General features: G+C 34.8%; 97 protein-coding genes and 1 pseudogene (1 of these 98 running past the window's edge). 47 read left to right on the top strand and 51 right to left on the bottom strand.

Annotation, left to right across the window (positions count from 1 at the left end; all coding sequences use genetic code 11):
* Window positions 1–1,728, bottom strand: a 1,728-nt coding sequence (locus ACE01P_RS03285) for a S41 family peptidase (protein ID WP_379694107.1), incomplete at its 3' end; no start/stop codon positions are given.
* A 199-nt stretch (window positions 1,729–1,927) separates the two neighbouring features.
* Window positions 1,928–3,010, bottom strand: a complete 1,083-nt coding sequence (gene gcvT / locus ACE01P_RS03280) for a glycine cleavage system aminomethyltransferase GcvT (protein WP_379694104.1) — start codon at window positions 3,008–3,010, stop codon at window positions 1,928–1,930.
* A gap of 234 nt (window positions 3,011–3,244) precedes the next feature.
* Between gcvT and ACE01P_RS03275 the strand changes: the two genes are divergently transcribed.
* The 3 genes from ACE01P_RS03275 (at window position 3,245) to ACE01P_RS03265 (ending at window position 5,469) form a co-directional block, all read left to right on the top strand.
* Window positions 3,245–4,093, top strand: coding sequence for an NAD(P)H-hydrate dehydratase (locus tag ACE01P_RS03275; protein ID WP_379694101.1), 849 nt, complete (start codon window positions 3,245–3,247; stop codon window positions 4,091–4,093).
* Window positions 4,094–4,313: 220 nt separating this feature from the next.
* Window positions 4,314–5,096 carry a HipA family kinase gene (locus ACE01P_RS03270; RefSeq protein WP_379694098.1) on the top strand — a complete coding sequence of 261 codons (783 nt, stop codon included), beginning with the start codon at window positions 4,314–4,316 and terminating at the stop codon, window positions 5,094–5,096.
* Entirely contained in the window at window positions 5,086–5,469 is a 384-nt protein-coding gene (locus ACE01P_RS03265) for a DUF3037 domain-containing protein (RefSeq protein ID WP_379694095.1), read from the top strand. The genes ACE01P_RS03270 and ACE01P_RS03265 overlap by 11 nt, the downstream gene beginning before the upstream one ends.
* A 241-nt stretch (window positions 5,470–5,710) precedes the next feature.
* Here ACE01P_RS03265 and ACE01P_RS03260 read toward each other — a convergent pair whose 3' ends face one another.
* Complete coding sequence (locus ACE01P_RS03260) at window positions 5,711–6,826, bottom strand: polysaccharide lyase family 1 protein (protein ID WP_379694092.1); 1,116 nt, start codon at window positions 6,824–6,826, stop codon at window positions 5,711–5,713.
* A 234-nt stretch (window positions 6,827–7,060) separates the two neighbouring features.
* Here ACE01P_RS03260 and ACE01P_RS03255 point away from each other — a divergent pair, with 234 nt between their 5' ends.
* Entirely contained in the window at window positions 7,061–7,633 is a 573-nt protein-coding gene (locus ACE01P_RS03255) for a Crp/Fnr family transcriptional regulator (protein WP_379694090.1), read from the top strand.
* 205 nt (window positions 7,634–7,838) lie between these two features.
* Here the strand turns inward: ACE01P_RS03255 and ACE01P_RS03250 are convergent, their stop codons facing one another.
* Both ACE01P_RS03250 and ACE01P_RS03245 read right to left on the bottom strand, forming a co-directional pair.
* Window positions 7,839–8,345 carry a GNAT family N-acetyltransferase gene (locus tag ACE01P_RS03250; protein ID WP_379694087.1) on the bottom strand — a complete coding sequence of 169 codons (507 nt, stop codon included), beginning with the start codon at window positions 8,343–8,345 and terminating at the stop codon, window positions 7,839–7,841.
* A gap of 163 nt (window positions 8,346–8,508) precedes the next feature.
* Window positions 8,509–9,525 (bottom strand): hypothetical protein, encoded by a 1,017-nt coding sequence (locus ACE01P_RS03245; RefSeq protein WP_379694085.1) that lies wholly within the window; start codon window positions 9,523–9,525, stop codon window positions 8,509–8,511.
* Window positions 9,526–9,820: 295 nt separating this feature from the next.
* Here ACE01P_RS03245 and ACE01P_RS03240 point away from each other — a divergent pair, with 295 nt between their 5' ends.
* Complete coding sequence (locus tag ACE01P_RS03240) at window positions 9,821–10,591, top strand: hypothetical protein (protein WP_379694082.1); 771 nt, start codon at window positions 9,821–9,823, stop codon at window positions 10,589–10,591.
* 130 nt (window positions 10,592–10,721) lie between these two features.
* Here ACE01P_RS03240 and ACE01P_RS03235 read toward each other — a convergent pair whose 3' ends face one another.
* Both ACE01P_RS03235 and ACE01P_RS03230 read right to left on the bottom strand, forming a co-directional pair.
* Complete coding sequence (locus ACE01P_RS03235; RefSeq protein WP_379694080.1) at window positions 10,722–11,204, bottom strand: hypothetical protein; 483 nt, start codon at window positions 11,202–11,204, stop codon at window positions 10,722–10,724.
* Window positions 11,205–11,211: 7 nt separating this feature from the next.
* Window positions 11,212–11,418 (bottom strand): helix-turn-helix transcriptional regulator, encoded by a 207-nt coding sequence (locus ACE01P_RS03230; RefSeq protein ID WP_379694077.1) that lies wholly within the window; start codon window positions 11,416–11,418, stop codon window positions 11,212–11,214.
* Between the two features lie 144 nt (window positions 11,419–11,562).
* Between ACE01P_RS03230 and ACE01P_RS03225 the strand changes: the two genes are divergently transcribed.
* The gene (locus tag ACE01P_RS03225) at window positions 11,563–11,766 is read left to right on the top strand and encodes a hypothetical protein (protein WP_379694074.1); all 204 of its coding nucleotides are present in this window, start codon (window positions 11,563–11,565) and stop codon (window positions 11,764–11,766) included.
* A gap of 137 nt (window positions 11,767–11,903) precedes the next feature.
* Here the strand turns inward: ACE01P_RS03225 and ACE01P_RS03220 are convergent, their stop codons facing one another.
* From ACE01P_RS03220 to thrA, 4 genes are all read right to left on the bottom strand, one after another.
* The gene (locus ACE01P_RS03220; RefSeq protein WP_379694071.1) at window positions 11,904–13,643 is read right to left on the bottom strand and encodes an AIPR family protein; all 1,740 of its coding nucleotides are present in this window, start codon (window positions 13,641–13,643) and stop codon (window positions 11,904–11,906) included.
* A 283-nt stretch (window positions 13,644–13,926) separates the two neighbouring features.
* Complete coding sequence (gene thrC / locus ACE01P_RS03215; RefSeq protein ID WP_379694068.1) at window positions 13,927–15,216, bottom strand: threonine synthase; 1,290 nt, start codon at window positions 15,214–15,216, stop codon at window positions 13,927–13,929.
* A gap of 106 nt (window positions 15,217–15,322) precedes the next feature.
* On the bottom strand, window positions 15,323–16,246 hold the full coding sequence (locus ACE01P_RS03210) for a homoserine kinase (RefSeq protein WP_379694065.1): 924 nt from the start codon (window positions 16,244–16,246) through the stop codon (window positions 15,323–15,325).
* A 143-nt stretch (window positions 16,247–16,389) separates the two neighbouring features.
* Complete coding sequence (gene thrA / locus ACE01P_RS03205) at window positions 16,390–18,837, bottom strand: bifunctional aspartate kinase/homoserine dehydrogenase I (RefSeq protein ID WP_379694064.1); 2,448 nt, start codon at window positions 18,835–18,837, stop codon at window positions 16,390–16,392.
* Between the two features lie 566 nt (window positions 18,838–19,403).
* Here thrA and hutH point away from each other — a divergent pair.
* The 5 genes from hutH (at window position 19,404) to ACE01P_RS03180 (ending at window position 25,544) form a co-directional block, all read left to right on the top strand.
* Entirely contained in the window at window positions 19,404–20,918 is a 1,515-nt protein-coding gene (gene hutH / locus ACE01P_RS03200) for a histidine ammonia-lyase (protein ID WP_379694062.1), read from the top strand.
* A gap of 49 nt (window positions 20,919–20,967) precedes the next feature.
* A complete protein-coding gene (locus ACE01P_RS03195) occupies window positions 20,968–21,612 on the top strand; it encodes a DUF47 domain-containing protein (RefSeq protein WP_125719613.1) in 645 nt (214 codons plus the stop codon).
* Window positions 21,613–21,642: 30 nt separating this feature from the next.
* Window positions 21,643–22,983 carry an anion permease gene (locus ACE01P_RS03190; protein WP_379694060.1) on the top strand — a complete coding sequence of 447 codons (1,341 nt, stop codon included), beginning with the start codon at window positions 21,643–21,645 and terminating at the stop codon, window positions 22,981–22,983.
* Between the two features lie 173 nt (window positions 22,984–23,156).
* Window positions 23,157–24,152 (top strand): WG repeat-containing protein, encoded by a 996-nt coding sequence (locus ACE01P_RS03185; RefSeq protein ID WP_379694058.1) that lies wholly within the window; start codon window positions 23,157–23,159, stop codon window positions 24,150–24,152.
* 36 nt (window positions 24,153–24,188) lie between these two features.
* Window positions 24,189–25,544: an SMI1/KNR4 family protein gene (locus ACE01P_RS03180; RefSeq protein WP_379694055.1), complete on the top strand. Its 1,356-nt coding sequence runs from the start codon at window positions 24,189–24,191 to the stop codon at window positions 25,542–25,544.
* A 40-nt stretch (window positions 25,545–25,584) separates the two neighbouring features.
* Here the strand turns inward: ACE01P_RS03180 and ACE01P_RS03175 are convergent, their stop codons facing one another.
* The 4 genes from ACE01P_RS03175 to ACE01P_RS03160 form a co-directional block, all read right to left on the bottom strand.
* Entirely contained in the window at window positions 25,585–26,103 is a 519-nt protein-coding gene (locus tag ACE01P_RS03175; RefSeq protein ID WP_379694052.1) for a DUF421 domain-containing protein, read from the bottom strand.
* An 85-nt stretch (window positions 26,104–26,188) separates the two neighbouring features.
* Window positions 26,189–26,809: a hypothetical protein gene (locus ACE01P_RS03170; protein WP_379694049.1), complete on the bottom strand. Its 621-nt coding sequence runs from the start codon at window positions 26,807–26,809 to the stop codon at window positions 26,189–26,191.
* 34 nt (window positions 26,810–26,843) lie between these two features.
* Window positions 26,844–28,211, bottom strand: a complete 1,368-nt coding sequence (rimK, locus tag ACE01P_RS03165; RefSeq protein WP_379694047.1) for a 30S ribosomal protein S6--L-glutamate ligase — start codon at window positions 28,209–28,211, stop codon at window positions 26,844–26,846.
* A 140-nt stretch (window positions 28,212–28,351) separates the two neighbouring features.
* Complete coding sequence (locus ACE01P_RS03160) at window positions 28,352–30,898, bottom strand: ATP-dependent Clp protease ATP-binding subunit (protein ID WP_198857199.1); 2,547 nt, start codon at window positions 30,896–30,898, stop codon at window positions 28,352–28,354.
* Between the two features lie 257 nt (window positions 30,899–31,155).
* Here ACE01P_RS03160 and gyrA point away from each other — a divergent pair, with 257 nt between their 5' ends.
* A complete protein-coding gene (gene gyrA / locus ACE01P_RS03155; RefSeq protein ID WP_379694045.1) occupies window positions 31,156–33,795 on the top strand; it encodes a DNA gyrase subunit A in 2,640 nt (879 codons plus the stop codon).
* A gap of 36 nt (window positions 33,796–33,831) precedes the next feature.
* Window positions 33,832–35,103 carry a tetratricopeptide repeat protein gene (locus ACE01P_RS03150; protein ID WP_379694043.1) on the top strand — a complete coding sequence of 424 codons (1,272 nt, stop codon included), beginning with the start codon at window positions 33,832–33,834 and terminating at the stop codon, window positions 35,101–35,103.
* 69 nt (window positions 35,104–35,172) lie between these two features.
* Here ACE01P_RS03150 and ACE01P_RS03145 read toward each other — a convergent pair whose 3' ends face one another.
* From ACE01P_RS03145 to ACE01P_RS03115, 7 genes are all read right to left on the bottom strand, one after another.
* The gene (locus tag ACE01P_RS03145; protein ID WP_379694040.1) at window positions 35,173–35,589 is read right to left on the bottom strand and encodes an OsmC family protein; all 417 of its coding nucleotides are present in this window, start codon (window positions 35,587–35,589) and stop codon (window positions 35,173–35,175) included.
* 189 nt (window positions 35,590–35,778) lie between these two features.
* Window positions 35,779–37,746, bottom strand: a complete 1,968-nt coding sequence (locus tag ACE01P_RS03140) for a DUF349 domain-containing protein (protein ID WP_379694037.1) — start codon at window positions 37,744–37,746, stop codon at window positions 35,779–35,781.
* Between the two features lie 250 nt (window positions 37,747–37,996).
* Window positions 37,997–38,743 (bottom strand): lipid A phosphoethanolamine transferase, encoded by a 747-nt coding sequence (locus ACE01P_RS03135; protein WP_379694035.1) that lies wholly within the window; start codon window positions 38,741–38,743, stop codon window positions 37,997–37,999.
* Between the two features lie 68 nt (window positions 38,744–38,811).
* Window positions 38,812–39,564 carry a shikimate dehydrogenase family protein gene (locus ACE01P_RS03130; protein WP_379694032.1) on the bottom strand — a complete coding sequence of 251 codons (753 nt, stop codon included), beginning with the start codon at window positions 39,562–39,564 and terminating at the stop codon, window positions 38,812–38,814.
* 2 nt (window positions 39,565–39,566) lie between these two features.
* Window positions 39,567–40,961, bottom strand: coding sequence for a tetratricopeptide repeat protein (locus ACE01P_RS03125; RefSeq protein ID WP_379694029.1), 1,395 nt, complete (start codon window positions 40,959–40,961; stop codon window positions 39,567–39,569).
* A gap of 263 nt (window positions 40,962–41,224) precedes the next feature.
* Window positions 41,225–42,418 carry an aspartate aminotransferase family protein gene (locus ACE01P_RS03120; protein WP_379694027.1) on the bottom strand — a complete coding sequence of 398 codons (1,194 nt, stop codon included), beginning with the start codon at window positions 42,416–42,418 and terminating at the stop codon, window positions 41,225–41,227.
* Between the two features lie 118 nt (window positions 42,419–42,536).
* Complete coding sequence (locus ACE01P_RS03115; protein ID WP_379694024.1) at window positions 42,537–44,219, bottom strand: OstA-like protein; 1,683 nt, start codon at window positions 44,217–44,219, stop codon at window positions 42,537–42,539.
* A 286-nt stretch (window positions 44,220–44,505) separates the two neighbouring features.
* Here ACE01P_RS03115 and ACE01P_RS03110 point away from each other — a divergent pair, with 286 nt between their 5' ends.
* Window positions 44,506–46,377 (top strand): alpha-amylase family glycosyl hydrolase, encoded by a 1,872-nt coding sequence (locus ACE01P_RS03110; protein ID WP_379694021.1) that lies wholly within the window; start codon window positions 44,506–44,508, stop codon window positions 46,375–46,377.
* Window positions 46,378–46,539: 162 nt separating this feature from the next.
* On the opposite strand, the gene ACE01P_RS03105 is transcribed toward ACE01P_RS03110, so the two are convergent.
* The 8 genes from ACE01P_RS03105 to rsfS all read right to left on the bottom strand — a co-directional run bounded on the left by ACE01P_RS03105 (window position 46,540) and on the right by rsfS (window position 53,290).
* Complete coding sequence (locus ACE01P_RS03105; RefSeq protein WP_379694018.1) at window positions 46,540–47,598, bottom strand: glycoside hydrolase family 130 protein; 1,059 nt, start codon at window positions 47,596–47,598, stop codon at window positions 46,540–46,542.
* Window positions 47,599–47,663: 65 nt separating this feature from the next.
* Window positions 47,664–48,443, bottom strand: coding sequence for a superoxide dismutase (locus tag ACE01P_RS03100; RefSeq protein WP_379694015.1), 780 nt, complete (start codon window positions 48,441–48,443; stop codon window positions 47,664–47,666).
* A 7-nt stretch (window positions 48,444–48,450) separates the two neighbouring features.
* Window positions 48,451–48,720 carry an acyl-CoA-binding protein gene (locus tag ACE01P_RS03095; protein ID WP_379694012.1) on the bottom strand — a complete coding sequence of 90 codons (270 nt, stop codon included), beginning with the start codon at window positions 48,718–48,720 and terminating at the stop codon, window positions 48,451–48,453.
* On the bottom strand, window positions 48,721–49,374 hold the full coding sequence (locus ACE01P_RS03090) for a phosphatidylserine decarboxylase family protein (RefSeq protein ID WP_379694009.1): 654 nt from the start codon (window positions 49,372–49,374) through the stop codon (window positions 48,721–48,723).
* A complete protein-coding gene (locus tag ACE01P_RS03085; protein WP_379694006.1) occupies window positions 49,364–50,254 on the bottom strand; it encodes a phosphatidate cytidylyltransferase in 891 nt (296 codons plus the stop codon). The genes ACE01P_RS03090 and ACE01P_RS03085 overlap by 11 nt, the downstream gene beginning before the upstream one ends.
* A gap of 1 nt (window position 50,255) precedes the next feature.
* Window positions 50,256–50,861, bottom strand: coding sequence for a lactate utilization protein B/C (locus ACE01P_RS03080; protein ID WP_379694003.1), 606 nt, complete (start codon window positions 50,859–50,861; stop codon window positions 50,256–50,258).
* 116 nt (window positions 50,862–50,977) lie between these two features.
* Window positions 50,978–52,903, bottom strand: coding sequence for an ATP-dependent zinc metalloprotease FtsH (gene ftsH / locus ACE01P_RS03075; protein WP_379694000.1), 1,926 nt, complete (start codon window positions 52,901–52,903; stop codon window positions 50,978–50,980).
* Between the two features lie 15 nt (window positions 52,904–52,918).
* Window positions 52,919–53,290, bottom strand: coding sequence for a ribosome silencing factor (gene rsfS, locus ACE01P_RS03070; protein WP_008462770.1), 372 nt, complete (start codon window positions 53,288–53,290; stop codon window positions 52,919–52,921).
* A gap of 92 nt (window positions 53,291–53,382) precedes the next feature.
* Here rsfS and ACE01P_RS03065 point away from each other — a divergent pair, with 92 nt between their 5' ends.
* Window positions 53,383–54,111 carry a biotin--[acetyl-CoA-carboxylase] ligase gene (locus ACE01P_RS03065; RefSeq protein ID WP_379693997.1) on the top strand — a complete coding sequence of 243 codons (729 nt, stop codon included), beginning with the start codon at window positions 53,383–53,385 and terminating at the stop codon, window positions 54,109–54,111.
* A gap of 195 nt (window positions 54,112–54,306) precedes the next feature.
* Here the strand turns inward: ACE01P_RS03065 and ACE01P_RS03060 are convergent, their stop codons facing one another.
* Window positions 54,307–54,699 carry an SRPBCC family protein gene (locus tag ACE01P_RS03060; RefSeq protein WP_379693994.1) on the bottom strand — a complete coding sequence of 131 codons (393 nt, stop codon included), beginning with the start codon at window positions 54,697–54,699 and terminating at the stop codon, window positions 54,307–54,309.
* A gap of 100 nt (window positions 54,700–54,799) precedes the next feature.
* Window positions 54,800–55,444, bottom strand: coding sequence for an orotate phosphoribosyltransferase (gene pyrE, locus ACE01P_RS03055; protein WP_035648398.1), 645 nt, complete (start codon window positions 55,442–55,444; stop codon window positions 54,800–54,802).
* Window positions 55,445–55,451: 7 nt separating this feature from the next.
* Here pyrE and ACE01P_RS03050 point away from each other — a divergent pair, with 7 nt between their 5' ends.
* The 4 genes from ACE01P_RS03050 to ACE01P_RS03035 all read left to right on the top strand — a co-directional run bounded on the left by ACE01P_RS03050 (window position 55,452) and on the right by ACE01P_RS03035 (window position 58,266).
* Complete coding sequence (locus ACE01P_RS03050) at window positions 55,452–56,090, top strand: NUDIX hydrolase (protein ID WP_379693990.1); 639 nt, start codon at window positions 55,452–55,454, stop codon at window positions 56,088–56,090.
* A gap of 271 nt (window positions 56,091–56,361) precedes the next feature.
* Entirely contained in the window at window positions 56,362–56,781 is a 420-nt protein-coding gene (locus ACE01P_RS03045; protein ID WP_379693987.1) for a helix-turn-helix domain-containing protein, read from the top strand.
* Between the two features lie 282 nt (window positions 56,782–57,063).
* Complete coding sequence (locus ACE01P_RS03040; RefSeq protein WP_379693984.1) at window positions 57,064–57,483, top strand: hypothetical protein; 420 nt, start codon at window positions 57,064–57,066, stop codon at window positions 57,481–57,483.
* Window positions 57,484–57,495: 12 nt separating this feature from the next.
* Window positions 57,496–58,266, top strand: coding sequence for a hypothetical protein (locus ACE01P_RS03035; RefSeq protein ID WP_379693982.1), 771 nt, complete (start codon window positions 57,496–57,498; stop codon window positions 58,264–58,266).
* 146 nt (window positions 58,267–58,412) lie between these two features.
* Here the strand turns inward: ACE01P_RS03035 and ACE01P_RS03030 are convergent, their stop codons facing one another.
* The gene (locus ACE01P_RS03030) at window positions 58,413–60,140 is read right to left on the bottom strand and encodes a M14 family metallopeptidase (RefSeq protein WP_379693979.1); all 1,728 of its coding nucleotides are present in this window, start codon (window positions 60,138–60,140) and stop codon (window positions 58,413–58,415) included.
* A 382-nt stretch (window positions 60,141–60,522) separates the two neighbouring features.
* Between ACE01P_RS03030 and ACE01P_RS03025 the strand changes: the two genes are divergently transcribed.
* Window positions 60,523–61,884: a DEAD/DEAH box helicase gene (locus ACE01P_RS03025; RefSeq protein ID WP_379693976.1), complete on the top strand. Its 1,362-nt coding sequence runs from the start codon at window positions 60,523–60,525 to the stop codon at window positions 61,882–61,884.
* A gap of 239 nt (window positions 61,885–62,123) precedes the next feature.
* Entirely contained in the window at window positions 62,124–62,567 is a 444-nt protein-coding gene (locus ACE01P_RS03020; protein ID WP_379693973.1) for a hypothetical protein, read from the top strand.
* A 209-nt stretch (window positions 62,568–62,776) separates the two neighbouring features.
* On the opposite strand, the gene ACE01P_RS03015 is transcribed toward ACE01P_RS03020, so the two are convergent.
* The 4 genes from ACE01P_RS03015 to ACE01P_RS03000 all read right to left on the bottom strand — a co-directional run bounded on the left by ACE01P_RS03015 (window position 62,777) and on the right by ACE01P_RS03000 (window position 65,917).
* Complete coding sequence (locus ACE01P_RS03015; protein WP_379693970.1) at window positions 62,777–63,355, bottom strand: PhnA domain-containing protein; 579 nt, start codon at window positions 63,353–63,355, stop codon at window positions 62,777–62,779.
* A 171-nt stretch (window positions 63,356–63,526) separates the two neighbouring features.
* A complete protein-coding gene (gene coaD / locus ACE01P_RS03010) occupies window positions 63,527–63,985 on the bottom strand; it encodes a pantetheine-phosphate adenylyltransferase (protein ID WP_379693968.1) in 459 nt (152 codons plus the stop codon).
* A 95-nt stretch (window positions 63,986–64,080) separates the two neighbouring features.
* Entirely contained in the window at window positions 64,081–64,773 is a 693-nt protein-coding gene (locus tag ACE01P_RS03005) for a DUF421 domain-containing protein (protein ID WP_379693965.1), read from the bottom strand.
* Between the two features lie 172 nt (window positions 64,774–64,945).
* A complete protein-coding gene (locus ACE01P_RS03000; protein WP_379693963.1) occupies window positions 64,946–65,917 on the bottom strand; it encodes a D-alanine--D-alanine ligase in 972 nt (323 codons plus the stop codon).
* A gap of 487 nt (window positions 65,918–66,404) precedes the next feature.
* On the opposite strand from ACE01P_RS03000, the gene ACE01P_RS02995 reads away from it, so the two are divergent.
* Together ACE01P_RS02995 and ACE01P_RS02990 are read left to right on the top strand one after the other, a co-directional pair.
* On the top strand, window positions 66,405–67,022 hold the full coding sequence (locus ACE01P_RS02995) for a PASTA domain-containing protein (RefSeq protein ID WP_379693960.1): 618 nt from the start codon (window positions 66,405–66,407) through the stop codon (window positions 67,020–67,022).
* Window positions 67,012–68,055, top strand: coding sequence for an RluA family pseudouridine synthase (locus tag ACE01P_RS02990; RefSeq protein WP_379693958.1), 1,044 nt, complete (start codon window positions 67,012–67,014; stop codon window positions 68,053–68,055). The genes ACE01P_RS02995 and ACE01P_RS02990 overlap by 11 nt, the downstream gene beginning before the upstream one ends.
* Before the next feature lie 82 nt (window positions 68,056–68,137).
* Here the strand turns inward: ACE01P_RS02990 and ACE01P_RS02985 are convergent, their stop codons facing one another.
* The 6 genes from ACE01P_RS02985 to ACE01P_RS02960 form a co-directional block, all read right to left on the bottom strand.
* Window positions 68,138–68,749, bottom strand: coding sequence for a family 16 glycoside hydrolase (locus ACE01P_RS02985; protein ID WP_379693955.1), 612 nt, complete (start codon window positions 68,747–68,749; stop codon window positions 68,138–68,140).
* Window positions 68,750–69,991, bottom strand: coding sequence for an ATP-binding cassette domain-containing protein (locus tag ACE01P_RS02980; RefSeq protein WP_379693953.1), 1,242 nt, complete (start codon window positions 69,989–69,991; stop codon window positions 68,750–68,752).
* A 17-nt stretch (window positions 69,992–70,008) separates the two neighbouring features.
* Window positions 70,009–70,857 carry a sulfurtransferase gene (locus ACE01P_RS02975; protein ID WP_379693950.1) on the bottom strand — a complete coding sequence of 283 codons (849 nt, stop codon included), beginning with the start codon at window positions 70,855–70,857 and terminating at the stop codon, window positions 70,009–70,011.
* Window positions 70,858–70,886: 29 nt separating this feature from the next.
* Window positions 70,887–71,687, bottom strand: coding sequence for a hypothetical protein (locus ACE01P_RS02970; protein ID WP_379693948.1), 801 nt, complete (start codon window positions 71,685–71,687; stop codon window positions 70,887–70,889).
* 127 nt (window positions 71,688–71,814) lie between these two features.
* Window positions 71,815–72,204 carry a DUF1398 domain-containing protein gene (locus ACE01P_RS02965; protein WP_379693945.1) on the bottom strand — a complete coding sequence of 130 codons (390 nt, stop codon included), beginning with the start codon at window positions 72,202–72,204 and terminating at the stop codon, window positions 71,815–71,817.
* Window positions 72,205–72,328: 124 nt separating this feature from the next.
* Complete coding sequence (locus tag ACE01P_RS02960) at window positions 72,329–73,318, bottom strand: alpha/beta fold hydrolase (RefSeq protein WP_379693942.1); 990 nt, start codon at window positions 73,316–73,318, stop codon at window positions 72,329–72,331.
* 279 nt (window positions 73,319–73,597) lie between these two features.
* Between ACE01P_RS02960 and ACE01P_RS02955 the strand changes: the two genes are divergently transcribed.
* Window positions 73,598–74,290 (top strand): hypothetical protein, encoded by a 693-nt coding sequence (locus ACE01P_RS02955; protein ID WP_379693940.1) that lies wholly within the window; start codon window positions 73,598–73,600, stop codon window positions 74,288–74,290.
* 86 nt (window positions 74,291–74,376) lie between these two features.
* Here the strand turns inward: ACE01P_RS02955 and ACE01P_RS02950 are convergent, their stop codons facing one another.
* The 6 genes from ACE01P_RS02950 to ACE01P_RS02925 all read right to left on the bottom strand — a co-directional run bounded on the left by ACE01P_RS02950 (window position 74,377) and on the right by ACE01P_RS02925 (window position 78,291).
* Window positions 74,377–74,814: a thioesterase family protein gene (locus ACE01P_RS02950; protein ID WP_132990310.1), complete on the bottom strand. Its 438-nt coding sequence runs from the start codon at window positions 74,812–74,814 to the stop codon at window positions 74,377–74,379.
* A gap of 111 nt (window positions 74,815–74,925) precedes the next feature.
* The gene (locus tag ACE01P_RS02945; RefSeq protein WP_379693936.1) at window positions 74,926–75,399 is read right to left on the bottom strand and encodes a DUF1203 domain-containing protein; all 474 of its coding nucleotides are present in this window, start codon (window positions 75,397–75,399) and stop codon (window positions 74,926–74,928) included.
* Between the two features lie 75 nt (window positions 75,400–75,474).
* Entirely contained in the window at window positions 75,475–75,936 is a 462-nt protein-coding gene (locus ACE01P_RS02940; RefSeq protein WP_379693933.1) for an SRPBCC family protein, read from the bottom strand.
* 82 nt (window positions 75,937–76,018) lie between these two features.
* Window positions 76,019–76,330 carry a hypothetical protein gene (locus tag ACE01P_RS02935; RefSeq protein WP_379693931.1) on the bottom strand — a complete coding sequence of 104 codons (312 nt, stop codon included), beginning with the start codon at window positions 76,328–76,330 and terminating at the stop codon, window positions 76,019–76,021.
* Between the two features lie 173 nt (window positions 76,331–76,503).
* Window positions 76,504–77,553, bottom strand: a complete 1,050-nt coding sequence (locus ACE01P_RS02930) for a hypothetical protein (protein ID WP_379693929.1) — start codon at window positions 77,551–77,553, stop codon at window positions 76,504–76,506.
* 54 nt (window positions 77,554–77,607) lie between these two features.
* The gene (locus ACE01P_RS02925) at window positions 77,608–78,291 is read right to left on the bottom strand and encodes a hypothetical protein (protein WP_379693926.1); all 684 of its coding nucleotides are present in this window, start codon (window positions 78,289–78,291) and stop codon (window positions 77,608–77,610) included.
* 334 nt (window positions 78,292–78,625) lie between these two features.
* Between ACE01P_RS02925 and dnaK the strand changes: the two genes are divergently transcribed.
* The 11 genes from dnaK to ACE01P_RS02870 all read left to right on the top strand — a co-directional run bounded on the left by dnaK (window position 78,626) and on the right by ACE01P_RS02870 (window position 92,312).
* Window positions 78,626–80,509 (top strand): molecular chaperone DnaK, encoded by a 1,884-nt coding sequence (gene dnaK, locus ACE01P_RS02920; protein WP_379693923.1) that lies wholly within the window; start codon window positions 78,626–78,628, stop codon window positions 80,507–80,509.
* A gap of 205 nt (window positions 80,510–80,714) precedes the next feature.
* Window positions 80,715–81,269 (top strand): helix-turn-helix domain-containing protein, encoded by a 555-nt coding sequence (locus ACE01P_RS02915; protein WP_379693920.1) that lies wholly within the window; start codon window positions 80,715–80,717, stop codon window positions 81,267–81,269.
* Entirely contained in the window at window positions 81,266–82,522 is a 1,257-nt protein-coding gene (locus ACE01P_RS02910; protein ID WP_379693918.1) for a site-specific integrase, read from the top strand. Before ACE01P_RS02915 ends, ACE01P_RS02910 begins: the two co-directional genes overlap by 4 nt.
* On the top strand, window positions 82,522–83,271 hold the full coding sequence (locus tag ACE01P_RS02905; protein WP_379693916.1) for a hypothetical protein: 750 nt from the start codon (window positions 82,522–82,524) through the stop codon (window positions 83,269–83,271). The genes ACE01P_RS02910 and ACE01P_RS02905 overlap by 1 nt, the downstream gene beginning before the upstream one ends.
* A 109-nt stretch (window positions 83,272–83,380) precedes the next feature.
* The gene (locus tag ACE01P_RS02900; RefSeq protein WP_379693914.1) at window positions 83,381–83,722 is read left to right on the top strand and encodes a helix-turn-helix domain-containing protein; all 342 of its coding nucleotides are present in this window, start codon (window positions 83,381–83,383) and stop codon (window positions 83,720–83,722) included.
* Between the two features lie 402 nt (window positions 83,723–84,124).
* Window positions 84,125–84,340 (top strand): hypothetical protein, encoded by a 216-nt coding sequence (locus ACE01P_RS02895; protein WP_379693911.1) that lies wholly within the window; start codon window positions 84,125–84,127, stop codon window positions 84,338–84,340.
* Between the two features lie 104 nt (window positions 84,341–84,444).
* The gene (locus tag ACE01P_RS02890) at window positions 84,445–85,266 is read left to right on the top strand and encodes a hypothetical protein (protein ID WP_379693909.1); all 822 of its coding nucleotides are present in this window, start codon (window positions 84,445–84,447) and stop codon (window positions 85,264–85,266) included.
* A gap of 623 nt (window positions 85,267–85,889) precedes the next feature.
* Window positions 85,890–86,924, top strand: coding sequence for an efflux RND transporter periplasmic adaptor subunit (locus ACE01P_RS02885; protein WP_379693907.1), 1,035 nt, complete (start codon window positions 85,890–85,892; stop codon window positions 86,922–86,924).
* A 22-nt stretch (window positions 86,925–86,946) separates the two neighbouring features.
* The gene (locus ACE01P_RS02880) at window positions 86,947–90,081 is read left to right on the top strand and encodes an efflux RND transporter permease subunit (RefSeq protein ID WP_379693904.1); all 3,135 of its coding nucleotides are present in this window, start codon (window positions 86,947–86,949) and stop codon (window positions 90,079–90,081) included.
* Between the two features lie 71 nt (window positions 90,082–90,152).
* Complete coding sequence (locus tag ACE01P_RS02875; RefSeq protein WP_379693902.1) at window positions 90,153–91,424, top strand: TolC family protein; 1,272 nt, start codon at window positions 90,153–90,155, stop codon at window positions 91,422–91,424.
* 63 nt (window positions 91,425–91,487) lie between these two features.
* Entirely contained in the window at window positions 91,488–92,312 is an 825-nt protein-coding gene (locus tag ACE01P_RS02870) for a universal stress protein (protein ID WP_379693900.1), read from the top strand.
* A gap of 370 nt (window positions 92,313–92,682) precedes the next feature.
* Here ACE01P_RS02870 and ACE01P_RS02865 read toward each other — a convergent pair.
* Window positions 92,683–93,989, bottom strand: a pseudogene (locus ACE01P_RS02865) (O-acetylhomoserine aminocarboxypropyltransferase/cysteine synthase family protein).
* Between the two features lie 354 nt (window positions 93,990–94,343).
* On the opposite strand from ACE01P_RS02865, the gene ACE01P_RS02860 reads away from it, so the two are divergent.
* Together ACE01P_RS02860 and ACE01P_RS02855 are read left to right on the top strand one after the other, a co-directional pair.
* Window positions 94,344–95,144 (top strand): phospholipase A, encoded by an 801-nt coding sequence (locus ACE01P_RS02860; RefSeq protein WP_379693898.1) that lies wholly within the window; start codon window positions 94,344–94,346, stop codon window positions 95,142–95,144.
* A 46-nt stretch (window positions 95,145–95,190) separates the two neighbouring features.
* Window positions 95,191–95,652, top strand: coding sequence for a hypothetical protein (locus tag ACE01P_RS02855; RefSeq protein WP_379693896.1), 462 nt, complete (start codon window positions 95,191–95,193; stop codon window positions 95,650–95,652).
* A gap of 51 nt (window positions 95,653–95,703) precedes the next feature.
* Here ACE01P_RS02855 and ACE01P_RS02850 read toward each other — a convergent pair whose 3' ends face one another.
* On the bottom strand, window positions 95,704–96,591 hold the full coding sequence (locus tag ACE01P_RS02850) for a helix-turn-helix domain-containing protein (RefSeq protein WP_379693894.1): 888 nt from the start codon (window positions 96,589–96,591) through the stop codon (window positions 95,704–95,706).
* Between the two features lie 271 nt (window positions 96,592–96,862).
* On the opposite strand from ACE01P_RS02850, the gene ACE01P_RS02845 reads away from it, so the two are divergent.
* The 10 genes from ACE01P_RS02845 to ACE01P_RS02800 form a co-directional block, all read left to right on the top strand.
* A complete protein-coding gene (locus ACE01P_RS02845; RefSeq protein WP_379693892.1) occupies window positions 96,863–97,240 on the top strand; it encodes a hypothetical protein in 378 nt (125 codons plus the stop codon).
* A gap of 103 nt (window positions 97,241–97,343) precedes the next feature.
* Window positions 97,344–98,150 carry an MbnP family protein gene (locus ACE01P_RS02840; protein ID WP_379693889.1) on the top strand — a complete coding sequence of 269 codons (807 nt, stop codon included), beginning with the start codon at window positions 97,344–97,346 and terminating at the stop codon, window positions 98,148–98,150.
* Between the two features lie 130 nt (window positions 98,151–98,280).
* Entirely contained in the window at window positions 98,281–99,324 is a 1,044-nt protein-coding gene (locus tag ACE01P_RS02835) for a cytochrome-c peroxidase (RefSeq protein WP_379693887.1), read from the top strand.
* A gap of 31 nt (window positions 99,325–99,355) precedes the next feature.
* Complete coding sequence (locus ACE01P_RS02830) at window positions 99,356–100,147, top strand: MbnP family protein (RefSeq protein WP_379693885.1); 792 nt, start codon at window positions 99,356–99,358, stop codon at window positions 100,145–100,147.
* Window positions 100,148–100,150: 3 nt separating this feature from the next.
* Window positions 100,151–101,212 (top strand): cytochrome-c peroxidase, encoded by a 1,062-nt coding sequence (locus tag ACE01P_RS02825; protein WP_379693883.1) that lies wholly within the window; start codon window positions 100,151–100,153, stop codon window positions 101,210–101,212.
* 11 nt (window positions 101,213–101,223) lie between these two features.
* Window positions 101,224–102,195 (top strand): transporter, encoded by a 972-nt coding sequence (locus ACE01P_RS02820; protein ID WP_379693881.1) that lies wholly within the window; start codon window positions 101,224–101,226, stop codon window positions 102,193–102,195.
* 54 nt (window positions 102,196–102,249) lie between these two features.
* Complete coding sequence (locus ACE01P_RS02815) at window positions 102,250–102,864, top strand: SCO family protein (RefSeq protein ID WP_379693879.1); 615 nt, start codon at window positions 102,250–102,252, stop codon at window positions 102,862–102,864.
* A 10-nt stretch (window positions 102,865–102,874) separates the two neighbouring features.
* On the top strand, window positions 102,875–103,246 hold the full coding sequence (locus tag ACE01P_RS02810; protein ID WP_379693877.1) for a hypothetical protein: 372 nt from the start codon (window positions 102,875–102,877) through the stop codon (window positions 103,244–103,246).
* Window positions 103,247–103,282: 36 nt separating this feature from the next.
* Window positions 103,283–104,149 carry an AraC family transcriptional regulator gene (locus ACE01P_RS02805; RefSeq protein ID WP_379693874.1) on the top strand — a complete coding sequence of 289 codons (867 nt, stop codon included), beginning with the start codon at window positions 103,283–103,285 and terminating at the stop codon, window positions 104,147–104,149.
* 11 nt (window positions 104,150–104,160) lie between these two features.
* Window positions 104,161–104,259 carry the start of a superoxide dismutase gene (locus ACE01P_RS02800; RefSeq protein ID WP_379693871.1) on the top strand. Its footprint extends 570 nt past the window's final position, so only the first 99 of its 669 coding nucleotides appear in the window; its start codon is at window positions 104,161–104,163; its stop codon lies off the right edge, out of view.

Below are 104,259 nucleotides of genomic sequence, written 5' to 3'. Positions count from 1 at the left end.
AAAAAAGTAATTATCAGATAATCGCTCCGAACTGTTTTTGGCAATTTTATCAATTAAATTCCGCTTCACATAAGTTTTGTATTTTAAGAAAGGCTCTATGCTGTCGTTTTTTATTGCCGTCGGAAAATCACTTTCTTTTTGATAAATGTCTTCGTAAAATTCAGGAAGCACAACATCTGGTTTTACCCCAATATATTGATGGCTTTTTCCCGTTATTCTGTAAAATTTATTGATTGTAATTTTTAAGAAATCAGTGCTTTTTTCGTCGTCAAGCGGAAGAATAGTCTGCATAGTAGCTTTTCCGAGCGTATTGCTACCTAATAAAAGTGCGCGGTTATAGTCTTGCATAATCGAAGCAAAAAACTCGCTTGCCGAAGCCGTATTGCTGTTTACCAATACCACAATTGGACCTCTGTAAATAACACCTTTAAAAGGATCATTAATTACAGATTTTTCTTTTTTACTGTCAATTACAATTGAAAGCGGACCATAATCTACAAACATTCCTGCCAGTTTGATAGCCTCTTCCATAGAGCCGCCGCCATTGTCAATAAGATCAATGACAAGGCCTTTTATGCTGTCTCTTTGCAGTTTAATAACTTCACGGGCAACGTCGTCTGCGCAACCTTTTCGGCTGTTGCCATCAAGATCGGCATAGAAACTCGGAATTTTGATGTAGCCAATTTTGCTGTCTTTACCAATAATGAAACTGAAAACCGAATTTTCTTCATCTTTCATCATTTGTTTTTCGATATAAACATCAAAACTTTTGCCTGAATTGCGTTTTAAAGTAAGTGTAATATGTTTGTTATTTTCAGATAAAATCATGGATGATATCGATTCCAAAGAAGCACAAGAAACCTGAAGCGTTTCTTTCTGATTGGAAATCGAAATAATCTGATCGCCTTTTTTTATCTGCCCTGTTTGATACGCAGGCCCGTTTGGATCTACCTCATCAATAATAATTTCATTTTTCTCGTTCAAATTAACCGTCATTCCAAGCGACAAATGTTCTTTTGATAAAGAAGCAACAAAACTCGTTTTAGAATCATCGCTAAAATAAGTCGTATGCGGATCAAAATATGTGCAGAAGAAATTATAGAGTTTTTCTTCCTGTTTTGTATCAGAATCTATAAGTGTGCTAAAACGGCAGATTTCGTTAGTAAGAATTCTATTTTTTGAAGCCTTTTCAATAGATGGGAAATTAGCTTTTACCGAATCTAAATTTTCGCTCATTTCAGCAATGTCGTCTAAGATCTGATAACGCAGTTTTTTTATCCAAACCTTTTCCATGTCTTCTTTTTTAAGATAGAAAGAAAAAGATTTTTTATAAAAACGTATAGTGTCTTTCTTATTGTAATCGATCGGAATGGTCTGAATTTTTTCTAAAACTTTTTTAGTGCGTATAAGACCATTTACGTATGTAGCTTTAATATCAGTAAGAAAACTGCAGTCGTTCTTTAGAATTAAATCGTCCAAATTGTAACGATATTTCTTAGCCATTTCATCATATTCGCTCTTAAAAAAGATATTGCGAGAAGGATCTAGTTCGTTAATGAGATTGTCAAAAACGAAAACAGAAAGACTGTCATCAACAGGTTTTGGTCTTAAGTGTTCTGCTTGAATAAGCGCATTTATTTTGTTTAATATTTCACAAGTTTCTGCGCTGTTCTGACCAAAGGATATAGTTGATGTCAGCAAAAAAAGGAGTAGTGAAATCTTTTTCATAAATGGAAATTCATGGGTTCATGATTAAAGTTACACTAATTTTTTTACAAATTGTAGTATTTTTTGCAAAATATCGACAACCAAAAGTATTTAACCGTTAAACGAACAAACCTCAAAATAAATCGCCAAAAGTAGATTTCTCTAAAAACAAAAAATGCGTTACCAACGTAACGCATTTTCTACTTTATTTCGATAAAAATTATTTCTTGTAGAATGGCAATTTTACCACTTTAGCAGGAACATCATTTTTTCTGATTCTAATAAAAATATCGCTGTCAACTCCGCTATGAGCAGTTGTAACATATCCTAAACCAATTCCTTTGTTCATAGAAGGCGACATTGTTCCAGAAGTTACAATTCCGATTACCGCTCCAGAGCCATCAACAATTTCGTAATCATGTCTTGGCACTGCACGTTCTTGCATTTCAAAAGCAACTAATTTTCTTGTAACACCAGCTTCTTTTTGCTTTTTAAGTGCTTCAGAATTAGTGAAATCTTTAGTAAATTTCGTAATCCATCCTAAACCAGCTTCAAGCGGAGAAGTTGTGTCGTTAATATCATTTCCGTAAAGGCAGAATCCCATTTCTAAACGTAAAGTATCTCTCGCTGCAAGACCAATTGGCTGAATTCCGAAAGAAGCTCCAGCTTCAAAAACTTTATTCCAAATTGCTTCAGCATCAACATTTTTGCAGTAGATTTCAAAACCTCCAGAACCAGTATAACCAGTCGCAGAAATAATTACATCGCTAAAACCAGCAAAATCACCCACTTCAAAATGGTAATATGTAATTGCAGATAAATCAACAGAAGTCAAAGACTGCATAGCTTCAACCGCTTTTGGCCCTTGAATTGCCAATAAAGAATACTCATCAGAAAGATTCTTCATATCAACTCCCAAATCATTGTGAGAAGAAATCCAGTTCCAGTCTTTTTCAATATTCGAAGCATTTACAACTAGCAAATACTCTTCTTCTTTCATTTTATAAATAATCAAATCGTCCACAATTCCGCCTTCATTATTCGGAAGACAAGAATATTGCGCTCTTCCAATCGTCAAAGTCGACGCATCATTTGAAGTCACTTTCTGAATCAAAGCCAAAGCATTTGGACCTGTCAACAAAAATTCACCCATATGCGAAACATCAAAAACTCCCACGCTGTTACGAACCGTTTCGTGTTCAGCATTAACCCCTTCATAAGTAATAGGCATATTATAACCCGCAAAAGGAAGCATTTTCGCTCCTAAACCTTCATGTATGTGCGTAAGCGCAGTATTTTTCATTGTGTTGTTTTATAAAATTGTTTTGCAAATCTATTCAAAAAATATCAAATTTGAATGTCTTAAATTATAAATTTCGCAATAATTAGGAGCTATTTCCTGCTATCCGCTATATCTTTTTGTTTTTAAAGAAAAAACAAAAAGGATGCCGCTACTATCAGGGCTAGGAGAGACGTTTTCAAAAGAAAATTCAGGTTTTCAATTTTTTATGTAATTTTATTGTATAAAATCGTTCAGATGAAATCACCGTATTTAATTAATAAAGAAGAAATTCTAAAGCTATACAAACCCATAGATTCCAAAGCACACAAAGGTACACAAGGTCATGCGGTGATTATTGCGGGAAGTTATGGTAAAATAGGAGCAGGAGTTTTAGCTTCAAAATCCTGCCTAAAATCAGGTTGTGGACTCGTAACGACTTTTATACCCAAATGCGGTTATCAAATCCTTCAAATTTCAATTCCCGAAGTAATGACCGTAACCGACGAAAATACCAATTTCATCACCAATATTCATTTACCTTTAATTCCACAAGCCATCGGAATTGGCCCAGGAATAGGAAAGGAGCTTGGAACACAAAAAGCCTTATTCGAATTTCTGCGAATAAATAAAGCGCCTTTAGTTCTTGATGCAGATGCTTTAAATATCATTTCAGAAAACTTATCTTGGTTAGAATTAGTTCCAGAAGACACGATTCTAACACCTCATCCAAAAGAACTAGAACGTCTTATTGGAAAATGGAATTCAGAAGCGGAGAAATTTCAAAAAACAATCACTTTTTCAGAGAAATACAAAGTCATAGTCGTCATGAAAGGCGCACCGACATTCATTATAAATCGAACTTCAGTTTACGAAAACACAAGCGGAAACGCAGCACTCGCAACCGCAGGAAGCGGCGATGTCTTAACCGGAATTCTAACAAGTCTTCTCGCTCAAGGTTACGAGCCAAAATACGCCTCAAAACTAGGTGTTTACCTCCACGGACTTACAGCCGATTTAGCTCTCCCAAAAACAGGTTATGAATCTTTTACGGCTTCTACAATTATAAAATATCTTGGAAAAGCTTTTTTGAGTTTAGAGGTTTAACCGCAAAGAGCGCGAAGAATTACGCAAGGTTCGCAAAGTTTTTTTTAGTCTCGCAAAGTCGCAAAGTCTTTTCTTATATTTCTTTGCGACTTCGTGACTTTGCGATATTTTTTTAATCCAACACTTAAATCATCTTATATAACTTATATGGTTCAAAATTGCATCCTTAGCGTAAATCTTAGCGTGCCTTGCGGTTAGAAAAAATTAGTAAGTTTGTAATATGAAAAACAACTTCGATCTCAGAACGGTAAACGTTACCCGTTATATAACTCCACTACGCGAAGGAGGTTCTTTACCAGCCTTAGCAGAAGCCGACGACGATTTTAAATACGTTTTAAAATTTAGAGGTGCCGGACACGGCGTAAAAGCCCTAATTGCCGAATTAGTAGGCGGACAAATCGCAAAAGCCTTAAAATTACAACTACCAGAATTAGTATTCGCAAACCTTGACGAAGCTTTCGGAAGAACAGAAGGCGATGAAGAAATTCAGGATTTATTGCAAGGAAGTCAAGGATTAAATTTAGCGCTTCACTTTTTATCTGGCGCAATCACTTTTGATCCAGCTGTAACAACTGTAGATGCTAAATTAGCTTCGCAGATTGTTTGGTTAGATGCCTATATCACCAATGTTGACAGAACTTTCAGAAATACCAATATGCTGATTTGGCATAAAGAATTATGGCTGATCGATCACGGAGCATGTTTGTATTTTCATCATTCTTGGAACAATTGGGAACAACATGCTAAAAGTCCGTTTGCATTGATAAAAGATCACGTTTTATTGCCACAAGCTTCACTTTTAAAAGAAGTTGATGCCGAGTTTAAAGCGATTCTTACACCAGAAATTTTAGAAGAAATTGTCAATACAATTCCACTAGACTGGTTGCAATGGGAAGATGCCGACGAAACTCCAGAAGGATTGCGAAACGTGTATTTGCAGTTTTTAAAGACAAGATTAGAGAATTCAGAAATATTTGTAAACCAGGCTCAAAATGCAAGATAATCACTTATACGAATATGCTGTGATTCGTGTTGTGCCAAGGGTAGAGCGCGAAGAATTCCTGAATATCGGAATCATTTTGTTTTGCAAAAAAGCCAAATTTATAAAGGTTCTTTTTCATTTAAATAAAGAAAAAATACAAGCCCTTTCTGCCGATTTCGATATCGAACAGTTAGAATGTAATTTAACATCATTAGTTAAAATTGCCAACGGAGCAAAAGACGGCGGTCCAATCGCTGAGTTTGAAATTCCAGAGCGTTTTAGATGGTTAACGGCGATTAGAAGTTCAGCCATTCAAACCTCAAGACCTCATCCGGGTTTATGTGAAGATTTAGAGAAAACAATTCAGCGTTTATTTGAAGAATTGGTTCTTTAAAAAGGTTCAAAGGGACAGAGTTACAAAGGGACAAAGGTTTTTTATAGAGACGCACTGCTGTGCGTCTTTTTGTTTTTTATTAATAGTTGTGATTCCTCCTTCGTCGGAATGACAAACTAGGCGATTAAACCTGAAACCTGAAACTTGAAACAAACTAAACAAAAACTAAAAAACCACGAATTACATCACTGTAATCCGTGGTTTCTAACTAAAAACTAACTTATTATTTATTCTAATTCAATTAAAAAGAACCACAAACATTACCTCCTAAAGTAGGTCCTGCGTTTGCAGAAATATCAGCTTTAACTGCAGTTTTAGCCAATTTTACGATTGAGTAAGGTGGAGTAAAAGCAGTTCCGCTTCCAGCTTGATTTCCTGATGTGCTTGTAAAAACGTTATCTGTTGCTGTAACAGCAGTATAACCACTCATTAAATCAATTGGTGTTTTTACACCTTCAAAAACGTTGCTTTCTACAAAAATATTTGCTTCAAAACCTGCAGCAACACATTTATTGCTTACTGTACTGTTAAAGAAACTGTTTACAATATGTACTTTTCCAAAACGAACTCTAGGCATTCTTTCTTTACAACCTGGAGCCCACCAGCATCTTGCAAAAGTGATTCTCAATTTACCGCGGTCACCAGTTGCACCGTCGCTAGAACCAATTAAGTTAGAATATCTGTGATCGTCTGATCCTCCTGAACCTCCAGCTTTTGGTGGTTTTAAATAGTGGAATTTAGAATACGTAACAGAAATATAATCTGATTTGTTTTTGATGTCGAAGTTTCCGTCAACACCATCTCTAAATTCGCAGTGATCTACCCAAACGTTTGTACATTCGTCTAGAATAGCATTATCCCATCCGTCTGTATCGTAAGCACCTGGTCCTTCAAAAATCAAGTTTCTGATGATGATGTTTTTACATCTTTTAATGTTGATGATTCCAGAAGCATCTTTTGTTTGGTTAGTAGAAACCAGTTTTGCACCGCTAGCACCATAAATTGTTTTTCCAGTTTGATCTTGAAAAGACAATCTTGTAGTAACAGTAATTGTTCCAGAAACTTTAATCACTTTTACCGAAGCGTTTTCGATAGCCGATTTCAACTGAGCGTAAGTGGTAACTGTAGTTTCTGCAGCAGAACCACCACCAGTTGTACCTCCGTTTTGCGAAGCCCATCCTGGAACTTGAGCGCAATTTCCGATTTTACCTGTCGGATTAGTTGAGGCATCTACCGTAGCTTCGTTTGCCGGTTGAGTACTTGCTTCTGTGTTTGAAGCGATTTCTTCAGAATTACATGCCGTAAATCCGAGAATCAATGCTACTGCGAACATTGAAAGTTTTGATTTTAAGTTCATAATTAAGTTTGGTTATTTAAAAAGTTTGACACCGCAAAACTCAATATTATTTGTAGGAAAAAAGTTGAACAAGTTCAAACTTTTGTAAAAAAATCTACGAAATGTGTTTTTTTAACACTTGTAAATTTACAAAAATGCATAAATAGAGTAATTTTACGTAATCGATTACATTGTTTTGCCCCTAACTAACAATGAGTTGAGAAACAAATTTATTCTTAAACAAAAACCACAAAAATGTACAACCTACTAAGAAAAAACATTGAAAGGAAAATTCCGCTCACGGATGAAGAATGGGACATAATTGTCTCGAAAGCAGAGATTATTAAGCTGAAAAAGAATCAGTTTTTGCAAATTCAGAATTCGAACAGCAGTTATGAAGGATTTATTTTAAAAGGATCGTTCAAAACCTACATTGTAAATGAAAACGGAACAGAAACCGTAATTTTCTTTTCTTTTGAAAATGAATGGATTTGCGATCTCGAAAGTTTTTATCATCAAAAACCAACAACGTACAACATTAAAGCCATTGAAGACAGCGAAATAGTAGTTATCACTAAAATGCAAAAAGCGTATTTGTTTGCTGTAATTCCGAAACTCATTAAGTTTCATGTTCTCATGATCGAACGTGCCAATGTTGCCATTCAGCAGCGACTTTTGGATGTTCTCCAAAAAACTTCTAAACAACGATATCTAGATTTTAAAGAACGATATCCGCAAAAAGTAAGTTCGATAAACAACAAGAATCTCTCATCGTATTTGGGCGTTTCTCATGAGTTTTTATCGAAGATTAAAAGAACAGTTTCTTGATAAAATAAAATCTCGCAAAGTCGCAGAGTCGCAAAGTTTTTGAACCATATAAGTAATATAAGCTCAATTAAGCGGAAAACTTAAAATTCTTATATTACTTATATGGTTGTTTTTTCAATTAAACTTTGCGTCTTCGCGACTCTGCGAGATTAAAAAAATCTTAGCGAACCTTGCGTAATTCTTAGCATTCTTAGCGGTTAAACTCTCAAAGCTTTTTTTCCAAATAAATAAATTCCAAGGGAACTTCAGAAACCGTAGTATGAATATCACTTTCAGGAAAAGCCTCACGTTTTCCTGTATCGGCATATCCATGACGTTTGTACCACGCCACAAGTTCTTCACGAACCGAAATCACCGTCATAATAATACTTGACAACCCTAAAGACTTAGCATGATTTTCGGCTTCAGCCAAAAGCTTTTTTCCAATTCCGCTGTTTTGAAGTTCTGGCGAAACCGTAAGCATTCCTAAATACAATTGATCTCCTTTTTCTACCAATAAAACCGAACCGATAATGGTATTATTTTCTGTAAATTTCAGAATCGTATTTTTCGGATCCAAAAAGATTTCGGTCATTTCTTGTTCGTCGGTTCTTTTTCCTTCTAATAAATGCGCTTCGGTTGTCCAGCCTTTTTTAGAAGTTTCGCCTCTGTAAGCTGAATTTATTAAAACGGTTAATGCTGGAATATCTTCGAGTAATGCTTTTGTAATCATGTTATTTAATAAAAAATGAATTGCTGACAGCTTTAGCTGTGGGAACAAAGTTATAGTAGAAAATGGCTTTAGCCAAAATTTTTTAGTTTTTGGTTAAAGCCATTTCTAATGTTTATTTCGAATGTTCTGTCACATTGCATCCATTCGTCTTTTGTGAAATATATTATTCGTAGGTAAAATTTAATCTTCTGATCATTTGTTTGCCGCCATATGTGTTTGTGAATGTTTGAGTCATTACTGTCAAATATCCGTTACTGTCATAGTTGTAATCATAATCATATTTATAATCATATTTGGCTACGCCATCAACAGCAGTTTTAATTTTCCATTCTGTCACATGAAGCCAATCTCCGAAATTTTCTCTAAAAATAGGTTCACTGGAATAGATTCCCGCCTTACTATAATCTACCGTAATTTCGAAATTAGTTACTGTAATCCTGTCTTCAATAGTCTTAACAAGTTTATTGTCGATATAGGTAATTTTGACATAGTCTTTTTCGTTATCTATTGTCTCCACAAAAATTTTATCACCAACATAATTGTATGTAGTTTTAGTTTCTTTTTTTCCTACACGATTTTCAACACTAGCATCGGGTGAATCAGAGGTTCTTACTGATTGATTATATTGATAACTCCCTTCTTGTTTTATTAAACGGCCAATTTCGTCATAAGACAGATTTAATATTTTTCCATATTTATCCGTTATTTTAGTGATGTACCCTTTACTATCTAATTGATAAACATCAGTGGGATGAGTCTTAGCAATTAAACCGTCAGAGTCGTTGTAATTGAAATTACTTGTAATAATAAAATTATTAGTGCTACTACTTTTACTATCTATAGAGCTTAATCTTCCTTTAGAGTTGTATGAAAACTTTGTTTCTGTAATGTCACTTTTCACTTCATTCCCAGTAGCATCTTTAGTTATTGTAGCCGCATCGATCTTTAGAATACTTTTTAAGTTATCTTTCTTTGGAAAAAGCTTTACAGCTGGTCTTAAGATTTTTTGATTTGGCAATCTTGGATCGTCAATTTCTGGTGTATTTGGAGTAGGCTCTTGTGGCTCGACAACTTCAGGTTTAGTTGGTGTTGGATCTTGTGGATTTGAGTCTTCATTAGAAGAACAGCTAATAAACAATGTTGAGGTTGTAAATAGAAGTAGGGCGGTAATTTTTTTCATTCTAGTTTTAATGTCTGGTAATTTTGATTTGTTAGTTATTTAATATTGAGATTATAAAAAAGTGTAAAACTAAGTTACATTTTCATTATTTTTTTACGGAAACTCGTAAAATCCTTTTTTTTGATGACTCTGATGTGTAAATCAATTATGAATGCTAGTTAAGGGTTTGCTTTTTAATGGAAATATACATTTGTTCTGGAAAGAAGAGAAGTAAAAAAGAAGAGATTTTAAATTTCTATAAGTAAATATTTAAATAAAATTCTCCAAATTTGTAATAAATTGAAAACGAAATACTATGGCAAGAATTCATTTATTCGAATTTGAAGATCAGCAATGGCTTCCAGAATTTATTAGAAATTATATAACTGATTTTCTGCAATTTCTTTCGAATAAAACTGCCATGTACAAAGGCATAGTTCCTGTAATCGAAAAAGGATTAAAAGAAAGCCAAACCAATCAAATTATTGATCTCGCATCGGGTGGAGGTGGCGGATTAATTTGGCTCAACGCCCAATTGAGAAAAAACAATCCCGATTTAAAAATTCTGCTGACAGATTATTTTCCTAATATTCCTGCATTCGAACATACACAAAAAGAAGCCGACAATTTTGATTTTGTAAAAACTTCGGTCGATGCGAGAAACGTTCCCGAAAACTTAAAAGGACTTCGAACGCAGTTTTTGTCTTTTCATCATTTTAAACCGAAAGATGCGCAGCAAATTCTACAAAATGCTATTGACACCAATAGTTCTATTGCAATTTTTGAAGGGCAGGAGAGAAGTCTTCAGAGTATTATGGCCATGATTTTTTCGCCGATTAGTGTTTTACTAACTACACCTTTTATAAGACCGTTTCATATTGGAAGAATTATTTTTACTTACTTAATTCCGATTGTGCCAATTTTGATTCTCTGGGATGGCGTAGTTTCGTCTTTGCGAACGTATTCTGTTGACGAAATGAATGCTTTGGTTGCTAATTTGAACAATAAAGAAAATTTTAATTGGGAAATAAAGAAAGTAAAATCTGGACCTACAAAGATTTTGTATTTGTTGGGGACGAAGAAATAAAGCTGCATAAACTAGAACGCGGATAAAACGGATTTGCTTTCGCAAAAACGCTGATTTACACTAATTTTTTTAAATAATCTGCGTAAATCGTCGCTAGCGCTAGCGAGGGCTATTTTTTATTGCTTAAATCTTAGAAAAACTTTATTGGATCATTTAGAAATCGTGCAGCATTTGAAGCTTTAATGCTTTTTAAAATATATTCTAAATTTGGTTCGAAAATTTCTCCTTTTAAGTCAATTAAAACAAGATTATGTTTTTTGCAAAGTTTCAATATTGATTGAAGAATGTCTGTAATATTTGAAGCTTTTCTCAAATCAATTCTGAATTGAAATTCTTCTATTTGATTTGTATCATCTGTAAGGCAAATACAAGCATCATTATCTTCGTCTTTATTGCTGTCACCTTTCCAATTCAGATAAGTTTCATCACCCCAATTTGCTTTTGGAAGAATTTGATCAAGTTCTGAAATAATATCATTAGGACTGCCAACAAAATTTTCCCAATAAGAATTAGTGTCTGGTAAAAATTCAGTTTCGTTATCTTCAAAAATATTACAATTCTTATCAATAGAATTTTCTGGAACTACAATTAAAAGATATTGCCAAATTGCCATTTGTTCTTTATTTTGTTGGAACTAATAATTCTCTAACATCAACATCTAATACCTCAGCTATTTTTCTCAGAATTTCAATACTTGGTTGAGAATTATTATTGCAATAATTAGTTACCACAACATAACTTTTTTCAATTTTTTCGGCTAGCCATGTTTGCGTTCTCCCTTGTTGTTTTAGAACTTCTTTTATTTTGTTCATTTGAATATTAGCCATTAAGTATTTTTTATAACAATATTTAGTATAGAAAATTATTGTCTATTGATAGTTTATTTTGAATGTGTTAAATTATGATATAAAAATATATTGTAAAATATTATAATTTAATATATATTTGTATTGAAATTTAATATATAATTTATGAAAGCATACACTAAAGCAAATCTAGAACAGATCGTTATGATGCAATTGGAAAACCTAAACGCGATGAACGATTTATTGGCTATAATGAAATTACAGAACGAATTACTGCATAATGTAAACAAGAAATTAAAAGATGAAATTGCGGAGTTTAAGGAAAGTTGCTTTGCAAAACCAATAACTTATAAACGAAGTAATAGATGAGAATTAAATAATTAATACTAAGCTAGCGCGAGCGTCTCGCTCGTGCCCGTTCTAATTGGTTTTTGAATTTCTTTGCGTTCACGAGCGGGACGCTCGCACTAGCGGGGTGATCGTAACACTTCGTAGAACAGTTTTTTTTATTTTTTAAACAAGTGAATTTCAGCTAGTTTATCTAATATTAGTGTAGTTGTATCTTTACGTTCAACAGATTTTCTGTCATTAAAATCAATTTTTAATTCATCGCTTTCAATGAATTTAGCTGATTCATGAAAAAAATCTAAAGTTTTTTGTTCATCTTTTAGAATATCAAGTATTTGTTGACATTGTTTTTGCATTCTTCCTCTATCTTTTAGATTTGGAGAAATCGTTTTGGTTATTAAAAATCTAAATACCATTAATATTTGATATCTAAATCTTTTTGATTTAGAAAATAATTTATTCTCTTCTAAAAGCTTATCCAAATTATAATAAGAAAGAGAACTAATATAATATGGAAAATAATCATGGTCAGCATTAAAAATTTCTACACCAAGTTTTTCTATTAACTTTCCATAGTTTCCAGCAACGTTATGTGGATTATTCAAAAACATTGCCGATAATGATTTAATTTGACTTTCTCTATTTACAACTTTGTATAATTGTATGTCATCAGAGTTTTTGTATTGATTTGTCCTACGTTCATAAAATAATTTAGAATTATCTTTCGGCAAGGCGTTGTAATAATCTTCTAAATTTCTCTGAAAATCAGACAGAGCTTCTAATTCAACCGCATTAACTGCTGTTTGGTTATTTGTAGCACGAGTAATTTGACTTTTAATATTTTGATCATTGGTAACAATAATTTTAACAGGAACATGCATTAATTCAATTCCCTCAATGTTTCTATTTTCATAAAGAACATTGCTTGTTTGACAACCATTTACTATTTGATAATTAGTTAAAGTGATGGTTTCTCCTGGGCCTGTTATTTCCTCTGCTACTATTGTTACACCATTATTTAATATGCAAAACTGGTCTAAATTTCCTTTTTGTAAAGTACTTGAAATATCTTTATTAACTGGATTATTATCTTGTTCTAAATAATCACGTATGTTATCATCAAATACAGATTTCATTTTACCTGTATCGTCAATTATGATTTTCCTAAACTCTGAAAAAGGTAATAATCCTGAGTAGGCAACTGTAATCTCTTTAATAGTTGGAATATTTACTTTTCTTTCAAATTTTATTGTTGCTTCAACAGGTTCTTTTGTTTTTCTATATAAATTTTGAAGAGCTTTTGAGTCAATTGGAATAATTTCAACGGAATGAAATAAATCTAAATTTTCAATTTCATTTTTGTTTGAATTAATTACGCTTATTAAATTCGGGTCAGATTCCCATTTGCCATTAGTACAGAAATACAATTTGCAAATTGGATTTCTGTCTTTCATGTATTTTAGATTGGCATTATTATAGACAAATTCACGCATTTCTATTGCGTTTTTCATTTCATCTGTTGTAAACAAGTTTGACTCATCGCTAAAAAAGTTTTTTGTCCATCTGCAAAAGTTTTCAATATGCTGATTATTGAATGAATTTGATGTTTTAGATTGTATGAATATAAATGTAACAGTTAACATTCTATTCATTTCCATGACTTGCTTTATTTCACTTACATTCTGACACAATTTATTATTTACGATGATACCAATACCGTCTATTCCTTGTGTAGAATTTCCCGTACTAATTAGTTTTTCGTCAAAAGAAATAGAATCATATTCTTTGTTTATTACACAAAAATTGCAAAAATATTCAAATTTTTGACTTTCAATTAGTTTGGAATATCCTTTTCTATCTATAAAGTCGTTTAAAAAACCAGTTGTAATTAAATCCATTATATTATTTTCAGTTCTATTTTTAAAATTGCATTTAACTCATTTATATGCAAAACGAACTTTCGCATGTACACCTAAAATCGGGTAGATAAGCGAAGTTTTATTTCGTTTTCTTACTTCCAAATATATGTTTTTTTCTTACTAGATTTTTAAACTTGATATAAGATAATTAGTTTTAAAAAAAAATAAATCTAAAGAATACTTTATACAAAAGGATTAACTCAAAAAACAAAACGACTGAAAATAAATCTCAGTCGTTTTGTAATATGATGATAATGAATGATTACCCTAAAAAAGCCTTTAACTCCTCATAAGTCCCAATCTTCACACTAACTTTCTCCTCATTAATAACACTTTCAATTTGTGTTGGAATTGGAAGCGTAATTCCTAGTGCAGGTTCAACCACATCTAAGAATTTAATTGGGTGAGCGGTTTCTAAGAAAATACCAATAGCGTTCGGGTATTTTTCAAGTTCTTTTTTCAAACCTAAATAACCAACAGCGCCGTGAGGTTCTGCGATGTAACCGTCTGTGTTGTAAATTTGTTTCATGGCTTTTAGCGTTTCTTCGTCGGTGTAGCTGTACGAAGAAAAATCTTTTTCAAAAGCCTTTAAATCATTATTGTATAATTCCTGAATTCTAATAAAGTTACTTGGGTTTCCAACGTCCATTGCGTTAGAGATTGTCGCTTTAGAAGGTTTCGGGTCGTATTTTCCGTTTTCTAAAAATCTTGGCACCGTGTCGTTTACGTTTGTCGAAGCAACGAAATGTTCAATTGGCAAACCTAGTTTCTTTGCCATAATTCCTGCACAGATATTTCCGAAGTTGCCGCTTGGGCAAGAGAAAACCAATGGTTTGTTTTGGCTCTTCAACGCTTTGTAAGCAAAGAAGAAATAAAACATCTGTGGCAACCAACGCGCAATATTGATAGAATTCGCCGAAGTCAGGTTTTTGTGCGCTAAAGTTTCATCTAAAAACGCTTTTTTTACCATATCCTGACAATCGTCAAAAACACCATCAACTTCTAGCGCTTTAATATTTTGCCCTAAAGTCGTCAATTGTTTTTCCTGAATATCGCTCACTTTTCCTGACGGATATAAAATGACAACATCAACACCGTCAACGCCTAAAAATCCGCTTGCAACAGCGCCTCCTGTATCTCCAGAAGTCGCTACTAAAACGGTGTTTTTAGCATCTTTTTTGTCTTTATTGAAATAACCCAAACAACGCGACATAAATCGCGCTCCAACGTCTTTAAACGCCATTGTTGGTCCGTGGAATAATTCTAACGAATAGATTCCGTTTTCGACTTTCACAACAGGAAAATCAAAAACTAAAGTTTCCGCGATGATCTCTTTTAGTTTTTCTGCAGGTATTTCGTCGCCAACGAATTGTTTAATCGCTTCATAAGCAATTTCTTCGTGGCTTAAACTTTCGATTTTATCAAAAAATGAAGGATCAAGAGGCGTAATGCTTTCTGGGAAATATAATCCTTTGTCACTCGCCAATCCTTGTATTACAGCTTCCTGAAAAGAAACTTTTGGGGCATTATGGTTTAAACTGTAGTATTTCATTGGTTGTTTTTATTTTTAAACCATATAAGTAATATAAGTACATAAAACTTTATGTGCATTTTTATTAAATGAACTTATATTACTTATATGGTTAATTTTATTGCTTTTACAAAATTCTTACGCCGTCTGGATTAATCTTAGAAACGTGAATTTCATACGGTAAATTCATTTTTTCGTAAACTTCGCTCATGGCTTTGGCGATTTGGTCTGCGGTTTCTTTTCCTCGGCTTAAAGCAAAAATCGACGGACCAGAACCTGAAATTCCAGAACCTAAAGCGCCATTTTCGTAAGCCGTTTTTTTGATTTGGTCAAAACCTGGAATTAAAACACTTCTTAAAGGTTCTACGATTTCGTCATGAAGCGATCTTCCGATTAACTCATAATCTTTAGTGTAAAGACCCGCTACAAGTCCGCCCACATTTCCCCATTGCATGATGGCGCTTTTTAGAGAAACGTTTTGTTTTAAAACCGAACGAGCGTCAGAAGTTTTCAATTCAATCTGCGGATGAACCACCGTTGCGTACAATTCTTCTGGACTGTCAATTCTGATGATATCAAGCGGCGCGTAACTTCTTACCAAAGTAAATCCGCCAAGAAGGGCAGGAGCAACGTTATCAGCGTGCGCGTTTCCGCTCGCTAACTTTTCGCCCTGCATCGCAAACTGAACCAAATCTTTACGAGAATATGGTCTTCCTAATAATTCGTTGATTCCGAAAACCGCTCCGGCAGAACTTGCAGCACTGCTTCCAATTCCGCTTCCCGCTTTTATATGTTTATAGATTTCAATTTCAAATCCAAAATCCAATTCGTCCAAAGTCGCTAACATTGCCAAAGCCGCCACACCCGAAACGTTTTTCTCGGTTTCAAGAGGCAAATCGGCACCCACGATTTTAGTAATTCGAACTCCTTTTTGATCTGATTTTCGAACAATCATTTCATCACCCGCATTGTCTAAGCAAAGTCCCAAAACGTCAAATCCGCATGATAGATTGGCGATTGTAGCTGGGCAAAATAGTTTTATTTCTGTCATTTGTTATAGGTTCAAAGTGGCAAAGGTTCAAAGGAACAAAGGCTTTGTCACTATTTTATATTTTTAGGTTTAAAGGAGCAGAGGTTCATAGGTTCAAAGGTTTCTAACTTTGTCCCTTTGCACCTTTGAGCCTTTGTGCCTCTTTAGATATTTCCAATTCTAATAACGTCAGCAAAAATTCCTGAAGCTGTAACAGCAGCTCCAGCTCCAGCTCCTTTGATTAATAAAGGCTGATCTACGTAACGATCTGTGTAGAAAAGCACGATATTATCTTTTCCTTCTAAGTTGTAGAAAGGATGATCTTTTGGAATAAATTGAAGTCCTACGCTTGCTTTTCCGTTTTCGAATTGCGCTACGTATTTCAATCTTGAATCTTTTGCTAAAGCTTCTTTGTAAATGTTCTCAAAATGAGATGCATGTTTGATTAAAGAAGCAAAGAAATCATCATTGTTTGTTGTTGCTAAACATTCAGCAGGCAAGAATGATTCGTTTGCAATGGCGTCAATATCCATTTCGTAACCGCTTTCGCGAATTAGAATCAGGATTTTACGAGCAACGTCGATTCCACTTAAGTCGATTTTCGGATCTGGTTCTGTGAAACCTTGAACTCCAGCTTCTTTTACCACATCGTGGAAAGAATTGTTTTCATCAAAATTGTTGAAAATAAAGTTCAAACTTCCAGATAAAACCGCTTGAATTTTATGCACTTTATCTCCAGATGCAATCAAGTTTTTTACTGTATCGATAATTGGCAATCCCGCACCAACATTCGTTTCAAACAAGAAAGGAGCGTTGTATTGACGAGATAGGTTTTTTAATTTTTTATAGTTGTCGTATGCAGAAGAACAAGCAATTTTGTTGCAAGTTACAACTGCAATGCTTTCTTTTAAGAATTTCTCGTAAGCTTCAGAAACTGTTGCATTTGCAGTAATATCCACAAAAATGCTGTTACGTAAATTCAGTTCTTTTGCTTTTTTAATGAATTCTTCAATGCTTGCTGGTTCACCTTCGCTTAAAGCGGCATCCCAATTTTTTAGAGAAATTCCGTCTTCATCAAATACCATTTTTCTTGAATTTGATAAAGCAATAACGCGAACATTAATCTTTAAAACATCTTTTAAGAATTTCTTTTGGTTGTGGATTTGCTCGATGAATTTTTCACCCACATTTCCAACTCCCATTACAAATAAATTCAGCTGTTTTGTGTTTTCTTCAAAGAAGTTTTCGTGTAAAGTATTCAACGCTTTTTTAACGTCTCTTTCATTAATTACAGTCGAAATATTTCTTTCAGAAGCACCTTGCGCAATAGCACGAATGTTTACGTTGTTTTTTCCTAAAGTGCTGAACATTCTTCCGCTCAAACCTTGGTGATTTTTCATGTTTTCACCTACCAAAGCTATAATGCAAAGGTCTTTTTCTACATAACAAGGATCAATTTTGTTCTGAGAAATTTCGATTTCAAAAGCTCTATTAATCGCAGCTTCAGCATTATCAGCATCAGAATTCAAGATTCCGATACAAATTGAATGCTCAGAAGAAGCTTGAGTAATAAAAATTACGTTGATTTTTTCCTGAGACAATACTTCAAACAAACGTCTAGAAGAACCCGCAACTCCAATCATTCCCGGACCTTCAAGTGTTAAAAGCGAAATATTATCAATATGGCTGATTCCTTTTACAACTGTATCTTTTGACAAAACAACATCAGAAATTAAAGTTCCTTCTGCTTCTGGCTCAAAAGTATTTTTGATTAAAATCGGAATGTTTTTTCTTAAAACCGGCTGAATTGTTGGCGGATACAAAACCTTTGCTCCAAAGTGCGACAATTCCATTGCTTCTTGGTACGAGATATTTGCAATTGGCTGCGCTTGTTTTACAATTTTAGGATTCGCAGTAAACATTCCGTTTACGTCGGTCCAGATTTCTAGTTGTTCAGCGTCGATTGCTCCAGCGATAATTGCTGCAGTATAATCAGATCCGCCGCGACCTAAAGTTGAAGTGATTCCGTCTAAAGTCTGAGCGATAAATCCAGGCAGAATATTGATTTTTGCTTTGTTATCGGCAAAATAATCTTTTATTAATTGATTCGAAACTTCGAAGTTAACCGCAGCTTTTCCGAAGTTATTATCTGTTTTGATTAATTCGCGGCTGTCTTTGTAAACTGCTTCTTTTTCAGTTTGTTGAAATGCCTGAGCAATGATAAAAGAAGAAAGCAATTCTCCGAAACTTAAAATAGTATCGGCAGTTCTTGGAGATAATTCGCCTAAAAGGAAACAACCGTCCAATAAAGTTTCTAAATGATTGATGATTCTTTTTACATGACTTAAAAGACTGCTTTGCTCGCTTACGGGAATCAGTTCTTTTAAAGTGTCAAGGTGTTTTTTCTCGATTTCAGCAACAACTTCTCTAAAGCTTTCGTCGTTTGCAGCTGCTTTTGCCGCCGCAGATTGCAATAAATCGGTTACTTTGCTAAGAGCAGAAACTACAACAACCAATTGGTCTTGTTTTGCTTTTTGGTTAACAATTTCGAGAACGAGTTTTATATTTTGAGCATTGGCTACAGAAGTTCCGCCAAATTTTAATACTTTCATTTTATGTGATATTTTTTCTTTTGCAACTATTTTTTATGTATCCATTACCTTTCTTCTTTCAAGAAAAAAGTATAGATAACCCAGGTTTATATGTAAAAATGTATACCCCTAAGGGGTAGTAGTTGTTGTAGTAGAAATAATGGTAGCAGCAATTGCAACTCCTGTTTGAGTTGTAATAATTGTAGATTGATATTTTATGCTGTTACTTTTCATTTTTGATTTTTCAAAAGTACAGCTTTTTATAAGAGTTAAAAACTTAAAAAGCTTTTTTACGAATATTTTAATAATTCAAATCTCAGTAATTCAATATTGAGCATTTGTTAAAATTGGATATGTTAAACTGATGTTTTGATATATTTTAGAATACGTTTTTTAAGGATTTAATCTATGCAAGCAATTGAATTTTAACTCAAAAAGAGCTAAAAAACTGGTAAAACATAGAAATTTGATTTAAAAAGATATTTAAAGCAGGCAAACATTTTTTATTGAAACTGTAATTATTGTGATAATTTTTTGCTTTTTAATGTTGATTTGTTGAATTTTGGCGTTTAAAATTTGAAATCATCATGAGAGAGATCCATTATATAAGTTCGGAAACGATCACTTTAGAAACATTGCAAGAAATTTTAGGTCAGAATAAAATTCTAGAATTGTCTGAAGAAGCTAAAGTAAATGTTCAGAAATGCCGTGATTATTTAGATAAGAAAATGGCATCGCATACAGCACCAATTTACGGAATCAACACGGGGTTTGGTTCGTTATATAGTGTGAAAATCTCAAACGAAAATTTATCTAAACTTCAAGAGAATTTAGTAAAATCTCACTCATGCGGAACTGGCGAAGAAGTTCCAGCTGAGATTGTGAAGATGATGCTTCTGCTAAAAATCCAATCTTTAAGTTATGGACATTCTGGCGTTCAATTAAAAACATTGGAGCGTTTAGTTGATTTTTATAATAATGATATTCTTCCAATAATATATACTCAAGGTTCACTTGGAGCATCAGGAGATTTAGCGCCTTTAGCACATATGTCTTTGCCTTTAATAGGTGAGGGAGTGGTTCTTTTTGAAGGGAAAAAAGTGGCTTCAGCAGAAGTTTTAAAACATTTTAACTGGGAACCAATTGTTTTACAGTCAAAAGAAGGTTTGGCTTTATTAAACGGAACTCAATTTATGAGTGCTTATGGAGCGCATATTTTAATTAAAGCCTACAAATATTCGTATTTAGCTGATTTAATCGGAACAATTTCTCTAGAAGGTTTTGATGGAAGAATCGAGCCTTTTAACGAATTGATACATTATATTCGTCCGCACAAAGGACAAATCGTAACAGCTCAAAGAATTACTGAATTCTTAGAAGGAAGCGAAATTATTGCTCAAGAAAAGAAACACGTTCAAGATCCGTATTCTTTCCGTTGCATGCCACAAGTTCACGGTGCTTCAAAAGATGCGATTGATTATGTTCGAAAAGTATTCAAGACAGAGATTAATTCTGTAACTGATAATCCAAATATTTTTATTGAAGCCGATCAGATTATTTCTGGCGGAAATTTCCACGGACAACCTTTAGCTTTAGCTCTTGATTTTATGGCAATTGCTTTGGCAGAATTAGGAAGTATTTCTGAAAGAAGAACGTATCAGTTAATTTCAGGATTAAGAAATCTTCCAGCATTTTTGGTAGATAATCCAGGATTAAATTCAGGATTTATGATTCCGCAATATACTGCTGCAAGTATTGCCAGTCAAAACAAACAATTAGCAACTCCAGCAAGTATTGATAGCATTGTTTCTAGCAACGGTCAAGAAGACCACGTAAGTATGGGAGCAAACGGGGCTACGAAAGCCTTACGTATTTTAGATAATTTAGAACGTATTTTAGCAATAGAATTGTTAAATGCTTCTCAGGCAATTGCGTATAGAGAACCTCTAAAATCAAGTGATTTTATTGAAATGTTTTTGAACAGCTATCGCGAAGTTGTGCCATTAGTTAAAGAAGATCGAATCTTACATAATGACATAGAAAACACGGTTTTATTCCTTTCGAGTTTTCAAATTGAAAACGATTTGTTAACAATTGCTTAACACTGAAACGTGTTATTGGGGGTAATTTTGCGCTATCAAAAATAAAACAATGTCAATAAACAGTATTTTCCAATTTTTAGTGCCGAAAGACAAGAAATTCTTTCCACTTTTTGAAGAAGCTTCTAGCAATTTAATTGAATTAGCTTCTAACTTACACGAAGCTGTAAATTTACCATTAAAAGAGAGAGAAGTTCTTTTTCAAAAAATTGACGAATTAGAGCAAAAAGGTGAAGACATTACACGTCAAACCAATTTGGAATTGAGTAGAAACTTTATTACTCCATTTGATAGAGAAGACATCCACACATTAATTACTTCTATTGATAACGTTGCAGATTACCTTCACGGAGCTGCAAGCCGTATGAAACTTTATCAAGTTGATAAGATTACAAAATCTATCAGAAAGATGACAGAAATTAACCTTGAAGCTTGTCAAAACATTGACAGTGCTGTAAAAGAGTTAAGCAACTTAAAAAATATCAATGTTATTAAAGAAGCTTGTGCTAGAATCAACAAACTAGAAAACAAGTCTGATAACGTATATAACAAAGCAGTTTTTGAAATTTTTGAAAACGAAACAGATGCTAAAAATATTATTAAATATAAAGAAGTATTATCTGTTTTAGAATCAGCAACAGACAAATGTAAGAGTGTTGCGAACATACTAGAATCTATTTCTGTAAAACATTCTTAATTCAATTTTTCATTCTGAAGTTATAATTTTATGACGCTACTTATATTAATTATAGTATTAGCCTTAATTTTTGATTACATCAATGGTTTTCATGATGCGGCAAATGCTATAGCGACTGTTGTTGCTACAAAGGTACTTACGCCTTTTCAGGCCGTTCTTTGGGCAGCGTTTTTTAACTTTCTGGCGTATTGGGTTTTTGGTTTTGGTGTTGCAGATACTGTTGCTAAAACAGCCCATACCATGGAAATTAACCTAGTAGTAATCTTAGCTGGGGTTATTGCCGCAATTTGTTGGAATTTATTGACTTGGTGGTTAGGAATTCCTTCAAGTTCATCGCATACACTTATTGGAGGTTTTGCTGGAGCTGCAGTTGCACATGCTATTGCAGTACACGGTTTCTCAGGATATGTTGGAGCAGATGGAGCGACGCATTACTGGTATGAAATCGTAAGCTGGTATAAAGCCGGAAAAGATGGAGCAATGCCTTCTGGAGTTCTTATTATTATTGCATTTATTGTCTTAGCGCCATTAATTGGAGCATTGGCTTCTTATTTAATTTCGATTTGGCTTTTAAATGCTTCTCGTAAAACAATCGGACCAAAAATCTTTACAATAGCTTTAATGCTTGCTACGATTATTTTTGTGTATTTTCAAATGGTTTCTTATGAAGAAATTATAGAACACGGAAAACCTCGTTTTGAATCTCATTTCTGGAGTGTTGTGTTTGATTCTCATAATATTAAATGGTTTTTAGTTGCTTTTATTGTATTGACAGTAAGCGCATTCTGTTTAATATTCAGTAGTTTGAATCTTCACCAAGCAGATGCTGCTTTAAAGAAAATGCAATTATTATCTTCTGCGGCATTTAGTTTAGGTCACGGAGGTAACGATTCTCAAAAAGTAATGGGTATTATTGCTGCAGCTGTAGCGGTTTATATCAATACAAATCCTGGTGTTCACATGGACGCTTGGTTAGACGTTGTTTTGCCAAACGAAGATCTAGGTGTTAAAGGAATTATGCCAAGCTGGATTCCGTTAGCATGTTATTCTGCAATTGCTGCTGGAACTTTAAGTGGTGGATGGAAAATTGTGAAAACAATGGGTTCAAAAATTACAAAAGTAAGTTCTTTTGAAGGTGTTGCGGCAGAAACTGCAGGAGCTTTGACACTTTACTTTACTGAGCACTTGAAAATTCCAGTAAGTACAACGCACACTATTACAGGATCTATCATTGGAGTTGGATTAACAAAACGTGTATCTGCAGTTCGCTGGGGAGTAACAGTAAGTTTAATCTGGGCTTGGATCTTAACTATTCCAATTTCGGCTTTATTGGCAGGATTAGTTTACTTTATTTTAAGTGTATTTATGTAATCTGAAAAGATGAATTTTATAAAATGTGAGAATTAAATCATGTTTTATCAATATACAAACCGGTTTCAATTTGAAATCGGTTTTTTTGTTTTAAAGTGAAAGAATAAAGGCTTTTAATAGCTGTGATTACGTCAGATTTTATCTATTTTTATCGACAGATTAATATTTTAAATATGAAGAAAATAATTCTATTGGTTTTGATGCTGGTTGTAAAAACTAGTTTTGCTCAATTAAATAATAAATCTTTTAAATACGGTTTTGTTGATCAGACAGGAAAAGAAATAGTTCCGTGCAAGTATGATGCTGTTGAGGCGTTTTTAAGCGGTTTTGCTGTGGTGAAATTAAAAGACAAATCTGGAGTAGTAGATAGAACGGGAAAAGAAGTTGTTCGCTGTATTTATGATGGAGTGATAAATAAACAGAATTGGATTATAGTAAGTAATAAAAATGCTAAAACTCAATATTTAGTGAAGTCGACAGATGTTTTATTGTCTAAAAAATATGAAGATGTGAAAACTTTATCTCCAGAAATAACAGCTGTAAAACTAAATGAGAAATGGGGTTTTATCGATGTAGTAGGAGAAGAGATTACTCCGAAATATGATGAAATAAATGACTTTACAGACAGATTTGCTGTTGTGAAATTGAACGACAAATATGGTATTGTAGATCAAATAGGAAAAGAGGTTGTTCCGCCGATTTATGACCGTGTTCAGAACTTCAAAGAAGGACTTGCAATAGTAGAATCCAATAATAAATATGGAGTGATTAGTGAGGAGGGCAAAATAGTAATCCCAGTTGAATACGACATGAATTTTTATTTTTCAGATAGGATTTCTATTGTAAAGTTGGGAAAAAAATATGGAGTTTTGGATAATGAAGGAAAAGAAATCGTGCCTGTAAAATATGATTTCATGGTTTTAAATGATGATTTGATTCAAGCGAAATTAGAAGACAAATACGGTCTAATTAATAAAGAAGGAAAAGAAATTGTTGCAACAAAATATGACCTAATTGAATCTTTTAAAGATGGAATCGCTATTGTAAAATCAAATGGAAAATACGGCTTCATTGATAAAGAAGGAAAAGAGATTGTGTCTCCAAAATATGAAAAAGCAGATGATTTTGTTGATGGGGCAGCGATTGTAAGGATTCCTGTGGGGAAATAAAGTTGATTAGCAAATGTTGTTAAATGAAATGTTGTAATGAATCAAGAGGTTTTAGATCAAATTGAAAGAATAAAAATAAAACTATTTTTAGCTAAAGATGCTGATAAAGATTTAAAAGTATTTGGCTCTAGCAGTCATGAATATATTTTAGGTGAAAGAGCAAATAAAGAAGATATTTTAAAATTTGAAAAAGAGTATAACATTTCTCTGCCAGAGTCTTATAAAGCTTTTTTGATGCATCTTGGAAATGGCGGAAATTCATATCAAAATTCTGCCGCTGGACCTGATTACGGAATATTTCCTTTTGGGAAAAATCTGGAAGAATTTGTTTATGAAAATCCTGAAAATGCTCTAAAGCAAGATTGCAAGATATACCCAAATATGAGTGACGAATTCTGGGGAGAATTAACAGAAAAGATTGATGAGAATATTTCTGATGAGGATTTTGATGTCGAGTTAGGGAAAATCTTTGGAGGAATTCTGCCTATTGGCACGCAAGGCTGTACATATTATTATGGACTTGTTTTAAATGGGCAATTTAAAGGGAGGGTTGTCAATATTGATATCGACAGGCAAAAACCATTCTTTGCTTTCGAATCGAACTTTTTGGAGTGGTATGAAAGGTGGCTCGACGGAATTATACCAGAAAAGATAATGAAAAATGATCCTCTACTGTATATATTTACGTTGAGTGGTTCTGTAAATTATATCTTGGAAGTTTATTTTTCTTCCGATAAATTTGAAGATAAATATGAGTGTTTAAGAAGTTTGCTTAAAAAAGATAATCTTGATTCGGAGACTTTAGATGTTTTATTGAAACAGTTTTATTTAACGTCTGGAAGAGAAAGGCAAACTCTGCTTCAAATCCTGACTAAATTTGATTATAATCGTGCTTATGATAACCTATTAGCGTATTCGAAAGAAAATTTACTTGTTGTTTTTCAATTTGTATTTTGGTATGCAAAAGATAAAAGTGCTGATTGGTTAGATGTAATTAAGGAAAATGTTTCAAAAATAAATGATGAAGAAACTTTTCGTTTTAGTACTTATTTGTTGAAGGAAATGAATATAGATTACGGTTCGATAATTATTCCGTTTACTACTCATTTAAATGAAGAGATAAGGGTGACGGCTTATTATTCTCTTGGGCAATTAGAAAATAAAGCAGATTATCTGGAAACCTTTATTATAGGTTTGAATGATAAAATAAATAGAATTGTACATACTACTTTACAGGCTTTAGATGGTGTAAAAGAAGAAAAACTTTTAAAGCATTATAAAAATATTGCAGAAAGGTTTCCAGTTGAGCAAGATAATATTTTGATTAATCTAAATAATAGGCTTGAAGCTTTTGGTTTGACCAATGAGACTGTAAAAAAGATTCAAGATTAAAAAAAAGACCGATTTCAAATTAAAATCGGTCTTTTTTAAATCAAAACTTTTGAAGGTTTTTGCGATTATGTTTGCGTTTGTAATGTGTCTGTTTTAGTTTCTTTTCATCTTCAGAGATGATGCTAATTGTTCCGTCAATCTCTAGCATCGCCAGCTTTACGTTTTTGAAAAATTCAATTCCGTGTTCTCTCATGGCTTCTTTTAATTCTTCGTCAGAAATATCAAGTTTGCTTAAGGCTTTAAAATCTAGTTTTCCGTCGTGAATAAGGATTTGAGGTTTGTCTAACAATAAATCTTCAAAAACTTTAGAATGATGTGTCAGCTTTTTAATGATGTAATTGATTATAAATAAAACTAAAGCAGCGATTAATCCGCCAGTTAGACTTGTGTCCGGCCCCACCATTGCATTTTGAACCGAATTACTGATTAGTAAAATCAAAATTACATCGGCAGTGTTTAATTGCGAAAGTTCTTTTTTGCCAAATATTCGTAAGGCAATCGTCATGAAAAAATAAACAGCAATACTTCTTAAAACAATATCAAGATATGGAAAAGTCATATTTTTTATTTTAAAGTTAAATAAAAAAGCTTTGGCAAAGTTTTAAAATTTTGACAAAGCTTTATAAGTAATTAATGTTTTTTTTTTAGCCAGAGCATTTGACCCAAGTGCTTTTTGTGTCAATGATTTTCCAAATAGTATCTTTTTTTTCTAAATAGACTGATATTCCATATGGTAATTCTTTTCGATAACAGTTAATTTCCATATAGGCTTTTTTGTTGTCTTGAGAAAATATAGGTATTGATAATATCATGCATTCTTCAGCTTTATCAATTTTTGATACTGAAATTGTTTTTAGCTTTTTTGATATTTTTTCTGGTATTGTGTATTTTAAAAAACAATTGTTTTGTTCTACAAAGTTTATAGAATCCTTGCTGTTAAATATTTTTTCTCCTTTTAAGTTAGCATTCAAAAGTCTTTCAATATAAATTTCTGTGTTTTCAAATATTCGTGGTAAACGAGGAGGGAGTTTTACAGTTGCTGTCTTTTTTGATGGTTGAGCATATATACTCTCAGTATTAATTTTGAGTTTTTTGAAACTGCTGCAAACGGGGTAAGAATCTTTAGAATTCTCAATGTGGTTTTGTTTGATAAAAGTTTCTATGATTTTATCAGTTTCAATCTTTCTAACCTTTTCATTAGTAGAGCAATCATTTTTACTGCATCCGGTTATGATTAAAATTAGAAAGATTACTACTTTTCTCATTTATAATATTCTAAAATAATTAGAAATGTAACTGTTATAATTTAAAATTCTTTTCAATCGCTCTAATCATTTCTCCAGCGACATCCTTATTTGTTGCGCCTTCGATTCCTTCTAGACCTGGTGAAGAGTTTACTTCTAGTAATAAAGGCCCTTTAGAAGAACGAATAATATCTACTCCGGCAACTTTTAAGTCCATTGCTTTTGCTGCTTTTATAGCGATCTTTTTTTCTTCTGGAGTTACTTTAATCACAGAAGCTGTTCCGCCAAGGTGGATATTAGCTCTAAATTCGCCCGGCATAGCTTCACGCTGAATTGCCGCAACAACTTTACCATCAATTACAAAACAACGAATATCTTTTCCGTTGGCTTCTTTAATAAATTCTTGAACTAAGATATTAGCATTTAAACTTTTAAAAGCGTTGATAACACTTTCTGCCGCTTTTTTGGTTTCTGCCAAAACAACGCCTTTTCCTTGCGTTCCCTCTAATAATTTTACAATTAATGGCGAACCGCCTACCATTTTAATTAAGTTGTCTGTATCAAGCGGAGAATTAGCAAATCCAGTTGTTGGAATATCAATTCCGCTGTTTAAAAGCAATTGTAAAGAATATAATTTATCTCTTGATTGAGTGATTGCTGTCGATGAATTTAAAACAAAAACCTTCAAAGCTTCAAACTGACGTGTTAAAGCACAACCGTAAAAAGTAATACTTGGACGAATTCTAGGAATGATAGCGTCGAATTCATTTAAAATTGTTCCGCCTCTGTAGTGAATTTCAGGTTTTTTAGCATCCAATTTCATGTAACATTCCTTAATGTTTAGGAAATGCATTTCGTGCCCGCGCATTTCGCCGGCTTCCATGATTCTTTTATTGCTGTATAATTCTGGGTTGCTGGCTAAAAGACCAATTCGTAAACCGGTTTTTGCTTTTTCAGAATTTTGATATAATTCTTTTAAAGATTCTGCTGTAGGCTGTCCTAAAAGGTATTTTTGTTCTGGATCGACTAAAACCCTTCCGCTCATAGCTTCGCGCCCTAAAAGCATTCTAAAGCCCATAGAATCACGATTAGTCAAAGTCATTTCGATTGGCCATTTTGTATCGCCAATTTTTAGACTAGTTTGAATAACATAACGGTGTTCTCTAAAACCGCTTGAACTTTTTACGATTCTTTTGTCTACCAGCGGTGCTTCGCAGTGAATAACAGTTTTAATATTATTCTGAATCGGATTAATGTCGAATTTAACCCAATTGGCATCATTTTTTATAAAAGGAGCTATGTTTAAAGCGTGCATTGCCGAAGTTTTGGCACCAGAATCGACACGAGCCTTGATTGTCGGGATTCCAAGTTCTGGAAATGAGCACCATTCTTCGCTACCTAAAATGACTTTGTTTTGAAGCATATTTTGTTTTTTTATTGTAGAATTAAATTCAAAAATAGCTAATTGCTTTTATTAAAGATAGTGATTTTTAATAAAAAAAATACCCGTTATGTTATGAAAACGTAACGGGCATATTATATGTGTTATAATTTTTGACTAATTTATTGATTAGTCGGTTCTTCTGCTTTATGAATCTCAACTGATAATTCTTGTGAATCATCTTTTAAATCCATCATAATTTCATCGCCAGAATGAATTTTCGAAGTGATGATTTCTTCAGCTAACAAATCTTCAACATATTTCTGAATTGCTCTTTTTAAAGGACGCGCTCCAAATTGTTTGTCGAAACCTTTTTCAGCGATAAATGCTTTTGCTTTATCAGTCAAGCTTAATTTGTAACCTAACTCTGCAATACGAGAGTAAAGTTTTTTCAATTCGATTTCGATAATCAAATCGATGTCAGCTTTTTCTAATGCATTAAATACAATTACATCATCAATTCTGTTTAAGAACTCAGGAGCAAAAGTTTTCTTCAAAGCGTTTTCGATAATGCTTTTTGAGTTTTCATCAGCCTGAGCAGTTCTTGCTGCAGTTCCGAATCCAACACCTTGTCCGAAGTCTTTCAATTGACGTGCACCAACGTTAGAAGTCATAATGATAATAGTATTTTTAAAGTCGATTTTACGACCTAAACTATCTGTCAAATATCCGTCATCTAAAACTTGAAGCATCATATTGAATACATCTGGATGTGCTTTTTCGATCTCATCTAAAAGAACTACACAGTATGGTTTTCTACGAACTTTCTCTGTCAATTGACCACCTTCTTCGTACCCGACATATCCCGGAGGCGCTCCAACTAAACGAGAAATTGCAAATTTCTCCATGTATTCGCTCATATCGATACGAACTAATGCATCTTCAGAGTCAAATAATTCTTTTGCTAAAACTTTAGCCAATTGCGTTTTACCAACTCCAGTCTGACCTAAGAAAATGAATGAACCAATTGGTTTATTAGGATCTTTAAGTCCGGCTCTATTACGTTGAATAGAACGTGCAATTTTAAGAACTGCTTCATTTTGACCAATTACTTTGTTCTGAATTAATTCAGGTAATTGAGCCAATTTGTTGCTTTCTGTTTGTGCAATTCTGTTTACAGGAATTCCTGTCATCATCGAAACAACATCAGCTACATTATCTTCTGTAACTTCAATTCTGTTGTTTTTAGAATCTTCTTCCCATTGCTCTTGTGCTAAAGCAAGATCTTTTTCGATACGTTTTTCGTCATCGCGAAGTTTGGCTGCTTCTTCATATTTTTGTTTTTTAACAACCATATTTTTCATTTCGCGAACTTCTTCCAGCTGACGCTCTAAATCCAAAATTTGTTTCGGAACATCGATGTTAGTAATGTGTACGCGAGATCCAGCCTCATCAAGGGCATCAATAGCTTTGTCTGGTAAGAAGCGCTCAGACATATAACGATCTGTAAGTTTAACACAAGCTTCGATAGCTTCTGGTGTATATGTTACATTGTGGTGATCTTCGTATTTGTCTTTTACGTTGTTCAAAATAGCGATCGTTTCTTCAACAGAAGTTGGTTCCACAATTACTTTTTGGAAACGTCTTTCTAATGCGCCATCTTTCTCAATATATTGTCTGTACTCATCTAGAGTCGTAGCACCAATACATTGAATTTCTCCTCTTGCTAAAGCAGGTTTGAACATGTTTGAAGCGTCAAGCGAACCTGTTGCTCCTCCAGCTCCTACGATAGTGTGGATTTCGTCAATAAAAAGAATAATGTCATCATTTTTCTCAAGCTCGTTCATTACGGCTTTCATTCTTTCTTCAAATTGTCCTCTGTATTTTGTTCCAGCAACTAAACTTGCTAAATCAAGAGTTACAACACGTTTATTGAAAAGAATACGAGAAACTTTCTTCTGAATGATACGTAAAGCTAGTCCTTCTGCAATAGCAGATTTACCAACTCCAGGTTCTCCAATAAGAAGCGGATTGTTCTTTTTTCTACGGCTTAAAATTTGCGATACACGCTCAATTTCTTTTTCACGTCCTACTACAGGATCTAATTTCCCTTCTTCAGCCATTTCTGTTAAATCTCTCCCAAAATTATCTAAAACTGGAGTCTTAGATTTTTTGTTTGACTTATTGGCGGGATTATTAAAGCTGCTTTCTTTAAGACTGTCATCTTGTCCTGAATCATCATTATATGATTCGTTTCTTGGCAAGTTTTCTAAGAATTCTTCTTCGTTTGGAGTCATATTTAAATACTGTTCTTTAGCTACGTCATAATCTATTTTTAGTTTATTCAATAGCTTGGTTGTTGGATCGTTTTCGTTTCTCAAGATACATAACAGCAGGTGCGCGGTGCTAATTGATGAACTTTGAAATACTTTTGCTTCAAGAAAAGTGGTCTTCAGGGCTCTTTCGGCCTGTCGGGTAAGATGAAGGTTTTTCTTCTCTGCATTTACTTCAACGCTCAAATTAGCAGGGCTAAGTACTTCTACTTTTCTGCGTAAATGATCTAAATCGACAGCTAGGTTATTAAGTATATGAATAGCTTTTCCGTTACCATCTCTTAAAATACCTAGCATAAGATGTTCTGTACCAATAAAGTCGTGCCCTAAACGAAGAGCTTCTTCCTTACTGTACGTAATTACATCTTTTACTCTTGGTGAAAAATTATCATCCATAATATATAATTGGTATTGTAAATTTAGTGAATTACTGTTTTAAAAACAAAAACCGTACCTTCAAGAACTACTGTCAGCTAATAGACGAAAAAAAAGACAATAAATGAGTTAAAAAACGCTTAATTTATTAACTAAAAGCCAAAATAAAGTTGTTAATAAATCATTTAAATAAGTGTAAGGAAATAGCTGAAAAAATTTTAAAAAAACGTATCTTGGCACGCTTTGAAAACTAATATAATTATTTAATATAACAACTTATGTCTGAAGGAGAAAAGTTAATTCCCATTAACATAGAGGATGAAATGAAGTCAGCTTACATCGATTATTCGATGTCGGTAATTGTGTCGAGAGCACTTCCTGATGTTAGAGATGGCTTGAAACCAGTGCACCGAAGAGTTCTTTATGGAATGTATGATTTAGGTGTAACATCAAGATCTGCCCACAAAAAGTCTGCGAGAATTGTAGGGGAGGTTCTGGGTAAGTACCACCCGCACGGTGATACCTCTGTTTATGATGCAATGGTACGTATGGCGCAGGAATGGAGTATGCGTTATTTATTAGTTGACGGACAAGGTAACTTTGGATCTGTAGATGGAGACAGTCCTGCAGCAATGCGTTATACTGAGGCCAGAATGCGTAAAATCTCTGAAGAGATTATGGCCGATATCGAAAAAGAAACAGTTGATTTTCAATTGAACTTTGACGATACAATTTACGAGCCTAAAGTAATGCCAACAAGAGTTCCTACTTTATTAGTAAACGGAGCAACTGGTATTGCGGTAGGTATGGCGACTAACATGCCGCCACATAACTTAACTGAAGTTATCAATGGTACTTTGGCGTATCTTGATAATAATGATATTGAAGTAGACGAATTAATCACTCATATTAAAGCGCCTGATTTTCCTACGGGAGGTATTATCTATGGATATGAAGGTGTTCGTGAAGCTTTTAAAACCGGTAGAGGGCGTATTGTAATGCGTGCTAAAGTTGGTTTTGAAGAAGTTGACGGAAGAGAGTGTATCATCGTTACTGAAATTCCATATCAAGTTAACAAGGCAGAAATGATCAAACGTACTGCTGACTTAGTTAACGAGAAAAAAATCGAAGGTATTGCCAATATCCGTGACGAGTCGGATAGGACAGGTATGCGTATCGTTTATATCTTAAAACGTGATGCTACACCAAACGTAGTTTTAAATACTTTATACAAATACACTCAATTACAATCTTCTTTCAGTGTAAATAATATTGCATTAGTTAAAGGACGTCCTCAATTATTGAATCTAAAAGATATGATTCACTACTTTATTGAGCACCGTCACGATGTAGTAGTTAGAAGAACGCAGTTTGAATTGCGTAAAGCTGAGGAAAGAGCTCATATTTTAGAAGGATTAATCATTGCTTCTGACAATATCGATGAAGTAATTGCGTTAATTAGAGGATCTAAAAACACTGACGAAGCAAGAGAAAAATTAATCGAAAGATTTAAATTATCAGATATTCAGGCTCGTGCAATTGTTGAGATGCGTTTACGTCAGTTGACAGGTCTGGAGCAAGATAAATTAAGAGCTGAATTTGACGAATTAATGAAGTTAATTGAGCATTTGAAAGCTTTATTAGCAGATGTTAATATGAGAATCGATTTGATTAAAGAAGAGCTTACAGAAATCCGTGATAAATACGGTGATGAAAGACGTTCTCAAATCGAATATTCTGGTGGTGATGTAAGTATTGAAGATTTAATTGCCGACGAAAATGTGGTTATTACTATTTCGCACGCAGGTTACATCAAACGTACAAACTTATCTGAATACAAAACTCAAAATAGAGGTGGAGTTGGACAGAAGAGTGCTGGAACAAGAGATCAAGATTTCTTAGAGCACATGTTCGTGGCGACAAATCACCAATATATGATGTTCTTTACTCAAAAAGGAAAATGTTTCTGGATGCGTGTTTATGAAATTCCAGAAGGAAGCAAAACAGCAAAAGGTAGGGCAATTCAGAACTTGGTAAACATTGAAAGTGATGATAAAGTAAAAGCTTTCATTTGTACGCAAGACTTAAAAGACAAAGATTATATCAATACGCATAATCTTGTAATGGTAACGAAACAAGGTCAGGTTAAGAAAACTTCTTTAGAGAAATATTCTAAACCAAGAGCGAATGGAGTTGCTGCTATTACAATTAAAGAAGGTGATGAATTACTTGGAGCTCAGTTAACAAACGGAGAAAGCCAAATCATCTTAGCGGTTAAATCTGGTAAATTAGTTCGTTTTGAAGAAACTAAAACACGTCCGATGGGAAGAACAGCTTCTGGAGTTCGTGGTATTACCTTAAAAGATGAAACTGACGAAGTAATCGGAATGGTTACTGTAGATAAAAACGATATCTCTACATCTCAAATCTTAGTTGTAACTGAAAACGGATACGGAAAACGTACTAAATTAGTTGACGATGATGGAGAAGATGTGTACAGAATTACAAACCGTGGAGGTAAAGGGGTAAAAACGCTTAATATCACGGATAAAACAGGTAAATTGATCTCAATTAACGCTGTTACAGATGCAGATGATTTAATGATTATTAATAAATCTGGATTGACTATCAGAATGGCAATTGAAGATTTACGTGTTATGGGACGTGCAACTCAAGGTGTTAGATTGATTAACTTAAAAGGAAAAGATTCTATCGCTGCTGTAACAACTGTAATGAAAGATGATGCAGAAGAAGTAGAGCTAGATGAAGATGGTAATGTAATCGAATCTGTAATCGAAAGGGTTAAACCAGATATGGAGGTTCTTGAAGACGATGGATCGGCAGAAGAGGAAGACGACTCTGATGATGAAGCAGTAGAAGATGAAGACGATGCAGAAGACGAGGAATCTGAAGAATAGTTAAAAAACAAAAATTAAATACAAACAAATATTATTATGAAAAGTAAATATGTAATACTTGCATCAGCATTACTGATCTCTGTAGCTACGTTTGCTCAAAAAGATCAAATTAAAGACGCTGAAAAAGCATTAAAAAGTGGTGATGCTCAAGGAGCAATTACAATACTAAAAGATGCTGAAAACTTAGTTGTAAATGCAAAAGATACTGAGCAGGCACAATTTTATTTCGTTCAAGGGAATGCTTTTCTTGACCTTGCAAACAAAAAAGTTGAAGAAGGTAAAAACTTATTAGCAGCTGCAAGCAGTTATAAAAAATTAATTGAAGTAGAAAAAGCTTCTGGAAAACAAAAATATTCTACACAAGCTGCGGCATCAATCACTAACATCAAAGGTTTGTTGATTAATTCTGCAATTGCTGATACACAAGCAAACAAACATGCTGATGGTGCAAAAAAATTGTACGAAGCATATGAGTTAGATAAAAAAGATACAATCAACTTGTACTATGCAGCTTCTACAGCTGTAAATTCACAAGATTTTGATGTTGCTTTACCAATGTATGAAGAGTTGAAAAAATTAAACTTTTCTGGAAAAGGAACTTTATACTTAGCTGTAAACAAAGCGAACGGTAACGAAGATAACTTTGCTAACGCTAAAGAAAGAGATTTAGCTATTAAATTAGGAACTCACGAAAAACCTAAAACTGAGGCTATTCCTTCTAAAAGAGGTGAAATCTACAAAAACTTAGCATTAATCTTAGTTCAGAAAGGACGTACTGAAGATGCTAAAAAAGCAATCGCTGATGCTAGAAAAGCAAATCCAGATGATAGTTCTTTAATCTTAACTGAAGCTAATTTATATCTTGAGACTAAAGACTTCGATATGTACAAAAAATTAGTTGGTGAGGCTTTACAAAAAGATCCAAACAATGCTGATTTAGTGTTCAATTTAGGAGTAATTAGCGCTGGAGCTAAGAATAATGCTGACGCAGAGAAATATTACTTAAAAGCGATTGAAATCAATCCAGAATATACAAACGCTTACTTAAATCTTGCAGCTTTAAAATTAGAGGCTGAAAAACCAATCATTGACGAAATGAATAAATTGGGTACTTCTGCTAAAGACATGAAACGTTACGATGTTTTAAAAGCACAAAGAGAAAGTGTTTTCAAAGGAGTTATTCCTTACCTTAAAAAAGCTAACGAGTTAGATCCTAAAAATGATGATGTTGCTAAAACATTGTTGGGGGTTTACAAAGCTTTAGAGATGACTGCTGAAGCAAAAGCACTAAAAGCTACAATGAACTAATTTTTAGTACATAAAATAAAAAAAAGCCATCAGTTTTACTGATGGTTTTTTTATGCTTAAATCTGAAACTTAAAGTAATGTTGCAGATAAAGTAATAGTCGTATTTAATAATTTAGAAATTGGACAGATTTCTTTCGCTTTTGCAGCTGTTTTTTCAAATTCTTCAGCAGAAATAGAAGGAACTTTTCCTTTTAAATCTAAATGAATTAAAGTGATTGTTCCATCTTCAAAAGTTACTGTAGCTTCTGTAGTTAAATCATCTGCTGTAAAACCACCTTCGTTAAGTAAAAAACTTAATTGCATTGTAAAACAGCCAGAATGCGCTGCAGCAACCAATTCTTCTGGATTTGTTCCAACACCATCTGCAAATCTCGTTTTAAAAGACAGCTGTGCATTATCTAAAGTTGTGCTTTGCGTGCTTATTGTTCCTTTTCCTTCCATACCGGTTCCTTGCCAATTGGCGTGTGCTTTTCTTGTAAATTTCATCTTTTAGTTATTAAAATTAATATTTGGATTGTTATTCGGTTGATTATCAAATTGTAGTAATCTATCAAATATACCGAAAATTTTGCATTCGCGCTTTATCAATTTGTTAGCTGAAAGTAAATTCGCAAAAAAAAGGTGCTATAAAATTTATAGCACCTTTTGAAATATCTTAAAAAATAAAATTAGGATTTATTCCTGTCCTAAGTTTCTTAATTGTTTCAATTTATCTTTCCAAACTTCAAGGCTTTCTTTGTGAATCGCAATGTTTTTACGAACTTCTGTAACTATTGAATTCTCTTTTTTAGCATTTTTAGTATTAGTAAAAAACTGAATGTTGTTTTCTAACTGGAAAATTTCATTTTGAACTTCCTCAATTTTACGCATAATAAAGATTTTTTCATTGTCTAATTTACGCGTATCGTTGCTGTCAGTTAGAGAATCAATGCGGTTTGCAAAACGCATCATTTCAGATTCTTTTTTGCTTAAACTTAGTTTTTCAAAAAGAGCATCTAATATTTTATTGAACTTTCCTTCAATGTGTCTTCTTGAAAAAGGAACTTTACCAAAGCCTTTCCAAGTTTCAATATGCGCTTTTATGGCATCTAAATCTGTTTTGTGGTCTCCAGTAAGTTGGAAAGCTCTCAAAGTATCTAAATATGTTTTTTTGTTGTCAAAAGCGACAACTTCTTCGCTATTTTCTTCAGATTTGTGTTCTTTTAATTTATCAAAATAATGGTTGCAGGCATCCTTAAATTCTTTCCAGATTTTGTCTGAATATTTCTTAGGAACATGGCCAATTTGCTTCCATTCTTCCTGGATCTGTTTCATTATAGGAGTTGTAGCAGGGAAATCAGTACTTTCCTGTAATTCTTTTGCTTTTGCAACAAGAGCCAGTTTTTTGTTTAAATTATCGTTTTGATCTTTTTTAATGTCTTTATAAAACGAATTTTTGAAAGCGTTAAAATTTCTAACCGCAGTTTTAAACGCTGCCCATGTTTCTTCATTTACTTCAGAAGGTACTTTTCCAGCTGCAAAAAACTCATTTCTTAAATCTTCTACTTTCTGAATTTGAACAAGCCATTGCGAATGAGAATTTACTTTTTCGCTTCCAAGTACTTCAATTTTAGCAATAATCTCTTTTTTAATTTCAAGATTTTTTTGCTCATTTGCTCTTTGGCTTTCAAATAAAAGTTCTCTTTTATCGTGTATTTTTTTTGTCAGTTCGCTAAATTGATTCCAGATCGCATCGCGATGTTCTTTAGAAACTGGTCCAATTTCTTCTTTCCAGATTCGGTGTAAATCCTGTAATTCACGGAAAGATTTGCTAACATCGGCATCATTTACCAATTCTTCAACGCGAGCTATAATTTTTTGTTTTAGTTCTAAATTGTGTTTAAAATCTAAATCTCTAGCTTCGCGATCTAAGTGTAAATAATCGTAGAAGTTTTCTACGTGAAAATGGTAATTATTCCAAACGTGATTGTATTTGTCTTTCGGAATTGCTCCAGCATTTTTCCATCTTTCTCTTAATTCATTAAAATGTTTAAGAGTGTCTTTGATGTTTTCTTGTGGATTGATTAATTCTTTTAATTCTTCGACAATAGCCAAACGCGCATCTAAATTGGTTTTTAGATTGGTCTGTAAATGTTTAAAATGAGCATTTCTTTTCTCTCTAAAAACATTATAGTATTCGTCAAATTTTGATTTTAAAGGAAGATGATATTCAAATTCTTCATTAGGATCTGGATTAGAAGCTAAAAATTCTTCTTTTTTCTCCTCTATAAGATGGTGATATTGCAGTAAAAAAGCCTTTTTGATTTCTTCAATATGATCTTTTACAGACATAACTTTGTCTATATTAACCAATTTTTTAAGTTCATCAACAAGGGCATCAAGAGAAAACGTATTGTAATCTTGCATAGGAATGTCATGACGTTCCTTCAAAGTTTCGTCTTCACTTTCAGCAGCATTTGAATTGGTGATAACATCTAAGGCTTCTTGATGAGCACTTTCTTGTTTTTCGAATTCATTATCAGTTTCTGAGACTAAATCTTCAGAATCTGATACTTCAATTGCTTCATTTGTTACAGAATCATTTATTTCGATTCCAGATTTTCCGTCTGCTTCATGCAGGTTATCATTCTTTTCTTCTAACATCTTTAAAAATGTATAAGGTTTTTATTTTAAACAATGCGAAAGATAGTAAAGGTGTTTCTAACTACAAAATAAATCACTTGTTTATACGGTATTTTACGACGAAATTCTTATTCTTTCAGAAAGTTTTCTAGTATGTTGAATATATTTTTACTGAATTGATGAAGTATATATAAATTCAAAATCAGTATTGTTTTTGAAAAAGACTCTCAATAATCTACTTTTTTAGGACTTATATTGCCATTCTTTTAAATTAGAAAAGAATAAGTACTCCAACTTCCATACCCCAATTATAAGTTCTATTAGGGCCAAAACCAGCGCTGGGGTGTATGTAAACTAGATTTGAGGGAGTTATTTTTCGTCCGAATTCGACAAAAGCATTATTTTGAAAACCTTCTAAAACAGCGTTGTATCGAAAAGCAACGTCACCTGAAACCCAGTTTTTTCCAAAAAAATGCATTAAAAGATTTTCGATGAGAAAGATACTAATGTCAGAACGATCGCTGTTTCCAGCAAAACTCTGCTGATATTCTGCTGTTGTTAAGGATAGAAACTTTTTTTTATTGAAATATCTTCCATAAACCATTGCAGGCATAACAACCCATTTTCCAGTTCCAAAATTAGGATCTGCAGCTGTGTTAGAATAAACGCGGGTTCTTAGTGCAATACCGTTGTTATTTCTCAAATAAGGAATAAAACTTATACCGCCTCCAACATCTCCAATCGCTGTTTTATTGGTCGATTCGGTGTTGGTGGAAACCAGCGGAAGATCAAAACGTAAATTCCAGGCTTTATTGCCAATTGGCACCAGAAAACGAACTTGAGTGGTGTTAAATGAACCTTTGTCGGTATCTAGATATTCATTATAAAACAGAATTGTCTTTAGGAAATAATGATATCGAGGCTCAGATAGCGGACTTTGTATGGTGTCTGTATTTTGAGCTGAAAGTAGATTGTTAAATAAAAAAAATAAAATGCTAAGTACTAGTATTTTCTTCATAACCACCTGTTAATTAGTGGATTAAAAATACAAAAAATACGTTAACATTTTATTTTTTGATACTTATTTTATTTGTTCCAGATTTTCCAAGCTTTCTCAGCCTGAAAAATAAGCATATCATGTCCGTTTTTAATAACAGCTCCCATCTCTTTTGCTTTTCGTAAGAAAGTAGTTTCTGCCGGATTGTAGATTAGATCGTATGCAATATGTTTTTCTGTAAAAAACTCGTACGGTAAATTTGGGCAAGCCTCAATATTCGGACTTGTTCCAACTGGTGTACAGTTAATTATAATTTGAAAATTGTCAAAAGTAGTGGCATTGATCAAATCATAATCAATGATATTTTCTTTTGCTTCTCTAGAAACAAAAGTGTACGGAATATTCAATTCGTCCAAAGCAAAAGCAACACCTTTAGAAGCTCCGCCTGTTCCTAAAATAAGAGCTTTTTTATGATGTGGCTCCAATAGTGGTTTAAGCGACTTTTTGAATCCATAATAATCAGTATTGTAACCTTTTAATTTACCGTTTTTAGTAAATTTAATGGTGTTTACAGCGCCAATTAAAGTTGCTTTTCGTGATAGTTTATCTAAGAAAGGAATAACTTGTTCTTTGTACGGAATTGTAACGTTTAATCCCTTTAAATCAGGATTGTTTTTAATTAATTCTGTGAAGTAATTAATCTCAGAAATGTCAAAATTCTCGTAGCTGTTACCAGCAAAAACTTCATTATTAAATTTTTCTGTAAAATAACCTTTTGAAAAAGAGTAGCTTATGTTGCGTCCTAATAATCCAAAACGTCTTCTTAATAAAATATCAACCATTCTTATTTGCGATGTTTTTCTATGTAATTTTTTACCATTTTTTTTGCCCAAACAACAGGGAATAAATCTTCAATTAAGATATAATTATCAAAGTTTAAACGTAATCCGTTGCTTAGGTGAAATTTAGCTTTTGTGTTGTCTTGAATCATGAAATACAATCCAGCCAAACGATATTCGATTTCATTTTCTTCAGGGAAATATTCTGAAGCTTGTAATAAAGTCTGAACAGCCGTTTCAAATTCTCCTAAAAATTGAAGAATATCAACCCAGTACAACCAAGTATCTAATGCATAATCTCCAAACTCAACCGCTTTTCTGAAACCAAATTCGGCTTCTTCAAAGAAATTCATTTGTTTGTTGATAGTCGCATATCTTTTCCAATACAAACGATTTTGATTGTCAATCGCCAAAGCTTTATTCACAAAAAATAATGCTTTTTGATAGTTTTTTTGGCGAAGGTGAAAATCTGTAATCGCAATCCAGCCTTTGTCTAAAAGCGGATCTTCATGTACAGTTTGGTTATAATATTGAATTGCTTTCGCTAAATTTCCAAGTTTTTCATAACATTTTCCAATTCGAAGAAGGGCGTACGAAGTCGCATCGTCCAATTCGATGGTTCTGTTATAGCTTTCAATGGCTTCATTGTATTTTTTCAGGCGCTCGTAAGCTTTGGCTTTTTCCATAAAAGCACCCAAAAATTCATCATCAATCAGCGTTGCATAATCAAATGCACGAATTGCCGCTTCGTATTCTTTTATGCCATAGTGAAGACGTCCAAGCTGATGCCAAGCGATTTCGCTGTACGGATTTCTGTTGATGTAATCGTTTAAATAGACAATAGCTTCTTGATTTTGGTCTAAAAACTCAAAGCAATACACTACGTTATACAGAGCAGATTGATCTTCTAAATCTTCTTCAAGACATTTGATGAAACTGTCCTTTGCAAGTTCGAGATTATCCATAAAAAGATATTCCATTCCGATCAAGTTGTACACATCAGCATAATCATCAGTGTATTGAAGCGCGATTTTTAACAGTTCAACTGCTTTTTCGTGCTGATCTCTTTTAGAACAGATATTGGCTTTTTGGATGTAAATTTCCTCGTTATTAGGTTCAATTGCGTATAACTCATTCAAAAGCTTTTCGGCGATGTCGAGTTTGTCATCATAAACTAGCATTTCTACTTGTACTAATTTTAAGCCTGTAGATTTTGGATGCTGGTCTAATGCAAGTTTTAAGGCCTTTTTTGCTAAATTAGCCTTACCTATATCTAAATAATGAAGGATTATTTCTTCGAATTCTTCAGAATCAAAAAAGAGCACTTTGTTAGTTTTCAACATCGACTCAAATTTGGATAGGGATAGGTTATAATCTTCTTCTTCGTTGCTTAATTGCATACTTCGTATATTTGAAATTAGCCTGTTATAAATTTAGGCAACCATATAATTGTTGTAAGGATAAGAAATTAATTGTTTTGAACAATTTAATTAACAATATATGGCGTTTTTTATTCTATTTTGGGAAGAAATCTCTCTTGTTATAAAGGGATTAGCTTCAGTTTTGTCATTTTTTAATTTATATCGGAAGACTTTATCGAAATAGAAATTGAGTGATATTTTGTTTCGTTTAATTAAAAACAGCACTAAAATAATCTGATATTTTAGTTGTTATTCTTTTTCATTATTTCGTCCATTACTTCCAAAATAATCGCACAACCTTCTCTAATTTCGTCTTCAGAAATGGTTAAAGGAGGTGTAATTCGTATTGCGCATCCTTCAAATAAAAGCCAGAATAAAATAAGTCCTCTGTCTTGACAGCTTAAAATGACTTCGTTTGTAATATCTGCTGATTCTGTCATTGCAGCAAGCATTAATCCTTTTCCTCTAACTTCTGTAATCAAAGGATGTACCAAAAGTGATCTAAACAGTTTTTCCTTCTCAAGTGTTTCTGCCATTAAATTTGTTTCAGTTAATTCTTGCAAAGTAGCTAAGCAAGCTGACGCAATGACAGGATGGCCTCCAAAAGTCGTAATATGCCCTAATTTTGGATTTTCTGTTAAAAGATCCATTTTTTCGGCAGAAGCAGTAAATGCTCCAACTGGCATTCCGCCGCCCATTCCTTTACCCATAACAACGATATCTGGAACAACATCATAATTTTGGAAACCAAAAAGTTTTCCTGTTCTTCCAAAACCTGGTTGGATTTCATCAACAATCATCAGTGCTCCAACCTCATCGCAACGTTTACGAACTTTCTCAAGGAAGTTGTTTTCTGGCTGAATAAAACCTGCTCCGCCTTGAATAGTTTCTAAAAGAATCGCCGCTGTTCGAGTGGTTATTTTTTGTAAATCTTCTTCGTTATTGAAAGTGATAAAATCAACATCTGGAAGCAAAGGTCTGAAAGCTTGTTTGCGCTCCTCAAACCCCATAACGCTCATAGAACCCATTGTGTTTCCGTGATAAGCGTTGTGGCAAGAAATAAGCTGACTACGGCCTGTAACTCGTTTTGCAAGCTTTAAAGAGCCTTCGATAGCTTCTGTACCCGAATTTACCAGATAAGTTTTATTTAAAGATTCTGGAAGAAGAGAAGCCATTAATTTGCAATATTGAACGGCTGGGCTTTGCGAATATTCTCCGTAAACCATTACGTGCGAATATTTGTCCAACTGATCTTTTATCGCCTGATTCACTCGAGGATGCTGATGTCCTAAAGTGCAAGCCGAAACTCCGGCAACAAAATCTAAATATTTTTTATCGTTTGTATCGTATATGTAAGAGCCAATGGCATGCGAAACTTCCATTCCCAATGGGTAAGGAGAAGTCTGCGCTTGGTATTTTATAAAATCTGGATTCATTTCTTTTAAGGTTCAAAGTAGCAAAGGTACTGAGGTTCTAAGATCTTTAACTTTACGTTTAAGTTAAGTTTCTTGAATTAACTATCCCAAGACTGTAAACTGCGACCGTGACTAATAACTATTTGCTTTTAGCTTTAGCTTCAGTTTTAACAGCAGGTTTTGGATTTTTCTTGTCGTAATTCAACGTTTCTTTTCTGACTTTTAGCGGAATGTTTTTACCTTTTTCTTCTTGTTCCTTTCCTTCTTTAATCAGTTTTTCGTTCAGTTCGTTGTCTTCGGTAGTAAAAATATCATCTTTCGATTTTATCCTTTCATCGCCTCGCCAATTCATTCCTCGCAGTTTGCGGGCATTTTCGGGAAGTTCGTCTTCAGGGAAAATATCGCCATCCACTTTATTGAAAAAAGTAATGGTTTCGATCGCATTATTCTCCAATATCATATTGATTTTACTACTAACATTTTTATTGATTCCGATCAACTCGTTCGTATCATTTCTCATGTAATAAATGACTTCCGTGTTTTTAATGACATCAACATCATGTAGTTTTCCATCCCGGAATTTTCCATACAAATTGAGTCCCTTGACTTGATTAAAACCGGTTCCGAGTGTGTCCTTGGAGAGTACGAAACTATTGTTTAGTACTTTTAAAGAATCAATTTTTCTCGTTTTATTGTCGCCAATCAAGTGCATTACGTCACCTGTGATTTGGTTATCACCATTCCAAAGAATCGGATTTCCAATAAGTTTTGTCAAAGCCGTTTTAGAATTCGAATGTATCGAATCGCATTTACCGCTCATGTCTGTTTTATAAAAACGGACATTATTAAAAGCACGCAGAATTCGTTCGCCTTCTTTTCCTGTTACCAATAATTTTTTTCCATGAATGTAAACCGAATCATTTTCAACTAAATTGATTGCAACAGCTCTTTTGGTTACAAACATCGAATCTTTAAGCTTATAAAGTTCCGCATAATGCCCTTTTACAATTCCTTTATTGATCGAATCTGTAATTTTTACATTTCGTGTTGCCGATGCAAATTCAATATTTCGATTGTAAAATAAACTATCGCCTTCTATGAGTCTGTCGTCATATTTGATATACGATCTTCGAAGAAAATGCGCTAAGTTTTTCTTCGTATCATAAAAACCTTTTTCGGTATAAATGTAATTGGCTTTACTTGTAATAGTTGAGGGGCCAAGAAGATACGTATGTCCAGAATTACTGTAATAATCCAAATGGTTTGATTTAATCACGTATTTCGGGTTTGTAATTGTCACTTCAGTCAAGAACTGAAATTTCTTTTCTTTTACATAATACCTTCCAGATTTACTTACCAAAGTATTATCCTTGTTTACAATTGTACCTTTTGTATTATAAAAAGCTTCTTGAACGTTTCTGTCAAAATTAATCGTATCAGTCTGTAAAGTAGCATCTGGAGAAGTTAAAACCGCATTTCCTGTAGCAAAAGCTTTTCTTTCATTTCCGCTATATTCCGCATATTTACTATTCAAGAATAAAGTGTCTCCCTGCACTAATTGCACATTTCCGAATGCTTTTAGATAATTTTCTTTTTGAAAAAAGTAGGCTTTATTACAAGTCAGCACAACACCATCATGATTCACTTTTACATTTCCAGTAAGCAAAAGTGCATCTGGTACATTAACCTGATCCACATCGGAAAAGTCAGCATTTTCGATGACGATATTTTTAGGAGTTTGTGCAGTTTTTTTGGCCTGCGCAGAAATAAATTGTACGCTAAGAAACAGACAACAAAATATGAAAAAGAGTGATTTCTTCAACTGATTAAATTTTTGTCAAATTTATAAAAAAGGATAGAACCTGTGGCCGATATTAGGATTAATTTATAATAACTCGCCAACACTTCGAATAAGAAGTTCAGCATTATTTATTTTTTCAACAAAAGATTCAACTCTCACGTTGTAGTTACGGTGTTTTGGATTTAAAAGAAGGCATTTTAAAAAGATGATGCTCTGAGTTTTAAAAAATGAATTACATTTAGAAATTGGTTTTAATGCTTCTGAAGGATTAAAATTAAAAAATCAAGGAAGAATATTTCAAAATTATATGATAAGTAAAAAAATAATCGCAGCCGGAATTACGTTAACTGTACTATTTTCAGCCTGTAAAACAAAAGATTTAAAAATGAGTACAGTAAAAGAACAAACTACAGCAGAAAAGAAAGTTGTGGTCTATCAAGTTTTTACGCGCCTTTTTGGAAATAAAAATACAACCAACAAACCGTGGGGAACCATCGAGGAAAATGGCGTTGGAAAGTTTAATGATTTTACAGATAAAGCGCTTCACGAAATAAAAGATTTAGGAGTTACCTATATTTGGTATACTGGTGTTCCACATCATGCTTTGGTGCGTGATTATACGGCTTATGGGATTTCAAATGATGATCCAGAAGTGGTAAAAGGCCGTGCAGGTTCTCCTTATGCAGTGAAAGATTATTACAATGTGAATCCAGATTTGGCTGTGAATCCTGCTAAGCGTTTAGAAGAATTTGAAGCTTTGATAAAACGTACTCATGACGCCGGTTTAAAAGTAATAATTGACATTGTTCCGAATCATATTGCAAGAAAATATGAAGGAAAATCGAATCCTGCAGGCGTAAAAGATTTTGGTGCAGATGATGATGTATCAGTTGAATACAAACGAGATAATAATTTCTATTATATTCCGAAAGAGCATTTTGAAATTCCAGATGGTGATATTCCGCTAAATGGAGAGCAAAATTTATTGATTGATGGAAAGTTTGATGAAAATCCAGCGAAATGGACAGGGAATGGTTCTCGAAAATTCAAACCAAATCAAGACGATTGGTACGAAACTGTAAAAGTTAATTACGGAGTGCGTCCAGATGGTAGTAAAGATTTTCCTGAACTTCCTGCAGGTTTTGACCAAAAATCATATCGAGAACATTTTGCTTTTTGGCAAGATAAAAACGTTCCAGATTCTTGGAAAAAGTTCAGAGATATTGCCTTGTATTGGACCGCTAAAGGAGTTGACGGATTCCGTTATGATATGGCAGAAATGGTTCCGTACGAGTTTTGGAGCTATATGAACTCGTCAATTAAAATGAAAAATCCAAAGGCATTTTTGTTGGCAGAAGTTTATAATCCGAATGAATATCGAAACTATATTCGTTTAGGAAAAATGGATTATTTGTATGATAAAGTTGAAACGTATGATAAGCTGAAAGATGTTATTCGCGGAAAATCTTCGCCTGACGAATTAACAAAAATCCAAACTGGAATGTCAGATATTGAACACCATATGCTTCATTTTCTTGATAATCATGATGAACAACGTTTAGCGAGTCCAGAATTTGCGGGAACTCCAGAAAGAGGAAAACCTTTAATGGTAGTTTCGGCAACAATAAGCACTTCGCCAACCATGATTTATTTCGGACAAGAAGTAGGAGAGGCTGGAAATGAAGATGCTGGTTTTGGAAAACGTTCAAGAACTTCAATTTTTGATTATATCGGAGTTCCAAATCATCAGCGTTGGATGAATGAAGGTAAGTTTGATGGCGGGCAGCTTTCTAGCTCAGAAAAAGAACTTCGTGACTTTTATAAACGCTTATTGAATTTTACAATCAATAGCAGTGCTTTGATGGGGAGTTTTGAAGAAATTCAATCCGCAAACAGGCAAAATAATGAAGCTTATGATGCATTATTGTATTCTTACGTACGTTGGTCAGAAAACCAAAAACTAATTGTAATTGCTAATTTTTCTTCTGAAAAAGGAAGCGAATTTAATTTGAAAGTTCCTTCATCACTTATTTCAAAATGGAATTTAAAAGATGGAGAATATCAATTGAAAGAACAATTATATCAAAATAACACATTTGTACTAAAAGTTCAGAATGGAGAAGGAGAGGCGAGAGTTTCAATTCAACCTTCAGAATCTTTGATTTTAGAATTGAAATAAGATTTTAAAACACATAGAAACATAGATTTGAATGCTTTAAAAAAGACGCTTCACTAGTTTAAATGCACATAGCTTATCTATGTGTGGAACTGGTTTCTTTTGTATTCTTTTTTGCTCAATCCCGAAGCTTCGGGACTATGTTTCTATGTGTTTAAAAATTTTTTAAAGCTTTTTAAGCAACGAAAGAATTTCTCTAATAGAAAATTGAGCACCGCAAACAAATTCATCTGAAGCTCCATAATAAACCGTTAGTGTGTCGCCATCAGGTTCAATAATATGGCCGTTTGTGAATACAACATTTCCAAAGAAACCGCTTAATTCGTAATTAGTTTTAGGAAACATAATTGGAGTTTCGGTTCTCGAAATCACTTTTGTAGGATCTTCTAAATCCAATAAAAAAGCGCCCAAACAGTATTGATGAAATTCGTTGGCTCCATGATAAATTTCGAGCCAGCCTAGATCTGTTTTTATCGGTGCAGCTCCAGCGCCAACTCTTTTACTATCCCAACTTTCTTTTCTGGTTTTGATAATACATTTATGATTTCCCCAATGAATTCCGTCAGGAGAAGAAGCTATCCAAATGTAATTTCCGCCAATATCTACACTACTCGGACGATGTAAAGCATAAAATAAACCGTTTATTTTCTCTTCAAAAATGGCGCAATCTTTATTGTGAGGAGGAAATATCAATCCACGTTTTTCGAAATTTTTCCAATCGGTTGTGGTTCTTAAACCAACGCCAACGCCGCTTGGAGAAACAGAAGTGAAAGTGAGATAATATTTTCCTTCAATGAGAGAAACACGACAATCTTCAATTCCAAAAGTTTCCAAAATACCTTCTCCAACCAAATGCGGATAATCTTCAGGTTCATAAAATCTTTTTCCATCTTCACTGCACAATAATCTTATATGCGACAAAGTAGTTAAATAATCAATTCCTTGATAATTTATTACGCGAGCATCTGTTGCTATAAGTTCGGGATGATCTTTTAAAATTTCAATAATCTGAATTGTGCCTGCTTCAGTTAAAATCGGAAACGAAATGATGTTTTCAATCTGTTTTGGTCTTTCTGCAACGCGTACAGCCAGCCATATTTTATTTTGAAATTGAAATACTCCAGGATTTAAGAGACAGGTAATTTCAAGACCTTCTCTGCTTGGCGGTAAATCTGATGGAGATAGTAAAGGGTTTTCTATGAAACGATTGGCAATGTCTTTCATAATCTTCGTTTAAGTACCTAAAAGGTATAAAAAAAAGCTGATACTTAATTGTATCAGCTTCTTTTCTATACTTTTTTAACCTTTTTGAGTGCTTCAACGTAATATTCGTTTACTTTTTCCCAATTAATATGCTGGTAAAAAGCATCGATATAACTGCCTTTTCGGTTTTGATAATCTAAATAATAAGCATGTTCCCAAAGATCAATTCCCATAATTGGAGTTCCTGGAATCAAAGCATTTTTCATTAACGGATTGTCTTGATTGTCAGTTGTGGTAATTTGTAATTTACCGTATCTGTCAACAACAAGCCAAACCCATCCAGAACCAAACTGCTTTTCAGACTGTGCTTTAAATTGATTGGTCAAGTTATTAAAAGAACCAAACTCTTTATTAATAGAACCAGCAAGCGTATCTTTTGGAGTCTGCTCTTTTGGGGTTAAAATATTAAAATAAAGAGTATGGTTGTAATAACCACCAGCATTCTGACGAAGCTTTGCATTATTCAAATCTAACTTTTTCAAGATATCCTCAATCGGCATATTTTCATATTCAGTTGAAACAATTTCTTTGTTAAAACCGTTTGTGTACGATAAATAATGCTTCGAATAATGAGTTTCTAAAGTCAAAGTTCTAATGTCAGGAGCAAGACCATCATAATTAAATGTCAGTTTTGTCATTTCAAAAGAACCTGGATCGGCTTTAACATCATTTGGCGAACCAATAGTAATTTTCTCTTCTTTTGTTGGAAGAGGAACCTCAACTACTTCAACAAGCTTGTCCTCTTTACAGGAAAATAATAGTAAAAATGAAGCTAAAGTGCTGAAAATAACAACGTTTTTCTTCATAATGTTTTTATTTTGATGTTAATGAATTGATGATCTCGATATAGTTTTCTTTGGCTTCATCGCTAGATATATGGCTAATTTGCATCCAAGCATTGGTTTTAAAAGCATCTCTTAAATCAAAATTCTCAGTTTGATTGTAAACTGCTGTTCCAAAAGTCGCCTGTTTGTAAAAAGCGTAAAGTCTTAACTGCACGTCTTGCGGCAGAGAAGCCTGAGTCATTGTCATTGCAATTTCTACGGCTTTAGTAAAGCGAATATCTAAATCTTTATCAGCCATTTATGCTTTTGTCGCAATAATTGTTTTTCCACCAATTGCTTTTTGATTCAATTCTACATTGATTGGTGTACCTAAAGGTAAAAATAAATCTACTCTTGATCCAAATTTAATGAAACCAGCGTCAGTTCCCTGAACAACTTGTATTCCTTCTTTTGCATAATTTACAATTCTACGAGCCAATGCACCCGCAATTTGTCTGTATAAAATAGCACCGAAAGTTTCATTTTCGATTACTACTGTCGTTCTTTCATTTTCTTCACTTGCTTTTGGATGCCAAGCAACAAGGAATTTTCCAGGGTGATATTTACTAAATTTGATGATACCATCCATTGCGTAACGCGTTACGTGCACATTGATTGGTGACATAAAAATAGAAACCTGTAAACGTTTATCTTTAAAATATTCTCCTTCATAAACTTCTTCAATAACCACCACTTTTCCATCAACTGGAGCTAGGATGTGATCACTGTTTCTAACTGCAATTCTCTTCGGATTTCTGAAGAATTGTAAAATAATGATCAAAATTACAAGCGCTGCAATTTGAACAAGCATTCTAAGCCAATTGATATCAATAAATCTTTCAGCAATTAAAAGTACAGCTACAGTAAATACAGTACCTAATAAAATGGACGGGCCTCCTTCTTTATGAAACATAATATAAAATTTGATAAAATAAAAATATAATTGGTGCTACAAATATAACACTATCTAATCGATCTAGAATACCTCCGTGGCCAGGCATTATTGAACCGCTGTCTTTTATGCCAGCAATTCGTTTAAATTTAGATTCTATTAAATCTCCAATAGTTCCAAAAATACTCACAATTAATGCGATTATAGTCCAGATTAAAATCGATTTACTACTAAATTCAGGTTTAGGCTGAATATAGAGTTTAGAGATCAAGAAACCAGCAAAAGCGGCAAAAACAACACCGCCAATAAAGCCTTCGATTGTTTTTTTAGGAGAAACGCGTTCAAATAATTTGTGTTTTCCCATTGATTTTCCAACCAAATAAGCAAAAGTATCATTGGTCCAGATTAATACAAATAATCCCAAAATAATCTTCGGATTATAATCATTTGTTCCAAAAGAGATTTTTACAATAAATACAAATGGGAGTGTAATATACCCAAGCAAATATAAATACTTTGAAGAAGTGCTTATCTTTTGAACTGAATCATAAAATAAGAATATGATGCATTTTATTGAAACCACTATTGTAACGGCTAGAAGAACCAAGTCCAATTGCTTAATATTGGTTTCTAGAGTTATATTGGCGTTAAAGGTTTCGTTTAAAAATTGGGTCGTTTGTTTGTTGTAATGACTTACAAGAATAATTACGGAATAAACTAAAGTTCCAAAGAGAATGGAAAACACTTTGTTTAAGTTTACTATATTAGAAAACTCATATATAGTAATAATCAGGAAGACCCCGAAAAGAGTAATAAAGCTTTCTGTAGAAAACAATATTGAGGTTAATAATAAAGCGATATAAACAGCACCAGAAATGGCCCTCTTCAGCGTTTCGTTCATCTTAAAGATCTTCTAAAAGCAGTAAATAAAGGTTTTTTGCAACACTTCCGTATTGTGTAAAATCTTCGTCTTTCGCTTTTTCGAAATATTTTATTGTAGTGATATTAGTAGGTATGTCTCTTTCGTATTTGCGTTTTATAGCGCTTAATCCGTCGCTTTTCATAGGAAGGATTTGGCTTGTGGTTGCTATAATAACAATGCTAGCAGGTAATTCGTTTGGTTTATTTTGTCTAATTTGTTTTGATGAAAATAAAATAGAACCTTCGTCAGCAATAAGATTTTCACAGCTTGCTAATAAGAATCTTGGGTTTGTTGGAGCTATATAAAATAATTTATTTTCTTCCAATAAGGCAAATAATGCTGGTTCGTAGCATAAAACTTCATTTTCGAACCAATCGTTTTCTTCTAAAATGTTTTCAAACTGTTCAGCAACTTCTCCCATGTTTTCGCAGTACAAAAACTTACCTCCATTCTTTTTGAAGTTGAAAATAAATTGCTCATCTAACGATAAATGACTGTTCTGCGCAGAAGTACCAGCATATTCGCTTTCGTTCTCCTCGTCAGAAGCGGCTTCATGAGAGCCAAATATTTTTTTGAAAAAATTCATTTTTTATATGAAATGCTTTACATGTTAATTGAAAACGTTCAAAGATAAAAAAATCTTAATTCAAAAGGGACTTTTGAATTAAGATTTTGAAAATTTATTACGTTTTTCGTAATTATTTATGAAACTACTTCTTCTAAATTTTTGTCAAAAGTACGTTTTCCAAATATGTTTTCTAAATCATCTTTAAAGATAACTTCTTTTTCGATAAGAATATCAGCAAGTTGATTTAGTTTGTCTTTGTTTTCTTCTAAAATTTGAATTGCTCTCTGGTATTGACCTTCGATTAATTCTGAAATTTCAGCATCAATGATTTTTGCTGTTTCATCAGAATATGGTTTAGAGAAATTGTATTCGCTTTGTCCAGTTGAATCGTAGTAAGTAACGTTACCGATTTTATCATTCAATCCGTAAATAGTTACCATAGCACGAGCCTGACGAGTTACTTTTTCTAAGTCGCTTAAAGCACCAGTTGAAATTCTGTCAAAAGTTACTTTTTCTGCAGCTCTACCTCCCATAGTAGCACACATCTCGTCTAACATTTGATCTGTTCTTACGATTTGTCTTTCTTCTGGCAAGTACCAAGCAGCACCTAAACTTTGTCCACGAGGAACAATTGTAACTTTAATAAGTGGAGCAGCATGCTCTAACATCCAGCTTACAGTTGCGTGACCAGCTTCGTGAATTGCGATTGCTCTTTTCTCTTCTGGAGTAATGATTTTGTTTTTCTTTTCAAGACCACCAATAATTCTATCAACAGCATCTAAGAAATCTTGTCTGTCTACAGCTGGTTTGTTATTACGAGCAGCGATTAATGCAGCTTCGTTACAAACGTTAGCAATATCAGCACCAGAGAAACCTGGAGTTTGTTTGGCTAAGAAGTCAAGATCAAGACCTTCAACTTTTTTGATAGGAGCCAAGTGAACAGCAAAGATTTCTGCTCTTTCGCGAATATCTGGTAAGTCAACAAAAATTTGTCTGTCAAAACGTCCAGCACGCATTAAAGCTTTGTCCAAAACGTCAGCTCTGTTCGTCGCAGCCAAAACAATTACGTTAGAGTTTGTACCAAAACCGTCCATTTCTGTTAGTAATTGGTTCAATGTGTTTTCTCTCTCGTCGTTTCCACCAGACATATTGCTTTTTCCTCTTGCTCTACCAACAGCATCAATCTCATCGATGAAAATGATGGCAGGAGATTTTTCTTTTGCTTGTTTAAATAAGTCACGAACACGAGATGCTCCAACTCCTACAAACATTTCTACGAAATCAGAACCTGATAAAGAGAAGAAAGGTACTTGAGCTTCACCAGCAACAGCTTTTGCTAATAAAGTTTTACCAGTTCCCGGAGGTCCAACAAGTAGAGCTCCTTTCGGGATTTTACCTCCTAGGTTCGTATACTTTTCAGGGTTTTTAAGGAATTCAACAATTTCTTGAATTTCTTCTTTTGCACCTTCTAAACCAGCAACATCTTTAAATGTAGTTTTGATATCTGTTTTTTCGTCAAAAAGTTTCGCTTTAGATTTTCCAATATTGAAAATCTGTCCGCCACCTCCAGCGCCTCCGCCAGACATTTTACGCATGATGAAAATCCATACACCAACAATGATGATGATAGGAAGTAAGCTGATTAAAATATCGCTCCAGTTATTTTTTTGAAGAAAGTTGAAATCTTTCAATTTTCCTTCAGTAACTGCTTTTTCTAATTTAGTTTGAAAGATTTGATCGTTACCAATTTCCAAAGTGTAATGTGGACCTTTGTTTGGTTGTTTGAAAATATCTTCAGCTACTTTTTTGTTTGCTGGGTCTTTAAGAGCCGCAGCATTTAAATATACCTCAGCTTCTGCTTTGTTGTAAACAATTACTTTATCAATTTGGCCTTTTTCTAAAAGCGTATTGAATTTAGAAGATGTTAATTGGGCAGGTTCGCTTAAGCTTGATCCTCCTGTGGCAAAACTTATGAATAAAAAAACTAAAAGTATTGCGGTGTATATTAACCAAGGACTTATTTTAAATTTATTCGGATTTGGATTATTATCTTTAGCCATTTAATGAAAGTTTCTTTAGTATTTGTTCTCGATTGAAGTTATTTTGGCGTCGCCCCAAAGGCTTTCGATGTTGTAATATTCACGAATATGCTTTTGGAAAACGTGTACCACAATGTGTACATAGTCCATAAGTACCCATTCTGCGTTATCTGTTCCTTCTACGTGCCAAGGTTTATCTTTTAAGTCTTTTGATACAGTTTTTTGAATTGAGTTTACGATGGCGTTAACTTGGGTGTTTGAGCTACCATTGCAAATAACAAAATAGTCGCATACAGCAGTATCTATTTCTCTTAAGTCAAGAATATCGATATCATTTCCTTTTACTTCCTCAATCCCTTTGATTATGTTCGCCAGTAGAACATCATTATTAATAGTCTTTTTCGCCATGAATTATTTTATATGAATTTGTAAAGTTACCAAATTTTGTGATTATTTTTGAACCTTAACAAAATATTAAATTAAGATATTTAAATTATTTAATGAAACTAATCAAACTCGATGCCATAGATTCTACAAACGACTTCCTAAAATCATTGGCAAGTCAAGATGAAGTGGAGAATTTCACAGTGGTAACAGCTGAAAATCAGACAAAAGGGAAGGGGCAAGTCGGCGGTGTATGGAAGACTCAGGCTGGTAAAAACTTAACAATGAGCGTTTTGGTTAAGGATTTTCTCTTTGGTAATGAAGAAGTTTTCAATTTGAGTGTTCTGGTCTCTTTATCGGTTGCAGAGGTTTTAAAATCGTTAAATATTCCTGATATATGTATTAAATGGCCAAACGACATTCTGTCATACAATAAGAAGCTTGTTGGCATATTAATCGAAAATACCTTAAAAAGTGATGGCAGAATCGTGTCAGTTGCTGGAATCGGAATCAATGTCAATCAAACGGATTTTGACGAATTGCCAAATGCTTCTTCATTGGCAGTAATTGCAGGAAAAACTTTTGATAAAGAAGAAATAGCAATTTTAATCGTCGAAAAACTAAAAGAAAAGATCGAATCGTGGAAAACCGAATCGCAAAATTTCTGGAACGATTATTTTAATTTTCTATTTAAAAAAGGCGTTCCTACAGCATTTAGAGACAATGACAATAAAGATTTCATGGGAATCATTGAAGGTGTTTCTCCATTCGGAAAATTGCAGGTTTTGCTAGAAGATGATTCTGTGGTGGAATTTGAGATTAAGGAAGTGAAAATGCTTTATTGAGAATAGGGACAAAGGCTCAAAGGTGCAGAGGTTCAAAGGTTTCTTTCATTGTGAATAAAATCGTTCCTCGAAATGACAAAAATGCGATAAAAACTTTGCGACTCCGCGACTTTGCGAGAGCATAAAACAAAAAAAGTCCAATCGTTTAAGATTGGACTTTTTAATTTATAATTCACAATTAATAATTAACCATTATTAAAGTTTGTGCATATTGTTTGCTAAAGTTTCAATAAACTTACCAATTGGACCTTTAACCATCATCGCCATCATAGCGTTGAATTCGCCTTCAAAGAACAATTGAACAGCGCTTTCTGAATCAGAAATTGTATCAATGTTTGAAGTTAGCGTAAACGGAAGTTTATCACTTGCAGCACCCAAAACGATTTTGTTTGGAGCCACTTTTTCTTTCATTTTTAATTTGATTTCGGGCATCCCTTTCAATCCAAAAATAAAAGCGTCTTCACCAGTCACTTCAAATTTAGCGATATTGTCTGGCATTAATTTTTCGAAATTCTTTACGTCAGTCAGTTGGTCAAATAAATCCTGAGCTGATTTCTGAACTGTAACTTTTGGACTTTCTAAGTTCATATTTATCTTTTGTTTTTATTTATTTTAAACAGTAACAACAAAATATATTCCAAAATTTCAAATTCCAATAATCTAAAATCAGAAATCTAAAATCTGCAATTTATTCTTGCCCCCAAGTTGATGGACTTGCGTTCCATTCCAACAAAGTCGATTGTTGATCTTCTGTGATATATTGTTTTTGAACTGCTAAATCTAGAAGATTTTCGTAGTTGCTTAAAGTGAATAAATCAATATTAGCTTCTTTGAAATTTTCTTCAGCAACACCAAAACCGTATGTAAAAATCGCCGCCATACCTTTAATATTAGCACCTTCGCTTCTTAAAGCCTCCACAGCCATCAAACTGCTTTTTCCAGTACTAATTAAATCTTCGACAACCACAACATTTTGTCCTTTTTGTAAAAAACCTTCCACTTGGTTTTGTCTACCATGTTTTTTTGGCTCCGGACGCACATATACGAAAGGAAGACCTAAACTTTCGGCAACCAAAATTCCAACTCCAATGGCTCCAGTAGCAACACCAGCAATCACATCAGGCTTTCCAAATTGTTTTTCGATGTTCTTAGCAAATTCATCACGAACATAGTTTCTGATGCTCGGAAATGAAAGAATTAACCTATTATCGCAATAAATAGGAGATTTCCAACCAGAAGCCCATGTAAAAGGATTTTCGGGATTCAATTTAATTGCATTTATTTGCAAAAGCAATTCGGCTGTTTTTTCGGCAGTATCTTTATTAAAAATCATAGTACAAATGTATAAAGTTTTTGTAAACGACAAACCACTTTTTTTGACAAATGAAATCTCGAAAGAAACAGATTTCCAATTGTTCTTGTTGGAGAGTATTGATATCGAACAGCTTATTATAAAAATTTTTCAAAATAAAATTCAAAAAGCGATTCTATATCATCCCGACGAAAGTGAAATGATGAAAACCCTAAAAGCCAAAATTCCGGTGAATAAAGCGGGCGGAGGCTTTGTCTACAATAAGAAAGGCGAAGTCTTGTTTATCTTTAGAAACGGAAAATGGGACCTGCCAAAAGGCGGAATCGAGAAAGGGGAAGACATCGAAGCGACGGCAATGCGTGAGGTAGAGGAGGAGACAGGAGTAAACCAGCTTCGTATTACGAATAAACTTCAAAAAACCTATCATATCTTTAAACGCAATGGAAAATACAAACTCAAAATCACGCATTGGTTCGAAATGCAATCTGATTTTGAAGGAACACCACACGGACAAATTGAAGAGGGAATAGAAAAAGTAGCTTGGTTAAACCCAGAACAAATCAAAGAAGCGCTAAAAAACTCTTACGAAAACATTAAATTGTTATTCGAAGAAGACCATCACGCTCCAGTAGATTTAAAACCAAAAAAGGAAAACTTAGAATCTTAAGAAGCTCAAAAAAACTTAACATCTTAGCGTCTCAGTATCTTAGGATTATGGCGTGCCACCAATAAAAAAAAAGACCCAATCAACTTTGCGTTCATTGGGTCTTTTTTTTATTGCTGTCGGGCTTTCGCCGCTACTTCGGTAGCATGGCTCTATCCCTCACGCGAAACGGCTTCGTTTGTAAGATTTTGTTTATTTTTAAGTAAATTTTCATTTTTAATTAATTCATATTTCAAAAATCGTACTTTTGTTAAATAAGTAACACTTTTGATTTATGAGCACACTAACAAAACCAAACCACATAGGACGAAAAATAAGCCGAATTCGTGAACTTAGAGACATGAAGCAAGAAGCTTTGGCTCAAGCTTTAGGAACAAACCAACAGGCAATTTCTATTTTGGAAAATAGTGAAACCATCGATGATGAAAAGCTAAACGCGGTTGCAAAAGCTTTAGGTGTAAATGTTGATGCTCTTAAGAACTTTTCGGAAGATAGTGTAATAAACTATTTTAATAATTTCTATGATGAAAGTGCAAAAGGACAGATATTAAATAATTCCTGCACCAATCTTACTTTTAATCCGTTAGAAAAGCTAATTGAAGCTTACGAAGAAAACAAAAAGCTTTACGAACGTTTAGTTCAAGCAGAAAAAGAAAAAGTAGAATTTTTAGAGAAAATATTGAAAGATAAATAAGTTTTTATTCTTTCTTGATAAAAGAAAAGCCTAATAAAATTTGATGTTTTTATTAGGCTTTTTTATTTCAATTTATGTCGCTGGTGCGAGCGTCTCGCTCGTGAAAACTATCTAAATTAATACAGTAAAAAAGGTCATGAGCGGGACTCTAGTACTAGCGAGGGAAGCAGATTATTATCGATTAATGAAGTAAATTATGCAATATATTCGTATAAATATAATAAATCCTATATTTGGTGATTCGGAAGTTTAACAAGATTTATAAAATAAATAAAAGATTACATGAGCGAAGTTTTAAATGTGTTTAATGCTTATAATAATTTCACAAAATCTCTTCTTATTTCCATTATAGTTATGTTCTGTTTTTGGACAGTTCCATTTTGCATTTTTAAACCCGAAATATTTGCGTTTCCATTTTATATGCAAATTGGCTTAGTGGTAGCACTAACGATATTGTGGTTTATTGTAGTATCCATTCTAAGTATTCCAATATTGGCATACGTAGATGCAGAGCAAGAAGCAATTATTTTAATACCCAGTTTTTTTGCTATGTTTTATTTGAATATTTCAATTGTTGTTAGTTATTATTATTCAAATAGTTTTACTTACTTTTTAAGAGTAGCCGTAGCAATTGCATTATTGGGTTTTATAATAAAATTGTGTGTTGTTGGACTTTTATATAGATATACCAAAAAGAAATAGAGAAAATCCCTTATGATTAAAGATTTATTTGTATCGTTTACCGATAATTTTAAAGAAAAAACGAATAACCCATTTTTAGGGACTTATTTACTTGTTTGGCTAATCCGAAATTGGGATTTGATATATAGTTTATTCAATTTTGATAAAAAAGTTACAAGATGGGCTAAAATTCAATTTGTCAAAAATTATTATCATCAAACTAATTTCATTGAAAATTTACTTGTAAATATTTTGTGGTCATTTGGTCTTCTGATTTTGACTTATATTCTTTTAAATATTTCAAGATTTATTGTTAATGTGTCGGAAAAACGTTTAACTCCTTGGATTTATCAAATTACTGATTCAAAATCGATTGTTTTAAAAGAAGAGTACGACAGGGTGCGTGCTGAGAATGATGATTTACAAACTCGTTTAGATAATGAACGACAAAGTAAATCCAGATTAGAAACGATAATTAAAGCTCAAGACGAAAATATAATTGAACTTTCCAAGTTAAAAGCAACTAATACTGAACCAGATTTCCAAGATCCTGATGTTGAATACCAACTCAGTGATTTAGTTAGTAAAATTATTAATGGCGGAAGCCTAAAAAGTTATGAAGAAACTGTTCTTTTAATTCAAAAAGGTAAACCAATTAATGATAATAATAAAAATCTTGATTTTTTTATAACCTTGGGTTTAATTGCTTTTGATAGGCGTTTGACTAATAGTGCTAATTATTATAAGCTAACGCAAATGGGTAAAAAAGTATTAGATTTTATTAGGATTCGTAATATTAAATAGATAGAATCTTTTTAAAAAGTATGTCGTTTACTTTGTCAAAGTTTCAAACTTTGACAAAGTTCTAAGCGTACAGCTTTGCGACCTTAGTGTTTTGCTAAACTCAATCAAAATCAAAAAAACTTAGCGCACTTTGCGTTTAAAAAAAACTAAAGCACTCGATAAACAGGATACTGCATATGCGCCTTTTCATAATAAACAGAATGTTTGTAAATCCAGTCTAATTGTGCTTCGGCGCTTTTTGCAAATTCGCGGTCGTTTTGTTTTTTGGTTTCCAATTCCGCTTTTAAGGTTGGATTATCTTTTAAAAGCTGAGCGGCAGTATCTTCAAAAATATATTCTGAGTAATGTTCTTTTTGCTGTAAAATGGCATCGAAGAAATTCCAGTTAAAGAACGAATCAACACCTTCTGGTTCAAAAGCTTCTAGAAGATATTTTACGCCTTTTTGGTTTGTTGGAACGTAATAATCCCCTTTAGCGAAATTCATTTTAACCTTTTTAGAAGTTACCGTTGTGTTTCGGTGTGGGTAATGTCCTTCATACGCAAACGAAGACGTTTTAAAATCGGCAATTCTATAGCTTTCAACCTCAACAATTGTATCGTTTTTAAATTGTCTGAAAGTGATGTTATTGTTTTTCAGCAGCTCAATAATATTCCAATAACCTCTAGGAACAACATAAGCCGTCGGAATCACAATTTCTTTAGCCGATTTGAATTCTTTAATATACGGAACGTCTTTTTTATACGGTTTGTTTCGGTCGTAATACAAACGATCTCCAGTTGTCGCCTCGCTTTTTTTGTAACCTGCTTCGTAACCTAAAAAGGAGAATTTGGTCGTTTTTGTGCTGTCCATTTCCCATTTTAAAGTATAGGATTTTTTAGGCTGATATTGCTCTAAATTCTTCACACGAAGCTCTTTGATTTTCTGATAATTGGCATCGGTAAAATCCATCGTCGATTTCATGTATTCGTAAGTCATTTTTACACGTTCTGCATATTTTTTCAGCATGTGCGTTTCGACCACAAAACCAATCGTATTAAACAAAGAAGTGTAACCCGTTGTATATCGTGGACTGTCAACAAATTGCCCGAAACCTTTATCTGGCGTATCTTTAAACGAATCTACATAAGGCGTCGTTTCGATTTTCTTTTTCTGTAAATCTTTTACTAAAGCTGGCATCATTTCGTCATTCATAAAATCGCCCAAAACCGTTCCCAATTTATTGTGCTGCGTCATGATATAAGTCAGTTTGTATTGGTAATCAGAACCGTTGCTCACATGATTATCAATAAAAACATCAGCGTTTATTTTCTGAAAAATCTCCACAAAACTTTTCGTATTTCGAGTATCCGATTTCATTAAATCACGATTCAAATCGTAGTTTCTCGCATTTCCTCTAAAACCGTAAATTTCAGGTCCGTCTTGATTGGCACGAGTTGTCGAATTTCTATTTAAAGCTCCACCAATATTATAAACCGGAATGGTAACCAAAACGGTGTTTTTTGGCGCTTTCATTTTTCCAGTTGCCAAATCTCTGTAGAATTGCATTGTCGCGTCGATTCCGTCAGGCTCTCCCGCGTGGATTCCGTTATTGACAAATAAAACAGCTTTGGTTTTCTGGATTTTATCAAAATCAAATTCCTTGTCAGGATTAAAAGTAATCATGTGCAAAGGTTCGCCAGAATCTGTCAGTCCCATTTCTTTCATTTGAATGGTCGGAAAATCATTCGCCAGCATTTTAAAATAAGCAATAGTTTCTTGATATGATGCAGATTGATTTCCGTTTCCTTTCTCAAAAAAGGTATCATATTTTTTGTTGTTTTGAGCGAAAAGAGAAAGCGTGAAAAGTGAAATGAAAATGGTAAAAAGTTTCATGGTTTTGGTTTTAACTGAGAATCAAATATAGTTTTTTTGTTTCAAGTTTCAGGTTTCAAGTTTGATATGCTTTACCTATAATTTAGTTTCACGCAGATTTTGCAGATCTAAGCAGATTAATTTTGATTTTTTTGAATCTGCTAAAATCCATTTTAAGTTTGCGTAAAATTTGATCTTTGCGCCATTTTCCTCTCGCAGATTTGGCAGATTTTTTAATTTGATATTTAGATTTAATCTGCTTGATCTGTCAAATCTGCGAGAGATAAATATCTGCTCAATCTGCTCTAATCTGAAAAATCTGCGTGAAACAAAAAAACACACCATTCAAACTTGAAACTTGAAACAAGAAAAACCTGAAACAAATTTTCCCTACTTTTGCAGCATGAAAAAACACCATTCCAACGATATACTTTCGAATTTAGGCATTAAAAGCCTGAACGAAATGCAGGAAATGGCACATGATGCTATTTTAAACGAAAACAATACTTTACTACTTTCTCCAACAGGATCTGGAAAAACATTGGCTTTCCTGCTTCCGATATTGGAATTGTTACAGCCAGAAGTATTGTCTGTTCAGTGTTTGATTTTGGTTCCGTCTCGCGAACTTGGACTTCAAATTGAACAGGTTTGGAAAAAAATGGGAACGCAATACAAAGTCAATATTTGTTATGGTGGACATTCAATAGATACTGAAATCAAAAATTTAAGCAATCCGCCAGCGGTTTTAATTGGAACGCCAGGAAGAATTGCCGATCATATTGAAAGAGAAACTTTTAGAACCGATAAAATTCAGACTTTAATTTTAGACGAGTTTGACAAATCGCTGCAATTAGGTTTTCACGAGCAAATGTCTTTTATAATTGGAAGACTTTCAAAAGTAAATAAGAGAGTTTTGGTTTCTGCGACTTCAGATATTGAAATTCCGAAATATACAAGAGTTGTAAATCCGGTTGTTTTGGATTTTATTCCAGAGGAAGAAGAAAAGGCTAATCTTTCTATGAAAATGGTGATTTCGCCAGCAAAAGATAAATTGCCAAGTTTATTCAATTTGATTTGTTCTTTAAAATCAGAATCAGCGATTATTTTCTGTAATCATCGCGATGCTGCAGAACGTATTAGCGATACTTTAAACGAAAAAGGAATCTATTCGGTGTATTATCACGGCGGAATGGATCAGGAGGAGCGTGAGCGTGCTTTAATTCAGTTTAGAAACGGAAGCGTTACGTACTTAGTTACAACAGATTTGGCTGCAAGAGGTTTAGATATTCCAGAAATGAAACATGTTATTCATTATCATTTGCCTTTAAAAGAAGACGAATTCACGCATAGAAATGGGCGTACAGCGCGTATGCAGGCAACTGGAACGGCGTATGTGATCATTCACGAAAGTGAAAAAGAATTGGATTATATTGATTATGAAATGGAGGTTTTAGATGTTGAAGGTAAAGTCTCATTGCCAAAACCACCACAATTTCAGACTATTTATATCAGTGGCGGAAAAAAGACAAAACTGAACAAATTTGATATTGTCGGATTCTTTTCTCAAAAGGGAAAATTAGAAAAAGGCGATTTAGGATTAATTGAAGTAAAAGATTTCGTTTCGTTTGCGGCGGTAAAGTACAATAAAGTAAAAGACCTTCTGAAAAACATTAAAGACGAAAAAATGAAAGGCAAGAAGTTTAAAATCGAAGTTGCCCGTAATGTCATCAAGAAAGAGGAAGACGAGAAGAGAGGGAAATATTGATTTTAGATTTTAGATTGTTGATTTCTGATTTAAGATTTTTTCAAAATCGCTACGCTCTTTTGGAATTTGGTTTCGAAGGTTTAGGATAAATTTTGTGGTTTATTTGTTTGTATTTCAATGATTTATAATTGCGTAACTAAGTTTTACAATTTTATGTTAAAAAAATAACGAATTGATAGGTGTTTTTTCAATATTTCTATGTTTTTTTGTGATCGTAAAATTGTAACCCCAAATACTATATGAAAAAGATTATTACTCTTGCCGCATTGTTTTTTACTTTTATTTCGTTTGCACAGGTTAAGGTACTAGAAACAGTTCCTGTAGAAAAATTAGGAAAAGTAAATAACAACTACATTCAGAAAATTGGTGACGAATACACTGTGTATTACACTATCGTTCAAAGTGATGATGATTCGACTTTGAGAAAATTTTCATTTAAAAACATCGACAATGCATATAACTCTTTATACAGCATTATCATGGGTGGATTTACAGCTTCTCCGTTGTACGATATCAAATTAGAGTTACCTAACAACTACATTTGGTTGCACTACACAGGAAATGTTGTTCCAGACAAAGCTACAGTACAATTTATGGTTTCTGGAAAAGAAAGAGACGCAGCAACAAATAACGTTTCTGAGCCATTCGTAAAAGATCAAATCAGTAAATTATTCCAAAAATAATTCTTTTTTGAGGGACAAAGCCTCAAAGGAACAGAGGGACAAAGGTTTTAAACTTTTCTCTTATATCATAAATAAAAAAAGCTGTTCTATTGAACAGCTTTTTTGTTTTTAGGCTCAAAGTTTCAGAGTAACAAAGGTTCAAAGATTTGATTTCAGTTAGAAACCTTTGTCCCTTTGAACCTTTGTTACTTTGTCCCTAAAAAAAGAAACTATATTTTCTTCACGTATTGTGTAATAATCACAATCTGCTGGCCATCAACTTTTCCTTCAATGTATTCAGCGTTTTCGTGGTCTAAACGGATGTTTCTAACAGCAGTTCCTTGTTTGGCAACCATGCTAGATCCTTTTACTTTAAGATCTTTGATTAAAACCACAGAATCTCCGTGTTGTAGGACTACGCCGTTACTGTCACGGTGAACTAATTTGTTTTCGTCTTCTTCGCCTTCTCCAGTTGCTTTTGCCCATTCTAGAATATCTTCATCAAGATACATCATATCTAGTAATTCTTGTGGCCATCCAGCAGCGCGCATACGGCTTAACATTCTCCAAGCCACAACTTGTACAGGAATATTTTCGTTCCACATGCTGTCGTTAAGGCATCTCCAGTGATTCAAATCTACGTTGTCTGGATTTTCAATTTGGTCAATACAAGTGTTACAGGCTAATACAGCTTCATCAATTCCGCCTTTTCTAGTTGGAAGAACTTGATAAACTTTTAAATTTTCTTCATTTCCGCAAAGTTCACATTTAGATCCGCTACGTTTGCTTAATTCTCTCTCGATGCTCATTATTTATTGTTTGTTTTTAAAATGCGAAATTACTTATAATTTGCTTCGCGGACAAATATTATATTTTGATTGTTGCATGTCATTGCGAGGAACGAAGCAATCTAACTAGGATATGCGTTGTGCAATGCAAATGCGATTGCTTCGTTCCTCGCAAAGACTTTTTTATGGAGTTTATTTCTTAACTCGAACCGCATCTGGAACCAGCATTTCATATTCGCCACCATGACGCAATACATCGCGTACAATGCTCGAACTGATAAATGAGGTACTTGCAGCTGTCAGTAAGAAAACCGTTTCTATTTTGGATAGTTTTCTATTCGTGTGTGCGATTGCTTTTTCGAATTCGAAATCGGCTGGATTACGCAAACCTCTTAAAATGAAATTTGCTTTTTCTTTTTTTGCCAAATCAATTGTTAATCCTTCGTAAGTGATAACCCTAACTTTTGGCTCATCTTTGAAAGTTTCTTCAATAAAGCGTTTTCTTTCTTCTAACGAAAACATGTATTTTTTTTCGGCATTAACACCAATGGCAATTACAATTTCGTCAAATAAAGGAATTCCTCTTTTGATAATGTCTTCGTGTCCTAGTGTAATTGGGTCAAACGATCCTGGGAATATGGCTTTTCGCATTTTTTTTTAGGTGCTAAGGTTTTGGGATTGTATGTTGTTAAGTTTTTAAACTTGCTATTAAACTTGAATTTGGATTTTATTTTTTGGAATTTCTCTTAGGTTATTCTCTTCGTATTTATAGATGCAACCCATTCTTCTTTTTTACAGACTTTACAATTTGCTGTTCCTGCTTTTTGTTCTTCGGTATTTCCACAGAAACTACACGAATATACGCCGTCTGTAGGGATGAATTTGCTTTTTGCATAGAATAAAGAAGGCAGAATTGGTAATCCGTAACCAACATCTTTATCCTCGTAATAAAAAACACTTATTTCGCCACTTGTCTCTATAAAAGCGTGTTTGACTTGTCCTAAATGTTCAATAGATTTGATACGCAATTCTGCGAAAAATTCGTCTTGCGCCAAGGTTTCTTTTCTGAAAGTTGAAACAGAAAATTTCCCATCATTGATTAAACATTCAGTTTTTCCTTCTATGAATTCTTCAAATTTTTTGCTTTTTCCTGTTAGCCAAGTTACAGATCGATATAAAATAATTATCGTAGTAAAAACGATCGCTGCTGGAATAATTCCGACATCTTCATAAAACATCGGATCGCCGGCAGCAGAACCTAATGCAATAATAATTACGGTTTCGAAAATAGATAACTGTTTTACACCTCTTTTTCCTGCCAGTTTAAGAGTCAGTAAAAGAATAATAAACATTACGGTTGAACGAAATATTACTTCAAGAATAAAGCTTTCAGGCAGATTATTGAAAAGAAGTCTTTCCCACTCGAAAATTTGTTTCATTTTGTAAATTACTAAAGTTAGCTATCTAAGGTACTAAGTTTTGATGTCAAAGATGTATTTAAATTTCCATGTCTCAAACTACGTTTTTCTGTAAATTTTGATAAACCAGCAATTCTAAAATAAAAGTAAAGGTGCTAAAAAATAAAATCTTAGCACCTTATATCTTAGTTGCTTATTTTAAAGCTAACTCTATTGCATTTGTGAATAAATCTTCTAGAGAAATTCCCGCTGCTTTTGCTTGTTGCGGAATCAAACTTTCTGTTGTTAAACCAGGAATGGTGTTCATTTCCAACATGTGCGGTTCGTCGTTTACGATGATGAATTCGCTTCTTGAGAAACCTTTCATTTTTAAAACTTCGTAAGCGCGTTTTGCTGTTTCTCCCACTTTTTTAGTCATTTCGTCAGAGATTCTTGCGGGCGTAATTTCTTGCGATTTTCCTTCGTATTTCGCTTCGTAATCGAAGAAATCATTTTCTGATACGATTTCTGTAATCGGAAGAACTTTAATTTCTCCTTGGTAATTGATTACTCCAACAGAAACTTCTGTTCCGTCAAGGAAACTTTCGATGATGATTTCGTTATCTTCTTTGTAAGCTACTTCAATTGCGATAGGAAGTTCAGCTTCTGTTTTTACTTTAGAGATTCCGAAACTAGAACCTGCTTTGTTTGGTTTTACGAAACAAGGAAGTCCTACTTTTTCTATGATTTCTTGAGTATTAATTTTATCTCCTTTATTCAAATAATAAGAAATAGCTGTTTTGATTCCGTATGGTTTTAAAACAGATAATAAATCTCTTTTATTGAATGTTAAAGCCGATTGGTAATAATCGCAAGAAGATTGTGGCAGACCGATTAATTCGAAATACGCTTGCATTAATCCGTCTTCTCCTGGAGTTCCGTGAATGGCGTTGAAAACACAGTCAAATGTGATTTTTTCGCCGTTTACAGTAACTGAAAAATCATTTCTGTCAATTGGGAATTCGGCGTCGTTTTGGTCTACATAAACCCATTTTTCTTTGAAAATGTGAATGCGGAATCCGTTGTATTTTGTTTTGTCAAGATATTGATAAACGACATTTCCGCTGATTAAAGAAATCTTGTATTCGCTAGAATAGCCGCCCATGATGATGGCAATGTTTTTCATTGTATATTTTTATTTTTTAATTGTTTCAAGTTTAATGTTTCAAGTTTTTTTGACATGAATTCACGAATTTCTTTATTTTTTGCCACTGATTGCACAGATTAAAAAGATTTTCTCTCAATATTGTCATTTCGACGAAGGAGAAATCTCCGCAAGTAGCTCTACAAAGATTGTCTTATCTAAACGTAAATCCTTCGACTTCGCTCAGGAAGACAAACTTTGTCTTAAAATGAAATTGTACTAATTTCTATTAAAGAACGTTGTTATGAAACCGAGTGCCCTAGCCCCGATAGAGCCGGTATCCTTTTTGACTGCTTTTTCTGCAGGCAAAAAGATATAGGCGAAAGCGGGAATAGCTCCTGAAAAATAAAATTTGAATCCTGAAGCGTCGGGATAGAATTCCAAATTACAAGAGATCTTTGTTTTAAACAAAATTATCATTTTTTTTGAAACGAAATACTTTATCTTTGTCGCTATTAAAAATAAATTTATGAGTTTACGTCAGTATTTAACAAGCCGAGTTTTTTTCTTGCAATTGCTTGCTTCCGCTGCTATTATTGCGGTTATTGGTTATTTATTTATGCATTGGTTAACTTTTACAACAGATCACGGACACGAAATTGCGGTACCGAATTTGTCTAAATTGACTGAAGAGCAAGTGGAACAAAAATTGGACGAACTGGATTTAGATTATGTTCTTTTGGACAGTGTTGATTACAGAAGTGAATTCCCAAAATATAGTGTTGTTGAGCAAGATCCATTGCCAGGAACGATGGTAAAAGTGGGTAGAAAAATTTATATTAAGATTAATGCTTCTGGTTTTTCTTCTGTGAAAATTCCAGATTTAATCGAAAAAACATATCGTGAAGCTGTGCCAACATTGAAAGCGTTAGGACTTGAGCCAGGAACGATTACGTATATTCCGAACCTTGGAAAAGATATGGTTTTGGAAATGCGTTTGAAAGGAAGAAACTTAAAAGTAGGAGATCGTGTGCTTAAAGCTTCTAAAATTGATTTGGTTTTAGGAGATGGAAAAGCAAGTTATGTAGATGATAGTCAGGCAGACAGTACTGCAGTGCCTGTAGAAACCCCAGCAGATGAACAATAATATTGAAGAAAATTTAGATCTGGAAGACGAATTATTCGAACATTACAGATTTGAAGTCCCAAAAGGTCAAGCGTTTTTGCGTATTGACAAATATTTAATGTATTTGATTCCGAATGCCACGCGAAATAAAATTCAGAACGCGGCAACGAATGGAAACATTTTTGTGAATGATATTCCAGTAAAATCAAATTATAAAGTAAAACCTTTTGATGTGATAACGGTTATGTTGTCGCATCCTCCGTTTGAAAATCATGTCCTTCCTGAAGATCTTCCAATTAATATTGTCTATGAAGATGACGCTCTTTTATTGATCAATAAAGAGCCTGGAATGGTTGTGCATCCTGGTCACGGAAATTATACTGGAACTTTGGTAAATGCTTTGGCGCATCATTTTGATAATTTGCCAATGAATAGCAGCGAACGCCCAGGTTTGGTTCACCGAATTGATAAAGATACTTCTGGACTTTTGGTTGTTGCTAAAACAGAAGCGGCAATGACGCATTTAGCGAAACAATTTGAAGCTAAAACAACTGAACGTGAGTATATTGCTCTTGTTTGGGGAAATGTTGTAGCAGACAGCGGTACAATTGAAGGAAATCTTGCAAGACATTTGAAAGATCGTATGCAAATGGCAGTTTTTGATGATCCGGAAATTGGTAAACCTGCAATTACGCATTATAAAGTTTTGGAACGTTTTGGTTACGTAACTCTTATTTCTTGTAAATTGGAAACAGGAAGAACGCACCAAATTCGCGCACACATGAAACATATCGGACATCCGTTATTTAATGATGAGCGTTATGGCGGACACTTGATTTTGAAAGGAACGACTTTTACAAAATACAAACAGTTTATAGAAAATTGTTTTAAAGCTTTACCACGTCAGGCGTTGCATGCTAAGACACTTGGATTTGTTCATCCGAATACAGGCGAAATGATGCGTTTTGATACAGAACTTCCGCAAGATTTTAAAGATTGTATCGAGAAATGGCAGAATTATGTGAAGTCGCATAATGTTGAAGATGAAGAATAATTAGATAATTAGGGAATTTGTCAATTAGAAAATTTTCTTTTCATAAATAAAAAAAAGCTCCTTTTTTTGGAGCTTTTTTGTTTTAAAGAGATTTGATTTTTAAATCAGTTATTTTGACATCTCCGTTTGTTATGAAACCTAGTTTTCCTTTTTGGTTTAGATTACTTTTTTCAAGAGAACATTCTAAAGTTGTTTTATCATTTACAGAAAAGTATAATTGATTATTTAAGACTTTGATTTTTACCGAATACCATTTGTTGTTTTCTAATTCCATTGGTTTTCTAAATAACGTTTTTCCGCCTCTTTTGCCGTACGAATCGTCTTTCTTATCATAAAGTCCATCGCCAATTACAATGTTTTGGTCAATTTGATATAAATAGGTTCTGATGTATTTTCCTTTATCCAAATTAAGCATAATTTCAAATAAAGATTCTCTGGTCATGTTGACTTTCAAATCGATTTCATAATTTTTTGGAAGCTGTTTTTTCGAAACTAAAACTCCCCAAGGCGAAAGAGAACCATTTCCAGTAAGAGTATCATTTTTTAGAATCCATTCTTTAGAATTAATTGTCCAATCTGATTTTAGTTCTTTTGAATTGTTTAAAGTATATTCTTTTTTTACTGTTGAAATGGTGCTCGAGCAAGAAACCAATATTAATTGAAAAATGAGAAATACTGCAATTTTTGTTTTCATTTAATTTAATTCTGAATGATATTTTATTTTTCCGATTGAGCCTGTTTCTGATGGTAAAAGTTCGAAAACAGAAGTAGGAGCAAGGCCTTGTTCAATTCGGTGCGAAACGTAAATAATGCTCACGTTTGTTTCTTGTTTGATGGTGTTGATTAATTGAATTACTAAATCTACATTTTCGTCATCTAAACCTTCAACTGGTTCGTCTAGAATTAATAATGGCGGATGTTTTAAAACAGCGCGAACAATTAACGCAACGCGCTGTTGTCCGATAGAAAGATCAATGAAACGCTTTTTTCTTAAATGTGTCATTTCGATGACTTCAAGCCATTGATTTACAATTTGTTTTTGATGTGTTGTTGGTTCTGTATACAATCCGATTGAATCGAAGAAACCAGATAAAATCATTTGTTCTAATGTGTGACCTTTTTGAAATAAATCGGTCATAGAAGTAGTGAAGATTCCAATTTGTTTTTTGATTTCCCAAACACTTTCACCAGTTCCTTTTTTTCTTCCAAACAAAAATAAATTCTGCCCAAAACCTTTCGGATTATCTCCTGTGATTAAGGATAAAATAGTGCTTTTTCCAGAGCCATTCGGACCAATTAATTGCCAGAATTCGCCTTGTTTGATTGTCCAAGAAATCTTGTTTATGATTTTTCTTTCTTCGTAGCTAACCGAAACATCGTCTAGTTTGATTAATACATTATCTGGAAAAGAATGTGTTTCTGTCGCTTTCGGAATTGAAGCGGTATTCAGCGTTTTAAAATGATTTTCGGTTTTTACAAATGGATGCAATTCGAACGTATTGTCTTTTATTAAAGCTTTATTCGGAACAAAATCTAATATATCGACAGTACGATTCAATAATTGAATAATCGCGATAGAATCGGTTAATTTCTTTAAAGATTCAGCCAAAATAACGCGAGAAGCTTGATCTAAATGATCAAACGGATTATCGAAAATTATGAAATCAGGTTTTTGATCTATACAGTAGCGTAAAAACTCTTTTTTGCGTTCTCCAGAAGAAAAAGTTCGCAATTGTCTATTTGAAGTTGTTGAAGCTTCAACGCTGTCGTATTGAAACTCTTTTTCGATGAATTTCTCTATTGCAATATCAGAGAAAAGAATTCCTTTTTGGTTATTAAAAACGGCTAAATCTCCTTTTGCTTCGCCTGTAAGTAAAGCGTCTATAAAAGCTTTTTTATTTACTTGATTAGACAAAAGTATATCCCAGTGTTGCATTGTATTGTTTTATGTAATTATTTATTCTCTTTTAACGCCATTTCGCGGTCATTTCTTGACCATTCGCTCCAAGATCCGATATATAATTTCGGAATTGGAAGTCCAGCATAATCCATTGCTAATAAAGTGTGACAGGCTGTAACGCCCGAACCGCAATGAACAATTGTATTTTCTGATTTTTTATCTCCAATTACAGCGTTGTATTTCTCAGCTAATTGATCGGCAGATTTAAACAATCCGTTTTCATCTAAATTTTCAGTTAACGGAACATTTACAGCTCCAGGAATATGTCCTGCAATTAAATCCAGCGGTTCTGTTAAACCATCATAACGATTCTTATCACGAACATCGATTACGATATTTTGATTGTTTTTACGAGCTTTTTCGACTTCTTCAATATCCGCTAAAGCCAATTTCCATTTCTGAGAAGGATATGCTGTTTTCTCAAAAATCTCATTTCCAGAATTTGTTGGAAAACCAGCTTGAATCGCAACTTGATAACCACCATTTAAAACCTGAATTTTTTCATGTCCAATGGCACGCATCATCCACCAGAATCGGGCTGCGAAATTAGATCCATTTTTATCATCATAAACCACAACATGATCTGAAGGAGAAATTCCTAATGCAGATAGTGTCTTTGCAAATTCTTCAGGAGAAGGCAAAGGATGTCTTCCTCCATTTTCAGGATTTTCTGGAATAGCAGCTAAATCACGATTTAAATCTACAAAACGAGCGCCTTTTAAATGTTCTTTTTGATAATTTTCAAAAGTATTTGCGCCAGCTCGAGCATCAATTAAAATGATTGAATTTTGAATTTGTAATAATTCCTCAACGTTTATAATAGATGAAAATGTAGCAGACATATTATTTTTTTGTGATTGATTTTCAGTTATTAATCAGCAAATGCTTGACTGTAAAAAATTGAAAAAGTATTATCCGATTTGTCATATCGTAGACATTCCCAATTGTTGTAAACAGAGCTTGTAGAGATGCAAAGTGTGTTCTCTAAATTTGTTTTAGAGTCTTTCTTTGAAAAACATCCATCTTTCAATAAAAAGTTTTCGTCTTTTGAGATGTCAGTAATCTTAACAGCTGGCGATTCTAAATAGTATTCTGGATTTGCAGTAATAGCATCTTCATTCGAAACCAAATGTTCAACCGCAAATTTATAATCAAGCGTTCCAAAAGAATAGCCGTTGCAATCTGCATCTTCTAAATCATTTTTAACTTTAATATCTTTATAAAGCTCAGCGTATGTATTAGTTACTGCATTATATAATATTATTTTGGTTCTGTTATTTTTTACATCATAAACAACAAAAACATAATCTTCACTGTTTTTTTGAAATATACTGCCTTTTGCAAAAGAAATTAGCTCATAATTAGAGTTTGTCTTAAAAAACTGGTTTTGTTTTTCATTTAATTTTGCTGTCACTTTTGCATTAATATTCGAGAAAAGATTATTTGCTGATAGCTTTTTTAAGCTTTCTCTTGTGTCTAAAATTCGGTCAGTAAATTGAGGATCGTCATAAACTGAGATTTGATAACGTGTTGTGTCAGTAGTTTTTTCTGTTTTATTTGTTTCGCTACTTTCTTCTACAGTTTCTTTTTTAGTACTGGTTTCTCCTTCTTTTTTGGAGTTACAAGAGAATAGGGCTAATGCAAAAAGAACGAGAGCAATTTTGTTTTTCATGAAAAAGTAATTTTAAAAAGCAATGACTTTAAATTTTTGATTCTCTTTTTTTTGTGAAAAGCCAAAGAAAGGAAGAACTAAAAATAAAATGCTTTTTTTAAAGTTTATTGGTTTTGGTTAAAAATGGTTAGAGAGGAATTTTTTCGATTAAAATTTCGTGTTCCGATTTGTCGAAATAAGTGCAAGTCATCTCAACAATATCAACGCGCCATTTTGCAATTCCAGCTTGTGCACAATGATTGCAGAAAGTCATATAATCGGTTTCTCCATGCTGATGTTTTACCAAATTTTCGATAAAAAGTTCTTTGTTTGGAAAATCGGCAACTTTAATTTCTGGATATTTTTCTTCAGCCGCGGCGGTATAATTATTTAATCCGTAGTAAACGGTGCTTCCGTCATGTACATAAGTGTCGTATCCTTTTACGCCTAAAATGATTAAATCCTGAATATAATTTGGAAAATCTGCACCTGATTTTACTTTTGCATGTGCTTCTTTTATTTGTTCTATTGTAAACATAATTTTTATAGTTTTTAAGTTAGTTTTGCCACGAATTACACGAATTGGCACTAATTTTATTTAATTAAAAGAAAAATTAATTTGTGTAAATTCGTGTAATTCGTGGCAAACAAAAAAAGAGTTTTTATTTCAAAAATACGATTAATGATTTTATAAATGAATCAAAAGATTCGATATGTGGCAAATGTCCCGTATTTGGAATTTCAACCAGTTTGGCATTCGGAATTGCTTTCTGAGTTTTTTTGCCCAGCTCGGCGTAATTTCCCATTGTTTTTCTCACTTCTTCAGAAACCAATGGTTTTCCTAAAGCCGTTTTATCTCTCGTTCCAATAATCAATAACGTTGGAGATTTTATGTTTTTAAATTCATACAAAACAGGTTGGGTAAAAATCATATCGTACAAAAGAGCAGAATTCCAAGCAACACGATCGTAATCTGGAGCGGTTGTCCATCCTGCGCCAAGTTCGGCCCATTTTTGATAATCGGCATTCCATTTTCCATCATAATAATTAGCCATTTGATATTTTTTGATGCCTTCGTAATTTTGTTTTAATTCCGATTCATACCACCAATCAACAGGTTTGTATGGAACAACTAATTTCCAATCTTCCAAACCAATCGGATTTTCTAAAACTAATTTTTCTGTAGTTTCAGGATACATCAATGCAAAGCGAGTTGCCAACATTCCGCCCATAGAATGTCCTAAAATAGTCGTTTTTTGAATTCCTAAATGATCTAAAAGTTTTTTGGTGTTTTCGGCTAACTGCTGAAAGGTGTATTGGAAATTGTCTGGTTTTGTCGATTTTCCAAAACCAATTTGATCGGGAACAATTACTCGAAAACCTTCTTTTGCTAAAGCTTTAATAGTCGTTTCCCAATAAGCGCCATTGAAATTTTTTCCGTGAAGTAAAACTATATTTTTCTGATTGTAGTTTTCTGGAATAATATCCATATAACTCATTTTTAGATATTGGCGCTGATTACTCAATTCGATAAAATGAACAGGAAAAGGATATTCGTAGTTACTTAAATTAATATCTAGCGCTTTTATATTTCCCTGTTGTCCAAAACTTAAGCATGGAATTAATATGAATAATAGTTTTAGAATTCTCATTTTTGAAGTATTTGTTTTATGATTTATAAAGTTAAACCGAACCATTTTTAAAACAAAGCTTAAATTCTTAAAGTTATCAGAAAAAAAGCTTTCAAAATGGTTTCATTGTTTTTCGTGTCAATAATCGATTATTCATTGAATTTTTATCGATTAAATGAAGCTGATTATGAAAATAATGCATTTTGACGAGTAATGTAGCACTTCAAAGGACTTCTTTATTAGTAGGAAAAATGTCTGTAATTTAGTATCAGAATGTTGTAAGCCTTAAAAAAATGTATTATGAAAAAGACAATACTTTTGCTCCTGCTCACTGTCCCCACATTTGCCCAAGAACTCAATACTTTTGATTTCGCTGTTATAAATTCAACTTTAATTTCTCCAAATATTGATCTCGATAAAGGCCGGAGCGTTGTGGCGGCCAACCAAGACCAATATTCTGCTTATTTTCAGTATGCTCTTACGTTGTGTGAAGACGACATAATTTTTGGCGCTGGAATTGACAAGTCTGAAATTGACCGCACTTATGTTGGTTACATCGGAAAAATTTGCGATAAATTTAGAGCAACAATTGGTGTAGGTTATGTAGATTCTAGAAGCGGTTATGAGGGAACTTTTACGGGTTTCAGTATTTCATGGCATTTTTCTGAAAACACCTATATCGGCGGAAATCTAGAAAACTTGCATTCGTCAATTATTGATTATGAAACGGATGAAAGTTTTGATTATTACAAAAAACTGGTTCCCAAAGTTTTTGGAAGTTATGAAATTATCCCAAATGTGATTGCTTTTGGACAGTTGAGTTCCAGAGTAAATGACATTGCTTTAAAATATCAAGTTCACCGATTTTCGGCTGGAGGATTTTATTCTGGACATTCCGTAGGAGGTATCTTTGGAACTTTAAATGTTGGAAGATTCGCAGTTTCCTGCAGTACAACTTTTGAAAGAGTAAATTTTGGATTAAAGTTTGAATAAAGAAATAAGTTTTAGTTGAAAAAAAATCCCAAAAACAAGATTTAAATTGTTTTTGGGATTTTTTATAAATTATAATAACTACCAGATTATAATCCGACAAAATCATCGCTTTTTGGGAAAATACTCAACGCTTCAATTGCGATTTCTGGAGTTGGAGAAGCTAGTTTTCTAAGTTTTGTGTCCATCCACGCACCATCCACGGTAATTGTTGCACAAAGTGTGTCGTCTTCTCTTCTAAACTCGTGTATAATTGACCAGCGAGAAGCATCAGCTTTCATTTTTGATGTTTTGGTATGAATGAATATTTTATCTGAAAGTTTTAATTCTTTTCTGAAAACACATTCTTCTCTAAACAAAACAGGACCAAAACCTTGCGTTTGCATTACTTTTAAAGTTAAACCCAATTCTTCTAGAATTTCGATACGATGTTGTGCTCCAAAATCGTAATAAGCACTGTGACGAACGTGAAAATTTGGGTCAAGATCTGACCAGCGAAAAGATATTTCTTTTATAAATGAAGCCATTTTTGATATAGTATTTTATTGAAAAATCGAAATTACGAATAAAAAATAAGCGAATAGCATAAAATTACTATGCATGCATAATTTTTTTATTTTTCATGAAAAATAATTTCATTAAGCTCTTTCAACTAAACAATTAAAACAACCTGGTTTGGCGTTGTGAACATGAATATAAGCGACTTTTTCGTTCTCAAAAAATTTAATAAGCTGTTCTTTAAGAGTATTTCCTTCAATTACAGATGCTTCTTTCATGATACCATTTTCATCATAACCGCGAAGCGAAAGTAATCTATGATGAAGCATTTTTGGTATTTCGTTATTTTGAAATATTGGAGTAGTTGCTCTTTTTCGAATAAAAATTGGTCCGCTTGCTTGATAAGGCGAGTTTGTTTTGTGATGGTTGTACGGTAATAGAATGACTTCTTCGCCTATTTTGGCATCTTCTAGACTTATCCTGCAAGGAAATCCTGGATATTTGTCAACCGTCATTTTAATTGCGCTAATTTTATCTAACTCTAAGTCAGTTAATTCAAAAAGGCCTAAAAATTCAATATGATTTAGAGGCAAGATTTTAAAGTTTGTTTCCATGATTTTTTTTAAGCAAAAATCATTCATTTTAAAACTTTAGAAAATCCAAATCTTGCTGTGTTTTCTTAAGGGGATTTACAATTTCATTTTAGATAATTCAACTTCCAATTTATCAAAGTTTTCTTCATTTTTATCGACAACATAAGGTTTCAGTTTCAGGCATTCTTCTTCAGTTTCAAAAAGCATTTTAAAAACTACTTTAGTCTGGTTTTCAGCAATAGTTTCAAAAGTGGTTAAAATTTGGAACAACGGCTTCGAATGGCGTTTCCAGGCAATAAGATTCGGTTTGTCTATTTTGATGAATTCGCATTCATTGGCATAATTTCCAACTTCTGGGCCATGCATGATAAAGCTCCATTTACCGCCTTCGCAGAAGTTAAATTCATGAAAAGTATTGGTAAAACCTTTTGGTCCCCACCAATTTTTTAAATGCTCAGGATCGCTCCACGCTTTGAAAACAAGTTCTTGAGGGAAATTCAAAATGCGTGTGGTTACGATTTCTGAATCTGGAGTAGTATTGAGGATATCTGAAGTCATTTTGAGTCTTTTTGTTGGAAATCAATTTACTACAGTAAAGTTAGCGGGTTTAATTTGTAATTTTAGAATTATTTCTACAATTTTATTCCTTGTAATTATAAACTTTCAGTGAACTAATTCTGGTTTTTGGATTTGCTTTTATACTTTTCAATGTAGCATTAGATATAAGTTTATCTTCTACATTTATAGATCCCTTTTCATTTTTTGAGCTTAATTTATTTTGATTAGATGCTGTAAGTTTTAAATCATTCCAAAAAGATTTTAATTGATTGGCATTCAAATTGTCTGTTGCAATATAGAAAATATGTTCGCCTTCTTTTCCTAAACCATTTTCTATTAATATTTCGAATGGTTTTAGTTTCAATTTTTTTTCTGTCTTTTTTACAAAATCCATTACAGGTTTTTCAGATGGCGTTCCGCAACAAATACTGGAATAACTAATAGCAATATAATTTTTGTTTGTTTGCGAAAATGTTAAGCAAGGGATAAATGCTAGAGTAAGGAATATAAATTTGAGGTGTAGTTTCATTTCTATTATATTTTCAAGTAAATATTCTATAATCCGATTTATTTTATTTTAATGTTTACAGGAACCCGAATGGTTTTTTTAATCAATTTAGAAGTTATTGGACAATAGAAAAAGACTTTCTCAAGTTGGCAGTCATCAGATTTTAATGCTGAAACAAAATTTGCGTCATTTGTATTTTCCATTTTGTCTAAACCAAATTCTTTATATTTTTTCACGAAAGAATCATAATCCAATCCTTGATTATTTCTAAATTTATCGTAAATACTTTCAGGTGATTGTACGCTACCGTAATTTCCATTGCAATTGTCTATATATATGCTGAAATTTTTAGAATCTGAATCAAATAATTTATAATGAATTGTGTTGGCATCAAATTCCAAAATCTGTATTTTTTGTCCTCCAATATTGAATTTGTCTCCAATGTCACTTTTGCTAACTTCTATTTTTTCATATTCTACGGGAATTTCCACTTCAATATCCACATAACCATTTAGTCTTAAATATTTCGAATCTCCCATTCCCATTGTTTGAAATGCAATTCCTTCTAAAAGTTTTCCGTTTTTTTCCTCAAAACCGGCACCATTTAAACCTAGATTTTCTCCATTCAATTTTATTTTTTCATTTTTTTCATTGGTTAAATCATATGCTTTAACTGTTGCTTTTATAAAATCTAAAATTGACGTTTGTGTAGTTATGCTTCCAGTTTTTTTGTATTGATAAAGTTGCTGTTCTGTATAAAAGTTATCTACTAGTGAAGAAAAATAAATAGAATTTGAAGGTTCTTTGTTATAGTCGGAAGCACCGTCTGTAATTGCTGTTATGGATTTCTCAATTTGATTAAGAGTTGCTTCTGTACGTTCCTTGGAAACTAATACGTCCCAAGGATATTGTTTTTTTTCAGAAGGTTTAGCTTTTGGTAAAGCATTATTTTTAGTGGTAATATCTTCATAAATCAAAAACTCTTGAAAATGTTCTTTATTAAAATCTGCATCTGAGAATTCTGAATTTTTGTTAATCAATTCGGGATAGCTTTTGTTTTGACAGGCAGTTATTGAAAATAAAATTAGTGGTAATAAAATTCGTTTCATGATTAATTTAATAATTGTTTTGGTTTGGCGGTTTGAGTTTTGTAGTGTGAAATTTTATTCTATTTCTTCTCCGTACCAGAATATCTTGTCACGTAAAAATGGAAAATTCCAATTTTCGGCATAAATGTTTTGAAGTTCCGCAGACCAGCCATCTACAGTTTTTGTTCTATTGTTAAATTTTGATGCGGCAATATATTTTCCTGTAATAAAGTTGAAAGATTTTGTAACGTATTTTGCGTCTTTTCTGTAAGACAATTCATAGCCTATAACTTGGATTTTTTGCTTCTGATTATTGAATCGAAGTTTTATTTTTTCAATCAAATTTTTCTTTTCACCAGAGATATTCTGGATAGATTCTAGTTCAGCATATTCTATCCTTATTGTGCATACTTTTTTTTCGGATACTGTGAAAAAAGTGTTATAAAAAGCTTCTGCATTATTGTACAGGATACTATTGTTTATCAAGTTGAATTTATGCTTTTTCTTTTGTGCCGATAGAAAAACTGAAAGGACCTTCTGTACTAGTTCATCTTCATTCTTTACTATATTAAAATCGTCATCTAAATCATCATTGTCGAATTTTGCGTATAGACTTCCTGCAATTTCTCTATCTTTCTCTTTAGTCCATTCTTCGGTATTATCTTTTTTTTGAGAGGAATTATCTATGCTTTTTTGGGGTTTACTTTCGCAAGATTGCAGTAAAAGAATTAATACAGGTAATAAGAAAAGTTTATTCATTCAATTTATATTAGAAGAAAATGGGGTTTCGATTTAGTAAATAAGATGCGAATGTAAGTTTTTTAGTATTTTGTTCAAAAACAAATTATTTAAAATAACCTAAGAAGTAAATCTTTCTCTAAATATGGCTTGCTAAAATAGTGATGTAACTAAAACAATGGCAGTTATGCAACGTTGTGCCATGAATGTCAGTTGTCAAAAATGTCATGTTGGCAGTTTTTTTTTAGTGTGTCAATAGCAAACTGACAATTTACTTTGGTTTTTTATATTGGCATAAAGATTGACTTATGCCACCTGAGTTATTAAAGTAAAATCAAAATTTAATATATAAAAAATGGGTAAAATAATCGGAATTGACTTAGGTACGACGAACTCTTGTGTTTCTGTAATGGAAGGTAACGAAGCAGTTGTTATCCCTAACGCGGAAGGAAAAAGAACTACACCATCTATCATCGCTTTTGTTGAAGGTGGAGAAATTAAAGTAGGTGATCCTGCAAAAAGACAAGCAGTAACTAATCCTACAAAAACGATTGCTTCTATTAAACGTTTTATGGGACACACTTTTGCTGAAACTACAGAAGAAGCAAAAAGAGTTCCTTACAGTGTTGTAAAAGGTGACAACAATACTCCACGTGTGGATATTGACGGTCGTTTATACACTGCTCAAGAATTGTCTGCAATGACACTTCAAAAAATGAAAAAAACTGCTGAAGACTATTTAGGTCAAACAGTTACTGAGGCAGTTATCACTGTTCCTGCTTACTTTAACGATGCGCAACGTCAAGCTACAAAAGAAGCTGGTGAAATCGCTGGTCTTAAAGTTATGCGTATCATCAACGAGCCAACTGCTGCTGCACTTGCTTACGGATTAGATAAAAAAGGAAATGATCAAAAAATTGCTGTTTACGATTTAGGTGGAGGTACTTTTGATATCTCTGTTCTTGAATTAGGAGACGGTGTATTCGAAGTATTATCTACAAACGGTGATACTCACTTAGGTGGTGATGATTTTGACCAAGTTATTATCGACTGGTTAGCTGACGAATTCAAATCTGAAGAAGGAATTGATTTACGTTTAGACCCAATGTCATTACAACGTTTGAAAGAAGCTGCTGAGAAAGCTAAGATTGAATTATCATCTTCTGCTGAAACAGAAATCAACTTACCTTACGTAACTGCTACTGCTTCTGGACCAAAACACTTAGTGAAAAAATTATCTAGAGCTAAATTTGAGCAATTATCTGATACTTTAGTAAAACGTTCTATGGAGCCAGTTGCTAAAGCATTAAAAGATGCAGGTTTATCTACATCTGATATCGACGAAGTTATCCTTGTTGGAGGATCTACTCGTATGCCAAGAATCGCTGACGAAGTTGAAAAATTCTTCGGTAAAAAAGCTTCTAAAGGAGTTAACCCTGATGAGGTTGTTGCTATTGGAGCTGCTATTCAAGGTGGAGTTTTATCTGGAGATGTAAAAGATGTATTGTTACTTGACGTAACTCCTCTTTCTTTAGGTATCGAAACTATGGGTGGTGTATTGACTAAATTAATCGAGTCTAACACAACTATCCCAACTAAAAAATCTCAAGTATTCTCTACTGCTGCTGATTCTCAACCATCTGTTGAAATCCACGTATTACAAGGAGAAAGAGCAATGGCTGTTGATAACAAAACTATCGGTCGTTTCCACTTAGATGGTATTCCACCAGCACCAAGAGGAGTTCCTCAAATCGAAGTAACTTTCGATATCGATGCTAATGGTATCATCAAAGTTTCTGCAACTGACAAAGGAACAGGAAAATCTCACGATATCCGTATCGAAGCTTCTTCTGGATTAACAGCTGAAGAAATCGAAAAAATGAAAAAAGATGCTGAAGCTAACGCTGATGCTGACAGAATTGCAAAAGAAAGAGCTGAGAAATTAAACGAAGCTGACAGTACTATCTTCCAAACTGAATCTCAATTGAAAGAGTTAGGAGATAAATTGACAGACGAGCAAAAAACAGCTATCGAATACGCTTTAACTGAATTGAGAATGGCTCACCAATCTCAAGATCTTGACGCAATCCAAAAAGGATTAGACAATGTAAATGCAGCTTGGAAAACAGCTACAGAAGCAATGTACGCTCAAGGAGGTGAAGGACAACAAGCTGCTCCACAACAAGAGCAGTCTTCTGGAGACAATGTTGAAGACGTTGAATTCGAAGAAGTCAAATAAGTACTGATTAATATCGGTTAACAATAAGTGTTAAACCGCTGTAAACGTAAAGTTTACAGCGGTTTTTCTTTTTTATGCATTTTTGTTTCTAGTGTTTTTTAATCGTTTTTTGTCATATATTTGTACCATATTTGTACCGGCACTTAAAAGGCGACAAAGTGTCCCTTATGTACCCTTATGGTACCTTAATTAGGCGACAAAGGAGATGAAAAGAATAAACAAGCAATGTCTTTACTGCGGGGAGGAATTTCTGCCTAAAACCGTGGCTTCTGTCTACTGCTCACATATTTGCAGTAAAAAAGCGTATAAACTGAAGATAAAGCGGCTTAAGAATGAAGCGGAGGTCAAAGCACTGACAGATAAAATACCCGAGAACAGGGCATTTATTTCTGTTCCTGAAGCTGGCATGCTTTTTGGGATTGCCAAAAAGACCCTTTACAGGCTTGTCGGCAAGGGAAAAATTCCTTCAGTCAATCTTGGAACCCGCCTTGTAAGGATAGACCGCAGAGTCATGGAAGACATTTTCGGCCCAGCCCGCAGCCTGCCGCAGGCTGAAACTGCACCTAAGAAAAAATTATACAGCCTTGAAAGAGAGGACTGCTATTCCATAGGCGAAATAGCTGAGAGATTTCAGATTTCTGAAGGTTCTGTCTACAGCCATATCAGGAAATATTCAATCCCGACCAGACAGATAGGAAAGCACGTATATGCCCCAAAAAGCGAAATTGACAAATTGTATAACGGAAATGATTTTATATGAAGCAATTAGCAAAAACAAAGGTGACTGTTCGTCTTCGAAAAGCGGAAGACCGAAAAGAATGGTATGTTTATATAGAAAGCTATCCTGTTGAGGTTTCCGGAAAGAAAGCTCCCCAGAGAATCCGTGAATATCTAAACAGAGCCGTAACAACAGTGGAGTGGGACAAGAAAAGGGCAGCCCGCACAGATGCAGAGGGAACTGCATCCTATAAACCCAGACGCAGCGATAACGGAATAATAATATGCAGAAGCGAAAGCGACCGCGAGATAATGCTGTATGCTGACGGGGTGCGTAAAATCCGTCAGAGAGAATACGATAATATAGACCTGTACAGTGATGCTGAGAACCAATTGGCTGAACAGAAAGAGAAATCAAAAGAAGATTTTATTAGATACCTTGCTGCTGTGGCGGCTAAAAGACACGCCCGAGGTTCAAAATCCATTCAGATCAATTGGGAGCGGACCAGAGAATTTTTAAAAAGCTATTCCAAAGGCAGTCTGATGTTTTCTCAGATTGACGGCAGAATGGCGGAAGATTTCAAACTGTTTCTGCTGGGTGCCCCGCTCGGAGGAGGAAAAAAAGGAATACTTTCCCGCAACACTGCGGCAAGGTATTTTTCCATTTTTAAAGCGGCTTTAAAACAGGCCTTTATCGACGGATATTTAACCGTTGATTTGTCTTCAAAAATAAGAGGCATCCAGGAGCAGGAGTCAAGACGGGAGTATCTGACTATTGGAGAACTGAATGTGCTGGCATTAACACCCTGCGAAAAAGATGTACTTAAAAGAGCCGCGCTTTTCTCAGCCCTTACAGGTATGAGGCATTCCGACATTCAGAAGCTTCGATGGAAAGAGATTAGTTTGCAGGAGGGCATGGCTAAACTGCATTTCACCCAGAAAAAAACAAGGGGCGTCGAATACATGCCTATTTCCCAGCAGGCCTTCCAGCTATGCGGAGAACCGAGGCTTCCAGATCAGCTTGTTTTTGAAGATCTTCCGGACCCGTCGTGGATTTCACGGCCTCTGAAAAAATGGGTCGGATCTTCAGGCATTAAAAAAAATATTACCTTCCACTGCTTCCGCCATACATTTGCAACGCTGCAGCTGGCGAGCGGGACAGACATTTATACGGTCAGCAAGATGCTGGGGCACAGCAACGTAAAAACTACTCAAATCTATGCCAAAGTGGTAGATGAGAAGAAAAATATAGCTTCGCAGGCAATACAATTGGAATCTTTAAAAAACAAGCCGTAATGAAAACAAAATACTTTGAATATATCGCAGTTTATCTGTCTGTTTTATTAGTCTGTGTTTTTGTCGGCATAATAGGAAGACTGGTGCTGCTGGAAAAAGGTGCCGATGAATATACGGCCACCGTTTTCTTTTGGATCAGCACCGGATTTGGTATTTTAATGTTTGCAATTCTAAGTTTATTTCTAAACGAATTGGTGGCCGGCCTGCTGAATCGTTTTTTGAAGGCTAAAAAAAATGAATCTCCTGAAAGCCGCATTTCAAATGAAGACCTTGTTAAAATAGAATCGCAGGTGGAGGATACTTTAACTAAAACCGGATTGTCTGAAGATAAAACATCAGCCGTAGATATTGAACAGATAAGGGAGGATAGGCGAAATGCTGCCAAAAACCAAAAACAGGCCAGAATTGATGCCGCCATACGTTATGCTCAGCAGGAGTTCGCACTGTATGCGACGGATGACGATCTGAAACAATTGGGCAAGAATATAATCATATATGCTGAAGGCATAGATTTTGAAAAGATTAAACCGGTAAAAGTAAAAGATCTGTCCAATCTCGATCTCTATCATTTTGGCTGGAATATCTGGAATTGTTTTAAAGTCAGCAGACAGGACAGAGTCGCACATTTTTTAAAACTGACCTTTGCTGACGCTTTAAAAGATGTTGAAGTGAACAGTATTAAAACGCATTTCAAAGATGATGAACAGAAAGGGCTAATAATGATTATGGAAGATCTTGCAGATTTTTAAATGGAAATAATTATTATAAAACACCGTGTTTTTCAAATGTTTCGGCTGTGAGGAAGGACACAGCCGAATCACTTTTTTCATTTGCGCCATAACGATTAAAAAGATAGCTATGGACATAAACGAAATCTCCTTTGAGAACCTGCCCCGAGCGGTAGCACACTTAGTGAAAGAAATAGCCGAGATTAAGCTTATGATTCAGAATGTACAGGTATTTGAATCTAAAGAGAAAAGCATTCCTATCGGCATTGATGAAGCAAGCCGGCTGATAGGAAAAGCAAAGCCTACAATTTACGCTCTTGTAAGGCAGAGAAAAATACCGTGCTATAAATATGGTAAAAAGCTGTATTTTTTTGAAGAAGAACTTTTGGAATGGATTTCTAAAGGGAAAAAGAAAACAATACAGGAAATCGAATCAGAGGTATTGAAGTATAATCATAGTCGAAACAAATAGAGGAATAATGGCAACAGCCAGCAAGAATACTTAGACAACCCCATTGCATACTGAAAAACACCTGAACACAACTCCTTAAGTTATTTAATGAAGGTTCGGAAAATAGGGATTTAGCTTTACTCACTTTATGTTTTTGAGCACCCAAATCGCAACTGGTTTTAAAAAAAAATGATACCTATCCAATAAAATTACTTTGCATAAATACGGTTAGTTCCAAAAAAAATCCTCATAAATGCAGGGTAAAAACCTGCTTTATTGTGTTGCCTTTTTGACTCGCTTTCTTATTACAGGTTAAGGTTTCATTAGGGGCACCAAAAACGCATGATTAGTTATCGTGTATAATTTGGCCCAATGTTTTTTCTTTGTTTTACTTTTGGCAGACTAACTTAAAAGATTAGAAAAATGTCGAAAAAAAAACAAACCGCCATTGGAAAAGCAAGAACAAATCCGGCTGAGAAAAAAGCAATAGATAATAGATCCAATCAATTAAACCCAAATAATAATAAATATGTTATGTCCCGGGAAAAGAGCGCTGCAAAAACCAGTGCAGGCAAAGACGATCCTTCTGATTGGAACCAGGATTCCTTTGGAGATGACTGGGAGTTTAATGATAATTGACAGGAAATTTATATGATATTTACTTAGGTTATGATCATCAAAACCGGCGCTGATTCACTATCTTAGTTACTCTTCTTTTATATGATTGCAAAACACAGTTTTTTATGCTAAATAAAGTTTTAGATAACCATGCCGCAGCTTACAATAAATTGTCATTTGAAAAGCAGCAGGAAATTATTAATGATCAGCTGGCTCTGTTTTATGGCGGGAGAGAAGAACTAATATCCCGTTTAACCCATCTAAAAGAACAGTCATACAGCGATCAGGAAATTTTTGAAATACTCAAAAGAGAAACTAATTTGGATTTCTGGCTCAAAGCAATAGAAACGCTGCCATTGCAGAATATCACAGGAGTAATTAAAACGCTTTCCAGCCTGCAGGAATCAGGCAGTGAAATATTGAATTTAATTACAGATCATGACGGGATAAAGAAAATGTTTGAGATTCAGAAACAGGTTGCGGAGTATGATTTAAATACTGTATTTGACATTGATCTGGAGGATAAAAACAGGGCAGAACGCGAAGATCTGACAAAAGCCTTAATCTATGTGACTAAGGAGACAATCGCAAAGGAATTTGAGTGCAATAAAAGGACCTTGTCAAAATGGCTTAGAAATCGTTTTGGGGATAGATTTAGTAGAAAGGACAGAAAAATTACAATAAACGAATACATCGAAATTTTTGAATCCTTCTTTCTGAGCGAAGATGAAAATCTGGACTTGAATAATGATCTGGATAAATATTTGAAAAGATTGAAAAAAGGCATCACTTTCAGCAAAAGTGATTTGGCCTTTTTATGTTCTTCCGATTTGAAAACCCAAAAATCAAACCTTAAGAAAATCGCATTTTACTCATCCATAGATAAATTCCCCTATTCAATATTAAAACAATGGGCACTTAAAATGGGATATGAATTGGCGTTTTAATTTTTCAATGAATAAGATAGCAGTTTTGCTGAGGCTGCTGTTATCCCTCTGCTTTGGTATTCATTTCAAAATAGGCTTTGGTTCGTTTTACTAAAAACTGATTAGAATCTTTAGGATGGAAGTACACTTATGGATGTATGTTCTTTTGTTTCGATTAATTCCTTATCTTTCAGGTGTTTAAATTGCAAAATCTTATTTCCGGTCAACATAATATTGATGTTAAGGTTCCTTAATTTTGGGCCAATAGGGGCAGTTCTTTAAAGTTACCCCGGCAGTCAACATAATCTCTTACCTGTGGGTATCTCATAAATTTATTTCTCTTTTCTGGCCTTGTGGATCCAGGTCAATGATTTTTTCATCTAGATACTAATTGGTATTTTTTGCAAAGTAAAATATAATCTTACTTATTAGCAAATCTGCTTATACACATCGCTGGACTGGTGTCTGGCTTCCTCTTTTTTTATGTCTTACTGCGTAAGTTGTGGTCAAGCTCATTTTAAAAATGAGTTTTTGACCAATATTCGCAAGAAACAGACCTTTCAAGCCTTGACCATTCTATAGAGATTTGCACCAATCAGTCGGATGAGCCGATTGGGATTTAGTGATAATTAAAAGCAAATCTTATGGTAATGTTAAAAAAGAATATTCTTTTTATTCTAAGTGTCATGTTATTGGTTGCGGGATGTAGTAAAACCAAACCTGATCAAACCCAGGCAGCTCAGCCTGTAAAAGTGGGTGTAAAAGAGATAACGGTTTCTGCTCAGCCGCTGATCCTCGAATACAGCGGTACTATTGAAGCAGACAATACAGTCTCGATAGGCTTTAGTGTGGCGGGAAGGGTAAATGCTGTAACGGTTCAGGAAGGACAATATGTCGTAAAAGGGCAGCTGTTGGCATCAATCGAACAGAATACCTACCAGAACAATCTGGTTGTGGCGGCCGCGGGACTCGAACAGGCACAGGATAACTTCAATCGTCTGGACCAGCTCTACAAAAAAGGGAGTCTTCCACAGCGTGACTATATCGCTGCAAAAACAGCCCTTGCGCAGGCAAAAGCCACTAGGGAAACCGCATCAAAAAATTTGCACGACACCAGATTGTATGCTTCCTTTTCCGGTATTATCACCCATAAGCTGACCGAAGCAGGAGCAGCTGCCGCGCCGGGGGTGCCTGCCTTTACAATTGTGAAAACTGACAAAGTGTATGCTGTAGCATCCATTAATGAGAATGAGATCAGTTCATTGAAAATTGGAGCTGATACAAAAATTGTAATTCCTTCGCTGGGTAAAAAAATCAGCGGTCGGGTGGCGATAATCAATCCGCAGGCTGATGATATGTCTAAAACTTATACCGTAAAGATACGATTGGAGAATGCAGATGGAGCATTGCTGCCGGGAATGATTGCCGACATAAGCATCAGCTCGGGCAGAACGCAGCATGCTGTAATCATACCTGCGCAGGCTGTTGTGCGCGACCCTGATAATATAAATTATGTTTTTATTGCAAAAGCCGGAAATACCGCCTTTAAAAAGAGGGTGAATATCTCAAAGATGACAGGAACCAGCGATGTTGTTGTAAATGAGGGACTGCAAGAAGGCGATAAAATTATTGTAGCAGGACAGACCAATATGGAAGACGGGACACCTGTCAAATTTTAATCTTCTAAAACCAATTATAAAGATGACAAAGCGTAACATACACTTTTTGGAATCCGCAATGAAACATAAGCAGGTTGTCATTGTGCTTGTGGTCCTGCTGATGATTATGGGGATTAATTCCTTAGTGAATATGCCCCGAAGCGAAAACCCCCGAATTGACATGCCGACTGCCCTTGTATATGCAATCTATCCGGGTGCCGACGAGCATCAGGTAGAAGAGGAAGTAGCAAAAAAAATAGAACAGTACTTGTTTTCATTTGAAGAAATCAAGAAGAAAAAAGTAAAGTCTGAAGTTCGTGAAGGACAGGTTTTCATAACCACTGAAATCTATACGACTGTGCAGGATCGTAAAAAGTTTTGGCATACACTTCAGCTGGATATGGATGCCAATCTCCGTTCCAAACTTCCTCAGGGAGTTATAGGCCCGTTCATCAACAGCAATTTTGCGGATGTAACAGCAATGATTATATCGGTATCATCAAAAGAACGTTCGTACGCCGAGATCGAAAAATACCTCGATAAACTCGAAGACGGGCTTAAAGTTATTCCGATGGTGTCTAAGATAAATCGTTCGGGCGGACAGCGCCAGCAGATTTATATAAAAATTGATGATAAAAGACTCCAGCAGTATGGCTTGGATGCCGGTGCTCTTATGGCAGTGCTGCAGCAGCAGAACATTACCGGTTATACAGGTGAAGTTTCTACAGGTTCCAATAATATTGTTCCGGTATACACCAACAGCCGCTACAGGGATGAGAATGATATTGCCGGCCAGATTGTTTATACTACGCCCTCTGGAACAATTGTGCGGTTGAAGGATGTTGCCCAGATCGAAAGGCGTTTTGAAGAAAAATCCTCATTTGTGCGCGTAGAGGAGCAGAAAGCCATGGTGCTGTCTGTCGATATGCTTCCCGGAAACAATATTGTGGCATTTGGTAAAGAAGTAGAAGAAAAGATAGCCGCCATACAAAAAACATTCCCGCCTGATGTGAAGATGAAAACTATTGTGAACCAGCCTAAGGACGTCGAGCACAGCATCAGCCATTTTATGAAGGAATTTGGACTGGCTATTGCCTCGGTGCTCTTAGTGGTGATGCTGTTGCTTCCTTTCCGAATTGCCGTAGTAGCCTCTGCTGCTGCTCCGATTTCAATGCTGATCACTTTTGCCTTTATGAACATGATGGGTGTTGAGCTGCATCAGGTTACATTGGCTGCGCTTATTATTGTACTGGGAATGGTAGTAGATAATGCCATAGTGGTCGTAGATAATTATATTGAAAAGCTGGATGAAGGCGTAGAGCCCTGGACAGGTGCCTGGCAGGCCGCTAAACAATTAATGGTGCCAATATTTACCGCAACACTCGCGATCATATTTGCATTTCTTCCACTGGCCATTTTCATGGATGGGATTGCGAAGGATTTTATGTTCTACCTGCCCGTAACGGTGGCAATTGCGTTGATTGTTTCCATGCTGGTTGCCCTGCTTTTTACGCCATATACCTGCTATATATTTATTAAAAAAGGCTTAAAACACAAAGTAAGCGACAGGCCTTTAAAGAAAAATCTGCTGGATCATCTCCAGTCTGCTTTTGACAAAGGGGTCGAAGCAGCATTTAGAAATCCGAAAATAACTATCAGTCTGGGAGTGTTATCTGTTGTAGCAGCTCTTTTTATAGCAACTAAAGTAGACTCAGAATTTTTTCCTTTAAGTGAAAGAAACCAGTTTAATATGGAAGTCTGGATGCCTAACGGCACATCACTAGAGAAAACGGAAGAAAAAGTAAAAGAACTGGAAAAAATCCTGAAACAAGATCAGCGTGTGGTTGATGTAACAAGTTTTATCGGTATGAGTTCCCCCCGTTTCCATACTTCTTATGCTCCGGAAACTCCAAGAAAGCATTTTGCCCAAGTATTTATAACTACCACTGATAGCGATGCGACAAATGAAATGGCACAAGAATACTTGGAGAAGCTCAAAGGGTTTATGCAGGATGGCGCCGTGAAGATCAAACAGCTTAGTTTTCAGGAAGGTGCTCCAATTGATATCCGAGTGATAAGCGAGAATGAAGCCGACCAAAAGCGCACTGCACTGCAGATCAAGAAAATTTTAGAAAAGGCACAGGGAGTAAATTATGTCCGTTTGAGCAGTGAATATGACTACATGGGGGTAAAACTCAATGTAGACAATGCAATAGCCAACCGTCTTGGCATAAGTACACAGGCCATTACACAGACTTTAGGTGCAGGCTTAAAAGGCTATTCCATTTCGACATTGTGGGAAGGGGATAAGACAGTGGATATATTCCTGCGTTTTGATGAGAAGAGCAGAAAAGATCTTACTGCGTTGGAAAACCTGCACATTTCAACCCGATATGGTAAAAAAGTGCCTCTTAAGGCAGTTGCAACACTGGATCCGGAATGGCACACAGGAATGCTTCTGAGGAGAAACGGTCTAAAAATGCTGAGCGTATATTCTGAGGCGCAGCTGGGCAGGAAACCGTCTCGAATTCTTCAGGATATCCAGCCTAAAATAGAGGGCCTTAAACTTCCTTCCGGAACTACTATACAGTATGGCGGAGATGCAGAATCAAGCGGAGAGAATGCACCGCGTATGGGTGTCTCTCTCGGGGTAAGCCTTGTTTTGATTTTCTTGACGCTCTTGTTTCAATTCAAGAGTCTGGCGAAATCGCTCATTGTGCTTTGTACGTTTTTATTGAGCCTTTTCGGTGCATTTTTGGGACTTCTTGTAACAGGAAACCCTCTTGGAATGACCGGTTTTATGGGGATTATAAGTCTGATCGGAATTGTGGTTCGAAACGGAATTATACTGGTCGATTATGCTGATGAGCTTATCCGCGATCATGGCTACAGGCATAAGGCGGCCGCTATAGCAGCCGCAAAAAGGAGAATGAGGCCCATCTTTCTTACCTCGGCAGCCGCAGCTGTGGGAGTGGTGCCGATGATTGTCGGAAAGTCCCCTATGTGGGCGCCTCTAGGAAGCGTACTGGCTTTTGGACTTATTTTCTCGATGATACTTACCCTTTTTGTAGTTCCTGTGATGTATTATAAATTTTTAAAAAATCCAATCATCCACGATGAAGCGCCCAAAGAACAGCCTGACGGGGAAGATGATGTAATGTACAGGCCCTCAAATTGATAAATAAAAATTAGACTTCCTGTTGAGCTGTAGTTAAAGATTCGACAGGAAAGTTTTAAAAATGAATAGACATGAAAAGTAAACACAATAAAATATTTTTGTTAGTCTTCCTGATTCTGCTGTCCGGATTTGTTCATGCTCAGCAGCAATTATCATTGCAGGAGGTAAAAAGCAAGGCCTTAGAAAATAATAAAAAACTTAAAAAAGCGCAAAGTAATATCAAGTCCTCAATAGCGGCCAATGCGGCTGCAAAAGCTGCTGCAAAGCCGACAATTGATGCCAGTGTTTTCGGACTTTATCTTTCGGATCCTTTTAAAACCCTGCTTCCCGAGTACAGTGCAAACGGTTCGGTCGCCCTAACGCAGGTTGTATATGCAGGAAATAAAATTCAGAACGTCAAAAAAATGACAGGCTCTGCCGTGGAGCTGCATAGTGCCCAAAAAGAACTGACCGAAGATGAGGTATTGCTGAGCGCCGAAACTGCATATTGGCAGGTTGTTAATTTAAAAGAAAAGGCAGCCTTGGCCGAGCAATATCTCAAACTGCTCAATACGCTGAAAAATGACCTTCAAAATTCCTTTGATGCAGGATTGATTTACAAGAATGATCTTCTAAAAGTGGAGGTGCAGCACAATGAAGCAATGCTGAATCTGACAAGGGCAAATGATGGTCTTGCCATGGCAAAGCTGAACCTTGGACAAATTACCGGGCTATATAGTGCTGATTTTGATATTAGAGAGGATGCAGCCGATGATGTAGCGCTCATTAGCCAGTCAGACATTAAAACAGCGGTAGAAAAACGTCCGGAAATCAGCATGCTTTCCAAGGCTGTCGAAATACAGCAGTATCAGGTCAAATTATCAGAAGCAGACCAAAAACCTACACTAGCATTAAGCGCGAATGGTCTGGCATCTTATGGAAAAAAAATAAATTTTTCCAACGGTAACGATGATATGCAGGCCTTTGTGGGATTGGTGACGCTCTCGGTTCCTATAATGGACTGGGGCGGAAGAAAGCAGAAAGTGAAAGAGCAGGAGTTTATAACCGAAGCGAGAAAATTTGAACTGGAAGAGACCAGAGAATTGCTGGGAATCGAAATTCAAAATGGCTGGCTCATGCTCAGCCAGTCTGTGACCCAGATTGAACTCAGCAGAAAATCACTCCAACAGGCAGAAGAGAACCTGCGTCTGAATCAGGACCGTTTTGATGCCGGAACAGTGCTTGGAGAAGATGTTTTGGAAGCGCAGGTGCTCTGGCAGAAAGCATACGCTGACCTTATCGACGCAAAAGTAGGATACAAGGTCAGGGAAGCCCAATACAAAAAAGCAGTCGGGGAGTACTGATGCAGTTTTAACTGCCAAAGACAAAAAATAATAAGGTTTTTTAAATTTAAAAAATAAACATAAATGACTTCACAGCTGACCATTATTGCTGCCACTAATTATTCGCAAACAGCATCTAATGCTGTTGTGTATGCGGCAGGACTTGCCAAAGCAATAGGGGCAAAACTTATTTTGTTCAATGCTTTTTCACTGAGTGTGCATAGCGCCAATTCACTGATCAATGGCAATGAAATGCAGAAAGAATTGGAGAAAGCCAGTACAAGGCTTGATACATTAAGCAGGGAAACAGCGGATATTTTTAAGATTGAAGTAAGTTCCTATTGCAGTTATTCTTTCCTGGAAGATGAACTTTTGTCTGTAATCGATGCAGCTGGTGCCGATCTTATAGTGATGGGAATGGCAAAGCACTCTTTTGAGCAGGATTTATTGGGGAACTCTACGACTTCAGTGATCAAGAATATAAATTTCCCCGTTTTGGCAGTGCCGAAAGATGCACGCTTCAAGGGACTGAAAAAAATACTCTATGCATGCGATTCGCTAAGCTGGTCTACCATCAAAGAGCTTGGCTGGCTGAAAGGACTCATTGAAAGCATCGGAATGGAAATCGAATTTTTTAATGTTAATCAGAGCATAAACGAATTTAAGGAACAAAGTCACGCAGAATCAGGACCGGAGAAAGAACTTCAGGATGAAAAACAAATTTATAAAACAGTCCGATCCAATGCCGTTATTGATGAGATAAAGAAAGAAATAATAAAATATAGTCCGGATGTTTTAGTGATGGTGCCAAAAAAATACGGCTTCTGGGATTCATTGATCCATACAAGCAAAACCAGAATGATGGCATCGGGTCTAGAAATACCACTGCTGGCGTTTCCTAAAATATAAGATCGATAACAGAGGTACAGGCGTTTTTTAATATAGTTGTTTTTGTATTACGGTTTCTTTTTGGCTGCTTTCTAAATGTTCTTGACAAGTGCTTTTTTATTGATTTGTTCTGGTATTTTGTCATCCTTTTTTCAGTTTGCATCCATAATTTTTAACCCCGCCGTTAAAAAAATGAATCGTTTTGCCCGTTTATATTTTGTCGCTTAATCTGCATAAAGCTGTACAATGACTTTAATGATCTGGTGTACGGCATCAATATTCGCATTAATCTTACAGTAGCTGTTCATGAGACAGAAAAGCCTGCAGTCTAATTTCTGCAGGCTTTTTTTATCCAAATAGCTCTGGGCAGGTCTGCATATAAGCAATGCTCTTATTTTATTTTGTCAAAGGCCTGCTGAAGATCAGCCTTGATGTCATCAATATGCTCGATCCCGACAGATAGGCGAAGCAGTCCGACAAATACGCCTGCTGCTTTTTGCGCTTCTGCGCTTAACTGTTGATGCGTGGTTGCAGCAGGATGAATTATGAGGGATTTTGTATCTCCAACATTTGCCAGATGGCTGATAAGTTCCAGACTGTCAATGAACAAATCCGCTTTTCTTACGTCGCCCTTTATTTGAAAAGAAAGGACGGCGCCGTATCCATTTTTAAAATATTTTCTTGCATTGGCATAGCTGGAGAACTTTCAAGACCAGGATAGTTTACTTTCTCTACCTGCGGGTGCGATTCCAGCCATTTAGCAGTTTCCAGTGCATTATCGACATGACGCTGCACGCGCAGTGACAGTGTTTCCAGGCCTTGGATCAGCTGGAAAGAGTTGAATGGAGAGATTGCAGGCCCAAAATCACGCAGTCCTTCAACACGTGCGCGGATGGCAAACTGAATATTGCCAAAAGGACTTTTTACCCCAAATGCATCAGCAAACACCAGGCCGTGATAGCCTTCTGAAGGCTCGGAGAATTGTTTGAACTTTCCATTTCCCCAGTTGTAAGTGCCTCCGTCTACGATTATCCCGCCTATACTTGTCCCGTGGCCTCCAATCCATTTTGTAGCCGATTCTACTACAATTGCGGCCCCGTGTTCCAAAGGTCTAAATAAGTAGCCGCCAGCTCCAAAGGTATTGTCCACTATAAGTGGTAAATCGTATTTTTTTGCTACAGCCGCTATCTTATCAAAGTCCGGGATATCGTAACTTGGGTTTCCAATTGTCTCCAGATATAATGCTTTTGTCTTTTCGTTGATAAGGGATTCGTAGCCCTCAGCAGTTGTTTCTTTTGTAAACTGAACCGAAATGCCCAGCCTTTTAAACGATACCTTGAACTGGTTGTAAGTGCCTCCGTATATATTGCTGCTTGAAACAAAATTGTCCCCTGATTCTAAAATATTGTTCAGGGCAATAAACTGTGCAGCCTGACCTGAAGCAACCGCCAATGCTGCCATGCCCCCTTCCAATGCAGCGACACGTTTTTCAAAAACATCTGTAGTAGGATTTTGAAGTCTGGTATAGATATTTCCAAATTGCCTTAATGCAAATAAATCGGCGCCGTGCTGGGCATTCTCGAATACATAGGAACTGGTCTGGTAGATAGGCACAGCTCGAGAACCTGTTGTAGGATCAGGGATTTGTCCTGCATGCACCTGCAGTGTTTCGAATCTTAAATTTTTGGTTGTTGACATTGAATAGTATATTAAATGGTTAGAAAATTCTTAATGGTAAAACAGCAGCGCAGAGATGAATTATCATGGATAATGCACAGCTGTTTTTTGAGATGTTTTTGTAAATGTAAACTGTCAAATTTATAAAATGAAATAATTTGGATTTTTTATTTACAACAGGAGTAAAAAACGAAATATATTTCCTCTTTAGGAGGATTTTGGCGTCTTTGAAAGGGGTGTAATTATATTGTCCTGGCAGTGATTTACATATCGGTTGATTCTGCAGAAAAACCAGAAACTGACTAATTTTGGCTTAAAAATGACCTTTTCCATGCAAGGCTTGCGTAATAAATTTGCAGTAATGAATACCATTACATGAAACTAAATTTACTACTGCTTTTTTTTACAGCACTGGCTTATGGACAGATTCCCCTGCAGAGAGATTCGGTGCATGTCGTAATCACCGCGCTTCCTGCTTTTTCGATATACAAAGATAATTATTTTGTAACCGGCGTTGATCTTGGGCAGGAACCTTCGAGAAATACAATGGATGCAAAATTTCAGTTCAGTTTTAAGCAGCGTCTATCCAACAAACCGCTGGAGGGTTTTTATCCTTATTTGACCTATACCCAGAAATCATTCTGGAAGGTATACAAGGCATCAAGCCCATTCGAGGAGAGCAACTATAATCCCGGTCTTATGGCATTGAAGCCCCTATTCAGGGAAGATAAGTTTTTTGGCGTACTGACCTTGGGCATCGAGCATGAATCCAATGGGCGTGACAGTATTTACTCGCGAAGCCTCAACACGGTTTTCCTTGGATTTACAAGGATATTTTCACCAAGACTGATTCTCAGCATAAAAGCCTGGATACCATTTCTTATCGATAACAACCCCTCTCTGCCTAGATACATCGGCTATGGGGAAGGGCACCTGCAGTGGGCGCTGAACAGGAACAGGCTGTTTTTTGATATCACAGTACGAAAAGGGGCCGACTGGGATTTAAAGGGCAGTGTTAATACCGGTATAAGCTACCGTCTTTCAAAGAATGCCAATCAGCTTGTTACCCTACAGTGGTGGCAGGGCTATAGTGAAAGCCTTATCGATTTTAAATCAGAACGGGGAATGCTCAGGGTGGGATTTATAATTAAGCCCACATTTTACAGGTTTTATTAGTGACAGGAGTTTTCAAAAACAGGATTAGTATTTAAAATTATATAACATGAAGTCTGAAATATTGAAATATGGAATCTATGGGGCAGTAATAGCTGTTGTGCTATTCTGCCTCTTTAGCTGCAATGATGTAAAACAAAACCGCGTTTTTTACACCGCATCAAAAGGGAGGGATACTGCGTTTTTAGAAATTACGGAATATGAAAAACGATTCTTCGGGACCTATGAAGTTTATTACGGCAGCCGCTCGATGAAGGATTCCGGTGCCGTTGAGGGTGAAATATCCGGTGATACCCTGAGGGGCAAATTCAGGTACATCAGCTATGGGGGGAGTAAGACTATAAGCCCGATCATTTTTCTGCGCAGTGGGAAAAAGCTGCTGCAGGGGCGCGGCGTTGTGGCAAGTTATATGGGAATCTCCTATTTCATGCCAGACAGTCCAATAGAATTCAACGATTCATTTGTTTTCGGCCCTATTCCTGAGAAAACTAAATCAGCAGCGGGAGAATAAATGATATTATTGGCCGCTCAAGTACTGGGGAGGTTTGTTTTGAGCTGCTTCTTATGTCGTTCTCCTGTATTCTGAAGGCGATAAGCCGATGTGTTTTTTAAAAAATTTACCGAAGAAAGACTGGTCGCTGAAATTCAGTTCATCCGATATCTGAGATACGTTCAGTGCCGGGTTGGAAAGCAGGATGCAGGCCTCTGTAATAATGGCCGCATCTATAAGTTCTCCGGTTGTTTTGCCAGATACTTCTTTAAGTATCTTGGAAAGATGCGCCGCGGTCAAGTTCATGACATCAGAATAGAACTGCACTTTACGTTCCCTTTTAAAATTCTCCTCCAGTAGTTTTATAAATTTGGATGCGAGCTCCTCCTTACGGGTCATTTTAGTTACATTGGCGGCATATTTTTCGCTGTAAATCGCTGCAACCTGATACATCAATAAATTAAAACTGTGTATCAGCAACTCCTTTCTGTAAAACGAACTAAAAGAGGAATTCTTTTCATACAGTAATTGACTAAGCTGTACAAGGCTCTTTATTTCCGCTTCTTTCAATTTAAGGCTCAAAGCAGTTTTGGAAGCAAAAAACTCAAACGCGCTTACATCAGTGCGGTTAAGGGTGTGGTTTATCGCGAAATTCATAGTGAAGCTGATTGCGATAAGCGACATGCTGCTTTCTATTTCCTTAATATGAGTAACCGTATGGGGAGAAATAAGTACAATGTCTTGTGCCTGAATGGTATAATCCAGCAGATTAAACTGAATCTTAGAACTCCCCGAAAGTATGATCATAATGGTATAGCTGTCCGAGCGGAAGGGATAAGAAAAAGGGCTTTGGGTGATATCTTCCTTGCTCATATAGACATGAAGACCTTCGGACTGAGGCGTATCGCCCAATGCTTCTAATATATCATTGATAGAATTTTTTTTAATGCTGTGTTTCAATGCCTGTTTTTTGTAAAGATAAAATTTTATTTGATTTTAAAAGAAAGGCTAAATGGTTTATAAAAAGGCTGAAATGATATTTTAAAGTCTTGAACAGCGTGCCATTTATTTTTATTTTGTTTCAGACTGCGCTGCTAATTTTTGTTGAGTATACTTTTATTTAGAGGCCTCGGTCTGAACAACAGAATGCTTTTTGTTTAATAAAACAGGAAGTTTCTTCAAAATAAAAACAAAATTAATGTATTTTTGCATTTATAAACAAATAACATTTTTGAAAAAGTATATTGTAATATTACTTTGTGGTCTTATTTTTCTGCCTTCTATGGGCAGTATGTTTGTTTATGCATCTTTTAAATTAAATCAGGAACAAATCGCCAAAACCATTTGTGTACAGCGTAAACAGATTTTTAACTCTTGTAACGGGCGATGCGAACTGCAGAAAAGCCTAAAGAAATATTCAGATAACGAAAAACAAATGCAGGACGCTCTTAAGGAAAAGTTAGAGATTGTCTATATCTGCATCACCTCTGAGGTAAGCTTTACATTTATAGCTCCTGCAGAATACCAGCAAACGACTTTTGCATTCTTAAAGAGTCAGCCGGTTGGAATTTCCTCTTCTACTTTTCGCCCACCCGCCGGTATTTTATAAATATGGATTTTGTTTCCCAGTTTTGATTGGGATAATTTGTCATTGTGCCTCGCACAGTGACTGGAACATTCGTGTTCTGAACTAAATTAATTTATAAAATACAATGAAAAAGATATTACAAAAAGTGGTAATACTGGCCTTATGCGCTTTTATTACCTCATGTTCAAATGATGAGCAAAAGGACGACACAGAAGCTGGAACAGGAAAATTAAGTTTGAAATTTGATAATTCCTATAATAATAATGACCTTATTCTCGATACACAGATAATTACAACTGCCAATAATGAAAAGCTTAAGGTGAATGTGGTACGATACATTGTAAGTAATATTGTTTTGACAAAAGACGATGGGACCACTTTTACTTATCCAAAAGCAAAAAGTTATTTTATTGCAGATGAAAGGGATGCTGGCACAGGTTATCAGTTCGACCTTGACGATATCCCGGCGGGTGATTATACCAAAGTAAAGTTTGGTATCGGTGTGGACAAGGAACAATGGCAGCTAGGTGCGGCAGGTCAAGGCGATTTTCTTGCCAAAGCTCAGGCCAAGGACTTGCTTTGGAGCTGGTCAGCAGGTTATAAATATCTGGCTTTCGAGGGGACTTTTACCTCTGCAACGGTTACTGAATCTTCTTCATTTATGATTCATACCGGACAAATTGGAGGTGCGTATAATTATACCGAAGTAACTCTTGATTTACCGACTAAAGCTTTGGTCAGAAACAACATCAAGCCGGCTATTCACGTTGTAACGGATTTATCTAAAATTCTTGATGGAGAGAATACTATAAAACTCTCAGACTACAATGAAACCGGAATGGGTGCCATGATTATGGGTGGGGAAGCTTTGCCTAAAATTACCACTAACATTTCAAAAATGTTCAGGGTAGACCATGTACATAACGACTAATCATTTACAGTAAACCCAGGATTAATTTTCGCTCTTTCGCGGAACATTTCGCTGTGCCTTCATATAGGCATATCGGGGAGTGCCGTGTTGGCTGACACTGAAATTATACCTGTGTTTTAAAACTTACAGTATGCTTAAATTAAGATATTTTCTTTGTTTAGTGATACCTCTTTTGATAAGCTGTTCCGGCAGTGATGATAAGGAGTACGTCAATGTTCCGCTTGATTTTGCGATACCATCTAATTTTCCATCTGTTGCCTACAACATTGAAGGAAACAGGCCCACTGAAAAAGGTTTTGAATTAGGAAAAAAACTTTTCTACGATGGCAGACTGGCTTCAGATGGACTGGTATCGTGTGGATTCTGCCATCTGCAGGCAAATGCCTTCACACATCACGGGCATACCGTGAGCCATGGTGTGGATAATGCAACCGGTATACGTAATGCACCGCCAATTCAAAATATGGCATTCCAGCCCATTTATATGTATGATGGGACAGCTGAGAGTCTGGATCTGCAGCCCATAATTCCGCTGACCAGCGTTATTGAAATGAATGGAGATCTAAATGCGATTCTTACGATGATGAAAGGGGATAAGGAATACCAAAAGCTCTTTAGGCAAGCCTTTGAGGATAAGACTATTACAACCGAGAATATGCTAAAGGCATTATCCCAGTTCATGGTCATGATGGTTTCTTCAAATTCAAAGTTTGATAAGTTCAGGCGCAATGAACCTGGCGGTAATCTGACCGATGATGAATCGGCTGGTTATGATTTGTTCAAAACCAATTGTGCCTCCTGCCATTCGACCGATTTAATGACCGATAACTCGTTTCGCAATAACGGTCTTGCGGTTAACCCAAAAGTGAATGATGTAGGACGTTATAAAGTGACCGAGAAACCCTCTGATTATTATAAGTTCAAGGTGCAGAGCCTTCGCAATGTCGAGGTTACAGCCCCCTACATGCACGACGGGCGTTTTGGAACTTTGGAAACTGTCCTGAATCATTATGAAACCGGTATTGCGGATTCCCCGACGTTGGACCCGCTTTTGAAGAAAAACGGCAAGCTCGGTATTACGCTTTCGCCAGCTGAAAAAAAGCAGATTATCGCCTTTTTGAAAACACTTACCGATACACAATATTTGACCGATAAAAGATTTTCGGAATTCTAAAAATATAATTAATACTAAAAAATATACAAAAATGAAAAACTTTAGAAATATCACTTTAGCCTTTTTTGCCCTTATTTCTCTTAATTCATGTTCAAATGATGATGCTGACGGCCAGCCTGCAGCTGTAAGCGGGACTACGCAGATCACTTTTGATTCAAAGGTAGGGGCGGCAGATTTTGCCCTAAATACCCCTTTTACCATTAGCGGACAATCCTATCAATTTGACCGTCTTCGTTACTGGGTAAGTGATGTTAAACTGGTAAGCGATAAAAATGAAACATATGCGCTTTCTAACTCTTTTTTCCTTTTGGAAGAAACGACAGAAATTAAAGTTCAGGATGGCAAATATACCTATCCTGCTCAAAAAAGAGAGGCTATTGACTTAAAAGATATCCCTTCTGGATCGTACACTAAACTTATTTTCTCAGTTGGAGTAGATGCTATACACAATGATAATATGAGTATTCAGGATGGCGAACTCTCGCAGCTTAACGGCATGACTAATATTTCATGGATGTGGCATACGAGTTATATTTTCTCCAGTTTGACTGGAAAAAATATGACACCGGCAACTCCGGTTGCCATTGCTGTAGAGACAGGTTTAAATACAAATTACAGAACAGTGGAAATTACATTGCCGAGTGCTTTGGTGATCAGCGCAGGCAAATCCTCAAAATTAAACTTAAATGTAGATGTTGAAAAAATTGTAAAAGATATTGATTTGGTAGCCAGCCCAAAAATATCAGCTAAAACACCCGAACTCATGACGAAGGTAGCAGACAATTACAAAAACACTGTTTTTACAGTTAAAAGTATAGAATAAATAATGTTCAACAGGAATATAAAAATAGGGATTGCTGCAGGATTGGCTTTTATGAGCCTTTCCTGTGCCGATGCCGATGATTCTTATCAGGAAGTGTTGCCATTAGTGGCGGTTCCTGATAATTTTCCTGCCTTTATCGATTCGAAAGCCAACCCTTTAAGCAAAGATGGAATTGCTCTGGGAAAAAAGCTGTTTTTTGACAAAAGACTTTCAGGAGATAATCAGGTTTCCTGCGCAACTTGTCATCAGCAGAATTTAGCTTTTTCGGATGGTTTTGCACTAACAAGAAATGGAATTTCAGGAAATGCCTTGGAACGGAATTCACCAGCCTTAATCAATCTGGCGTGGGCCGGTAATGGCCTTTTTTGGGATGGAGGTTCTAATAATTTAGAATCACAGGCTTTTGCCCCGCTGGCGCATCAGGATGAAATGCACCAAAACCTGACCGAATTGATAGAAGAATTGAATGGCGATGCGCATTATCCAAGATTGTTTAAAATAGCATTTGGCAGGGCTGTTAATCAGGCTGATATTGTAAAAGCAATTGCGCAGTTTGAAAGGACATTGATTTCCGCAGACTCAAAATATGACAAGTATGTTCGTGGGGAGCCTGGTGGTGAAATGGACGAAAACGAGCTGAGTGGACTCAGGATGGCCGAGCAATTTTGCTTTTCCTGTCATGCAACACCTTTACTGACTGATAATCTGTACCACAATAACGGGATTGACAATGATTTTACTGATGATACAGAACTGATGAGCAAAAGAGGAAGGGCCAGAATTACCCATAATTCGAATGATTTGGGGAAATTTAGAACTCCTACGCTTCGTAATGTTGAAAAAACAGGGCCTTATATGCATGATGGAAGATTTACATCACTGCAAGAGGTGGTTGAACATTACAATAGTGGCGTTTTAGCTTCTACTACTTTAGATCCCTTATTACAGCAAGATAAGAAGCCTGGTATTTCATTATCTGAAATAGAAAAAAAACAATTGATTGCTTTTTTGAAAACGCTGACTGACTATAAATTCCTAAACAACAGGCGGTTTTCGGAATTATAAAATTTAAAAAAATGATAAAAATAATAATTAAAGTAACAATAGTGACAACCTTCTTCTTCACATCGAAAGTTTTCAGTTCTACGGAAAAAGATACGATTTCTGCATTTACTTTTCAGCGCTTGGCAGTCCTCGAAGATTTTGACTGTGATGCCTGCGGGTGTTCAGCAAGCGGAGGCAGCATGGGATTTAGTTCGATGCTCAACAATAATTTTGTGGGGATCCGGTATTTTAAGCAAAGCTACACCAGCCGTGACGGTATTTTTGATAATTCTCCCTGGATTGATGAAGATTTTAATACGGTGCAGGCTTGGGCAAGAATTCCGGTGACCGATAAAGTCCAGATTTCTGCTTTGATTCCGTATCACTTTCATGAACGGGAATTAGCCACCGGCACGGAAAGTATTTCAGGCTTGGGCGATATCACTGTAATGGGACTGTATACGGTTTTTGAAACAAAAAAAGACAGTGCGGTTTTTACCCATAGGGTAAGCATGGGAGCAGGTATAAAAATACCCACCGGTAAATTCACACAGGGCAATAACTTGGGAAGCATCAATCAAAGCTTTCAACTCGGAACCGGAAGCTGGGACTATTCTGTAGTCTCGGAATATGTAGTAAACAGAAAAAACTTAGGGCTAAACACAACATTGAATTACGTTTTTAAAACCGAGAATTCAAAACAATACCAGTATGGGGATCAGCTTAATTACGGGGCAACATTCTTTTATCTGTTTGATTTGAAATCAGTTCAGCTGGTTCCCCAGGCAGGGTTGTCCGGTGAGGTATACCAGAGAAACAAACAGCATGACCTGGATCTGCCCAATACTGCAGGAGATATTCTATTTGGCAAATTTGGTATTGAAGCCGGAAAAAACAAATTCTCAGTTGGTCTAAATGCCATGCTTCCGATGAGTCAGAATTTATCAAATGGTAAAATGCAAGCCAATTACAGGTGGGCGCTTAATCTGAATTATACATTATAAAAAAGGAGGGATTGCCTAATAATCCACTTCAATTAAATACTTAAAAAAAAGAATATGAAAAATATATGTTTGATATTGATTCAATGCCTGCTGGTCTTGTCATGTGAGAAAGCACAGGAAAAACTTCCAATTCTGGGAAATCCGATAGTAAAAGGAAATCAAACCGATTATCCTCGTATCAAGGACTTTTCCTTTACCAATCAGGATAGTTTGAAGATAACCAATACAACTTTTGACGGGAAGATCTACATTGCTGATTTTATTTTCCTTTCCTGCCCGTCAATCTGCCCGAAAATGAATGTACAGCTTAAAAAAGTGTATGATACTTATAAAACAAATGACGAGGTTCTGTTTCTTTCCCACACGATCGATCCGGATAATGATACGATCCCTCGCCTTAAAGCATATACTGTTGATAATGGTATCAAAAAAAACTGGCATTTTGTGACAGGCAATAGGGACAGCATTTATAAAATTGCAACCGAGAGCTACTTTGCGACGGCGTATCCGGATAAAAATGAACCAGGAGGATTTGTACACAGTGGCGGATTTCTGCTCATAGATAAAGACAGACACGTTCGAGGAGTGTACGACGGCACTAATCCAAAGGAAACTTCAAGGCTGATTGCCGATGTTAAAAATCTTTTAGCAGAAAGTTCAACAAAATAATAATTCACTAATGAAAAGAGGTATCACTTTAATTATTCTTATGCTGCTCGTATTTCAAAATGCGGGCAGTATCTGGATTATTGGTGATTTTTATATCAATCGCGACTATATTGCAAAAAATATCTGCGTCAACAGGTTTGATGCAGTTCCTATGTGTAACGGAAAATGTTACCTGGTGAATAAATTAAAAGCCAACGACAAGCAGGAGCAGAAATTTCCAAGCGTAAATTACAAGGAAGTTCAGCTCTTTTTGGAAGTCCCTTTCACCATTTCATTCCCGACGATACGCAGTGAGTTTAAAATGGAATATCCTTTTCTGAAGGAGGCGAACCAAAAATCAAGTTTTATTTTTTCGATTTACCATCCTCCTAAATGCGGTTAATACCCTCGTTTTAGTATTAATCATAAAATCAAAAAAATGCAACTATCAGAAATACCAGTCCGCGGTCTGGATTTATTCTCAGAGGATAACAGTCATATTTGGATGGATAATCTAATGAACCTGCTGCAGCGTTTTCCCCAGCTTGAATATCCTCACAGACAGGATTTCTTTACGCTTCTCTTTATTGATGATGCGCAGGGAGAAATCAGTATTGACAATCATAAGGTTCGTCTGGACAGTCCAAAAGTAATTATCATAAAACCTCGCTGCATCAGCAGTATAGACATTAACAGAAAAGCGAAAGGAAAAATAATCTGTTTCACAGAAGATTTTTTTTCCCTGCCATACAACAATAGTATTGTGGATCAGTTCGATTTTCTTAATGATACTTCAAAAGTATTTGTACGAATTGGTGAGGAAGAGAAAAACAAATGGATTTACCTGCTTGAAATATTTTTAAAAGAATTCAATCTTCGCCAAAAAGAATCCATAAAGGTTCTGGGATCCTACCTTAACATCCTGCTTTTCTATTTGGACCGTCTTTATGATCCTTCGGGATTTAGTGTAAGCAACTCATTGAAACATAATAAGGTAAAGGAATTCGAGAAGCTAATAGACAAGGATTTTAAAATGAAGAAAATGCCTGCAGCCTATGCGGACCTGCTTAACGTGACGCCAAATTATCTCAACAAGATATGCAAGGAAGTGACAAATTATACGGCAGGTGACTTAATAAGAAGACGCATTGTGGTGGAAGCACAGAGGCTAATACATTTTACCAATTATTCTATAAATGAAATAGCCGATCAGCTGGGGTTTGAAAATGCGTCCTACTTTGTTACTTTTTTTAAAAGACAGACAAGTAAAACCCCCGAACAGTTTCGCAGATTATCAAATCAATAAAAACAAAAAACATGTTAAACAATAAGATTTTAATAGTAATGCTGACGTTGTGTTTATCGGCTTCAGCTCAGTTTGTACAAAAGCCGCTTCCTTATGGCTACAATGCATTG

This window comes from Flavobacterium sp. HJSW_4 (genome assembly GCF_042436695.1).
Classification (GTDB): Bacteria; Bacteroidota; Bacteroidia; order Flavobacteriales; family Flavobacteriaceae; genus Flavobacterium.
This window is presented reverse-complemented; position numbering and strand designations above follow the sequence as displayed.

What these genes read in the sequence shown, in the direction of transcription:
- gcvT (WP_379694104.1), bottom strand. Translation starts at nt 3,010, where the DNA reads ATGAAAAATACTGCGCTTACGCACATACATGAAGGTTTAGGAGCGAAA.
- ACE01P_RS03275 (WP_379694101.1), top strand. Translation starts at nt 3,245, where the DNA reads ATGAAATCACCGTATTTAATTAATAAAGAAGAAATTCTAAAGCTATAC.
- ACE01P_RS03270 (WP_379694098.1), top strand. Translation starts at nt 4,314, where the DNA reads ATGAAAAACAACTTCGATCTCAGAACGGTAAACGTTACCCGTTATATA.
- ACE01P_RS03265 (WP_379694095.1), top strand. Translation starts at nt 5,086, where the DNA reads ATGCAAGATAATCACTTATACGAATATGCTGTGATTCGTGTTGTGCCA.
- ACE01P_RS03260 (WP_379694092.1), bottom strand. Translation starts at nt 6,826, where the DNA reads ATGAACTTAAAATCAAAACTTTCAATGTTCGCAGTAGCATTGATTCTC.
- ACE01P_RS03255 (WP_379694090.1), top strand. Translation starts at nt 7,061, where the DNA reads ATGTACAACCTACTAAGAAAAAACATTGAAAGGAAAATTCCGCTCACG.
- ACE01P_RS03250 (WP_379694087.1), bottom strand. Translation starts at nt 8,345, where the DNA reads ATGATTACAAAAGCATTACTCGAAGATATTCCAGCATTAACCGTTTTA.
- ACE01P_RS03245 (WP_379694085.1), bottom strand. Translation starts at nt 9,525, where the DNA reads ATGAAAAAAATTACCGCCCTACTTCTATTTACAACCTCAACATTGTTT.
- ACE01P_RS03240 (WP_379694082.1), top strand. Translation starts at nt 9,821, where the DNA reads ATGGCAAGAATTCATTTATTCGAATTTGAAGATCAGCAATGGCTTCCA.
- ACE01P_RS03235 (WP_379694080.1), bottom strand. Translation starts at nt 11,204, where the DNA reads ATGGCAATTTGGCAATATCTTTTAATTGTAGTTCCAGAAAATTCTATT.
- ACE01P_RS03230 (WP_379694077.1), bottom strand. Translation starts at nt 11,418, where the DNA reads ATGGCTAATATTCAAATGAACAAAATAAAAGAAGTTCTAAAACAACAA.
- ACE01P_RS03225 (WP_379694074.1), top strand. Translation starts at nt 11,563, where the DNA reads ATGAAAGCATACACTAAAGCAAATCTAGAACAGATCGTTATGATGCAA.
- ACE01P_RS03220 (WP_379694071.1), bottom strand. Translation starts at nt 13,643, where the DNA reads ATGGATTTAATTACAACTGGTTTTTTAAACGACTTTATAGATAGAAAA.
- thrC (WP_379694068.1), bottom strand. Translation starts at nt 15,216, where the DNA reads ATGAAATACTACAGTTTAAACCATAATGCCCCAAAAGTTTCTTTTCAG.
- ACE01P_RS03210 (WP_379694065.1), bottom strand. Translation starts at nt 16,246, where the DNA reads ATGACAGAAATAAAACTATTTTGCCCAGCTACAATCGCCAATCTATCA.
- thrA (WP_379694064.1), bottom strand. Translation starts at nt 18,837, where the DNA reads ATGAAAGTATTAAAATTTGGCGGAACTTCTGTAGCCAATGCTCAAAAT.
- hutH (WP_379694062.1), top strand. Translation starts at nt 19,404, where the DNA reads ATGAGAGAGATCCATTATATAAGTTCGGAAACGATCACTTTAGAAACA.
- ACE01P_RS03195 (WP_125719613.1), top strand. Translation starts at nt 20,968, where the DNA reads ATGTCAATAAACAGTATTTTCCAATTTTTAGTGCCGAAAGACAAGAAA.
- ACE01P_RS03190 (WP_379694060.1), top strand. Translation starts at nt 21,643, where the DNA reads ATGACGCTACTTATATTAATTATAGTATTAGCCTTAATTTTTGATTAC.
- ACE01P_RS03185 (WP_379694058.1), top strand. Translation starts at nt 23,157, where the DNA reads ATGAAGAAAATAATTCTATTGGTTTTGATGCTGGTTGTAAAAACTAGT.
- ACE01P_RS03180 (WP_379694055.1), top strand. Translation starts at nt 24,189, where the DNA reads ATGAATCAAGAGGTTTTAGATCAAATTGAAAGAATAAAAATAAAACTA.
- ACE01P_RS03175 (WP_379694052.1), bottom strand. Translation starts at nt 26,103, where the DNA reads ATGACTTTTCCATATCTTGATATTGTTTTAAGAAGTATTGCTGTTTAT.
- ACE01P_RS03170 (WP_379694049.1), bottom strand. Translation starts at nt 26,809, where the DNA reads ATGAGAAAAGTAGTAATCTTTCTAATTTTAATCATAACCGGATGCAGT.
- rimK (WP_379694047.1), bottom strand. Translation starts at nt 28,211, where the DNA reads ATGCTTCAAAACAAAGTCATTTTAGGTAGCGAAGAATGGTGCTCATTT.
- ACE01P_RS03160 (WP_198857199.1), bottom strand. Translation starts at nt 30,898, where the DNA reads ATGGATGATAATTTTTCACCAAGAGTAAAAGATGTAATTACGTACAGT.
- gyrA (WP_379694045.1), top strand. Translation starts at nt 31,156, where the DNA reads ATGTCTGAAGGAGAAAAGTTAATTCCCATTAACATAGAGGATGAAATG.
- ACE01P_RS03150 (WP_379694043.1), top strand. Translation starts at nt 33,832, where the DNA reads ATGAAAAGTAAATATGTAATACTTGCATCAGCATTACTGATCTCTGTA.
- ACE01P_RS03145 (WP_379694040.1), bottom strand. Translation starts at nt 35,589, where the DNA reads ATGAAATTTACAAGAAAAGCACACGCCAATTGGCAAGGAACCGGTATG.
- ACE01P_RS03140 (WP_379694037.1), bottom strand. Translation starts at nt 37,746, where the DNA reads ATGTTAGAAGAAAAGAATGATAACCTGCATGAAGCAGACGGAAAATCT.
- ACE01P_RS03135 (WP_379694035.1), bottom strand. Translation starts at nt 38,743, where the DNA reads ATGAAGAAAATACTAGTACTTAGCATTTTATTTTTTTTATTTAACAAT.
- ACE01P_RS03130 (WP_379694032.1), bottom strand. Translation starts at nt 39,564, where the DNA reads ATGGTTGATATTTTATTAAGAAGACGTTTTGGATTATTAGGACGCAAC.
- ACE01P_RS03125 (WP_379694029.1), bottom strand. Translation starts at nt 40,961, where the DNA reads ATGCAATTAAGCAACGAAGAAGAAGATTATAACCTATCCCTATCCAAA.
- ACE01P_RS03120 (WP_379694027.1), bottom strand. Translation starts at nt 42,418, where the DNA reads ATGAATCCAGATTTTATAAAATACCAAGCGCAGACTTCTCCTTACCCA.
- ACE01P_RS03110 (WP_379694021.1), top strand. Translation starts at nt 44,506, where the DNA reads ATGATAAGTAAAAAAATAATCGCAGCCGGAATTACGTTAACTGTACTA.
- ACE01P_RS03105 (WP_379694018.1), bottom strand. Translation starts at nt 47,598, where the DNA reads ATGAAAGACATTGCCAATCGTTTCATAGAAAACCCTTTACTATCTCCA.
- ACE01P_RS03100 (WP_379694015.1), bottom strand. Translation starts at nt 48,443, where the DNA reads ATGAAGAAAAACGTTGTTATTTTCAGCACTTTAGCTTCATTTTTACTA.
- ACE01P_RS03095 (WP_379694012.1), bottom strand. Translation starts at nt 48,720, where the DNA reads ATGGCTGATAAAGATTTAGATATTCGCTTTACTAAAGCCGTAGAAATT.
- ACE01P_RS03090 (WP_379694009.1), bottom strand. Translation starts at nt 49,374, where the DNA reads ATGTTTCATAAAGAAGGAGGCCCGTCCATTTTATTAGGTACTGTATTT.
- ACE01P_RS03085 (WP_379694006.1), bottom strand. Translation starts at nt 50,254, where the DNA reads ATGAACGAAACGCTGAAGAGGGCCATTTCTGGTGCTGTTTATATCGCT.
- ACE01P_RS03080 (WP_379694003.1), bottom strand. Translation starts at nt 50,861, where the DNA reads ATGAATTTTTTCAAAAAAATATTTGGCTCTCATGAAGCCGCTTCTGAC.
- ftsH (WP_379694000.1), bottom strand. Translation starts at nt 52,903, where the DNA reads ATGGCTAAAGATAATAATCCAAATCCGAATAAATTTAAAATAAGTCCT.
- rsfS (WP_008462770.1), bottom strand. Translation starts at nt 53,290, where the DNA reads ATGGCGAAAAAGACTATTAATAATGATGTTCTACTGGCGAACATAATC.
- ACE01P_RS03065 (WP_379693997.1), top strand. Translation starts at nt 53,383, where the DNA reads ATGAAACTAATCAAACTCGATGCCATAGATTCTACAAACGACTTCCTA.
- ACE01P_RS03060 (WP_379693994.1), bottom strand. Translation starts at nt 54,699, where the DNA reads ATGAACTTAGAAAGTCCAAAAGTTACAGTTCAGAAATCAGCTCAGGAT.
- pyrE (WP_035648398.1), bottom strand. Translation starts at nt 55,444, where the DNA reads ATGATTTTTAATAAAGATACTGCCGAAAAAACAGCCGAATTGCTTTTG.
- ACE01P_RS03050 (WP_379693990.1), top strand. Translation starts at nt 55,452, where the DNA reads ATGTATAAAGTTTTTGTAAACGACAAACCACTTTTTTTGACAAATGAA.
- ACE01P_RS03045 (WP_379693987.1), top strand. Translation starts at nt 56,362, where the DNA reads ATGAGCACACTAACAAAACCAAACCACATAGGACGAAAAATAAGCCGA.
- ACE01P_RS03040 (WP_379693984.1), top strand. Translation starts at nt 57,064, where the DNA reads ATGAGCGAAGTTTTAAATGTGTTTAATGCTTATAATAATTTCACAAAA.
- ACE01P_RS03035 (WP_379693982.1), top strand. Translation starts at nt 57,496, where the DNA reads ATGATTAAAGATTTATTTGTATCGTTTACCGATAATTTTAAAGAAAAA.
- ACE01P_RS03030 (WP_379693979.1), bottom strand. Translation starts at nt 60,140, where the DNA reads ATGAAACTTTTTACCATTTTCATTTCACTTTTCACGCTTTCTCTTTTC.
- ACE01P_RS03025 (WP_379693976.1), top strand. Translation starts at nt 60,523, where the DNA reads ATGAAAAAACACCATTCCAACGATATACTTTCGAATTTAGGCATTAAA.
- ACE01P_RS03020 (WP_379693973.1), top strand. Translation starts at nt 62,124, where the DNA reads ATGAAAAAGATTATTACTCTTGCCGCATTGTTTTTTACTTTTATTTCG.
- ACE01P_RS03015 (WP_379693970.1), bottom strand. Translation starts at nt 63,355, where the DNA reads ATGAGCATCGAGAGAGAATTAAGCAAACGTAGCGGATCTAAATGTGAA.
- coaD (WP_379693968.1), bottom strand. Translation starts at nt 63,985, where the DNA reads ATGCGAAAAGCCATATTCCCAGGATCGTTTGACCCAATTACACTAGGA.
- ACE01P_RS03005 (WP_379693965.1), bottom strand. Translation starts at nt 64,773, where the DNA reads ATGAAACAAATTTTCGAGTGGGAAAGACTTCTTTTCAATAATCTGCCT.
- ACE01P_RS03000 (WP_379693963.1), bottom strand. Translation starts at nt 65,917, where the DNA reads ATGAAAAACATTGCCATCATCATGGGCGGCTATTCTAGCGAATACAAG.
- ACE01P_RS02995 (WP_379693960.1), top strand. Translation starts at nt 66,405, where the DNA reads ATGAGTTTACGTCAGTATTTAACAAGCCGAGTTTTTTTCTTGCAATTG.
- ACE01P_RS02990 (WP_379693958.1), top strand. Translation starts at nt 67,012, where the DNA reads ATGAACAATAATATTGAAGAAAATTTAGATCTGGAAGACGAATTATTC.
- ACE01P_RS02985 (WP_379693955.1), bottom strand. Translation starts at nt 68,749, where the DNA reads ATGAAAACAAAAATTGCAGTATTTCTCATTTTTCAATTAATATTGGTT.
- ACE01P_RS02980 (WP_379693953.1), bottom strand. Translation starts at nt 69,991, where the DNA reads ATGCAACACTGGGATATACTTTTGTCTAATCAAGTAAATAAAAAAGCT.
- ACE01P_RS02975 (WP_379693950.1), bottom strand. Translation starts at nt 70,857, where the DNA reads ATGTCTGCTACATTTTCATCTATTATAAACGTTGAGGAATTATTACAA.
- ACE01P_RS02970 (WP_379693948.1), bottom strand. Translation starts at nt 71,687, where the DNA reads ATGAAAAACAAAATTGCTCTCGTTCTTTTTGCATTAGCCCTATTCTCT.
- ACE01P_RS02965 (WP_379693945.1), bottom strand. Translation starts at nt 72,204, where the DNA reads ATGTTTACAATAGAACAAATAAAAGAAGCACATGCAAAAGTAAAATCA.
- ACE01P_RS02960 (WP_379693942.1), bottom strand. Translation starts at nt 73,318, where the DNA reads ATGAGAATTCTAAAACTATTATTCATATTAATTCCATGCTTAAGTTTT.
- ACE01P_RS02955 (WP_379693940.1), top strand. Translation starts at nt 73,598, where the DNA reads ATGAAAAAGACAATACTTTTGCTCCTGCTCACTGTCCCCACATTTGCC.
- ACE01P_RS02950 (WP_132990310.1), bottom strand. Translation starts at nt 74,814, where the DNA reads ATGGCTTCATTTATAAAAGAAATATCTTTTCGCTGGTCAGATCTTGAC.
- ACE01P_RS02945 (WP_379693936.1), bottom strand. Translation starts at nt 75,399, where the DNA reads ATGGAAACAAACTTTAAAATCTTGCCTCTAAATCATATTGAATTTTTA.
- ACE01P_RS02940 (WP_379693933.1), bottom strand. Translation starts at nt 75,936, where the DNA reads ATGACTTCAGATATCCTCAATACTACTCCAGATTCAGAAATCGTAACC.
- ACE01P_RS02935 (WP_379693931.1), bottom strand. Translation starts at nt 76,330, where the DNA reads ATGGATTTTGTAAAAAAGACAGAAAAAAAATTGAAACTAAAACCATTC.
- ACE01P_RS02930 (WP_379693929.1), bottom strand. Translation starts at nt 77,553, where the DNA reads ATGAAACGAATTTTATTACCACTAATTTTATTTTCAATAACTGCCTGT.
- ACE01P_RS02925 (WP_379693926.1), bottom strand. Translation starts at nt 78,291, where the DNA reads ATGAATAAACTTTTCTTATTACCTGTATTAATTCTTTTACTGCAATCT.
- dnaK (WP_379693923.1), top strand. Translation starts at nt 78,626, where the DNA reads ATGGGTAAAATAATCGGAATTGACTTAGGTACGACGAACTCTTGTGTT.
- ACE01P_RS02915 (WP_379693920.1), top strand. Translation starts at nt 80,715, where the DNA reads ATGAAAAGAATAAACAAGCAATGTCTTTACTGCGGGGAGGAATTTCTG.
- ACE01P_RS02910 (WP_379693918.1), top strand. Translation starts at nt 81,266, where the DNA reads ATGAAGCAATTAGCAAAAACAAAGGTGACTGTTCGTCTTCGAAAAGCG.
- ACE01P_RS02905 (WP_379693916.1), top strand. Translation starts at nt 82,522, where the DNA reads ATGAAAACAAAATACTTTGAATATATCGCAGTTTATCTGTCTGTTTTA.
- ACE01P_RS02900 (WP_379693914.1), top strand. Translation starts at nt 83,381, where the DNA reads ATGGACATAAACGAAATCTCCTTTGAGAACCTGCCCCGAGCGGTAGCA.
- ACE01P_RS02895 (WP_379693911.1), top strand. Translation starts at nt 84,125, where the DNA reads ATGTCGAAAAAAAAACAAACCGCCATTGGAAAAGCAAGAACAAATCCG.
- ACE01P_RS02890 (WP_379693909.1), top strand. Translation starts at nt 84,445, where the DNA reads ATGCTAAATAAAGTTTTAGATAACCATGCCGCAGCTTACAATAAATTG.
- ACE01P_RS02885 (WP_379693907.1), top strand. Translation starts at nt 85,890, where the DNA reads ATGGTAATGTTAAAAAAGAATATTCTTTTTATTCTAAGTGTCATGTTA.
- ACE01P_RS02880 (WP_379693904.1), top strand. Translation starts at nt 86,947, where the DNA reads ATGACAAAGCGTAACATACACTTTTTGGAATCCGCAATGAAACATAAG.
- ACE01P_RS02875 (WP_379693902.1), top strand. Translation starts at nt 90,153, where the DNA reads ATGAAAAGTAAACACAATAAAATATTTTTGTTAGTCTTCCTGATTCTG.
- ACE01P_RS02870 (WP_379693900.1), top strand. Translation starts at nt 91,488, where the DNA reads ATGACTTCACAGCTGACCATTATTGCTGCCACTAATTATTCGCAAACA.
- ACE01P_RS02860 (WP_379693898.1), top strand. Translation starts at nt 94,344, where the DNA reads ATGAAACTAAATTTACTACTGCTTTTTTTTACAGCACTGGCTTATGGA.
- ACE01P_RS02855 (WP_379693896.1), top strand. Translation starts at nt 95,191, where the DNA reads ATGAAGTCTGAAATATTGAAATATGGAATCTATGGGGCAGTAATAGCT.
- ACE01P_RS02840 (WP_379693889.1), top strand. Translation starts at nt 97,344, where the DNA reads ATGAAAAAGATATTACAAAAAGTGGTAATACTGGCCTTATGCGCTTTT.
- ACE01P_RS02835 (WP_379693887.1), top strand. Translation starts at nt 98,281, where the DNA reads ATGCTTAAATTAAGATATTTTCTTTGTTTAGTGATACCTCTTTTGATA.
- ACE01P_RS02830 (WP_379693885.1), top strand. Translation starts at nt 99,356, where the DNA reads ATGAAAAACTTTAGAAATATCACTTTAGCCTTTTTTGCCCTTATTTCT.
- ACE01P_RS02825 (WP_379693883.1), top strand. Translation starts at nt 100,151, where the DNA reads ATGTTCAACAGGAATATAAAAATAGGGATTGCTGCAGGATTGGCTTTT.
- ACE01P_RS02820 (WP_379693881.1), top strand. Translation starts at nt 101,224, where the DNA reads ATGATAAAAATAATAATTAAAGTAACAATAGTGACAACCTTCTTCTTC.
- ACE01P_RS02815 (WP_379693879.1), top strand. Translation starts at nt 102,250, where the DNA reads ATGAAAAATATATGTTTGATATTGATTCAATGCCTGCTGGTCTTGTCA.
- ACE01P_RS02810 (WP_379693877.1), top strand. Translation starts at nt 102,875, where the DNA reads ATGAAAAGAGGTATCACTTTAATTATTCTTATGCTGCTCGTATTTCAA.
- ACE01P_RS02805 (WP_379693874.1), top strand. Translation starts at nt 103,283, where the DNA reads ATGCAACTATCAGAAATACCAGTCCGCGGTCTGGATTTATTCTCAGAG.